The sequence below is a fragment of the Bacterioplanes sanyensis genome, from assembly GCF_014652515.1.
Taxonomy (GTDB): domain Bacteria; phylum Pseudomonadota; class Gammaproteobacteria; order Pseudomonadales; family Oceanobacteraceae; genus Bacterioplanes; species Bacterioplanes sanyensis.
On record NZ_BMYY01000010.1, the window covers coordinates 1 to 115,343 of the forward strand.

The window sequence follows — 115,343 nt, forward strand, 5'->3', positions numbered from 1 at the left end:
TTTTCGACGAGTTCTTACTTGATAATGCTTTGTCTCCAGAGCATCTCAGTAAGCACCCACACGTAATTGTCTAAATACTTTGTTAAAGAACAACGCTTCATTTCGCTGAAGCGGGCTGCGCATTTTAAAGTGTAACTTTTCAATGTCAACCTTTTCTTTCTGACCGATTTGGCTGTGCCTTGTCGCTCAGAGCGGGGCGCATTATAGAGCGTTAAATCTCAGCGTCAACCCCTTGTTTCTCTTAAGTTTTCTCAGCTTTTTTGAAAGCTGCCTCAACTCAAGAGCGGCGCATTATATAGAGCTTAATGCTGCCGTCAACACTTTCTTTTTGAATGTTTTTCGTAACTTTTGAGTCGCTCTAGACTCTTAGTTAACTTATTGAAAAACAAGAAGATTCCTGTGTTGCCTGAGCGCCTCAGCGATCAGGAGCGGCGCATTATAGAGAGTTCCAATGCGCCGTCAACCATTAATTCTAAACTTCGAACAAGTGGTACTTTTTCTTACCCAGCTTCACTAGGAAGAAACGCCCATACATCGCCTTCTCACTGCTGAAGATCTCGGCGCCCTTCATCAAATCGTCCATGCCATAGGCGTTGCCATTTACGATGACGGCATTGCGACCCAAAGCATCTTTAATTTGCTTGCCCTGGCCCAAGCCCGCCTCTGACAACACAGAAGTTAACGGCTTGTCCGCCAACTCACTGGTATCTAGATCGCTGGATGGCAAGCCATCTTGTTTGATTTGCTCCAGCTCTTGCTCGCTCAGCTCGGTCATATCGCCGGAGAACAAGGCTTCGGTAATGCGCTTTGCCGACTGCAGTGCCTCTTCACCGTGCACCAGACGGGTGACTTCTTCGGCCAAGATCGGCTGAACGGTTTTACGGCCTTCGATTTCGGCATCCGTTCGCTCAATTTCTTCAATCTGCTCGATCGGCAAGAAGGTGAAGTAGCGCAGGAACTTATAAGCATCTGCATCGGCGGTGTTCATCCAGAACTGGTAGAAGCTGTAAGGTGAGGTACGCGTTGCATCCAACCACACAGCACCGGATTCCGTTTTACCAAACTTGGTGCCATCGGATTTGGTAACCAGAGGCACGGTTAAACCGAAGGTTTGGGCACCGTTTTGACGGCGCGCCAAGTCGATACCACCAACAATGTTGCCCCACTGATCCGAACCACCCACTTGCAAGGTGCAGTCGTGCAGACGGTTCAGCTCGGCAAAGTCCATGCCCTGCAACAGCGCGTATGAGAACTCAGTAAAGGAGATGCCTGCACCATCACGATTTAAACGCTGCTGCACCGACTCTTTATTGATCATGGCATTGACGGAAAAGTGCTTACCGACATCGCGCAGGAAGTCGATCACGCTCATGTTGCCGGTCCAATCCAGGTTGTTAACCACGATGGCTGGGTTATCGACGCCGTCAAACTCCAGGAACTGGCTCACTTGACCACGAATTTTGTCGGCCCAGCCAGCGACGATGTCAGGCGTATTCAACTGACGTTCTGCCGCTTTGAAGCTGGGGTCACCGATCAAGCCAGTAGCACCGCCCACCAGCGCGATGGGTTTGTGGCCGGCTTGTTGAAAGCGCTTCAATACCAGCAACGGCACCAAGTGGCCTAAATGCAAGCTGTCGGCGGTGGGATCGAAGCCACAATACAAAGCACGCGAGCCTGAGTTCAGGTGATCCAATAATTCTTCATCAGCTGTGACCTGGTTAATCAGGCCCCGGGCTTTGAGGTCTTCAATCAATGCAGCGGTCATATCGGCACTCAATCTTGTGTTTTTCGAAAGGAGGCTGAACATACCTGAACAAAGGGTAAAATCAAGCCAGCGCCGCGCGAACGCGGCAGTCTAGGCGGTCACCTTGACACTTTGAACCATTCCAGCCGTCGCGATTGCGGTAATTCCTCAGCGGATTGTTTACACTGCCGGTGTTGTCAGAATGATTATAAGGTTACTGATATGCCGCTGCCGGGACGTTTGCAGTATTTCCCCGCTCCACACCTGATTGCTGCTTCTTTATTGTGTTTTGTTCTTTTCATTGTTTTTGTTTTGCCCTCGCCACAATCTGAGAAACGTTCGGTTTCCAGTAAAATAAGTCTGACTGAGAGCAACTCCTCAGTTAGCGATGCCAGCACTGCCGCTGCGGACACAACGGCAGCCACAGAAGATACCTCACCTCCAGTCACAACAGGTGCAGTCACCACAGAAACGCCAACTGTTGCTAAGTCTTCCGCCATTGAGCCGGTCATTACCCAACCACAGTTGCAGTGGGAAGATACCAAGATTCGCTCGGGCGATAGCTTGTCGACGATTTTTGAACGCCAGAAGTTGCGTGCCGCCGATATGTTAGAAGTGGCTGCCGTACTGCCCAAGGACGCGCTGAAACTGCAACCTGGTCAAACCCTGCGCTGGGTGCGCACGCAAGATGACCGTGTTCAGCACTTAGAGATTCTCATCTCGCCGCTCGCACGCCACAGCCTTGAGCGCGACGAACAGGGCGAGCTTCAGTATCAATTACTGGAGCGCGATGCCGAATATCGCCCCAGCCACGCTAAAGCGACCATCAACAACTCGCTGTTTGTCGATGGCACCAATGCCGGTATTCCTGAAGAAATTCTGATTGAACTGGCCGGTATCTTCGGCTGGGACATCGACTTTGCCCTGGATATTCGCAAAGGCGATCAGTTCAGTTTGATTTATGAGGAAGTCTTTTTAGATGGCAACAAGATTGGTAACGGCGACATCCTGATCGCACGATTTTTAAACAATGGCCGTGATTTAACCGCTGTGCGCTTTGAAGATGACAACGGCGATGGCAGTTACTACACGCCGGATGGTCACAGCATGCGTAAAGAGTTTTTGCGCAACCCCATCGACTTTTTCCGCATCAGCTCGCGCTTTAATCTGAACCGTAAGCACCCAGTCCTTAACCGCATTCGAGCGCACAAAGGCACCGATTATGCGGCGCCAACGGGCACGCCGATCAAAGCTGCAGGCGATGGCAAGATTACTTTTGCCGGCCGCAAAGGCGGCTTTGGTAATGTGGTGATTATTCAACACGGTACGCGCTATGAAACTCTGTACGCGCATATGAGCAAGTTTCATCGTCGCGCACGCAAAGGCCGTAGCGTCAAACAAGGCCAGGTCATTGGTTATGTTGGCAGCAGCGGCTTGGCGACGGGCCCACACCTGCACTATGAATTCCGTGTGGATGGTGTGCACCGCGACTCTTTGCGCGTCAAGTTACCCAAAGCTCGCTCTATCCCTAAAGCACAAAAGACTGCCTTTTTGCAGCATGCCGAGAACATGCAATCCTGGTTGCAGTCTGGCTTGAGTGAGTTGGCCACAGCGGATGGCCAGCCATGACGCTGGCCATTGGCCTGATGTCAGGCACCAGTGCCGATGGCCTGGATGCCGCGCTGGTTAAACTCGACCCACAACCGCAGCTGATTGCCAGCCATAGCCACCGCTACTCTAGCGAGCTAAGCCAACAGTTGCGCCAGTTAGCACTGGCTCAGCAGGTGGCCGTCGATGAGCTGATGGCCGTTCAGCATCAGCTGGCACAATGCAGTGTTCATAGTGTTCATGCTTTGCTGCAGAGCGCTGGCGTCACAGCAAGTGAGGTGAGTGTGATCGGCAGCCATGGGCATACTCTGCGCCACCGGCCACAACCGCAGGGCTTTAGTTGGCAGCTGGACGACCCCAGCTGGATTGCCGAGCACACTGGCATTTGCGTGGTCGCTGATATGCGCCGCCGTGACATTGCCGCCGGCGGCCAAGGCGCGCCACTGGTGCCAGCCTTTCATCGTGCCATGATGGCTGAACACAACGGCATGGTGCTCAATATTGGTGGCATCGCCAACCTGACCGTGCTGCAAGGCGATGATGTGCATGGCTTCGATTGTGGCCCAGGCAACACCTTATTGGATGAATATTGCCAGCAACAACAGCTGGGGCGCTGCGATATAGGCGGCCAGTTGGCCGCTCAGGGCCAAGCCGACATGGTGTTGGTCGAGCAGTGGCTGCAGCACGAGTTCTTCCAGTGCCCACCGCCACGCAGTACCGGCCGCGAGCTGTTTCATTTGGCCCACTACCCGCAACTGGTTTCACTCGCCGAAGCTGATGCGCTGGCCACACTGACGCAATTCAGCGCTGCCAGCATCGCCGCCGCAATTAATGCCTACGGTTTGCCACAAGGACCATTGTGGGTATGTGGCGGTGGGGTGCACAACGCCACACTGATGCAGGCGCTGCAGACCGCACTGCCACACCATGCGCTGGCCTCAACAGAAGTGCTGGGAATGGATCCGGACTGGGTCGAGGCCATGGCCTTTGCCTGGCTGGCGCAGCAAACGCTGACGCATCAAGCCGGCTCACTGGCGTCGGTCACCGGCGCTCGTGGTGGGCGAATTTTAGGTGGGATTTATCCGGCCTAGAAAAATGCGTAGCCTGCCTCTTGCAGGCGCTGAACTTCAGCGCCGCCGAACGGCACGGGTTCAAGAAAGGCGGGTAACTCTTCTGCCACAACGCCATGATCGCCCATCCAGCGCTGACACACTTTCAAATCGACGACATTGAATGCGTCCAAGCGCGCCGCCAGATCGACCAGCGATTTGTGAGTGCTGTATTGGCTGCGTTTGAACAGTTGAATTTCTTGGCCATGCAGGACGATGGCGATGGGCTCTTCGGTGCGGTATTGACCCTCACCGCCCGCGATTTGTTCTGCCCGACTGAGCAGCTGCTGCAGCTCATCGGCGGTGTGTAGCTCCACCAGCGCCTGCAGTTTCTGTGGTGCACTCACCTGTGGCATCAATGATTGCGAGGCGGGCTCTGCTACCACCAAGGTTGACATCAACATCAAGCAACACAGCAATACTCGCATACACCGCCTCCGGCAGTTGTTTTAAACAGAAAACGACGATCCACAGCCACAGGTAGAAGTCGCGCTTGGGTTATCCACCGTAAAACGTGAGCCTTCCAAGCCTTCTTTATAATCCAGTACCGAGCCCACCAAGTAGCCGTAGCTGAGAGAGTCCACCAAAACGCGCACATTGCCTTCGGTAATTAAGGCGTCATCGTCGGCACGCTCGTCGTCAAAGGTAAACCCGTATTGAAAGCCAGAGCAACCACCGCCGGTGACAAATACCCGCAGGCACAGCTCGTCATCGGCTTCGTCTTCTAGCAGCTCACGCACCTTGTCCTTGGCAGCCTCAGTTAATTCGAAAGGTGCAGCTTGTTCAACAGCGCTCATAAGGACTCCGCTTGCAGGCCCAATGGGCCTGGATAATTAATTCGTTCACGGGGCTCGCCTCCGTAAGAACGGCATTATCGGCTTACCCGACCAAATCAGTCAACTTTACCTGGAGCACCGCCGTCATTACTCATGGCAGCCGGATCTGGAGCTTGGTCTTTCTTTTTAGTTTGGCCTTTGGCCTGATGGTTAAGTTTGCCGTTGACCTCTGCCCCCAGCACCATTTCCATGGCGTGGTAATACACATCGCCGGTAACACGGGCTTTTTTCGCTAACTCTATGTATTCGCCGGCGTGTACGTCGCCATGCACTTCGCCATTAATAATGATATTGGGAGCATGAATTTGGCCTTCTACTCGGCCTTTATCACTAATGCGCACAATGGCACCGGAGCCGGCTTCGGCCAGCAAATTGCCTTTAATCACGCCATCCACATGCAAGCCGCCGGTGAACTTGAGGTCGCCGGCAATTTCCGTTTTCGACGACACCAGGGTATCAAAATGGGCGCTACTGCCCTTGTCTTTACTGCTAAACATTACGCCTCTCCTTGAGGTTGCGGCCAATCTTCTGTGCGCTCAACGCGCTGTGCTTTATTACCTGTGGCCTGCAACACCACTTGTATCTTTTGCGGCTGAAAGCCGCTGGGCAAGGTCAGCTGACCTTTAACTTCCTGAAAGTAGCGGAAGCGAAACTTAATGCCCAACTCGGTAACCTCGTTGTCGAGATCACGCAGCGGCAAAATGACCTGCTCGCCATTTTGGCGGCCAATGATATTAATGGCTGCCAAGCCACTGACGTAGCTGGAGTTATCAGCGACTTGGGTCAGCATGATGGAGTAACCGATGCGGTCGCCATCTGGGTTACCCACTTCTACTTTGCTGACTCGTAAGCCTTCATCGCCAGAGCTAGGCGCCATAATACCTTTGTAGAAGCTGACTTCTTCTTCCAGCGTTGCGACTTGGGCTTTCAGTGCTTTAACGGTTTGGCGAATGTCCTCCGCCGCTTTGCGATCGACTTCGCCGCCTTTTTCCAGCACTTTAACGCGCTGGCTCAGTTCCACCATGGAGCGCTCCGCCTCTAGCAACTGTTGCTGCAAGCTATCTCGTTGCAAGGTGAGCGCGTTAACTTTCTCCAAACTTTGGTAAATACCACCGAAATAGCCACCGCCACCCGTTAGCGCCAGCAGCAAAATGATATAAAAGAACCGTCGTAAACGTTGCCCAGGCTGATAATGCTGGATCACCAAACGGTCTTGTTGGCTGCCTTTAACTACCGACATATCGCTACATCCTTATCAATGCGGGTTTAAGGCATCAGAGCGACGTGCTCTAAACCGGTATTCTCGGGTAAGCCAAACATGAGATTCATGTTTTGCACCGCTTGGCCGGAAGCACCTTTGACCAAGTTATCGATGGCCGACAAGATCACCACTTGATCGCTATCGATTAACTTATGCACCGCAAGGCGGCACACGTTGCTGCCTTTAACACTGCGCGTGCTTGGCTGGCTACCGGCAGGCATCACGTCCACAAACGGCTCATCGGCGTAGCGCTGCTCGAACAGCTGCTGCAGCTCCACTTGACTCAACTCGCTACGGCAATACAGGGTGGCATGAATGCCGCGAATCATAGGCACCAGATGTGGAATAAAGGTGACATCCGTGGGGCTGCCCGCGGCATGGCTGAGCACTTGGCGAATTTCAGGCAAGTGGCGATGACCCGAGACACCATAAGCGTGCAAAGACTCACTGGCCTCACACAGCAGCGAGCCCACTTTGGCGCCGCGACCGGCGCCGCTGACGCCGGTTTTGCAGTCAGCAATGATGCGCTGATCCTGCAACAAGCCCTTCTCTACCAGCGGTAACAAGCCCAATTCAATGGAGGTCGGAAAGCAACCCGGCACCGCCACCAAACGACTTTCAACAATCTGTTGGCGATACAGCTCTGGCAAGCCATAAGCGGCTTCAGGCAACAAGTGAGGAGCGCCATGCTCTTGGTTGTACCAAGCCTCCCAAGTAGGCACATCCGTCAGACGGAAGTCAGCAGACAAATCAACAATGCGTGCTCCAGCTTGCAGCACGTCGTCGGCCAGGGCATGGGCCACACCGTGGGGCGTGGCAAAAAATACCACATCGCACTCACCCAAGGTTTTGCTGTCGGGCACGCTGAAGGCAAGGTCGGTGTGGCCGCGCAGGTTGGGGTACATCTCCGCAACCGCCACCCCCTCTTCGCTGCGCGAGGTAATCACACGCAGTTCAGCTTGAGGGTGATGCGCCAAAATACGCAGTAACTCGACTCCGGTGTATCCCGTTCCGCCTACAATACCGACTTTGATCACAGCGTCCCCCTTCAACCAAATGCTTATAAAAGAAGCGTATAATATAGCTTATGCATGTCGGTGCACACCGGCCCCTGTTACCCGCAACCGATGGAATGTTTATGCGATGGCCTGGCCTGCGCCAACATTGGCAACAGCAGATTGCCCTGTCCGATAGCCAGGTCAGTTTGGTGTTGCTGGCATTGCTGGTCGGGCTAGCCAGTGCCGGGGTTATCACCTTGTTTCGCCTCGCCATCGAATGGCCGTTAGTACAATGGCTGCCGATTTCCCATCCAGAAGATTATGAAAGCCTCACCCCCTGGCTCCGTGCTGCCCTGGTGCTGCTGGGCGGCTCCCTACTGCTATTGCTGTTTTACAACTTACCCAAGCATCGTCAGCAGATCGGCGTCGCCCATGTGCTGGAGCGCATGGAACAGCACCAAGGCTATTTGCCGTTAAGCAATCTGATGGTGCAGTTTTTTGCTGCCATCGTGGCTTTGCTCAGCGGCCACAGTGCCGGTCGCGAAGGGCCGGCCATTCACCTCGGCGCCGGCGTCGCCAGCCAGATCGGCCAACGTGCCGGTTTGGCTCACCATCGACTGCGTATTTTAACTGGTTGCGGCGTTGCCAGTGCCATCGCCGCCTCCTTCAACACCCCGATGGCAGGCGTTATTTTTGCCATGGAGGTGGTGCTGCTGGAGTACAGCATTCGCGGCTTTATTCCCATTATTTTGGCCTCCGTCGCCGGAGCTTTGGTCAGTGAGGCAATCTTTGGCGCTGAGCCTGCATTTGCCGTACCGGCACTGGACATGCACTCGTTGCAGGAAATCCCATTCATTCTGCTGCTCGGCGTGCTGGCTGGTTTGCTCGCCGCCGGCTTTATCGCCTTAGTGCGGCGCGTTCGAGCACTGCAACATTGGCCACTGTGGTTGCGCTGGGGCGGGTTAAGCCTGGCAACCGCAGTCGTCAGCATTTGGTGGCCGCAGCTACTGGGCATCGGCTATGACACCGTCGATGCCGCCATGCTAGGTGAGCTTGCCTTGTCGACCTTGATCATTTTACTGTGCGGCAAACTGTTGTTGGCCGCCTGGGCGGCCGGCGTCGGCTTTCCCGCGGGCTTGATTGGCCCAGTGATGTTTATTGGCGCCATGCTGGGCAGCCTGCTGGCCCACCTATCGTTGCAGTGGTACCCAGATTACGCAGTGAGCATTGGCTTTTATGCCCTACTCGGCATGGCCGCTTTAATGGGCTCCACATTGCGGGCACCGCTAGCGGCGTTGGTGGCGTTGCTGGAGTTAACCGCCAACCCTAATGTCATCATGCCCGGCATGCTCGCCATTGTGATCGCCAGCTTAGTCGTCAGCGAAGTGTTTCATTTGCCATCTGTTTTCAAACTGCAGCCCGCTGCCAACGCAGAACCCAGCCCAGTGCAGCAACTGTTGCGCAACACTTGGGTGGCGCCGCTATTGCAGCGCTCCTTTGTTGCCGTTGACCGGCACATTGGCATGACCACCGCGGAATGGGTGTTAGCCGAGCGCATTGACTGGCTGCTGTTACAGCAAGAGCGCATCTTGTTGCCCGCCGTCGACTTGGCGCGCTGGCTGGAGCAGCAAGAGCAGATGCCAGAGCAAATAGACTTGCTAGCGATACCAGCCGAGCGCCAACCGACCGAGTGGATAGCCCTGCGCGCGAATCTTCAGGATGCCTTAGACCAAATGCAGTCGGCTCAATTACAATGGCTGGCCGTAACACGCCATGAACGCGAACCGCAGTGCATTGGCCTGCTGTCTCGCGAACAAATCGAACACTTCTACCGCTATCAACCGATGCGTACGGAGCCCTGATGCTGTGGGTCAAAGCCTTTCATATCGTTGCCGTAGTGACCTGGTTCGCTGCGATCTTCTATTTGCCACGTTTATTCGTCTACCACGCCAGCGCTGAGGATGAAATCTCACGTGAGCGCTTTAAAATCATGGAGCGCAAGCTCTATCGCGGCATCATGTGGCCGTCGATGGTGGCGGTCATTGCGCTGGGGCTGTGGCTAATCAGCTTTAGCCCAGACTACTACCTTAAGGCCGGCTGGCTGCACGCCAAGCTAACTCTGGTAGCGGCCTTGGTGGGCTATCACCTGTACTGCGGCCATTTGCGTAAGGTGTTCCTCAACGACCAAAACCAGCGCTCGCATGTGTTTTATCGCTGGTTTAACGAAATTCCTGTTTTCATTTTGATCGCCGTCGTCATTCTGGCGGTCGTTAAACCCTTTTGATTGAGAGCTGTTTATGAGCTATTCCATTGCCCAATCCGAGTCTTTATTTAATGCCGCTCAGCAACATATTCCTGGCGGGGTGAATTCGCCCGTGCGTGCATTTAAAGGGGTGGGCGGTACGCCCATCTTTTTCGACCATGCCAAAGGCGCTTATGTTTTTGACGTCGATGGCAACCGTTACATCGATTACGTCGGCTCTTGGGGGCCGATGATTCTGGGTCACAGCGCGCCAGAAATTTTAGACGCCGTACGCGAGCGCATGGACAAAGGCCTGAGCTTTGGTGCGCCCACTGGCATCGAAACCGAAATGGCCAACGAAGTGTGCAAACTGGTGCCTTCTATGGACATGGTGCGCATGACCAACTCTGGCACCGAAGCCACCATGAGCGCCATTCGCCTGGCCCGCGGCTACACCGGCCGCGACAAACTGGTGAAATTTGAAGGCTGCTACCACGGTCACGCCGACTCGCTATTAGTGAAAGCCGGCTCCGGCGCGCTGACCTTAGGCGTACCGACGTCTCCCGGCGTGCCAGCGTCCGTCGCCGAACACACCATTACTCTGGAATTTAACAACCTCGACAGCGTGCGCGAATGCTTTGCTCAAGTCGGCGATCAGGTGGCAGCCATCATCGTTGAGCCAGTGGCCGGCAATATGAACTGCATTCCACCGAGCAAGTCGTTCCTGCAGGGCCTGCGCGAGCTGTGTGATGTGCACGGCGTGGTGCTGATTTTTGACGAAGTCATGACCGGTTTTCGCGTCGCGATGGGCGGCGCTCAGGCCTGGTACGACGTCACCCCCGACATGACCTGCCTGGGCAAAGTCATTGGCGGCGGCCTGCCAGTGGGGGCATTTGGTGGTAAGCGCGCCATCATGGAGCATTTGGCCCCGCTCGGCCCGGTCTATCAAGCCGGTACCTTGTCAGGCAACCCACTGGCCATGTCGGCCGGCCTGGCGATGATGAAAGCGATTCAAAAGCCTGGCCTCTACGAGCAGCTCAACGCCCGCGTCGAGCAAATGACCGACGGCTTCCAGCAAGCCGCCAACAAACACGGCCTGCCTTTTACCACTAACCGTGCCGGCTCTATGTTTGGTTTGTTCTTTACCGAGCTGGAGCAAGTGAGTTGCTTTAAAGACGTCGCTGAGCACTGTGACGGCGAGCGCTTTAACCGCTTCTTCCACGGCATGTTGGAGCAAGGTGTCTACTTGGCGCCGTCATCGTTTGAAGCCGGCTTTATGTCAGCGGCGCACAGCGAGCAAGACATCAACGATACCATCGCCGCTGCCGAGCGAGTGATGGCGACGCTGTAGGCCAGCACTATGTGGATGATCGGAAGCCTGCTGGCCATGGCCACAGCGCTGGCCATGGCTTGGGTGACACGCCCACGTTCTGAGTGGAGTGGCGGCGACGCGGGACGCTTTTGCACCGCCGTAATCCTGCTGCCTGCCGGGCTGCTGAATGCCCTGGCCACCGGTACGCAAACGGGTGACTTGCACCAAGCCGCACAGCTGTTGCTGCAACTGAGCTTGTACGCTGGTTTGCCGCTGTTGGCCGCCATTGTGGTGGCCGAGCAGCTGGGTCACTTCTTTAGCCGCTTGATTTGGGGGCGGGCATTGCTAGCCATTTGCGCCGTGTTCGCTCTGCTGCGCACCAGCCCGTATTTGCATTACTGGCTACTGCTGGTGTTGATCGCTGCGGGGCTAGGCTTGCTGTGGGGAGCACTGCAGCAGCGCCGCGCTTGTTGGCTGGCACTGCCATTGTGGTTGCTTGTATTGGCCAGTTTCTGGGCGCTGAACATGCCACAGCATGCCGCCCTCTGGCTGTGGCTAGCGGCCAGCGGTGCCGTGTTAACCGCCGTGCGCCGCTTGCCTGAGGCTAGCTCTGACTGACCACTCGCCGACGCTGCTGCTCGGCGGCGTCGCTTTTGCCCTGGGCATCCAGGGCTTCGGCTAACAACAAACGCAGCCGCTGACTCAGCTCTGGCTGCTGACTAAACACCAGCGCGCGGCGCAACAGCTGCTCGGCACGGTTGGCCTCATTCAGCTGCAAACTCACCCACGCCTGACGATACAAAATGGCGGCATTGCGCGGCTGAATCTGCCGGGCTTGGTCGAGGTAAGTCAGTGCGCGCTGCCATTGCCTTTGCTGGCGTGCCTGCTCCGCTTGAGCAAACAAAGCGGCCACCGCCGGGTGATGCTGGCCTTGATCCAGCGCCGCCAACATGCCGCTATGCCAGCGCGGCAACTGCTCCACCCCAACCTCTGGCTGCATCGCCACCGGGTATACCGCTTGGTTAGAACAACCCGCCAGCAGGGCCAGCAGCGCTGCTAGAACAACCAATCGAACCATGATTTTTCCTCCGTTGGTGACGCCTCCGACTGGCAAGCCGCCACGTCCGGCTGCCAGGTTTTGAGCGCTTGTGCGGTAAATGGATACTCGCTGGCGCGACGATCACGACACCCTTGCGGCAGCAGCTGACCATCGGCCAATACCGGATACCACTGCAACGCCGCAGCCTCAGGCAAAGCTTCTACACCGATGCGGGCAAAGGCATTGCGCCACAACGGCAGCGCGCCACTGCTGCCCGCCACCGGCATGGGTTGGTTATCATCACGCCCGACCCAGAACACGCCCAAATGACGATTATCGAAACCGGCAAACCAGGCATCGCGTTGCTCATCACTGGTGCCGGTTTTGGCCGCCAGCGGCACGTTAAACTGCTGTTGCAATGCCCGAGCCGTGCCCGAGTCCACCACTTGCTCCAAGCCATAGCGCAACCATTGCATCAAGGCTGGATCAACGCGCTGCTCCGCTTCGATGGCATAAGACGACAAGGTGTGTCCGTCTACTGTGGTCACCGCTTCAATGGTACGCAGCGGCATATGAAAGCCTTGCGAGGCGATGGTTTGATAAAAACCTGCCACTTCCAAGGGGCTGGTATCAATGGAACCGAGCAGTATCGATGGATACGGCGGTATGTCGCCCTCCAAACCCAGCTGGCGCAAGGTGCTGACCACGGTTTCTAAGCCGATGTTCATCCCCAAACGCGCCGTGGCTTGGTTGAGTGAGCGACGCAATGCGGCCTCTAGAGTGACATCGCCGTGGCTTTGCATATCGTAGTTTTTCGGCGCCCAGCGCTGCCCGCCCTGGCCGGTGACCACCACAGGTCGGTCACTGATCGGTGTGGCCCAGTGATAGCGCCCGCTTTGTAGAGCCGCCAAATACACCGCTGGCTTCACCAGCGAGCCCATTTGCCGGCGCGCATTTAACGCGCGGTTAAAGCCAAAAAATTCCGCTTTGCGCGAGCCCAGCAAAGCACGGATTTCACCGCCATCGACGCTGGTGACGACGGCGGCGGTTTCCAGTTGATCTTTATGCTTGGGGTGGCGCCGCTCCAGGCGCTGCAATTCTTCATCCGCAGCCTGCTCAACGGCGTGCTGAATCCAGGGGTCTAGGGTGGTGAAAATATTGAGCCCTTCACTTTGCAGATCCGCCAGGCGGTAATCGCGCTGCAGCTGTTTTTTCGCCAGCTCTAAAAACGCCGGGTACTCACGCTGACCGGCGCGGCGCGGCGAGGCCGTGGTCAAAGCTTGGCCCTGGGCGCGAATGCGCTGCTGCTCAGAAATAATGCCATGCTGTGCCATCAGCCCCAGAATCAGATCACGGCGCTGCTTGGCGCGCCGCGGATGACGACGCGGATTGTAATAGGACGCGCCCTTTACCAAGCCGACCAAGGTCGCTGACTCCGCCAACGTAAGCTCGCGTACGGACTTGCCAAAATAAAACCGCGCCGCCAGGCCAAAGCCATGAATGGCGCGGCGGCCCGCCTGGCCCAAATACACTTCATTCAGGTAAGCCTGCAAAATCGCTTCTTTGTCGTAGTGCAGTTCCAGCAAAATCGACATCAAAGCTTCTTGCGCCTTGCGACTTAAGGTGCGCTCCGAGGTTAAAAAGAAGTTTTTCACCAGCTGCTGGGTCAGCGTCGAGCCGCCCTGCACCATGCCGCCGGCGCGCATATTGGCCAGCATGGCGCGGGCAATGCCGCGCACGGAAATGCCCCAATGATCAAAAAAGCTCTGATCCTCGGTAATGATCAGCGCCGCGATTAACTCGGGCGGCACATTATCTAAGCGCACCAGTTCGCGGTCTTCATTGTGCGAGGGAAAGATGCCGCCAATGTATTGCGGCTCTAGCCGCACCAACGCCTGCTCGCCCTGGGCGTCCCAGATGCGCGCTACTCGCCCTTGCTTCAGTTCAATACGCAACTGGCGGGCGGGCTCAGCGCCATCCCAAAAAGGAAAAGCACGGCGATAAATCAGCCAATCATCGCCCCGGCGAGCAAAGCTGCCTGCCACGGCGGCATCGGCACTGCTGCGATAATCCGCCCACTGCAGTTCGGCTTTCAGTTGTTGCGCCGACAACGCCAGACCTGGGTAGAGCGTCAGCGGCCGAGCATACACCTTGGCCGGCAAATCCCATTTGTTGCCCTCAAAGCGCTCGCGCACTTGGGCATCCAGATACACCAGATACGCCGCCAGCAACACACTAAACACTGCCGATAAGCGCCAAAACCAGCGCCAAAAAGAGAATTTGCGTACCGCCGGCCGCTTGGCTTTACTGCCTCTGGCACTAGAGGATTTGCGCGATTTGCTAGCAGCGGTGGTGGGTTTGCGTTTGCGAGCGGCCATAGGATGCTAATAACTAAGGTGCCGTTAACTAGGGTGCCGGCATCATATCAGCCTCTGGCCAGCTTTCCAGCAGCTGCCCGTGGCAGCCACGTCGTTTTCACAGCGTGCGCCAATCAACAGATATTGGATGACAAATAACCAGTTTGGCTTTATCGTGCGCGCCCTTTTTGGCCGCGTTCATGCCCGCCATGAACGCATTCCATCACTTTTGACCCGGGGAGACTCAGCCGCATGAAAAAACTGCTGACCGCTCTAACTGCCAGCATGGCCCTGACGGCACACGCCGAGCAAAGCCTGCATATCTACAACTGGTCGGACTACATTGCCGAAGACACCATTGCCAACTTCGAGCAAGAAACCGGTATTCGCGTCACTTATGACGTATACGATGCTAATGAAGTGCTGGAAGCCAAGATGCTGGCTGGCAGCAGTGGCTATGATTTGATTTTCCCCACCGCTCGTCCCTTTGCCGACCGCCTGCTGCGCGCTGAGCTGCTGCAACCGTTGCAGCTGGAACAGCTGGATCAACACAGCAACCTGGACCCAGTGATACTCAACTCGCTGAGCAAAATAGACCCAGACAATCAGCACCTGATCCCGTACATGTGGGGCAGCAGTGGCATTGCCTACAACGTCGATAAAGTCACCGCCATTCTCGGTGATGACATGCCACTGGACACCTGGCGCCTGGTGTTTGACCCCGAAATCACAGCGCAGTTAAAAGATTGCGGCATTGCCTTGATGGACGACCCGATCGAAGTCTTTATGGCGGCGCGGACCTATCAAGGCGCAGCTACGGACGATTTCAGCCGCGCTGCCATCAACTCGGTGGCTGACACCATCAGCGCCGTGCGCCCGCACATTCGTTATTTCCACAGCTCGCAAACCATTAACGACATGGCCAACGGCGACATCTGTGTGGCCCATGGTTACTCCGGCGATATGCTGCAAGCGCAAGACCGCGCCGATGAAGCCGACAATGGCGTGCAAATTCAGTACGTTGTGCCTCAAGAAGGCGCCGTGGTTTGGACCGACGTGGTGGCGATTCCCGCCGATGCTCCTAATGTTGAAGCGGCGCATCAGTTCCTCAACTATTTGATGCGCCCCGAGGTCATTGCCGACATCACTAACTACGTTGCTTATGCCAATGCCAACAGCGCGGCCACCGAGCTGCTCGATGAAGACATTCGCAGCAATCCTGGCATTTATCCACCCAAAGCGACCCAGGAAAAACTGATCGTGCTGACGCCCCCCGGTGAGCGCGAGCTGCGCAACCTCAACCGTATGTGGACGCGCGCCAAAACCAATCGCTAGCGCTGGCGGCGCAGGTCGTAACGGCCTGCGCCAGCATCATTACGCGTAATCGTCACGATCAAATCAATTTGCTGTATTTTTGCCCGCCATGTTCGCACTATTGCGCGCCGTAGCAGGGCGCGGCCTCACACCAGACCCTCAAACCCACTGCGGTGGCCGAAAACGACCTCCATGGCCGTTGGCCTGTTTATTGAGTTTTCCGTGAGGAGATCAAGCTGATGCTGAAACGCGTTGCAACCACTGGCCTGCTGATGTTGGGCCTACTTCATTTAGCCCCAACGACCGCGCAAGAAACCCTGCGCATATACAACTGGTCGGATTACATTGCCGAAGACACGCTGGCCAACTTCCAGCAACAAACGGGTATTCGCGTGGTGTACGACCTGTACGACTCCAACGAAATGCTGGAAGCCAAAATGCTGGCCGGCCGCAGCGGTTATGACCTGGTGTTCCCTAGCGCGCGTCCGTTTGCTGAGCGGCTGATGAAAGCCAAGCTGTACCAGCCTATTGATTCTCACAGCCTCAGCGGCTGGCAACAGCTGGACGCTGACATTTTGGCCTCGTTGCAAGACATGGACCCAGGCAACCAGTTTTTGCTGCCCTATATGTGGGGCACCACCGGCTTGGCCTACAACCGCGATAAAGTCGCCGCCATCTTAGGCGATGACATGCCAGGTGACAGCTGGCGTCTGGTATTTGACCCCGCCATAGCCAGCCGTTTGGCTGGCTGTGGTATCGCCTTGATGGACGATGCCTTGGAAGTACTGGTCGCAGCTCAAGCCTACCTGGGCATGGGCCGTGCTGATTACAGCCAGCAAGCGCTGCAGCAAGCCGCCGCCGTGGTGGCAGCGGTGCGCCCGCAGGTGCGCTACTTCCACAATTCGCAAACCATTAACGATTTGGCCAATGGCGACTTATGCGTGGCGCATGGTTACTCCGGCGACATGCTGCAAGCACAAAGTCGCGCCCAAGAAGCCGGCCAGGGCGTGCACATTGAATACGTGGTGCCGCGCGAGGGCGCGGTGGTATGGACGGACGTCGCTGCCATTCCGGTGGATGCACCCAACCCCAAAGCCGCCAAGCAGTTTCTGAGTTATTTGCTGCAGCCGCAGGTGATCGCCGATATCAGCAACTCGGTGCAGTATGCCAATGCAAATTTAGCGGCAACGGCTTTACTGGATGAACAAATCCGGCATCATCCCGGCATTTATCCGCCGGCAGCCACTCGCCAGCGCTTACTGACCCTGCCGCTACCCGAGGACAAACAGGCACGGCTAATGTCGCGCACCTGGACCCGCATCAAAAGCGGTAAATAAACATCTAGCCCCCCAGCGGGGCTTTCAACTTTGCAGGAGTACCTTGTCAGCATGGCCTCGATGTCACCCAGCCCAGCAGACAACGTCTGGACCGCCAGCGATGAAGAACCCATTGTTCGCATCGAAGGCGTTACCAAAACCTTTGGCGCGACCTACGCCGTCGACGATGTCAGCCTGACCATTCAGCGCGGCGAGTTCTTCTCCCTGCTGGGCTCTTCAGGCTGCGGCAAAACCACCTTGCTGCGCATGTTAGGTGGATTCGAAACGCCCGATAGCGGCCGCATTTACATCGATGGCCAAGACGTTACCGACCTGCCGCCCTACCTGCGCCCGGTCAATATGATGTTCCAGAACTACGCGCTGTTTCCGCACATGACGGTGGCGCAGAACATTGCATATGGCCTCAAACAAGACCGCATGCCCAAGCCGGTAATCGCCGAGCGCGTCGCCGAGGTCATGGCCTTGGTGCAAATCAGTCAGCTGGCCGAGCGCAAGCCGCAGCAGCTTTCTGGCGGCCAGCGTCAGCGCGTCGCCCTCGCCCGCGCTCTCGCCAAGCACCCGAAAATTCTGTTGCTGGATGAACCTCTGGGCGCGTTGGATAAAAAACTGCGCGAGCAAACCCAATTTGAGCTGGTGAACATTCAAGAGCGCCTGGGCATTACCTTTGTGGTCGTCACCCACGACCAAGAAGAAGCCATGACCATGTCGTCACGCATTGCCTTAATGCACGACGGTCGTATCGAGCAAATGGATACCCCAAGACGCATGTACGAGTTCCCGGCGACGCGCTACGCCGCCAACTTTATTGGCCTGGTGAATTTATTTAGCGGCTATGTCACCGAGCACGAAGACGATCTGGTCACGCTGCACAGCGACGAAGCGGGCTGCGATTTACAGGTACATCACAGTCAACCCTTGGCCAGCGGCATGGAAGTAACCGTCGCCGTGCGCCCCGAGAAGATTCGCGTGTATGAGCAACACCGCGACCTGCCCAACCGCATCCATGGCGTGATTGAAGAAATTGCCTACTTGGGTGACGTCTCCATTTATCACGTGAAATTGGCGAGCGGTAAAACCATTCAGTTCACCCAGTCCAATGTGCAAGCACTGGCCGAGCAGCCGCTAACCTGGGGCCAGGAAGTGGCCCTTGGCTGGAGCGCCGACAGCTGCGGGGTATTAACCCAATGAAGGAGTTGCAGACCCGGCTCATGCCTCATCAGCGTCGACTGTTAATGGCCGTGCCTTGGCTGTGGCTGGCGGTATTTTTTATGCTGCCATTTTTGTTTGTCGTGAAAATCTCGCTATCAGAGCCGATGCTGGCGCAGCCACCCTACGCCGATTTGATTCGCAGCGTCGAAGATGGCCTGGTCACGATTCAAATCAACCTCGGCAACTACGCCTTATTGTGGGAGGACCCGCTGTACCGTGAGGCGCTGTGGGGGTCGGTCAAAGTAGCGCTGGTATCGACCGTCTTATGCCTACTGATCGGCTACCCCATGGCCTATGGCATCGCTAGGGCGCCCTCCCATTGGCGCCTGCCACTGCTGATGCTGATCATTCTGCCGTTTTGGACGTCGTTTTTGATTCGTGTGTACGCCTGGATTGGCATCCTAAAAAACAACGGCCTGCTGAATCAGTTTTTACTCTGGCTCGGCGTTATCGATCAGCCGTTAGCCATTTTGCACACCAGCACTGCGGTCTATATCGGCGTGGTGTACAGCTATTTGCCATTTTTGGTGCTGCCTCTATACGCCACCTTGATTCGCCTCGACAACACCTTGCTCGAAGCAGCGGCAGATTTAGGCGCACGTCCCTGGCGCCAGTTTGTGAGCATTACCTTGCCGCAGTCGCTGCCTGGCGTATTGGCAGGTTCGATGCTGGTGTTTATTCCGGTGATGGGCGAGTTCGTTATTCCAGATCTGCTCGGCGGTCCAGACACTTTAATGATCGGCAAACTGATGTGGACCGAGTTTTTCGCCAATAAAGACTGGCCGGTGGCGTCATCGCTGGCGTCTGTATTGCTGCTGGTGTTGGTGGTGCCCTTTGTGCTGATGCGCCATTACGAGCAACGTCTGGCAGAGGAGCAAGGCTGATGCTGAAAAAACATCCACTGCTGGTATTGGCCTTAGTGGCTGGCTACGCCTTTTTGTACGCGCCCATCATCAGTCTGGTGGTGTATTCCTTTAACGACAGCCGCCTGGTCACCGTATGGGGCGGTTTTAGCACGCGCTGGTACGGCGAGCTGATGAATAACGAGCCGCTGTTAGAAGCGGCGTGGATGAGCATTAAAATCGCTGGCCTGAACGCCAGCTTGGCGGTGGTGCTAGGCACCTTGGCGGCACTGGCACTGGTGCGGCTGCGCAAACAGCGTGGCCATCAAAGCCTCGGGGTCATGGTCACAGCGCCTTTGGTGATGCCAGAAATCATGATCGGCTTATCACTGTTATTGTTGTTTGTGGCTATGGAAGACGTGTTCGGCTGGCCGCAAGGCCGCGGCATGCTGACCATCTTGCTGGCGCATGTGACCTTTTCCATGGCCTACGTCACCGTCATTGTACAAAGTCGGCTGGCCCATATGGATCGCTCGTTAGAAGAAGCGGCACTGGATTTGGGTGCACGGCCAATGACGGTGTTTTTCACCATTACCTTGCCACTCATCGCACCGGCACTGGGTGCTGGCTGGCTGCTGGCCTTTACCCTATCGATGGACGATTTGGTGATTGCCAGCTTTGTCTCCGGCCCGGGTTCTACCACCTTGCCGATGGTGGTTTATTCCAGCGTGCGCTTGGGGGTCAGTCCGCAAATCAATGCCTTGGCAACCATTATCATTGCCGTGGTGGCGTTAGCGGTGCTCATTACCGGCGTTAGCTTGTATCGCAAAGAGATGCGGCAGGCTTGATCTAAAACCTGCGTAAATCCACGCAACTCGCTACAGTAGCAGCTTCTGGGTAAAACTTTGGAGCTGCTACCTATGCTGCCACCGGCGCTGCAATCTCACTGGCAAAGCGTGTTCGAGCAATTGGCCGATACTTGGCAACTGCGCCAGGCGGACTGGCCTGGCTTTTGGCAACAGCTGAGTGAACAGCGGCAGCAGCAGTGCCAGCGGGTATTGTGCTTGAGTGATTTTGTCGCCGACTCCGTCGCCAAAGAGCCGGATTATTGGCAAAACATCCTCGCCGAGGCTGAATTGGATGTGCCGCTAACACGCCAGCACTTTAGCCAGTGGTTGGATCAGCTCAGTGACGGTGCACAAACCGAAGAAGACTGGCATAAGGCTCTACGTTTACTGCGCCGAAGGGCGCAAAGCCACATTATTTGGCGCGACCTGCTGCGCACAGCCACTACCTTGCAAACCACCCGCGCCCTGTCCGAACTGGCCGACGAGTGTGTGAGCCGCACCCTGGCGTTTTTAACCCCGCAACTGCAGCAGCGCTACGGCGCGCCTATGGGCAAACACAGCGGCAGCGAGCAACACCTGCAGGTGTTGGGCATGGGCAAGCTGGGTGCCTACGAGCTGAACCTCAGCTCCGACATCGATCTGATTTTTACCTATCCCGAGTCTGGTGATACGCAAGGGCCCAAAGTCATCAGCAACCAAGAGTATTTTATTAAGCTCGGGCAAAAGCTCATACAGGCGTTAGATACCGTCACCATCGACGGTTTTGTATTTCGCACCGACATGCGCTTGCGGCCCTATGGCCAGAGCGGCCCGCTGGTGATGAACTTTGCCTCGATGGAGGCTTATTACCAGGAGCAGGGCCGCGACTGGGAGCGCTACGCCATGGTTAAAGCGCGCGTGATGACCGGCGAAGACAACCCTGCCGCGCAAGAGCTATTGAGCATTCTGCGGCCCTTTACCTATCGCCAGTACGTCGACTTCAGCGCCTTTGATTCGCTACGCTCGATGAAGGCCATGATCAATGCCGAGGTGCGCCGCCGCGGGCTAGAGATGAACGTCAAACTTGGCCCCGGCGGTATTCGCGAGGTGGAGTTTATCGTACAGGCGTTTCAATTGATTCGCGGCGGCCAAGACAGCGATTTGCAAACCCGCGAACTGTGCAAAGTGCTGGATATTCTCGCCGCCGATGGCTACTTGCCCGCCAATGCCTGCAGCGAGCTGAAACAGGCGTATTTGTTTTTACGCAATGTCGAGCACGCCATTCAAGCGCGCCACGATGAGCAAACCCAGCAGCTGCCAGACAACGAGTTTGATCAGCTGCGCTTGGCCATCGCTCTCGGCTTTGACGACTGGGCAAGCTTTTTAGCCGAGCTGCAACAACATCGCGACATCGTTAGCCTGCACTTTTCTCATATTGTCGCCAGCGATGACGACGATGAGCACACACCCGATCTGGATCATGCCTGGCACGACTTATGGCTGGGCGAATTGCATGGCCAGCAAGAGCTCGATTTTTTAGATCAGTTTCCCTGTGCGCGCTCAGAGGAAGTACAGCAACGCTTAGAGCGTTTTCGCCAATCGCGGGCCGTGCTCAATATGCAGCAAATTGGTCGCCAGCGCTTGGATGCGTTAATGCCTAAATTGCTCGCGCAACTGTGGCAAGGCGAGCAGCCCGTGACGACGCTGGAGCGCATTATCCCGCTGCTGGAGGCCGTGCTGCGCCGCACGGCGTATTTGGTGCTATTGAACGAAAACCCACAAGCGCTGGAACAACTGGTGCGTTTGTGCGGCGCCTCCAGCTGGGTGGCCGAATACATTGCCGCCACGCCGCTGCTGCTTGATGAGCTACTGGTGCCCGACACACTTTATCGCCTGCCTGATAAAGCCGAACTGGCAGAAGAGCTGCACCTGCGCTTGTTGCGCATTGATGCCGATGACCTGGAGCAGCAAATGGAGCAGCTGCGTCAGTTTTTACGGGCGCACAAGCTTCGCGCCGCGGCTTGTGAAGTGATGGAAGCTTTGCCACTGATGCAGGTCAGCGACTATTTAACCTGGTTAGCCGAGGTTATCTTAGAGAAGGTTGTGCGCTTAGCCTTTGAGCAAATGGTCGCCAAATATGGCTACCCGACCAACGCCGACAAAGAGCCCGTCACTGAACCTGAGTTTGCCGTCATTGGCTACGGCAAGGTCGGCGGACTGGAGTTGAGCTACAGCTCGGATTTAGACCTGGTGTTTTTGCACAACAGCGCCAGTAACCGCTACACCACGGGCGAGCGCAGCCAAGATAACGGCGTGTTCTACACCCGCATGGGCCAGCGCATCATTCATATCATGACCACGCAAACACGTTCCGGCGACTTATACGAAGTGGACATGCGCCTTAGACCTTCGGGTAACTCCGGCATGATCGTCGCCTCAATGAAAGCCTTTGCTGAATATCAGCAACAGCACGCCTGGACCTGGGAACACCAGGCCTTAGTGCGCGCCCGGGTTTTGTGTGGCAGTGCCAGCGCTGCTGCGGAGTTTGACGCCATTCGTCGCGCTATATTGGCGCGCCGGCGCGATGTCAGCGAGCTTGCCAAAGAAGTGCGTCACATGCGTGAGAAAATGCGTGAGCACCTTGGTTCCAAAGACAAACAGGGCCAACAATTCCAGCTGAAACAAGACACAGGGGGTATTGTTGATATCGAGTTTCTGGTTCAATACGGAGTCTTGGCCTGGTCCTGCCAGCACCCGCCGTTACTGGATGTTACCGACAACATGCGGTTGCTGGATGCGTTCGCAGCCACGGGTCTGATGGATTCACAAGATCAGCAGACCTTACAGGAAACCTACCTGTCCTACCGAGCCGAAACTCACCGGCGAGCACTGCAAAAACAAACCTTGCTGCTAGAGCAAGAGCGCGTTCAGACACTAGGCTTTGAAGCGCGGCGCCAGCAAGTAATGCGGTTATGGAACCGCTGGTTAGAGGCTGACCACGAACAGCCTGAAACTTAACAATCGGGGCTGCCGGCAATGGCGGCCAACAGTGTAGAAAGAGGTCGATATGCTACCTTCCATGGCGGACCGCGACGGTCTGATCTGGTTAGACGGAGAGTTGGTTGACTGGCGCGATGCCAAAGTCCACGTGCTAACTCACACCCTGCATTATGGTATGGGCGTTTTTGAAGGTGTGCGGGCGTATGAGACCGATCAGGGTGCGGCGATTTTCCGTTTGCAGGAACACACCGACCGCCTGTTCCGCTCCGCCCACATTCTCGGCATTCAAATGCCGTATACCAAAGAAGAAATTAACGAAGCGCAGCGTGCTGCGGTGCGTGAGAACAATCTCGACAGCGCCTACATTCGCCCCATGGTGTTTTACGGCAGCGAAGGCATGGGGCTGCGCGCCGACAACTTAAAAGTGCACGTCATGGTCGCCGCCTGGGAATGGCCAGCGTACATGGGTGAAGAAGCCAAAACCCAAGGCATTCGCATTCGCACGTCGTCGTACACTCGTCATCACGTCAACATCACCATGTGTAAAGCCAAGGCCAACGGCAACTACATTAACTCTATGTTGGCACTGCGCGAAGCCATCGACAGTGGCTGTGAAGAGGCCTTGCTGCTGGACAACGAAGGCTACGTTGCTGAAGGCTCAGGTGAGAATATTTTTGTCATTCGCGACGGTGTGATTTACACCCCGGAGCTGACCTCGTGCCTCGACGGCATCACTCGTAAAACCATTATGGAGTTTGCCCACAACCTCGGTTATACGGTGCAAGAGAAACGCATTACGCGTGACGAAGTTTACATCGCTGATGAAGCCTTCTTTACCGGTACCGCGGCTGAAGTGCTGCCGATTCAATCCCTTGATGGCCGTATTATTGGTGAAGGCCGCCGCGGCCCGCTCACCGAGCAACTGCAAACCCTCTACTTTGACCAAGTCACCGGCAAGCGTGACTATAAGCCAGAGTGGCAGACGCTGGTGAAGTAAGTAGCCATAAAAAACCCCGCTTCTGCGGGGTTTTTTATTTATAGGATGACGTCACCGCTTAGAGTGTATTCATAAACACAGCGATATTGGTAGGTCCCGTCGTCACTGACTTCTTCGTAGACAGAGCCACCTTTACCAGAGACCTTGCCAGCATTCGTGACAGAGAGATTGTGATTGAAGTCCTCGCTAAAGTTCAAGCCATCGACGTTTTCAGACTTACTTATAGATGTTGTAAATGTATTGCCATCCGTCGACTTAAACGGCAGCTTTTCTTTGCCCCAATAGATGTAACCACGTTTCCAGCTAATAACCTGGTAAGCAACAGAGACTGCCTCGCCACCACTGTCCTCTTCACCGGTCTCGGTGCATTCGGATTTATCCCTGTTTTCCAACTCCAGCAAATATTCGTGGCTGCTCAAGCCAGCACTGCTGCGGTTGGCTTCCACAATGGTCAAGGCAAAATCACCGCTGCCTTCCTCACTAGATACCGTCACGCTGTATTGACGACCGCCCACGGCCTCAAACACCAGCATTTCATTCGAGGTATCAAGCCAGGCGGACGTCATATCAACGCCAGTGCCTTCAACGTCTAGATCGGCATCAGGGGCTGAGCCGGTTAAGCGCACCAAGGTAGTCTTATCCTCTGGTGCCACGAAACTGATCACTAGCTCGCTGTCTTGACCAATGCTGCCCGTCACGTGAGAGTTGTACTCCACCGTGGCATCCGTTGTGATCTCTACATTTTTCAGTTCAGGTGCCGCTTGCGGGCCTTTGATGCCATCCTGAAAGCTGACCTCGACGCGCGGGGCGCGCTGGCTGCTGTCGCCGCCAGAACCACCGCAGGCCGCAACGGCCACCGCCAGCACCACTGGCGTCATCCATTTTAATTCCTTCATTTCCAAGCCCTCGTTGGTTCCATAAAATGGCAAGTCTACCGTCAAAACCAACCAATGGCAGCCGCTCCATGTGTGAACTTCTTGGCATGAGTGCCAATACTCCCACGGATTTATGTTTTAGCTTTACCGGCCTGACCCGTCGCGGTGGTGCCACCGGCCCACACAAAGATGGCTGGGGGGTGAGTTTTTACGAAGGCAAAGGCGTGCGCTCGTTTCATGACCCTGAGCCCAGTGCCTCTTCGCGCATTGCCGAGTTGGTGCAACAGCATCCGATTAAAAGTAAAACTGCGATCTGCCATATTCGCCAAGCCAATGTCGGCGATATTAACCTCGCCAACACGCACCCATTTGTGCGCGAACTGTGGGGGCGCTACTGGGTCTTTGCTCACAACGGTCAGCTCAAACAGTTCAGCCGCCGGATCGGCATGTATGAGCCCGTGGGCGATACCGACAGCGAAGACATTTTTTGCGATTTAATGAATCAGGTGCGCCAGGCTGTGCCGCGTGATGCCATGCCGCAACAGCTCACTGAGGTGTTGGTTAACCTGGCGGACAGCTACCGCCAGCAAGGCGTTTTTAACTGCTTGCTGAGCAATGGCGATTGGCTGTTCAGCTATTGCAGCAGCAAAATGGCCTGCATTACCCGCCGCGCGCCCTTTGGCCCGGCCCGCTTGTGCGACGCCGAAGTCAGCATTGATTTTGCCGCTGAAACAACGCCCAAAGACGTGGTCAGTATCATTGCCACCGAACCACTGACCTCCGACGAGCAATGGACGCTCTACCAGCCCGGCGACTGGAAGCTGTGGCAAAACGGCGAGGTCATTGCCGAGGGCACCAGCCGCTAAATTACCAACTCTCATTGTTCGAAGTGCTGACAATTAACGCAGCAAGGATTCGTGCCGATGGATTTCATCTAAGCTCTACGATGACAAGGTACGAGGACGTAATAATGAAGAACATGAGCATTCGTCGACAGCTAATGCTGGCCGTCGGTGGCACCATTCTGTTGCTACTAGCGCTCAGCAGCTTGTTTAGTTATCAGCAAGCGCGCAACAGCCTGTCGGAGGAGATCAGCGAACGGATTCGTATCACAGGTGAAAAGACCGGCAGCTTTGTTAGCCACTGGATTAAAAGCAAAGGCCAGGTGGTGTCGGCTGCAGTCGCCTCCTTAAACAGCAACCTAAGCCCTACCGATATTGTCGCCCAAGGTCAACGCGCCGGCGACTTTATGTATTTGTATCTCGGGACTCAAGATGGTGGCATGGTGATGCGCCCCGATGACGAACTGCCAGCCGACTATGACCCCAGAGTGCGGCCTTGGTACAAGCTGGCTCGCCAGCAAGGCCGACAGGTCATTACCGCGCCATATGTAGATGCCAGCACTGGCGAAATTGTTATTACCTTTGCTCAACCCACTAATAATGGGGTGTTGGCAGGGGACGTCGCGTTAACGGCAGTAGTCAATCAAGTGTTAGACATTGACCTTGGCGAGCATGGCTATGCCGCTTTGCTTAATGCCGAACAAAAGTTCATGGTCCATCCGGATGAAGACCTGCTGGGCAAACCGGTCAGCAGCATGATGGGGTCAGGTACTCGCTTGCAGGCAGGTAGCATTGTGACCGCTGAGTTTGGTGATCACACCAGTCTCTTGGGTTTGTACCCCATTGATGGCACCGATTGGCAACTGCTGTTGGTCGCGCCCGAAAAAGAAGCCTATGCCAGCTTATCTGCATTGCGCTGGTCCAGTTGGGTGACGGGCATTCTCACCATCATCATTGTCACTGTCATTACCGGCGTCATTATCTCGCGCTTGCTGCGGCCCTTGGCCAATTTAAGTGTGGCCATGTCTGACATTGCCCAAGGTGAAGCGGATTTAACTAAACGCTTAGTCGTTGAGCGTAACGACGAAATTGGTGCTCTAAGCCATTCCTTCAATGTGTTTGTCAGTTCGATACATGATCTGGTATCGCAAAGTATGGAGTCATCGCGAGAGCTAGATAGCCTGTCCAGTTCGGCACGCAACAATGCCGAGGAAAACAATCAGGCGGTACAAGTACAGCAAACAGAGATCAGCCAGGTTGCGGTGGCCGTCAACGAGTTGTCGTCAACGTCGTCTGAGGTCGCTTCCAACGCCTCGGATACCGCCGGAGCGGCGCAAAATGCCACGGAAGAGGGCCAGTCCGGCATGGACAATGCCGAAGAGAACAAGCGCCGCATGACACGCCTAACCAGCCAGATCGACGATGCCACTGGCGTTATCAACCAGCTGGATGAGCAAGCCCAGCAAATCACTGGTATTTTGGCCACCATTCAGGGCATTGCCGAGCAGACCAACTTGTTGGCGTTAAATGCTGCTATCGAAGCCGCCCGCGCGGGTGAGCAAGGTCGCGGTTTCGCCGTGGTTGCCGATGAAGTGCGCACGCTGTCGCAGCGCACCCACGAAGCCACCGGTGAAATCCAGGAAATGATCGACAACCTCAAGCAACACAGTCAAAGCGCGGTCAACATCATGGAGACCAGCAAAGCATTAACCGGAGAAACGGCCGAAAGTGCTGCTCAAGTAACGCAAAGCCTGTCGGTCATTGCCGAGGCTCTGAGCGATATATCCGAACGTTCACAAAACATCGCCAATGCCTCTCGCGAGCAGCATGCCGCGACTGAGGAGATCAGCCGCATCGCCACCGCCATCCAGACTGCCTCCGATGATCTGGCCGGCAACGTGGCAGAGGCCATGAACCAGTCCGGCCAGCTGCATAGCCTCAGCACCAATATTGCTGGCAATCTGTCGCGCTTCAGAGTCTAAATTAACCCTTGATCTATCGCCCGTAAGACCGCTTGAGTGCGGTCACGGGCTTCCAGTTTTTCTAATATTGCCGACACCTGATTACGCACGGTGCCTGGTGCACGATGTAAAGCTCTGGCTATTTCCTGATTGCTGTGACCTGCGGCCACCAAGCGCAAAACCCGCACCTCGGCTGTAGTTAGCTTAACGGCCGGTGACAGCGTGTTTCGTTGCGACTGCTGGTAGCGCTGAATCCGCTGCGTTAATGCCGGCTGCAGCCATTCGCCCCCAGCATGCAGGGTGTCTATCGCCGCTAACAGCTCATCCAAGCCGACGTCTTTGCGCAAATACCCTTTCGCCCCAAGTTCAATGCACTGGCGCACCAGCTCATGGTCATCAAAGGTGGTAAGAACCAACACCGGCAAGTGATGCCGTTGTTGTTGCAGTGCGGCCAGCACTTCGATGCCGCCCATGACGGGCATGCGTATATCCAGTAGCACCAAATCCGGTTGGTGACGTTGAATCATATCCAGACCAATGCGGCCATCTTCCGCAGTCGCGACCACCTGATAGCCAGGTCGCAGCTGCAGCAGGGTACTGATGCCTTCGCGCACCAGCTGTTGATCTTCCACCAAGACAATCTTGATCACACCACCAGTCCATTATCTAACGGTAATTCGATACACAACTGCAGCCCACTGTCTGTGAGGCTCATCGTCAAACTGCCCTGTAACGCCTCGACCCGCTCTTGCATGCCCTTCAGCCCATTGCCCGGGCGCGGCAATTGTTTGCAGCCGCCGTTGTCGATCAGAGTCATTTGCACTCGGTTTTCCACCAGCTTGATGTTGATCACTGCTCGACTGGCATGACTGTGGCGCACCATGTTGGTCATCGCCTCCTGCACGCAGCGCAACAAAGTTTCTGCCAAGCGCACGTCATCAGGGCGTAGCTTGGGGTCGATTTGCAGCCACACTTGTGGCCTTGGCCAACTTCGAACCAAGGTCTGCAAGGCGGTGCGAATATCCAAGCCACGATGTTCACGAAAGGTGGAAACCGTGTCGCGCAACTCACTCAGCAGCAAATGAGCAATCACGCCGGCACGCTGTAACGCACCATCATGTTGAGCACCTTCGGTATGGCGGGCAATTTCCAGTTGCAAACTTAACGCCGCGAGGTGGTGCCCCGACAAATCATGCAACTCGCGAGCAATGCGCAGGCGTTCGTCGCGCTTGCTGGTCGACGCCAGTAGCTCTTGTGTCGCGGTTAACTCGGCCACCAGGCGCGACGCTTGCGCCCTCGCCTGCTTTTCCGACTCCAGCGTCACACTCAGATACAGCACGAACAGGTTGAACAGCGTATACAAACCGACATTGATCATCGCGTAGGGATCGCCAAACCCGAGCCAGTGATACCCACCAATCAGCAGCGGAATCACAATCGCCGCCAAGGCGCTGGTGCGCAATGAGAGGTAGCGCGGCATTTGTCCAACGACCAACAACCATAAGATGGCGCACACGCCGGGAGCAAACATCAACATCAACAAGATGGCTGACACGGCTGCCAGAACTAAACTGGCGGGCATATCGGCACGCCGTTTGATGTGCGGCAAGCGCAAATGCAAGTTGGCTAGCCAGTTGAGAGTAAACAACGCCACGGTCACCCATGGCAACGTTGGTTGTATCAGGGCTGGGCTACTGGCACTGGTAAACCACAAATACAACAACAAGCCGGCAATGCAGCCGATCGTCAGTGCAGCAAGTACAAAATCCATCCACTTAAACAGGGCGTCATGCTCCTGATTCATACGTTTCTGCAGCTCACTATGCCGGCCAAACCAAAGCAGCAGAATAGGGCAAATGTCATGCGCTGTCGTGACATTTGCCACATGAGAGTGCCGTTGCTCGCGCGTCATCATGACCCTTCTTCTCGACTGAATCAGGATTGACCATGAAGCACTGGCGACTATTACTACTGTGGTGGCTAAGCCTGGATCTGCTGGCTGGGCCTGCGCATACTTCTACGCAGCAGTGGCAGTACGAACTGGGAGGCGCCAGCCTGGTGCGCAAAGCACCGTGGCATCAGCAAGAAACACATCAGCGCAATGTGCCCATGTTCAGTGCTCGCTACGGTGGCTGGGAGTTAGGGACCGGGGATGGTCTCATTACTTACCGCTGGCAAGGCAGCAACGGCAGCTTAAGTTCGGGCATCGGTTTGCGCGACGAAAGCGTGAACAGCGATATCTGGGGCGATGCCGATGACGAACGCTATGACGGTTTTGATGGCGGTGATTTAGAGGTCACCGCAAATCTCGGCGCGCAATGGCATTCACTCTCTTTAAACATCGCGCAAGACATATCCGGGCACTCGGATGGCACCACAGCAGAGTTGATGTTGACTCGCACCCTGTATGCTTGGCCCGGGCGCTTTACGCCCAAATCGCAATGGTTTGCCGGTGCTCGTTGGCTGAGCCAAAGTTACAGCCAAAGTGTGTTTGGTATCGAGAAGCAGCATGCCAGCGCCGATTTACCTGTGTACGAAACCCAAGCCGCCAGCAACCCGTTAGTTGGCATGCAGTTGATGTGGCCGTTCACTGAGTACTGGCAAATGCGCTTTAAGTATCGTGCCGAGTGGTTAGATCAAACACTGCAAGACAGCCCCTTGGTCGCCCGTAGCGTGCAGCATACGGCCTACCTTACTTTTGTTTACCTCGGCTTTTAGTTCGCCGCGCACGGCGCTTGGCAGGCGCCGCAGGCAAATCACGAAAGACCTGAGTGTCGAGCTGGCTGGCATCGTTCACCAAGCGCTGAAGTTGCAGCTCTAGTGGCTGCATAAATTGTTGGTAGCTCAGTTGACGCTGGCTGATGTCGTTAAGCTGCCGCTCCCATTGTGCGGTCATATCCGGCACAGTCGTGGCTTGTGGTAGTGCCTGTACCATGGCTTTGCCAAGCGCCGTCGCATGTATGCTTTTGCCCTGGCGTTGTAAAAAGCCACGGTTGAACAACAGCTCGATGATGCCGGCCCGGGTGGCTTCCGTGCCCAAGCCGTCGGTTTCTCGCAGCACCTTGCGCAACTCAGGATCTTGCACAAAGCGGCCGATCCCCGTCATCGCGGCCAGCAAGCTGGCATCAGAAAAGGCCTTCGGTGGCTCGGTGTGCTTTTCGTCTATTTCAGGTTCACCGCTCCACACCGCTTGTCCTGGCTGAACATCTGGCAGCACAGCCTGCTGAGCCACAGTTGCCTCTTTCGCGCTCGGCAGCAGTTCTTTCCAGCCTAGCGCCAAGGTATAACGCTCGTTAGCTCGAAACAGTCCGCCCTGAATATCGACGTCGATGTGGCGCTGACAATAGCGATGTGGTGGATAAAACTGCATCAAGTACTGACGCGCTATCAGCAAATACACTCGCTGCTCAAGCTGATTTAAACGCCCACCCTGCATTCCTTTCGCCGTCGGTATAATGGCGTGATGAGCGCCCACTTTGGCATCGTTCCAGGCTTTTGAACGCCGCTGCCAATCAGCTCCAGCGCAGGCTTGCTTGAGCTCATCAGCAGTGAGGGCGATGGCATTGCCAATGGAGCTGCCCTGAGACCAATGCTCTACCGGTAAATAGCGACAGTCCGACCGAGGGTAAGTAATGAGCTGGTGCTTTTCATATAAAGCCTGACACGTATCTAACACTTGCTTTGCCGATAAACCAAAGGCTTTGCCGGCATCGACTTGCAAGGCCGACAAGTTATAAGGCAAAGGCGGAGGCTGCTGCTTTTGTTGTTGCTGTGAGTCTTTAATCTGCGCCGGCTGCTGGCGTATACGGCTGGCAACATTGGCCACCAGCTTAGGGTTGAGGACGCGCCCGTCTTCATCCTGATGGTCCACACAGGCTTCGCTTGGCTGCCACACGGCGTAAAAGCTCAGTGGCTGCTGTGCGTCTAGGTGAATGGCCGCACGCAATTGATAAAACGGCCTGCTGGTAAACTGCTCAATGTCTTGATCACGGCGCACCACCAGCCCCAGCACCGGTGTTTGCACCCGCCCAACCGACAGCACCTGGCGCATACCGGCTTGCTGACCACGAACCGTGCAGGCACGCGTGAGATTAATGCCATACAGCCAATCGGCGCGACTGCGCGCCAAAGCCGAGACTGACAGCGGTAAGAACTCACGATTGCTGCGTAATTGCTGCAGTGCTTTTTTAACCGCGGCGGGATTCAAGTCACTGACTAACAGGCGCTGCATAGCCTGCTGTTTAGATTTGCTCACCCGCAGATAATTAATCACTTCATCGACCAGTAGCTGGCCCTCACGATCAGGGTCGCCGGCATGAACCAACTGGTCGGCTTGTTTAACCAGCTTGCGCAACACACTAAGCTGCTTGCGAGTATTGGCTTTGGGTTGCAGCTGCCATTGCTGCGGCACGATGGGCAAAACATCCAAACGCCACTGCTTAAAGCTCGGGTTATAGGCTTCAGGCTCCGCCTGCTCGAGCAAATGGCCAATGCACCAGCTCACCACGTCGCCATTGGCGGCTCTGATACAACCGTCTTCTTGCTTGTGCGGTTTGGGCAGCACCGCAGCAATGGCACGCCCCAAGCTGGGCTTTTCGGCGATAAACAAACGCATGGCAAATCACTTTACGTGTACATCCATACAGTATCGCCAATATCACAGCCGTGAGCCAGTATGAAAATAAACAGCGAAATATATAGACGCCAAGCTGCTGCAAGCGTATGGTGATTGCAGCTAGAGAAAAGACTCCAATTTATATCCTACACTTCGCTGTTTTATTCGTAATACACCGTCCTGCAGTTTCTAAGTTCCGTCCTAAATTTCTAAGCGTTACGCCAGTTTTGGCACTTTTTATATTTTTGATACAGGATGACTGTTATGTCTAACACAGTGAAAGGTAAAGTTAAGTGGTTCAATGAGACCAAAGGTTTTGGTTTTATCGAGCAAGAGTCTGGCCCTGATGTGTTCGCACACTTCAAAGCCATTGTCGGTTCAGGCTTCAAAACCCTGACTGAAGGCCAAGATGTTGAGTTCACCGTGACTCAAGGCGCCAAAGGCCCTCAGGCAGAGAACATCGTTCCTCTGTAAGCAGCGATAGGCCTAATTAAAAGGCAGACTTAGGCTCCATGCGATTCGCGTAAACGGTTGGCCTCAGATTAGCCTGACAAAAATCCAGTAGCGTTTGCGTCACTGGATTTTTTTATATCTACGCAATTGCCACCCCACGATCGGCTCAGCTCGGCTTCTCACGCTCTGGCATGTTCAACGACACATACGATCGCCGTAGTAATCGTTATCGTAATTGCACTGGCTACGGCGCTGCGGCTGTAACGCATGGCCAGGTGGGTTCAGCAGCTGGTGAAAGATGACTTCAATAAGGTTCATAACGGCTCTCCGTGTAATGGACTCATTCAGAGTACGCCGCCCACCTTTATTGTAGAAATCAATAAATTCAACCAAACTTATAGTTTATGACTTATCCCCAGGTCGCTGCAGCAACTCCTGCGCCGCCTCTTGTGCCCACTGCTGCAGTTGCGCCAGCGCCATAGGTTGATGGTGATAAAGCTGCTCACACACCCCCTGCGCCAATTGCTGCAAAGCCTTAGAAGGCAGTTGCTGCGCCCAAGCTTCAATGCCTTGCTGCGGCTGACGCGTCACACCGTGATAGAGGCCGATGCGTTGCAAGTGATAAACGTAAAACGGCCAGGCTTGCTCTGCTTGCTGCGGTTGATAGCGCTCAATGCACCAGCGGCTGTAATGAGCTTGCGCTAAAGGCCACCAGCGCGAGCGCTGCCAATAAGCGACGCAGGCCAACAGCGTCAGCAGCAGCCACAGCGGCCATAAACCTAAAATAAGCCACTTAACCGCCGCCAGCAGCATGATCAAGGCGCTGTAAATCAGCATCCACAGACCACTGAGCATGGCGGCCAACGACCAGTCGCCCTCAGCGACTTGGCTGCGCCGGGCAATGTCTTCTGCGTATTGCTGCAGTTGCTCACCGGCAAACGCGCTGGGCTGCGGACGCGGCAGTTGATAATACGCCGTTGGCTCAAAGGTGACCCATTGGCCGTCGATCCAGGCTTCGGTCCAGGCATGGCCGTCAATGGCACGAATCTCAAAGTAGCCGGTTAGCGGGTTTTGGCTGGTGGCGCTAAAGCCGGTCACCAAGCGTGCCGGAATGTTCAGGCTGCGCAGCATGATGGTCATGGCGCTGGCAAAATATTCGCAATGGCCGCGCTTGTCTTCGAACAAAAAGCGATTCAATGGCGTTTCGCCCTGGGACTGTAAAATCGACTCAAAGCTGTAGTCGTATTCGCTGCGCAAATGCTGCTCCAGCAACACCGCGCGCTGATAGGGCGATTGCCCAGCTTGCGTGACCTCACGCGCCAGGCGGCGAATGCGCGGGTCAAAACCGTTCGGCAACTGCAAATCAAAATCATCAGGCCCAGCACTGTTGGATAGCGGCCGGCCATCGCGGCGCTCATCGCTGGAGCGCACGCTGTAGCGCGTGCCCGGCGTCAAGGTGGCGGGCAGCAGCGGATGACCATATTGATCCAAGGCCACCGAGCTGGCCGGCAGCCACAAAGTGACGGGGTCAGGCGCCACGGGCAGCCAAGCAGGCATCGGCTGCTCGATTTCGATCACCTGCAGGAAGCTGCCTTCACCGGCGCGCAGCTGTACCTTGCCGCTGTTGTCGGTGCGCAGCTTGCGAGAAATATCCTCGCTGCTGGACGACCAGCGAATGCCGTCAAAGGTGTCAAAGCTGCGTACTTTCAAATACGCACCGCGGCTGGCTTTCATGCGCGCGACGATGGCATTGAGATCAACGGCGCCACTGCGTTCACCGTCGCGAATATCAAACTGCTCGTTAAAGCCATCGTAGCTATAATCATCGCCAAAGTCCGACAGCTCACTGATCTGGTTTAGCTCCTGATAGCCTTCTTGGCTGCTGCGCTCCTGTGGCGATTTATACTGCTTGCCCTCATCACTGGGCGGCGTGTCTCGAGCCTGAGATTGCCACTGCTCATCGTGGTAAAAGTCAGGACTGGAAGACTGCTGGCCACCCCAATTCAGTGGCGCCAGACGCGGCACCAATAAATAAAAGGCAAACGCCAGCAACATGACCAAGGCACTGACCTTAAGCCGTGGCCGTATGCCGGGGCCCACCACCTGCCGTTGGCTCTCACCACGATCGAGCCAAGCTTCACTGAGCGAAAAGGCAGCCAAAATGCAGAACGCCAGCATCACCAGCAAATAGCCGCCGCTGGTGGCTTCCGCCGCACCGGTCAGCAACAGCACAAAGCTCACCAACTGCAGCAAATAAAACTGCCGGTAACGTTGGGTCATGGCACTCAAAGCCAGCTGAATCATGATCAGCAAAACGCTTAATGCCTCCAGCAGCCCCAGCGTGAATAGCAAGGCCAGAAAAGCCATTAAACCGCCCGCTGCTAGGCCATCACTCAGCACCTTGTTGGCACGGATGTCGTCTCGTTGCTGCCAGGCTTGGCGTAACACCCAGCCGTTGGCCAACAGCGCCAACAGGCCCAAAGGCACGCCGATGGCAACGCCAAATAAGGTCGACAGCGCGCCGCCGGTCACCACCGCTAGCTGTAATGCCAACCAGAAAAATACCGCCTGCCGCGCAATCATAACGACAACACCTGATGCAGTTTGCTGAGTCGATGCAACCTCAGTTGCCAGTGGTCACTGCGCAGCTGCTGCCAGCCTTGAGCGTAATTGGCCATGGGCAAATCGAAGCTGGCCGCAGCGTACACTATGTCCAAATGACCGCCACACGGCGGCAGCTGGATACTGTGTTGGTCGCTGCGAATGGTCACGACAATCGGTGGCTCCTGACGCTCGGCCACTGCCGTGGCAATCAACTCACTGTAGTCTTGCAAGCCATCGGCCTGCACTTCCGCCAGCTGCCACAGGGCATCACCGATGTCTGCCGCCCCGGGGTCAATGCTCAGCTGTGTGCGCTCGCTGCCACCCACCACCACGCTGGCGCTTAACTGCTGCTGGCGTGCGTATTCCAAGATGGATGCCGCTATTTGCACGGCAAACTCAAAGGTATTCTCCACCTCATCGCCCACTTGGTTGGCTGCGTTGGCATCGACCACCACCAGCCAGGACGGCTGATCGAAGCTATGGAACTCGCGCACCACCAGCTGCTGCTGCCGCGCCGAAGCGCTCCAGTGCACATGCTTCATCGAATCGCCGTCGCGGTAAGGGCGAATGCCGGCAAACTCACTGTGCGCTCCGCGACTCATCAATGAATCCGCCCCCGCCATCAAGGGGTTATCCGCACACGGCTGAGGCAGCGTGCGAATGGCATGAACCTTGGGCTGCACTCGCACCTGACACGCCGGGCTGAGCAATTGCACCCGCCGCTGCACAAAGCCAAATGGCCAAGCGCAGCTAACCGTGGGTGCCGGCAAGGTATAAATGCCCCGCGCCGGGCTGGCGTAACTTAACCGCAACGCCCCCGCTTGCAAGCGCGGAATAAAGTGCTGCTGGCGCTGGCCTGGCAGGGTTTCTTCGATACTGACAAAAAACAGCGTTTGGCGCGGCTGACAGTGGTATTGCAGCACCAGCTCGCCACCGCTGTTGGCTTCCCCCCATTGCTGGCGCTGTAGTTGCAAACCGCGCAGTGCCCACCAGGGCAAAATCCAGCTGATGGCGATCAACGCCAACATGAGTGCCAGCCCGCCATACAGCAGTGCAATGCCACGATTCCAAGCCATCAAAAAACACGCCAGTGACATCAGCCACAAAAAGCGATGGGCGTTTAGGTAGCGTCCGAGCCAATCGAGCACGGGCCGCAGCTGGGCTTCGAGGTTGCCTTGGCTCATGCCGAATGATCGGTGTTGTTATAAGCGTCGCTATCAGGCTGGGCAGCAGGCTTGTCATCACTGGCGTAATCCGGCACCGCGACGCTGCTGAGCAGCTGCTGCCAAAATTCCTGACGCCCCTCAATGCGTTGCAACGCGGCATCACGAAATAGAATGCGATGGGCCAAGATGGGCTCTAACAATGGCTTAATGACATCCGGCGTCACCGCCTTGCGCCCGGATATCAAGGCCAGTGCTCGGCTGGCTTGCATCAACGCCAGCGAACCGCGCGGGCTGGCCCCCAGTTTTACCCCAGGCTGCTCGCGCGTCGCCCGCACCAGCTGGCTGATATAACGCGCCATGGGCTCTGCCAAGGTGACCTTGTCGACTTGTGCCTGCAGCGCCAGCAAGGTCGTTTCGTTCAGCAGCGGCTTCAAAGCATCGAGTGGGTGGCCCTGCTGTTGCGCCATCATCATCGCCACCTCTTGCTCCTCATTGGGGTAGCCCAGGCTCAAACGCATAAAAAAGCGGTCCAACTGCGCTTCTGGCAATGGAAAGGTACCGCTGAACTCCACTGGGTTTTGTGTCGCCATCACCATAAAGGGGTTCGGCAGCTGATAGGTTTTGCGATCAGCACTGACCGTGCCCTCGGCCATGGCTTCCAGCAGCGCTGCTTGGGTACGTGGTGTGGCACGGTTGATTTCATCCGCCAGCACCAGGTTGCTGAACACCGGACCCGGCATAAAGTGAAACTGATGCTCCTCGCTGTTGTAGACGCTGATACCCGTGATATCGGAAGGCATTAAGTCCGGCGTGCATTGGATGCGCTTCATACGCAGCGCCAAGGCTTTCGACAGCGCTTTGGCCAAGGTGGTTTTGCCCAACCCAGGTGCATCTTCTAGCAGCAAATGGCCACGGCACAATAAGCACACCACCACCAAACGCAGGGTCTCAGGCTGAGCCTGCACCACACTCGCCAGGGCGGTTTGCAATTGGCTGGTCATCGCCTGGATTTTGCTCGTCGCCGGTTGGCTGGCAGCGGCTGGGGACATGAGTTTTTCCTCGGTTTGCAGCAGGGCAGTTGAGTATGCCGACTTAGTGCCCAGCACCCAAGTCGTTGGCTCAGCGATGCCTGCAGGCTGTGAACCAAACCTCTATATCAAAAAAAATTGATATAGATTAAAAAGCCGCCTACACTGCGGCCTATGAATGTCGAGTCACACACCCACCAACTGAACCACCAACGCCTAGCGCAAGCTCAAAAGGCGGCAGGTGATGCTTTGCGTTTGAGTATTCTCAAACTGCTAGGTCGTGGCTCGTTTGGTGTGCTGGAACTCAGCCAAGTGTTTGACGTCAAGCAATCCGGTATGAGTCATCACCTTAAAGTGTTGGCGCAAGCTGGTTTGGTCAGCACCCAGCGCGAAGGCACCAGTATTTTTTATCGTCGGCCGCTGCTCAGCGGCGATGACGACTGGAGTCACTGGCTACGGGCGACCTTTGCCGCCATCGATGCCAGCGATGCCCTGCTAGAGCCACAGCTGCAGCAAAACTTGGCGCAGGTACTGGCCGAGCGCGCACGTGCCTGTGCCGATTTTTTCGCCCGCAACGCCGATGCCTTTAAGCAACAGCAAGATTTAATCGCGTCTTACGATCAGTACGGCGAAGCGCTGGAGCATTTGCTCGCTGGTTATCAGGGACAGAGCCGCTACGCTCTGGAAGTCGGCCCCGGCGAAGGTGCATTTTTACCGGCTCTGGCACGGCGTTTTAAGCAGGTCACCGCGGTGGATATTTCGCCGCAAATGCTGGCCCAAGCCCAAGCAACGATCGGGCGGCAGCAGTTAAGCAACGTGCACTGTGAGCTGGGCGATACGAGCCTGCTGCTAGAGCAGCAGCATGTCGCCGTTGATTTTGCCGTCGCCAATATGGTGCTGCACCATGTGCCGGCACCGCAGGCGATTTTTGCCGATGTGTTTGAGCTATTGGCACCGGGCGGCGTGTTATTGATTACCGATTTATGTCGCCATGAGCAAAGTTGGGCCAAAGAGTCCTGCGGTGATTTATGGCTCGGCTTTGAGCCGCAAGATTTAACCGACTGGGCGCAAGCGGCGGGCTTTGCCGCCGGCGCCAGTCAATTTTTGGGACTGCGAAACGGCTTCCAAATCCAGTTCCGTCTGTTTTATCGCCCCGCGCCCAGCGCGGACCGACATTAGAGAGGACGCTATGAGCGAATATTCCATCTTCACTTCTGAGTCTGTGTCTGAAGGCCATCCAGACAAAGTTGCCGACCAGATTTCTGACGCCGTACTCGATGCCATCATCGCTCGTGACCCTTACGCGCGTGTGGCGGTAGAGACGCTGGTAAAAACCGGCATGGCCGTGGTCGCGGGTGAAGTTACCACCTCGTGCTACGTCGACCTGGAAGACATTGTGCGCGACGTCATCACTGGCATCGGCTATGACAGCTCCAATGTCGGCTTTGATGGCGCCACCTGCGCGGTGCTGAACGGCATTGGCAAACAGTCGGTGGACATCAACCAAGGTGTTGACCGCGCTAAGCCCGAAGACCAAGGTGCCGGGGACCAAGGCCTGATGTTTGGCTACGCCACCAACGAAACGCCAAACCTGATGCCTGCGCCTGTGTATTACGCGCACCGTTTGGTGCAGCGTCAATCTGAGCTGCGCCGCAACGGCATGCTGCCGTGGCTGCGTCCGGATGCAAAATCTCAGGTCACCATCAACTACGAGGGTGGCACGCCCAAAGTCGATGCCGTAGTGCTGTCGACCCAGCATGATCCGTCCATCGACCAGGCTGACCTGCGCGAAGCCGTGCTGGAAAACATCATCAAACCTGTGTTGCCAGCTGAGTGGCTGACGGAAGATACCCTGTATCACATCAACCCAACGGGTAACTTTGTGATTGGTGGCCCAGTGGGTGATGCCGGCCTCACCGGTCGTAAGATCATCGTCGACACCTACGGCGGCATGGCGCGCCACGGTGGCGGAGCTTTCTCTGGCAAGGACCCTTCCAAAGTTGACCGCAGTGCCGCTTACATGGGCCGCTATGTGGCTAAAAACATCGTTGCCGCAGACCTAGCAGATCGCTGTGAAATCCAGGTGTCCTACGCCATCGGCGTGGCCGAGCCGACGTCAATTTCGATCAACACCTTTGGCACCGGCAAGATCAGCGACATCGAGTTGGCCAAGGTAGTGCGCGAAGTGTTCGACCTGCGCCCATACGCCATTCAAAACCAGCTGGAACTGCTCTACCCCATGTACCAACTGACCGCCGCTTACGGTCACTTTGGTCGCGAGCCGTTCGAGCACACTTATGAGTACGAGGAAAACGGCGAGCAGAAGAGCAAAACCTTCACCGCCTTTACCTGGGAAAAAACTGACAAAGTCGATGCATTAAAAGCAGCGGCCAACGTATAAGCAGAGGCAATAGTTATGACTCAATTTACCGATTATAAAGTCGCCGACATCAGCCTGGCCGACTGGGGCCGTAAAGAAATCGACATCGCCGAAGGTGAAATGCCAGCGCTGATGGCGCTGCGCCGCAAGTACAAAGACGAGCAGCCGCTGGCCGGCGCCAAGATCATGGGCTGCATTCACATGACCATTCAAACCGCCGTGTTGATCGAAACGCTGGTGGACCTGGGCGCCGAAGTGCGCTGGTCATCGTGCAACATCTTCTCTACCCAGGATCACGCTGCCGCTGCCATCGCAGCCGCAAACATTCCGGTATTCGCCTGGAAAGGTGAAACCGAAGAAGAGTTCCTGTGGTGCATTGAGCAAACCATTCGCGCAGAAAAAGACAGCGAGCAGGTTTGGGACGCCAACATCATTCTCGACGATGGCGGCGATTTGACCGAGATGGTTCACACACGCTTCCCGCAAATGCTGGACGCCATTCACGGTATTTCCGAAGAAACCACCACCGGTGTGCATCGCCTGTTAGACATGCTCAACAAGGGTGAGCTGAAAGTACCGGCGATCAACGTCAATGACGCCGTGACCAAGTCGAAAAACGACAACAAGTACGGCTGCCGCCACTCGCTGAACGACGCCATCAAGCGCGCTACCGACCACTTGCTGAGCGGTAAAAAAGCGCTGGTGATTGGCTACGGCGACGTGGGTAAAGGCTCTGCCGCCTCCCTGCGCCAGGAGGGCATGATCGTCAAAGTGACCGAAGTGGATCCCATCTGTGCCATGCAGGCCTGTATGGATGGCTTTGAAGTTGTTTCCCCCTACAAAAACGGCGTGAACACCGGCACTTTAGACGGCATCAACAAAGAGCTGTTGGGCAATACCGACTTGATCGTGACCACCACCGGCAACGTCAATGTGTGTGACAAAAACATGCTGCAAGCGCTGAAGAGCGGTGCCGTGGTGTGCAACATCGGTCACTTCGACAACGAGATCGACACCGCTTACATGCGTGAAAACTGGCAGTGGGATGAAATCAAACCACAAGTACACAAAGTGGTGCGCGACGCAGCCAGCAATGATCACCTGATCCTGTTGTCCGAAGGCCGCTTGGTCAACCTGGGCAACGCGACGGGTCACCCATCACGCATCATGGATGGCTCTTTTGCCAACCAGGTATTGGCACAAATGTATTTGTACGAGCACAAGTTCGCTGACCTGCCGGCCGAGAAAAAAGCCGAGAACGTCTATGTGAAAGTGCTACCGAAGAAGCTGGACGAAGAAGTAGCCAAGGACATGGTCGAGGGCTTTGGCGGTGTGATTACCCGCCTGACCCAAGAGCAAGCGGACTACATCGCCGTTAACGTTGATGGCCCTTACAAGCCAGACGCTTACAAATACTAACCCGCTCAAGCAGTCGGCCCCTTGGGCAGAGGCCGACTGCTGACACCGACGTGGCCAATATTTATGACTACCCTGAGTTTCGAGTTCTTCCCTACCAAGACCGACGAAGGCACACAAAAGCTGTTGCGCGTGCGTGATGAACTGGCGCAGCACAACCCAGAATTTTTTTCTGTCACCTACGGTGCTGGCGGCTCTACCCGAGACCGCACCTATGCCATCGTTAAAGCGATCCAAGACAGCGGCATCAGCGCAGCACCGCATATGTCGTGCGTTGGTGACAGCAAAGACGACCTACGCCAACTGCTACACGACTATCAGGCGTTAGGTATCAATCGCATCGTCGCCTTGCGCGGTGATTTACCCTCCGGCGCGGGCCTGGCGAGCAGCGAACTGCGCTACGCCAATGAGCTGGTGGAGTTTATTCGCGAGGAAACCGGCGACCACTTTACCTTGGAAGTCGCGGCCTACCCGGAAATGCATCCGCAAGCCAATAACTTTGAAAGCGACCTCAACAACTTTGTAAACAAGGTCAAAGCCGGCGCCGACAGTGCCATCACCCAGTACTTCTTTAACGCGGATAGCTACTTTCATTTTGTTGAACGGGCACAGGCCAAGGGCGTAGACATTCCCATCATCCCGGGTATCATGCCGATCACCAATTACAGCAAGCTGGCCCGCTTTAGCGACGCTTGCGGCGCAGAAATTCCGCGCTGGATTCGCAAACAGCTGGAAGCCTATGGCGACGACATCGACAGCATTCGCCAGTTTGGCCAACAGGTCGTGACTGAGCTGTGTCAGCGCTTACTGGATGGCGGCGCTCCCGGTATTCACTTTTATACCTTGAACCAGGCAGAACCTTGCTTGGCGGTATGGCGGGAGTTGCGCTAGAACTCGGTGGCGATGTCCTCAGCTGGCAGGCCATCGCCCATACCGCACAGGCAGGTTGTCGTGACATTACCCATACCGAATTTCAAACACCTGCCTTCCCTCATTACCGCTCTGCTGCTCACAGGGATGGTGGTATTAGGTCTGCATTACCATCTCACCAAGTCTCTGGTTCACATTGCCGGCCTGTTGGCCTTGCTGGTGCTCTCCGGCGAGCTACTGCGGCATAAATCACTGCCAACACTGGCCACAGATCGACGCCACTTTGCCTTGGCATTATTCGCCGCCAGCCTGATGGTGTTTGCTAGCGCCGGAGGCGGTGTTGAAAAGGTAACCGACCGACTGTTCGATAGCTACGCCATTCCAGCATTATGCTTGGCACTGGCCGCAGCGACCATGAGGCCAGCGCCATTGCGCTGGTTAGAGTGGGGGTTACCCATCGCGCTACTGTTAATGGCGCTGCCGGGGGTGATCGACTTCATTCAGCACAGTTCGCTCACCTATCGCACCGATGGCAACCTCAATATGCCACTGATTTACGCCACCTGCCTCGCCATGATGCTGGTGGCGACCTGCGCCAGCCTCGCTCTGAGCCGGCAACGACGACAGTTGCTGTTTTTACTATTGAACATCAGTGCTTTATTGCTCGGCGGAGCGGCACTGGTGATGACCGGCGGGCGCGGCCCAATGCTGGCACTGGCAGTGACCTTGCTGGTTTTTTTCATCATTTTGGGGCTGCGCTTTCTACGTTGGCGTACCGCGCTAGGCATTGGCTTGGCCATTTCGGCTTTGGCTTTGGTAGCGGTCAGCCAAAGCCAACTGCCCCATCGCTTTAGCTTGGCCTATGAAGAAGTTAACCGCGGCAATATGGCGTACTCCTCCAGCGGTCTGCGCTTATTGATGTGGCAGGGCGCCATTGAAATCGTGCAACAGCAACCGCTGACCGGAGTCGGCATTGGCCAGCACAGCACGTTTTTACAGCAGACGGGAGATGATGGCGAGCCCATCATTCACCCACGAGCGACGGTGTTTGATCACCTGCACAACGATACCCTCAACGCCCTAGCTTGGTTTGGTATTCCACGAGCTGTGCTGTACTTGCTGCCGCTGTGGCTGCCACTGTTTTTGTTCGCACGGCGCTTACGTCACCACAGAGACAGTCGCGCTTTGATCGGGTTGTTGGTCGGTATTTGCTTTTTACTCTCCGGCTTGACCAATGCGCCGTCGGTGCGTGCTGCGTCGATTAGCCTGTATTGGCTCACCGTATTATTGTGTTTACCAAGCCAGCGCAAAGCGCCAATATAACCGCCGCTGCAACGGATTATTCCAGCCCGCTCCCGCGGTCACTGAACGGTTTAATGCGCGCATGGTTCACAGTACTATGGCGCCGTTAACTCCACTGCCGGTTTTGTCATGGCTCATCAGCTTTTTCTTGCCTCCACTCCACTGCACCTGCTGAACTCAGTAGCCATAGCCAGTCGCTCTGCGGATATAAACGCCGATCTATGGCTGATTGATCAACCCGTTGTGGCAGACAACCCCTACCACCAGTTGCTTAATCATTGGCAAGGTTCGCCGTTTAACCAGATACATATCAGTGGCGGACAACACGGCAGCCAACGCGCCAAGCTCAACAGTCGCCGCCAGACCTTTGCTCGTTTGCAGCAATGGGTCGAGCAGTATCGCCCCGCCACCATTTTTACCGGCAATGACCGCCGCATTGAGTTTCAGTATGCCATGCATTGTGCCCAGCAAACTGGGCGCTGTGCCAAAGGCGTCTACATGGATGAAGGCACCTTTACTTACGTTGGGCGCAAGGCCTCGGCCAGTTTCTCTGATCGCATCATCGACAGCGGGCTAAAGAAACTGATTTACGGCCGCTGGTGGCAAAGCCCCCCGACCATTGGCGGCTCCGCCTGGATTGACGAGATTTTTGTTGCCTTCCCACAGTTGGTGCATCCGCTGCTGCAGCAAAAACAGGCCGTGCCGTTGCAGCCGCTGTTTGAAGGCAATACCGTGGTGCAGGATTTTTGCCAGCAGCTATTAAACTTTTTTGCCGCCAATACGGCCGATGTTGGCGAACTGGACTGCATTCTGACTTTGCCGCATGAGTCCATCATTGAGCGCTTGCCCGGCTACCGGGACGCCATGCTACGCACCGTGCAAACACTGCAAGCAGCTGGCCTGCGCACCGGCATCAAATACCACCCTCGCAATAGCAACCCAGACATTCTCAACGCCGCTGAACGTGATGGGTTTGTACTACTACCACACAGAGTTCCGTTTGAGGCCTTACTGCCACTGCTGCCAGCCAACCCGCTGATCATCGGCGATGTCTCGTCGACGTTGATTAATAGTCGCTGGTTAAGGCCTGATGCCCGCTTGCTGTCGATCGCTAACCCCAACGTCGACAACTATGAAGCGTTTTGCCAGTTATTTGCCAAGCTGCAGGTGCAAGTCTGCAGCAGTGACGAACTGACTGACAATCTACAAGCTTTGCTGACATGCTCACTCTGACGCCAGAGCTACTGTTAGGAAAAGGCCGCGATCGCGACTGCTATCAGCACCCTGACAACACCCAATTGTGCGTTAAGGTGGCACGGCGGCCCGAAAAGCAAACCCGTCGTGAGCGGGCCTACTTTCAGCTGCTACAAAAACAAGGCAAAGACACCAGCCGCCTGGCGCTTTATCGCGGCATGGTGAACACCAACCTGGGACCGGCCGCGGTGTTTGATCGTGTCTGCAAAAGTGACGGTAGCAGTGCTCCCACGCTGCACCAAGCTTTGCTGCAGGGTGAACTGTCGCCACAGCAGTGCTCAGCACTGGTCGCAGATCTCAAGCATTACTTAATGAGCAACGCCATTTGCGTGCGCGATCTCAGCCCCAACAACCTAATGCTGCAACGGCAAGGTGAGCAGCAGCGGCTGGTGGTGATCGACGGTGTCAGCAACCCAGGCATCAATCCTCTCAACCTACGCTGCCCAGCACTTGCCCGCTATTATCTGGGCAAAGCTTGGCGCTCGTTCGAGCGCAAACTGCAGCAACTGTAAAACCTTTCGCAAAGCGCTCAACGTCTCCTAGCCAAACAGCAGTAACGTCTGTTACCGAAGGAGCTGAGGTTCTGTAACTCGGTCCAGCTACTCGTGACGGGCTGCTTCTGCACGCCTCCATGACCTATCACCGCTAGATTGCCACCCAGCCTCCCTTATCCACCCCAGTACACAGCTGACAATTTGCCAACTTGAACAAATCTTCATGCAGCTGTCATTGAGCTACCCCGCCAAGATGCTAATATTGCGGAACAATCAGATCCACAAACGGAACAATGGTTTAGCGGAGAGCATCTCCGTACCAGAAACAACAACTCTCGCCATCGATATAGGACTCTTACCATGCACTTGACCATGAATTTGCTGGTTAAAAACGAAGCGGACATCATCGCCGACAACATTCGTGTGCATGCAGCCCTTGGCGTTGATAGCTTTGTTGTCATGGATAATGGCTCCACCGATGGCACTCGGGAGCAGGTTCAAGCGCTGGCCAAGCAATACGACATCACCTTGATCGAGCGGCCAGAGCTGGACTATCAGCAAAGCAATTGGAAAACAGAAATGGCCCGCATCGCCCGCAAAGAGCACGGCGCTGACTGGACCATTGCTAACGATGCTGACGAGTTCTGGATCCCCAAAACCGGGAGCCTGAAAGATGAGCTCACCCGTACCGGTTCAATTATTGGCTGCCAGCGTCGCAACGTATTGTTTGAGCAAGACGCATTCGAAAATAACGCACCTTTTTACAGCCAAACCAACTGCGTGCAGTTCCCGGTGCTATATCGCAAAGGCAGCGAGCGTCAAACCGACCATATGTCCATTATGCTGGGCAACATCCATGGCAAAGTTATGGTGCGCTCGCTGGGTATGTTGCGTATTAAAGGCGGCAATCATCGTGCTTGGCATGCTTGGGGCTGGCTCAACCAACGCCAGTGCGACAACATCACGGTCTACCACTATCCCATTCGCAGCAAAGCCAGCTTTATCGCCAATATTGAAAATCGCGCCCAACTGCTAGAAAAGGGCGTGCGCAAAATGGGCGATCATTATCGCCGCTGGGTCGCCATGTTGCAGGACGATAAACTGGAGCAAGAATTCCGACGCTTAGTGCTCACACCAGAGTACAAAGCCTGCTTGCAAGACCTTGGCGTCATTCACGAAGATTGCCACCCCAGCCAGGTCATCAGCAGCATCCTGCAACGCCCCATGGCCCAGCAAGCAACATCAGAGCATTACGCCCACGCCGCTATGACACCGTATCAGCCCGTTAGTTAATGTGGCTGGAACGGCGTTTATCATGGTTTTGTTACACTTTTATGGTGGTGATCGCCGCGACCTCATTTAAAATCCCCACTTATTTTGTGCTCAAGGACGGCGGCAGTGGCCCGCTAGGGGATTGTTTTGTTTCGCTATTTCAATGTGGCAGCCGATGGCAAGCCACAGCGCTTTATTTGCTTATCACGTCAGCAAGAGCATTTAAGCTCGATTCTGATTGACCATAAACCGTCACTGGTGGCAGCGGTAGACCGTCAGCAGCAGGTGGTTAAACTGGTCAAGGCTCGTTCTTGGCATGAGTATGTAAAACTGTTGTGGAATCACAGCCGCCTATCGAAGGAGATCAAGGGCAACCGCGTGTTGCAGCAGATTGGCGTACGAGTGCCGCATATTTATGAAACCGGCATCAACCTGCGCCCATTTGCTAAGCCCTCTTACCTAGGCTACTACGCCATGGAAGATCTAACTCAAGCAGGCTACCGCGAATTTGAAGCTCTAATTGACGATTCATCGACATCGGCCACCCTGCTGCGCCAGGCCATGCTCAGCGTGGCAGCAGACTTACAGCGCATGAAACAACACCGCATCGTGTTTTCTGATATCAACAAACGTAATATCTACATTAATGCCGAGGGCAACAGCGCCTGGATTGATACCGGCATCAAACACTTTGCTGCCCACCAACAAGCGCGTTTTGAGCCTGCCTATAATCAGGCGCTGAGGAAGTTTATTGACAACAACCGCCAGCAATTGCCAGCGGCATGCTCACTTGCTCCCATAGAGCAACTGCTGTTTAGCCCGGCCGCAGCGACCTTAACCCCAGCTTCAGCCAATGCGGGTACTGGCGCACATAGCCCGGATTGCTAGTCAGCACTTGAGTTAAACAGCGACGCGCAGCGCGAAAATCACCCGCGTTGTAGTAATGTTTGGCCAAAGTGGTGTATTGATGCAGCAGCGGTTTGCGCCCTACCAGTGGCTCAAGAGTCGCTATTTTTAGCTGTAATACCGCAATGGCTTTATCGCGATTAAATCCCTTTTGGGTGATGCCATCGGGTAAATATTCCTTTACTGAGCCTGGCTTGGCGACGGCATACAACGGGTAGCATGCAGCCAGCTGCGACCAAAAATACCAGACTTCAGCATTGCGAAATTGGGTGCAAAAACGCACATCGCCGATGGCAGATGCTTTTACAACATGGGTCATGTCGCCACGCATACGCTTACCAAACATATAATCGCGCAGGTAAGACATCTCTCCGTATTCACGAATGCGGGAAATATAAGAACCGTCCTCGTGAATGCAATCGAGTGTGTACCACACATACCCCGGCTGCGCTTCAATGGCAGCAGCAGCTTGCTCCAAGCATTGCGGCGCCAAATAGTCATCGTCGTCGATCCAGACGATAAAATCCTCTGCAGCGATGGCCATGGCTTCTTCAATAATACGATTGCGTACCGCATTAACACCGCTGTTTTGCGCCATGCAAACATAGTGAATGCGATTAGGGTATTGCTGCTGATAACCAGCGATCACCTCGGCGGTGTTATCACTGCTGGCATCATCAACAAACAGTACGCGCCAGTTGTCATAATCCTGGCGAGCGATGGACTCCATCACCCGCGGTAATAAATGAGCGCGGTTGAAAGTAGGAACAGCGACTAAAAAAGAGGGGGAGGTACTCATGCGCTTTCCTGGCACGGCTGCAACACAATATTTTTGGCCAGATCACCGTTTTTAAAGTGCAAATTACGCCACAAACGATAACGCCCTTCATTAAACGACATGGCTTTGCGCGGCAGTGCCAAAGGGTCATGAGCAGCAGTAGCGATGCCTTTTACAATGGTGGTACCACTGGCATAGCCCGCAGCTCTGGCAGCGTCGACCACGGCTTCGTTATGGTCGCCGTAAGGGTAACAAATGTGATCAACTGGGCGCTGCAAGGCGTCTTCTAATAGCTGCTTAGAGCGCACGACTTCATCCTGCATAGCTGCCGTCGAAATCTGTGTCAGGCGAGGATGAGTAATGGCGTGAGAGCCAAACTCAATCAAGCCGTTATGCTGCACTTCGCGCATCCGTTCGACGCTCATCAAGGGCGCAGGTGTCAGTTTATCTTCATACAGCCAATCAGAGCTTTGCCCCAACAGCCCAGCGACAGCATAAACCGTGGCCGGCAACTGATAGCGTTGCAGAATTGGGTAAGCATACTGATAAAAGTTTTCGTAGCCATCATCGAAAGTAATGGCAACGGCATGACCACTCAGCTCAACCTCACCTTTCAGTGCTTTAACTGCGGTGTCTAAGCTGACCACCTGATATCGCGCCATACGTAAAAAAGCCATGTGCGCGGCAAAGTGACGAACATGGCAATAGTTAGCTTTTAAGCGCTTAACATCGCTGAACTCACCGACCTGGTGATACATCAGAATCGAAACGGATGGCATAGTCATAGCACCAGCGCTGCAATAATAGCCAAATACACTAGGTTGGTAATGATCAATAAACGCCGGTACTTTTTACGCTTGCGGGCTTTCCCATCGCGGATTTTTATATTTTCGCTCAGGCGACTGGACTGAAAGTGCTCAATGTAGGGTGCCACATCATCACCAGCCCGATCGTAAATTTTGACGAACGCCACCGGCAGCTGAAAGAAGCTTACCTCCGGCTTATTGGCCAGCACCACTTCAAAGCTGTCTTGGTCATTAAAATTCACATTGGTTTGCTGGGCGGCCGTCCAATCTTGCAAAAAGCTCAGCGTGCGCGGGTTATTGCGCAAATAGATGGTGCCAGTACGAATCTTATGCGAACCACCGTTTTCATTGAAATGAATGCCGATATCGCCCTCAAACTGATCAAACCCCTCCAGTTCGCGGCGAACAAAAGCATCGGCATCGATGTAGAGCACATCTTTATCGGGAAAGCGCTGCAAACATTCCAATAAAAAACCGGGCTTAATGCCGGTGTTCTGCTCCCAAGTGGGTAACCGCTCGCAGGGTTTCAAATAGTATTCATGGCCAAAGGCTTTTAGCGATATCTCCAGACGCCTAACGTCTTCCTCGTAATTGGGCGTATAGAAAGCGCAGACGACAAATTGGCTCATGCAGGGATCTCTTACTGGCAAGCAGGGTTAGCAATCAGGTACAGTTCAGTAGCGTTTGCTCGATATGATCCAAATCAGGAATCACAACTGGGGTTTGCTCGAGCGTTACCACGCGCGCATCGTACTCGCCCATGTTCATGGCGTCTACTTCCTGTAGGGCGTTTTCGGCCACCTGCACCAATTTTGGAATCCCCTGAATCAGTACGGCATAAAACGGCATGCGCGCATGGGCCCCAACGCCATTGATGATGGCGAAACGCGCGTTTGGGTTAGGTGCCGGTGCGCCCTGCTTGTTGAGCATTTCATAGCACACAACCGGGACCGTCACACCGCGCCAATCGACTCGACCCAATACCCAATCAACATTGGAATTGGTGGTCAGCAGGTGAGAAAACGGCACAATTTCTGCCACTGTGACGTTAGGCAACAGCATGTTGCGATCTTTCAATGGCAGCATCAGACAGTTGATTTGTACGGGGCCTTCGGTTTTAGGAAGCTGACTCATGAGTTTCCATCCAATAATTTTTCACAAAGTTGACCAACTGCAGCGCTAGTTGATAAGGGTCACCAGAGTAACTGATATGGCCGGTTTCTCGGGCACTGTCCGGCATGGAAGCACTAGCGCAGCTGGCCGCTGACTGAGCCCAAATCGGGCCATGCCCATCTGCCATACTGACAATCGCTTCGCTACCATCGTTACCCATACCGCTAAACAAGATGTAACCGGCCCGCTCACCATAATACTGATCGATGTTCATCATCACTTGATCAATGGATGGGCCGTATGGGCCTGGCCAATCAGAGCCTTTATCCTGCGTCAGGCCTTGGTCATCAAAACAGAACTCATGCTGAATCGGTGCCACCAACACATCGCCGCTGCGTAAACGATAACCAGGCACAAAAGAACGCATTTGATAATCGCAATGGCGGCCAATGGTTTGCCCCAAACTGCTTTCAAATCTCGGGTCAATATGCTGAGCATAAACAAACGCCAGCGGTAGTCCGGCAGGTAGCGCATCCAAAAAGGCTTTTACCGCCTCTGGGCCACCCAGTGAGGCACCCAACACCCAAACCATCAAAGGTTCACGCGGCTGTTGTTGCGCAAACACAGTTGGTAAAAGAATCTTGGGAACCGTTTTGGCCGATAACTCAGCCAGAACAGAGGCGTCTTCTGTCACCACAGGTGTGTCGCGCAGTACGTTGCGCAGCTTAGCGTAAAGACGCTTCTCCCAGCGTGGGAAGGTCGGGCAATGAGTTTGCGGTGCTTTGCCCATACCCATGAGCACAGGTGCATCGCCATCTAACAGCTGCTCTAGCCAGTCGACATCGCTGTCGTCGTCTTCGTGCCGTACATCCACTAACCAAGCATCGACCACTGGCACCGACGTGCCCCCCAGCAGTAAGCGCTGAGGATCCATATTAACGGCAATGTCAAAGCCAAAGTCCCGCAGCGCACTGTTGAGAATGTGCTGCTGCAGGCGGTCATCGGACAAGATGCCGATGCGCGGTGCCGGCATGGTTACTGATCCCCATTACCCAACAGCTGGTTCATGGCAGCCAGCAGTTTATCTTCTTGGAACGGCTTGCCGAGATAGTCATTCACACCAATCGACATCGCTCGCTCGCGGTGTTTATCACCGGTACGCGAAGTAATCATGATGATGGGTACTTCTTTCAGGCGTGAATCATGGCGGACCTGCGAGGCCACCTCAAAGCCATCCATGCGTGGCATTTCGATATCGAGCAGGATCAAATCTGGTTTGTGATCTTGCATGGTCGCCATGGCGTCGACGCCGTCCTTAGCGGTAAAGACTTCGATGCCGTTACGCTCCAGCAAACGCGTGGTTACCTTACGTACCGTCACCGAATCATCCACCACCAATACGCGCGGTAAGCGGCGTTCTAACTCGTGGCGACGCTCGGCAGCCTGAGCATCCAGAGCTTTGGCCTGCTGGTACTCTAGACTGGCCTGGGTACGAATCATGGCTGGCAAATCGAGAATGATCACCACGCTACCGTCACCGAGAATGGTACCGCCTGACACGCCCATGACCGAGGCGAATTGTGGCCCCAATGTTTTCACCACAATTTCACGTGAACCCAATAGTGCATCCACCTGCAATGCAAACGGATTGGCACCACCAATGAGTAGCACAGGTAAAGGCAGGCTCTGTGAAGTAACTTTAGGCCGTGCATCCGTGTCCATGAGCACACCTAAGTATTCAAGCTGATAGCCAGTGCCAGCATATTCGTAGCGACGCTTATCCGCTGGCTGATCGTACATAGCCTGCAACTGCTTGATCGGCATGCGCACAATGCCCTGAATGTTATTCAAAGGCACGGCGTACAAGTCATCGCCTAAGCTGACCATCAAAGCGCGGTTAACGGATACGGTAAACGGCAAGCGAATAACAAACTCGGTGCCCTGGCCCGGCTCAGAGAGAATCTCGACCGTGCCACCCATCTGTTTAATTTCGCTGCTGACGACGTCCATACCAACGCCACGACCAGAGATCTGGGTAACCGCTTCCGCCGTTGAAAAGCCCGCTTGCAAGATAAACTGCATAATCTCGTGATCAGGCAGTTGCGATTCGGCATCCATTAGGCCACGTTCGATGGCTTTGCGACGGACGGCATCAATATTGATGCCTTGGCCGTCATCACGCAGCTTCAATACCACGTCGCCGCCATCGCGGCTGATTTCCAGCTCGATGTTACCGTTATCCGATTTGCCGGCGGCGCTGCGTTGCTGTTTGTCCTCAATGCCGTGGTCCATGGCATTGCGCACCATATGTTCTAATGGCGAGACGAGACGTTCAAGAATGGTGCGGTCCATTTCACCGTCAGCATTGATGACTCGGAACTCCACTTGCTTATCGAGTTCTAGACCAATCTGGCGCACAATCCGACGCAAACGTGGCACGAGGCGCTGGAACGGCACCATGCGCGTTTTCATCAACCCTTCTTGCAGCTCGGTGTTCACGCGACTCTGCTGCAACAGCAAGGTTTCGGCGTCTCGAGATTTAAGACCCAAGGTTTCTTTCAGGTCGAGCAAGTCGTAGGCCGACTCCATCAAGGAACGCGACAACTGTTGCATGGCTGAGTAGCGGTCCATCTCCAGCGGGTCAAAGTCATCGTAATCAGGGCCTTGGCGTTCCTGGCGGAACAGCACTTGGGCTTCGGTTTCAATATCAAGACGTCGCAACTGGTCCCGCAAACGGTCCAGTGTCATCTCCATTTCATCGAGGGTCACGGTAAAGTCCGAGACCTGCTGTTCAAGACGACCACGACCAATCGAGGTTTCACCGGCCAAGTTAACCAAAGTATCTAGTAGGTCAGCTGAAACCTTAACCAGCTCTTGCGGTGCCTTGCGTACCGGCGTAGTTGCAGCCTCATTGTCTGGCGCTGCCGGTTTTGCCGGCGCTTGTGGACGCAGAGGAACCACATTGGTGGACGCTTCACTGGCTGTTTTTTCGGTTGGTGCATCCGAGCGCCGCTCTTCCTCCGGCTCTACCGGCGCATCGGCGACAGGCGTCAAAGGCGGTTCTGCTTCAGGCTGTACCAGCTCGCTCTTACCCAGCACCACATAACCATCATTGGCTAGCATATCGGCGACCGACTCGACCTGATTGATTAGCCGGTCTTGGCGCAAGTAAGCATCTTGGAAAAATGTTTGGTCGGTAGCGAGCAAGCCCTGCTGGCCGCGCAAAATATCGGCTTCGAAGGCATGGGCCATATCACCGATTTCGGTTAGACCAGCCAAGCGTGCTCCCCCTTTTAGGGTATGCAGCACACGCTGTGCTTCTGCTGGCGCTTCATTATCTTCGGGCGTTTGCTCCCAGTCATGCAGGGCACGATCCAGAGCCTCCTGTAGCTCCTGCGCTTCCTCAACAAAGATCTCAAGGATTTCACGATCCGACTCATCCAGCGTAGTAACTTGAACCGAGTCAGCCGCTTCAAGGCTCGGCGCTATTGCTTCTTCTTCGAGCACCAATGCCTTGTTTTCACCACGAATAAAGTCTTGCAGTGCCTTTACGACCGCAGTCGCTGGCGGTGGATTCATGCCAGTGCGTACGTTATCCAGCTGTTCGCCCAAGGTATCGTGAGAGCGCAGCAATAACTGGAAGAGCTTATCGGAAACGCTGAGACGGCCATCATTCACATTCTCGTACAGGGTTTCCAGTTCATGGCACAGGTCAGCAACCGTGTGCAGTTCTGCCATGCGCGCGCCGCCTTTCAAGGTATGCAACTCACGCTGTAGCTGTGCCACTTCTAGTAAGTTATCAGGATGATCCTGCCAGCGCTGCAATGCTCCTTCGACGGTCTCTGTGATCTCTTGGGCTTCTTCCAAGAAGATGTTCAAGAGCTCATCGTCTTCTTCGGAGCGGGGCGTTAAAGGCTCGCTACTGACACCCTCAAACTCCGGCATGCTTAAATCGCTGTCATCGGCACTAGGTGAAGCGGAGGTTGCCTCCGTAGCCTCTTCTAATTCCTGCTCAAGGCTGAGAAGGTCGGACTTGTCTTCACCTTCCCCATCGTCACTGTCGCCTTCGTCAACCGACTCCAGCTCCAGCACGGGCAAATCATCTGCCTGAGACGCCTCTTCATCCACGACAGGCTCGCCAGTTGTTGTAGCTTGGGTTGCAGCTTGGGTCGACTCATCTACAACTGATTTGGCTTGTTCTTCAGTTTCAGCTTCTTCATCTGTCGGGGAGGCTTCGGGTAGCGCGGAGAGCTCTATGCTCTCGCCACCTTGATCGTCTTGGTCTGTCGTGTCAGTAGCTACGGCATCATCATCCGCTGTTTCTACGGTGGGTAAGCGCAGTAGGCTTTCAATAACGCTTTCCGATAACGGTAGTTCTTGGCCAGCAGCGAGGCAGTCCATCATTGATAACAGCGCTTCGTGCGCATTGCCCGCTACTGTAACCAGTTCATCATTAGCACTAACACCTTGCTGGCGCACTCGCTCATAAAAACCATCGAGTGCTTCTGCGAGGGTTTGGATGGCTGGAATTTCCGCATCGCTAGCCCCGATAGCAACGTCATTCAGATCATCCACCAACCCATCAAGTACGGACTGCTCGCCTCGTCGCCACTGCTGCAGTAAGTCATCAGCTTCTAATAACGAATCCATACCACTGGCTAAGAACTGAGCAATAGCATGAGGGTTTGGTGTAGTGCGAGCCATGTCCGCTTGCAGTAACGGCTCAAGCAACAAGGTTTCTAGCTCGGTTAAGTTCTGCAGAAACTCTTTGCTGCCGTCAATTTCATTGGTGCGCACCAAAACATCTGGGTCAAGCACTGAGTTCAATAACCCAACTGCTTGCTCAAGCAAATCGACCAGCCCAGGAGTGTTGCGCACTTGGTAGGCCCGCAACTCTTTGATAAGGCGCTCTAATGGCGCTGCAATCTCAGCGACATGAGTTAGGCCCGCCATATGGGCACTGCCTTTCAAGGTATGCAAAGCGCGTTGCAGGTGGTCACTAATGGTGTTGCTGCACTGCTCTTGGCGAGATTCGGCGATAAAGTCCTTTACACACTCTAAGTGCGTCGCTGCCTCAGTAACAAAGATATCAATGAGCTCTTCATCACTCTCTCCCTTAGTATCGGCTTCGGCTTCGGCTTCGGCTTCGGCTTCGGCTTCGGCTTCGGCTTCGGCTTCGGCTTCGCCTTCGGCTTCGGCTTCGGCTTCGGCTTCGGCTTCGGCTTCGGCTTCAGGCTGAGCTGCACCCAGTACAGCTGTCAATGGCGCTACCGACTCACCCGCCGCAAGCGCAAAGGCGTATTCCATCAGCGGCTGCGTATTGATGGAGGCGGCACGTTGGCATCGGAAATCATCAATAAGAGCAGGTAACTGAGCCATCACGTGATCCACCAAAGCGATCAGCTCATGACTGATCTGAATGGTGTTATCGAGCACCCGATTGAACATGTTCTCGATCGACCAGGCCAACTCGCCAATATCCTGCGCCTCGACCATGCGACCACTGCCTTTCAGGGTGTGATAAGCACGGCGCACTGTGGTGAGGGCTTCTTGGTCATTCTGGTCAGCAACAAACTGTGGCCAAAACTCGTTCAGCGTTTCCGTCACTTCCTCGGCTTCTTCGAGGAAAATTTCCAGAATTTCCTCGTCGATCAGGCTTTCTTCTTCTGGCTCTGGCTCTGGCTCTGGCTCTGGCTCTGGCTCTGGCTCTGGCTCTGGCTCTGGCTCTGGCTCTTCAGCTTGAAGAGGTGCCGCAACATCTGCCAGCGTTATTTCTTCTTTCTGTGCGATCGAGGGCGAGTCATAACTGACCTCAACAGCAGAACTACTGTCGTCGGCCTCTTCCGCATCTGCACCATCTGCAGTCATGGTCAGAGCCTCACTGAATGAGGTCACTGGGTCATTCCCTAACTGTTCAGGCGCATCCTCGCTGACTTCTTTTTCGGCTTTGTCTGTGACAGGCAGCTGTGCTAGCGATTCTTCTGCCCGATCAAGTAGCTCGTCACTGGTATTACTGGTGCTTTGGCGGTAACGCTCAAGATAGTATTCCGTACCAGAGAGTACATCGGCCAATACATCTAACACCGCCCATTGAGGCTGCATCCCCGCTGCAATCAGCTGATCGCTGACGAAGGCTGCAGCACGCGACAAAATGTTGGCCACGCGCGGCAAAGGGATCATGTTTAATGAGCCCTCGATGCTATGCAACAAGCGCGGTACATCGTCGATTTCTGCGGTGTCCCATTGCTTGGCTATGTACTCAACAATGGCTTCTTTCACTTGTTCGAGTACATTACGCGCTTCACGTAACACGGCTAACTGTGCATCTGAAAGCGGTGTTTCGTATTGCTGACGTAAGTCGCCGTCTTTTTGCATACCACTGAGCGTGGCTTCGACATACAACAGGGCGCCGGCCATATCGAGCAAGTCACTATCGGGAGCGTTTTGCTGATCCAGCATTTTACTAACTTGGCCCAACTGCTCTTGCATGACCTTGCGAGGCATGCCCATGCCCAACATGCCCATGGTATCGCTCAACTGCTTCAATGCCGGCAGTTGTTCAGACAGCACTTGCAGGCGATCTTCGTCGCTGCGCACCAGCAAGTCCAAACGGTCTTTTACTGAGGCTATTTCTTCGATCAAGGCGCCCAGAACATTGGTGACCGTGTCCTTATCTGGACCAGCTAGGGCACTGCGCTCTTCTGCCAGCTCGTCCTCAGTTGGCAGCGCCTGCTTAAGGCCAAAGGTTTGCTGAGCGGCGCGTATGCCTTCGCCCTGGACATCCGTGCGCGCAACATAAAACAGCAGGTTTTTAATCAACTCATGGGAAGGTTCCTGCGCCACTAGGGCTGCGCCCTGCTCCAAGGTTTCCTTGAGAACATGATCTAACTCGCGCAGCAAATGCTTGGCACTGGCTGGTAGGGATTGCTGTTTTAACAGCCATTCGCTAAAGGCAAGCGCTGCCAGCCATAAACGTCCTTGCGGTGTATTTTGTAAGGCTTTGTGTAAACGAGCGAAACTCTTATTGAGGTAACCTTTAGCTACTTCCGGCTGCTTGTTTTGTAGCAGCTGCAACATTGCAGCTTGCAGCATTTGCCGGACTTTACGCGCCCAGTCCTTAAACTCAGCACCGTTGTAAACTTGGGTCTGCTTTGCTGTCAGCTCAGATGCGGTAGGAATAGCAGGTTTGAACAGCGCCGTCTCTGATAGAAAGGCCTCGCCTCGGGCACTGCGCAACTCATTCAGAATTGGCAACAAGACTACAGGTAAGTCACGACGTCCGACCTTAACATGCTCTAAGTAGTGCGGTAGCTGGATGATGGCCTGCATCAGAATTTCCAGCCCATCACGTTCGTTACTAAGTTCACCGTGTGCCAGCGCTGAGGCTACCGCCTCCATTTCTTCCGCCAACAGAGCAGCACCATAGAACTCCACCATTTGCAAGGTGCCATGAATCTGGTGCAGATAACTGAGACAGAACTTCAGCCTGCTCTTGTCTTCTGGGTTTTCGACATACACTTCCAGAGCCTGCTGGGCTTGCTGCAGTGTCTCGCCTATCTCACCCTTTACCCATTCAAGGGCGATGTAGTCCTGACTCATCGCCTTGCGGTCTCCCCTGTCGAATTCTCTGTCTTGCGTACGAAGGCCGATACCCGGCTGCTGCGTACCGGCTCAAGTAACGGGTGCTGCCAATCTACCATTTCTCCCAGCCCAATAATCAGAACGCCGCCCGGTGCCAGGCGCTGGGCCAGTGCGTTTAAGATTTCTCGACGCCGCCAGCGACGAAAGTAAATCAACACGTTCTGACAATAGATGATGTGCTGCTCTTCCAAGGGGCAGGTATCCAAATTGAGGATATTCACTTGGCTAAAGCAACAATGCTTACGCAGCATATCGCTGATCTGAATATGGCCATTTTCTAGGCTGAGCATGCTGGAATCACGGCAAAAATCAGGTAACCACTGCAGGGAGCGCGCCAAGTAACGCCCAGCGCGGGCTTTGCGCAATACAATGGTAGAAATGTCCGTACCGGTAATCGCATAGCGACGCCCCGCTTCTCCTAGCACTTGCTCCGCCATCATCGCCAGACTGTATGCTTCTTCACCGGAGGAGCAACCAACACTCCAAGCCTCCAGCGTGCTGGTTGCTGGCAAAGTGCGGGCCAACTGACGCATATGTTGTTCAACGAAGGCAAAAGCATCAGGGTCACGAAAAAAGCGGGTTTCTTGTACGGTCAGACGATCAACCAGCGTGCTCCATTCGATGGCGCCGGCCGGACCGTTTAAAACCCGATCATAGTATTCCTGATAGCTGTCACAGCCGACTTCCTGCATACGCAGGCCAAGACTGGTCTGCAGAAAAGAGCGCCGTTGTGTTGGCAAACACATGCCTGTGCGCTCTTCCAGCAAAGACTGCCAGCGACTGAACTGGACATCGTCCATTTCTGGTACGCTGCCCAAGCCTGTATACAAAGAGTGACTCATTCAGCCTCATCCGCTCAGCGCATTGACTACAGCGCTTGCTGCTCGTCGTGGTGCTCTGCTTCACTCTCAGGCAGCTTAAAGCCGGCAACCGATTCGCGCAGCTGGTTCGCCATTTCAGCCAGATTACCAATCGATTTCGCCGTAGCAGTCGTACCCGCCGAAGTTTGCGAAGTAATTTCCTGAATAACGTTCATCGTGTTGGAAATATGACCCGCAGAAGAAGCCTGCTGACGGGCTGCGTTCGAAATGTTCTGAATCAAGTCGGCCAAGTTTTTCGATACATTCTCAATCTCTTCCAGTGCCACACCGGCGTCTTGGGCCAGACGAGCACCACGCACCACCTCAGATGTGGTGGTTTCCATCGAGATTACAGCCTCGTTAGTATCGTTCTGAATCGTTTTAACCAGCGCCTCAATCTGCTTTGTTGCCGCAGCAGAGCGTTCCGCAAGACGCTGAACCTCATCCGCAACCACCGCGAAGCCTCGACCGGCATCACCCGCCATCGATGCCTGAATCGCAGCGTTCAATGACAGAATGTTGGTTTGGTCAGCAATGTCGGTAATCAGAGAGATGATGTCACCAATCTCCTGTGACGATTCACCCAGGCGCTTAATCCGCTTCGAGGTTTCTTGGATCTGCTCACGGATGTTATCCATGCCGTTGATGGTGGCTTGTACCACCTCGGCACCTTTGTTAGCGATCGCAACCGACCGCTCCGCAACTGCTGATGACTCAGAGGCGTTGGCAGATACTTGGTCAATCGACACCGCCATTTCATTAATCGCTGCAGAAGCGCCAGCAATCTCTTGCGCTTGGTGCTCAGATGCTTCCGCTAAGTGCATCGCCGTCGCCTGAGTCTCTTGGGCAGCGGACGACACTTGTACCGCTGTTTCGTTAATCGCCGATACCAGCGAGCGCATCTGGTCGATGGCGTAGTTAATGGAGTCGGCAATCGCGCCAGTGAAGTCTTCGGTTACCGTCGCAGAGGCGGTCAAGTCACCGTCTGCAAGGTCAGCAATTTCGTCCAGCAGACGCAGAATCGCCATCTGGTTTTGCTCATTCTTATTAGCTGTTTCCTCTAAGTCGCGGCGGGTTTCACGGTATGAGACCACACCCAAAGCGACCATCATGACAATCGCCAACAGTGCGAAAATATAACCTGCAATCTGCAGTTGGTTACGATCACCCGCATCTTCTTGTATTTGCACTGCCAAGTCTGAGGTTAACTGCAGCAGTTTCTGGGAGTCGTCAAAGATTTGGTCAGATGCTTCACGCACTTGGAACAGTTCTGGGGACGTTTCCAGAATTTCATCGACCGAGCCATTTACGAAGGCGAACAGCTCATCAACCTCACCCAGAGCAAAGACCGCTTCTTCGTCCGTCACCTGAGAAATGTTCATGGCCACGTTGCCGTCGATCATGCCGTTCAATACGCGTCCAAACAAGGAGGCGTCACGGCCAAAGGCATCCGCGGCCATCACTGCGTCTTCACCACCCGCCAATACTTTGTTAACCGAGCGGACGATACGCTCTGCCAGCCAAGATTGACGTTGAGCAACAGCCACCTGTTCAGCAGGGGCATTATTATCGAGCAAGATTTCTACAATCTCGTCATATTCCACCTGCAATTGAGGAATGGTTTCCGACAATGTGGCGGCAACCTCGTGGAGAGAAAGAATAATGTCGCGCGAGCGTACAATTTGACCAGCGTTTTCGTTAACGTCGTCCCATACAGTCTGGACAGCATCCATGCCCTCAAAATCCGCGCGAGGCAGGCCGGCCGCATCATTACCAGAGGTCAGGTAACGCCACCGCTGCTCGAAGTTTTCACGAGCGGTGCGCAACTCGCGGAAAGCCTCTTCTTTACCGCCCGCAGCCTCAGTAGCGTTCTTTGCCAGCTCCTGAGACAAAACCCGCAGCTCGTTAGCGTGCTCAATGTATTGCTCATCTTTGCTGGTTTCGTTGTTTACGTACACCGTGATACCAATAAAGGCCACTAGGAACGCAACCAGCAAACCCGCAAAGACACCGTTTAGACGGTTTCGGAATACCGCCGCTACGACGTTTCCTTGTTTTCCGCTCATGCCGTTCTCTCCACAATCACTGCATGCTTTGTTTTCTGATAGCTACAGCATTCACTGTAGAATCATGTTCACCGCGGTGTTTAGACCGCAATCTGCAAAAACTCCGGCGACTGGATCAGCTGCCGGAGTTGAAATACTGGCCAAGTTTTACCTTGGCGTAGATAACACTGCTCGACGTAACCAGCATAGGCCGAATCGAGATTATCAGGTGACTGTACATCGTCTTCAGGGAATTGCTGTAAGCCCAACACGGCATCAACCATCAAACCGGTAAGGTGATCGCCTTCTTCCACGACCAGCACACGACGATTACGCCAGTTAGCTTTTGACGGCAATTGCAGCAAACCGGCCAAGTCCATCACTGGTACCAAACGTCCACGGACATTGGCTACACCAAGTACCCAACTGCGCACACCTGGGACACGCGTCATACGCGGCGGCTGAAGAATCTCAGCCACATCCTCCATGTCGGCAGCGAAGCTTTGCCCCGCTACCATAAATCCAACGCCCCGCCAATAGCGGACGGCCTCGACCTGCTGTGGCAGGTCAGAGGCATTGCGCCGACTTCTTTCGGCAATATCCAGAAGTTGCGCAAAGGGAGTCATATCAGCCTGCCATTACCGAGTCGATTTCAGACAGCAACGTCGCTTCCGTTACCGGTTTCACCAAGTAACCCACCGCCCCTTGGCGCTTGCCCCAAACTCGATCAGTTTCTTGATCTTTGGTGGTCACAATAATGACCGGGATATTTTTGGTTTCGTCATCCTTGGTCAATTGGCGAGTCGCTTGAAAGCCATTCAAACCTGGCATCACGATATCCATTAACACCACGTCAGGCTTTTCCTGACGTGCTTTGGCAACACCATCGGCGCCATTTTCAGCCGTGATCACCTCATGGCCGTTATTTTCGAGCATTGCACTGAATGCTTTAATTTCGGTGGGAGAATCATCAACTACCAAGATGCGGGCCATGCCTACTTCCTCATTAAACTATTGTCGACTCAGGAATTAACGTATTGGCGAATTGAGCTCAGCAGCTCTTCTTTGCTGAACGGTTTGGTCAGGTACTCGTCTGAGCCAACGATTCGACCTTTCGCTTTATCAAACAAACCATCCTTACTGGATAGCATAATGACAGGCGTCGACTTGAACTTGGAATTGTTCTTAATCAGGGCACAGGTCTGGTAGCCATCGAGACGCGGCATCATGATATCGACAAAAATGATATCGGGATGGGTATCGGCAATCTTGGCGAGGGCATCGAAACCATCTGTCGCTGTGATGACTTCACAGCCTACTTTTTTCAACAGAGTCTCGGCCGTACGACGAATCGTCTTACTATCGTCGATGACCATGACCTTAACATTCTGAAAGTTGTCGTCCATAGAGGGCCCTTAACCATCCGTTCTGAAACTGATTGAAGCACTGTGACCACGCAGGTGACGCCTTCGCGCACTTTTGTATCACACATTGGTATACCAAACCAGAAGCGATCAACGCCAACACTGTTGCACCATTAACTTGCGTCAATGGGTTACACTGTAGCCGCTTTTTTCACTACTGGCGGAGCACCACTGCATGACTATTCATCTGGGTGTGGTCATGGATCCGATTGAGGACATCCATTATCACAAGGATACCTCTTTGGCGCTGTTAAACGCGGCACAAAGTCACGGTTTTGAACTTTGGTACATGGAACAAGCGGATTTATACATATCTGATGGTCGCGCCATGGCACGCATGGCACCTTTAAAGGTTTTTATGGACGAAAGGCAGTGGTTTGAGCGTGGAGAGTATCGCGAGGCACCACTGGCGGATCTCAACATCATTCTAATGCGCAAGGACCCCCCCTTCGATAGCGAGTTCATTTACAGCACCTATATATTGGAGCGTGCCGAGCAAGAGGGCGTACTGGTTGCCAACAAACCGCAGAGCTTACGTGATTGCAATGAAAAGCTGTACGCCACGGCTTTTCCGCACTTGATGACCCCAACTCTAGTAACCCGACGCCCTGATTTATTAAAGGCATTTCACCGCGATCACCAAGATGTGATCTTTAAGCCCCTCGATGGCATGGGTGGCTCGTCGATTTTTCGCTTAAAAGCGGATGACCCCAACGTCAGCGTGATTATTGAAACCCTCACCAACGAGGGGCAGCAGCAGATCATGGCGCAACGTTTTATTCCGCAAATCAGCGCTGGCGACAAACGCATCCTGATGATTAACGGGAAGCCCGTTCCCTATTGCTTGGCTCGCATCCCAGCCTCCGGCGAAACGCGCGGCAACTTGGCAGCAGGTGGGCGCGGCGTCACGCAGCCACTGTCGGATGAAAACCGAGCCTTGGCAGAAGAGATCGGACCGTTCCTGCGCGAGCGCGGCCTGTATTTTGTTGGCCTTGACGTGATTGGCAATCAACTCACCGAAATCAACGTCACCAGCCCAACCTGTGTGCGCGAGATCAGCCGCGATTCAGGCATTGATGTCGCCGCCCAGTTGATTGAGTGTTTGGCATCACAAATCCGCTAACAATCCGTGCTTGGCCGCACCATAGCGGTGGACAAACTCGAACCTAAAGCGCAGACTTTGCCGTTATTTTTGCAGGTCTGTTCTTAGGTTATGTCCACTGCTTTCACCCTGGCTGACGACGTACAGCCATTGCCCGCCACTGTCACAACGAATGTGCCGGATCGCCTTAGCTTCGCTCTATTTTTGGCACTTGCCGTCCATGCGCTACTGATTCTTGGCGTTACCTTTGCGCCGCAAGAAGACAGTCAGATGGCGACCACCTTGGAAGTAACGCTGGCCAATTACAAAAGCGACAAAGCGCCTGATGAAGCCGATTTTATCGCCCAAGAAAACCAGCAGGGCAGCGGTACTTTAGAAGAAGCTAAGCTGCTGACAACCGACAAAGAGGCAGACTTCCACGACAACGACATTCGCCAAACGTCGCCGGAAGAGCAGCTCGCCAGCGCCCCTAAAAAGCAGCTGACCGAGCAACAACAAGTCAATACCGACAGTGATAATCGTCGCAAGGTGCGTGAGCTCAATAGCGAAGCACCAACACCGAGCACGGATTTACCCGATGGCCCCAAGCAGTCTTTACTGCAGCGCAGCTTAGAAATGGCCAGCTTAGAGGCCAAACTAGACAGCCAACGCCAAGCTTATGCTCGCCGCCCACGCGTGCAGCGCTTAACCGCCGCTTCCACCATGAAGGCCAGCGACGCTTATTATGTCAATAATTGGCGCCGTGACATTGAACGCGCGGGCGCACGCAACTACCCGCGTGAAGCAAAAGACTGTGTGAACGACTGCCAGCTGCGACTGCTGGTCGCCATTCGCCCCGATGGCAGCATTGCTGAGCTGACCGTTTTGGAATCATCTGGGCGCAAGGTTTTGGACGATGCCGCCAAGCGCATCGTACGTCAGTCGGCCCCCTTTGCACCTTTTACTGACGAAATGCGTCGCGATTTTGATATCCTAGAGATTATTCGAACTTGGCAGTTCAAAGGCAATCGCTACATTTCGGAAGCCGGTTAATGCAGCAACTGAAAACTCTCAGACACCAACTACTCATCGCCATGCCTGGCCTGCATCAGGATTGGTTTGCCGGTAGCGTGGTGTATTTGTGTGAGCACGGCGACGACGGCGCCATGGGCTTAGTGCTTAATCGCGTCATGCCCGTCACCTTTCACGACATTTGCGAGCAGCTCGAGATTGAACGCCAACCCGGTGTGCAGCCTGCGGTCTTGTGTGGCGGCCCAGTCAGCCCAGAAACGGGTTTTATTCTGCACCGTGAGCCGGGCAACTGGACTTCCACCTTGAGCATCGGCCAGCACTGCCATCTAACCTCATCGAAAGATATTCTGCGCGCCATTGCTGCTGGCACCGGGCCGGAATCGTTCCACCTAGCACTGGGTTACGCCGGCTGGGATGGCGAGCAACTGGAGCGCGAGTTGCGCGACAATGCTTGGCTGACGGTTGAAGCCGATGATGAGCTGTTGTTTCGCACCCCTACCCAAGTACTGTACGACCGAGCCCTGCAACGTCTGGGCATCAGCGCCGAATTTTTAAGCCAGGAGGCCGGGCACGCTTAATGAGCCACCCCAAGTTACAACGATTGATGGCCTTTGATTTTGGTACCAAGCGTATCGGCATCGCCGTCGGTCAGCGTCTAACAGGCACAGCACAAGCGCTAACGCCCATCAAAGCCCGCGACGGTATTCCCGACTGGCAACAACTGCAGCAAATCATAAACGAGTGGCAGCCCGATGGCTTTGTCACCGGCTTGCCACTCAACATGGACGGCAGCCGCAGTGAGATGAGCCAGCGCGCCGATAAATTTGCCCGACGTTTAGAAGGGCGTTACCACCGGCCTTCAGTGACTCACGATGAGCGCTTAACCAGTTTCGAAGCCAAAGGCATGGTCATGGCCGACAGCGGTGAACGTGACTTTGGCAAACATTCCGTCGACGGCCTGGCCGCCCAGCTGATTTTAGAAAGCTGGATGAACGAGCACCCCTGGCCGCCTTTAGCCGAAGAGAGTTCCGATGAGCCTGCCTGATATCGACCAGCTGTTAGATAGCCTTGAACAGCAACTGCGAGAACACCTCAATCATCATCAAATTGAACAACCACTGCTGGTGGGTATTCGTACCGGTGGTGTTTGGATAGCCGAACAACTGCAACAACGCCTGCAATTGGAAGGCGAGCTGGGCATCTTAGACATCAGTTTTTATCGCGACGACTTTACTCGCCACGGTTTGCATCCGCAGGTCAAAGGTTCAGAACTGCCCGATAGCATCGAAGACCGCAGCATCATTCTGATCGATGATGTCATCAAAAGCGGCCGCACCATACGTGCCGCCATGAATGAGCTGTTTGACTACGGTCGCCCAGCCCGCATCAGCTTGCTAACGCTGCTGGATGTGGGCCAGCGCGAGTTACCAATACAACCCGACATCTGTGGCCATCGTTTGTCCCTCAACGACGGGCAAATCGTTAAGCTGAGCGGCCCACAGCCTTTGACCCTTAGCCTGTCCTGACGCTGATAGAGAGACACCACATGACCCATCCGAGCCAGGTCCAACTGACCGCCGACGGCCGGCTAAAGCACTTCCTGACAACGGAAGGCCTAAGCCGTGAGCTGTTAACCGAAATTCTCGACACCGCCGACTCATTTATCAGCACGCAAGAGCGGGCGGTCAAAAAAGTACCTTTGCTGCGCGGCAAAACCGTGGTGAACCTGTTTTTTGAAAACAGCACTCGCACCCGGTCTACCTTTGAGCTGGCAGCCAAACGGCTTTCGGCCGACATTCTTAACCTCGACATCGCCCGCTCGGCAACGTCCAAAGGTGAAACCCTGATGGATACGCTGTGGAATCTCGAGGCCATGTACAGCGACATGTTTGTCGTGCGCCATGCCGATTCTGGTGCCGCCCACTTTATTGCTGAGCAGGTCACGCCCGGTGTCGCCATTATTAACGCAGGTGATGGTCGCCATGCACATCCCACCCAAGCGATGCTGGATATGCTGACCATTCGCCGTCACAAACAACAGATTGAGGGCCAAGTGGTCGCCATCGTCGGCGACATACTGCACTCACGCGTTGCTCGCTCCCAAATCCACGCATTAAACACCCTAGGTGCCGCAGAAGTACGGGTGATTGGTCCTGCGACCCTGCTGCCACGCGACATCGAAGCCTTGGGTGCCAAAGCTTATTACCGCATGGAAGACGGTCTGAAAGACTGCGACGTGGTCATCATGCTGCGACTGCAAAAAGAACGCATGCAAAACGCCCTGCTGCCCAGCGAAAGTGAGTTTTTCAAACTCTACGGGCTAACGGAACAGAAGCTGGCACTGGCCAAACCCGATGCCATCGTGATGCACCCAGGGCCCATTAACCGCGGCGTTGAAATCGAGTCCGCCGTTGCCGATGGCGAGCAATCCGTTATTTTAAATCAGGTCAGTTACGGCATCGCCGTGCGTATGGCAGTCATGGCCATGGCCATGAGCGGCCAGCAAACCGAGGAGAATGCCCAATGAGCAGTTTTGTCATTCGTCAGGCTCGCTTGATTGACCCTAGCCAACAACGCGATGAAATCACCGACATTCGCATTGCCGGCGGAAAAATTGACGCCATCGGCGCCGACCTCAGCGGCAGCAACAGCATTGATGCCTCCGGCCTTTGGCTGACGCCTGGCTTTATCGACCTGGGTGGCCACCTGGCGGAGCCTGGCTATACCCAAAAAGGCAGCATCGCCAGCGAAACCAAGGCCGCCAGCCGCAGTGGCTTTACCCATGTGTGCGCTTTGCCCGACAGCAAGCCAGTGGCCGACAGCGCTGCTGTGATCCAGCTGATTCGAGAAAAAGCCGAGCAAGCCGGAAGCGCCGAAGTATTGCCTTTAGGCGCCCTAACCCAAGGTCTGGAAGGTGAGCAACTGGCCAACATGTTTAGCTTGTCTGAAGCCGGCTGCGTGGCGATGAGCAACGCGCGCCAGCCAATCAAAGACAGCTATGTGCTGCGTCGCTTGCTTGAGTACGCAGCCACCTACGATTTGCCCGTTTTCTTAACCGCCAATGATGCTGCGCTCGCCGCCGGCGGCTGCATGCACGAAGGCCCAGTCAGCACTCGTTTGGGCCTGGCAGGCATTCCAGAAACCGCAGAAACAGCTGCACTGGCACAGATTATATTGCTCGCCGAGCAAGTGCCGGTGCGCCTGCACATCAGCCAAATCAGCTGCGCCCGCAGCATTGCCATGCTGCGCAATGCCCGCAGCCGCGGTCACGACATTACCGCCGATGTGCCACTGGCCAACCTGCTGTACACACAAGACACAGTGCACGGCTATAACAGCCAGTTTCACGTGCAGCCGCCACTGCGCAGTGAAGACGATCGCCAAGCTTTATTGGCAGCCGTGGCAGCGGGCGAGTTAGCCATCAGCAGCAACCATCGCCCACACGAAATTGCTGCCAAAAAAGCGCCCTTTGCTGATGCCGAAGCCGGCCTGAGCATGTACGACTACTTTTTACCGTTAGCAATGTCATTGCTGGGCGAGCAGCTCGACATAAGTGCGTTGGTTCGCAGTTTGACGCAGTTGCCAGCGCAGGTACTGGGCCGCCAGGCAAATCTGGCGCTAGGCAGTGCAGCCAACCTAGTGTTAATCGACCCGCAGCAGTCACTCACAGCAAGGCGCTCTGAGCTGCTGTCACGCGGCGGTAACATCAGCTGTCGGGGCGAGGTTTTGACCGGTCAGGCAACGGCCGTTATGCGCAACGGTCACTGGATTTATCAGGCAGACTAACCCTCAGACACTATACTGAAGGCATGGATTTTTCCCCTGCCGTCAGTGCCAACGACCTACACCGCTGGCATCAGTCTTTTCTGCTACTTAACCGGGCTCGACTGCAGCGAGCCCGGGATCGTATGACACCCCGTCAGCAGCTGGTACTCAACGCCCTCCCCTTATTGCTCCACATCAACCACCCGCGCTTGCCTGGTTTTATTCACCATAAAGTCATTGCTGGCATTAGCCAATTTAGCGCCACCAGCGAGCAACAACAGGCTCTGCAGCAACTGGCTCGCGGCATCAGCCTGCCGCGCAGCAGTTACGACGCCAAGCTCCACGGCGTGTATTTAATGGGCAGTGTCGGCTCGGTAGCACAAAGTTCTAGTAGTGATCTCGATGTTTGGCTGTGCCATGACGAAGCATTGGCCCAGGATGAACTAGCAGAGCTGCAGGACAAATGCGCGCTGATCGAAAGCTGGGCCAAGCAACAAGGCTGTGAGCTGCATATTTTTTTAATGAATTTAAGCGAGTTTCGCCAAGGGCAGCATCGCTCTGCCGAGGGCGAAGACTGTGGCAGTACCCAGCATATTTTGCTGCTCGATGAGTTCTATCGCAGCGCCGTGTGGCTAGCCGGTAGACAACCGCGCTGGTGGTTAATACCCAACGAATACGAGCGCAAGGCAGAGCTTTATTGGCAGTTTCTGGTCAATGAAATGCAGGTTCATCCAGAACAGTGGCTGGATTTTGGTGCCATTCCAACCATCCCAGTGGCTGAGTTCATCGGCGCCGCTTTATGGCAGCTGAGCAAAGGCCTAAGTGCACCTTACAAAGCACTGTTAAAACTGCTGCTCAATCGCCACTACGCCAGCCAATACCCGAATATTCGGCCACTGTGCTGGGATCTCAAAGACCAAGTGCACGCGGGCAATGCCGATGCCAATGAGTGCGACGCCTATATCCTGGTTTTGCGCCGTATCAGCGAACAACTGGCACAAGAGGGCAATCAACAACGCATCGAACTGGCGCGACGTGCCTTCTACTTTAAAGCTCACCTGCGCCTGACCCAGTTATCGCGCCAGCAAAGCAACAGCTGGCGGGCACAGACGCTAAACCAGCTCACCCAAGAGTGGGGCTGGAACAAATATCAGCTGGAGGATCTCGATCAGCGCGAACAATGGTGGCCCACCCAGGTAGCGCAGGAGCGTCACGCCCTGATCAGCGAAATGCTCAGCAGTTATCGCCTGATCGCCAACTTCAGCCAAAAACATAGCCATCAAGTGCGCGTGAGTCGCCGCGATATGCGCCTGCTCGGCAATCGCTTGTATGCCGCGTTCGATGCCAGACCCGGTAAAATCCTCGACATTAACCCTGGTATTGTTAGCAACTTAGGGCAAGAAACCTTACACCTGAACCTGTGCAATAACGATGATCAACATCCCAACTGGCAGTTAGTGGTCGGCCACTGGCAAGAGCAACAAATTCGCCCGCAGCAAGTTCTCAAGCAATCACCCAGTCTGATGGAGCTTTTATGTTTTGCCCAGTTTAATGGTTTGGTAACGCCGCATACGCGACTGCGCATTCATCCAACCAACAACCCGCTGTCTAGCTACCATGTACAGGATTTGCTACAGCGAGTGCTGGCATTACACCATCAGCCCGCCACCAGCAGCGACCTACAACAGCCAGCTCAACCCTGCAGTTGGCATCTGTTTATCAATGTCGGCATTGATCCGCAGCATCAACTAAGCCGCAGAGGTATGCAAAAAGTCTCTAATCGTGATGACGCTTTGGGCTACAGCGCCGCCCACGACAACCTCATCATGACGGTGGATTTATTAACCATTAACAGTTGGGGCGAGTGGCATCTGCATCGCTTTAGTGGTGAAGCGGCCATGCTCAATTGTTTACAGCACTTGCTGCAGTGGCTGCCACTGGCGCGCCGCCAAGGCTGGCCGAGTATTGTCAGCCATAGCCTCTCCCGCACCCATGCTGGCGCCATTGCCAAGCGTGTCGAGCAACTGCTGGCCGACGTACTGCCTCACTTTGCTGAGCATCCTCGTAGCCCTTATTTAATCGAAGTGGCAGAGCAATACTATTTACTCGAATGCCAGCATGATGGCCCCAAGTTGCTCAAAGCCGATAGCAGTCGTCATTTACTGCAACTGCTGCGCCGCCCGCGTGAGCAATATACGGCCTACGTTTTTGATCGCGCTGCGTTGCCTGGCAGCCCGCTACGCTGGGTATTTGAACGCAGTCGCCGAGGGCTGTGGCAACTGTTTTATTGGCACCAGAAGCAAATGATGCATTTTTATTTTTTGGATGAACGTGGCGCACTCTTACACCATTCCGTCGAAGTTAATGACACCTTGCACCCGGTATTGCCGGTGCTGCGCTTCCTGCGTCAGCTGGATCAGCGCTGGCAGCTGCAGCAGCAGCGCAGTGCTCGCAAACTGATGCTGTTTGAGCTAAAGCGCCGCCCTAACAGTCACGCCTTTGAGCTCAAGCGCAAGCGTTTACCTGAAGTGGCAGAGCAGACTGCCAGTATCGATCTGCGCGCCATTCTCGACCAACACCAGCAACCCACCCTGTATTGCAACAGCGAAGAATTTAGCATCTGGCAGTACGGTCACGATCTTTATACCGCCGTCGCTGCTAAAGTCATGCAACTACGCAGCCCAGGCAGTGATTATCCTTGCTACCTAACAGACGTAGAACTGTCTGGTAATGATCAGGTGATTGACCACCTCAACGCTAAGTTTCGCTTGGAGCAGCAGCTGAATCTGGTCCTCAATGCCGAGTAAGTAACGCCGAGACACACTGCGCCTTTGTCCTTATACTAAGCCCTTTTCGCTGCCGCCCTGTGTACCAGTGGCGGCGCTGTTCCGGAGGGTCTGATGCCAATACGCCTGTTGTTGCTACTGAGTTGTATCGTCACAGTGACGGCTTGTGGCCAAAAAGGTGACCTGTATCTGCCCGATCAAACTCCGCCACCAGCCACGGAATCGCAGCCCTGATGTCAGTTTTTACTTACCGCGATGGTACTTTGCACGCTGAAAACATCGCCCTCACCGAGATCGCCGAGCAGTTTGGCACGCCGTTATACGTTTACTCTCGCCAAGCGCTAGAACAGCACATGCGCGACTACCAGCAAGCATTGGGAGACTGGCCGGGGATGATTTGTTATGCGGTAAAGGCCAACTCTAACCTGGCCGTGCTCAATGTCTTGGCCCGCTTAGGAGCTGGCTTTGACATTGTGAGCCAGGGTGAGCTGGAGCGCGTTCTGGCCGCCGGTGGCGAGCCTAACCGCATTGTTTTTTCCGGTGTCGGCAAGCAAGCCAGTGAAATGCAAAGAGCGCTGGAAGTGGGCGTACATTGCTTTAACGTTGAGTCCGAAGCAGAGCTGGAGCGGCTGAGCCAGGTGGCTGTTGCAATGGGGAAAGTTGCCCCGGTATCACTGCGCATCAATCCGGATGTCGACGCCCAGACCCACCCTTATATTTCTACCGGCCTGAAAGACAACAAGTTCGGCATTGCCATTGATGACGCGGTGCGCATTTACCAACACGCCGCCACGTTGCCGGGCTTGATCATCAAGGGCGTGGATTGCCACATCGGCAGCCAACTCACCGACATTGCGCCCTTCTTGGATGCCCTCGATCGCCTACTGCTGCTGATTGACCAATTAGCCGAACATGGCATCAACATTGAGCACCTCGATTTAGGCGGTGGCTTGGGAGTCACCTACCGTGACGAACAGCCAACATCGATTGGCGACTTTATTCACGCCGTAAAACAGCGCATGGCAGGCCGCTCACTGCAACTGCTGTTCGAACCCGGCCGTTCTATTGCCGCCAATGCCGGTGTGTTCCTGACTCGGGTCGAGTATTTAAAGCTCAGCGAACACAAAAACTTCGCCATCATCGACGGTGCCATGAACGATCTGATTCGCCCGTCGCTGTACAGCGCCTGGCAGAACATTGTGCCCGTTGTCGAGCACAGTGACGCAGCGCCACGCTGCTACGACGTCGTTGGTCCAGTGTGTGAAACTGGCGATTTTCTCGGCAAAGACCGCGATCTAAGCATTGCGGCAGGCGACTTATTGGCCGTCATGTCTGCCGGCGCCTATGGCTTTGTAATGGCCTCCAATTACAACACTCGTGGTCGACCAGCGGAGGTCATGGTCGATGGCGATCAACTCCACTTGGTGCGCCAGCGTGAAACCATTGCCGAGCAGTTTGCTCACGAGCAACCGTTGCCTTAAGGAGTCGGCATGTGGCTTAAATTCAGTAAAATGCATGGCCTGGGCAATGACTTTATGGTGGTCGATCTGATCACCCAAAACGGTCATATTCATGCCGATAAGATTCCCGCTTTGGCCCACCGCCATACGGGCGTTGGCTTCGATCAGTTATTGCTGGTCGAAAAGCCAACTCAGCCGGAAGTCGATTTTCGCTATCGCATTTTCAATGCCGACGGCAGTGAGGTCGAAAACTGTGGCAATGGTGCCCGCTGTTTTGCCCGCTTTGTGTTCGATCAGCACCTGACCGGTAAACGCCAAATCCGCGTTGAAACGGCGACCGGGATCATGGAGCTCAAACTCACCGATGACAAAGACGTCGTCGTTGATATGGGCAAACCCATTCTGACACCTGCCCAAATTCCGTTTAACGCCGAGCAGTTTGCAGCGCAGTACAGCATCGAGGTGGACGGCATCGGTGCCGTTAACTTGGGCGCGGTCTCCATGGGCAACCCCCATGCTGTGATTCGTGTCGATGACATTGACCAGGCGCCAGTGGCACACTGGGGTAGCTTGATCGAGCCGCATACGGCCTTCCCAAATAAGGTGAATGTTGGCTTTATGCAGGTCATCAATGAGCACGAAGTGCGCTTGCGCGTGTTTGAGCGCGGAGTCGGTGAAACCTTGGCCTGCGGAACCGGTGCCTGTGCCGCCGTGGTGTCTGGTCAGCTGCGCGGTTGGCTCAAACCTGGCGTTAAAGTCTCACTGCCAGGTGGCGATTTATGGATTGAATGGGATGGCGACCAGGGTCATGTGCACATGACCGGCCCAGCGACGCCTGTATTTGAAGGTCGAATGAACGTATAGAGGACAGCATGAGCCAGCTCCACCTGACGGATGACGATGTAAAGCAATACCTGCAGGATCACCCCGACTTTTTTGTCGGCAAAGACGACCTGCTGATGCAACTGCGCATCCCGCATAACGCCGGCCCAGCGACATCGTTGGTTGAGCGCCAGCTTTCGATTCATCGCGAGCGCAATGTGGAGCTGCGCCAGCGCTTATCCGACCTGCTGGAAAATGCCCGTCGCAACGATCAACTGTTCGCCAAAAGCCGGCGCTTGGTATTGGCGTTGGTCGAAGCGGAAAGCTGGCTCGGTGTACAAGCCGCGCTGGACGATTCTCTGCGCAATGACTTTGGCGTCGATAGTTGGGCCATGTTGCACTTTACTGAGCGCCAGCTCGAAGCCCCTTTAATTACCCTGCGCTCAGCCGAGCGACAACGGCAAATTTTACGGCTGTTTAAAGGCCACCGCGCCGTCTGCGGTCAGTTTCCCGGTCAAGACATCGCCGCATTGCTGGGCAATCAGAGCACCGACTGCCAATCCGTGGCGGCGGTGCAGATTCGCGGCCAAGACAACAATGGTGTGCTGACCATCGCCAGCCAAGACCCAAACTACTACCGCAGCTCAATGGATACGCTGTTTTTGGATTACATCGCCGATTTGTTGGCGCTGCGCCTGCCACAGATTCCGGTGGTGTGATGCAGCCAGACGTTATTTGCCTCGACCTCGACCATACCCTGTGGGATACCGACCCTGTGATTGTGGCGGCTGAGCACGCCACCTACGACTGGATCGCTACGCACTGCCCAACGGCAGCCGAGTGCTACACCTTGGATGCACTGCGCGAATACAAAAACGCCATTGCTGAAAGCTATCCGCAGTGGCGCCATCAAGTGTCGAAACTGCGCCGCGAAGTGTTACGGCGAGTATTTTTACAAGCGGGCCTGCAAAATGAACAGGCCGAGTTGATGGCGCACAAAGCCTTTGCGGTGTTTTATCACGCCCGCAGCCAGGTCAATTTGTTTGATGGCGCCTCCGATGCGCTGCAACAATTGGCGCAATACGCACCCTTGGTAGCGGTGACCAACGGCAATGCCGACCTCAGTATTGCTGGCATCGATCACTTATTCAGCGGCCATTTTTCTGCCGAAAAAATCGGTGCAGCCAAACCCGAGCCGGATCTGTTTCTCGCGGCATTGGAGCACTGCGGCGCCAGTGCGGCTAACAGCGTGCACGTGGGCGATCATCAAGAGCAAGATATTGTCGCGGCGGCGCGGCTAGGCATGAAGACCGTATGGGTGAATCTCAGCGACGCGCCATGGGCTGAAAGTGAATGCCGGCCGGATCAGGAAATCAATCACTTAAGCCAGCTGCCTGCGGCCATTGCTGCCATCTAGTAGACCGCTAGGCCAAACCGCTCTGGTGTAGCATCCAAAAAGCAGAAAACACCAGCAGCGCAATCGCCGCGGGAATGGCATTAAGACGTTGGCGTTGTTTGCGGGCTTGTTGCGAAGGCATAAGCAAGCGCTCAATCGTTGATTGGCTTTGCAGCTTAGCAAGGTAACCGGTAAATAACAGTGGCCCGGCCCGACATCGGGCCGGTTGGCCGCTCGGGCCTCATCAAATCGGCCGACTGCCATAACTGCTTTGTGGCTTACGTGGTGGATCGGCCATCACGTTGTTGTCGATCTTTTGAATTTGACCGCCACGCGCCAGAAATGCCTCGACATCACTCTGCACAGCTTTGCGTAACTGCTCGCGGCTGGTGACGCTGTCACCCTTGTTATCGTCGTCTTGGTAGTTCAGTTCTTCGGCCATATGCCCCTCCCAGCAGACGTTGTTGGAAAGTTGCCGTGTGCGGCTTTGTAGTTATAGACCAGCCATCACACTTCGCCAGCGATTTGCCCAAGCTGGCGATCAATTTCCGACCAACGTGCAACCGCAGGCTACTCACCCAAATAGGTGTAGGCCGTCAACGCCTCGCTGAGCTCAGCAAATAACTGCTGATGGTCACCTTCTGGCAGCGCCGATGAGGCAACCTGCTGCTGCAAACGCTCGCGAATATCGTCGGCGGCGTAGTTGACGTAGGCCAGCACCGTTTGCAAATCATCGCCGTGTTGCGCGTGTTGCAGCCGGATCTCACCCTGCTGGCTATCAACCACGACCGAATCTGTGTCGCCAAACAGGTTGTGTAAATCGCCAAGAATTTCTTGATAAGCGCCGACCATAAAGAACCCGAGGCAGTCACCACGTTCGATGCCTGGCAAAGGCAATGAGGCCGCGATGCCGTCGGCGTCGACATACTGATCGATACGGCCGTCCGAGTCACAGGTAATGTCCTGCAGTACGCCGCGCGCTGTGGCAGGCTGATTGAGCCGTGCCAAGGGCACCACAGGGAAGATCTGATCGATGCCCCAGATATCCGGCAGCGACTGGAACAGTGAGAAGTTCACGAAGACTTTATCGGCCAGCTTTTCGTGTAACTCATCGAGCAGTGGTCGATGACTGCGATTACTCGGATTTAAGCGTTGCTTCAGCAACAACCCAACGCTGCGATACAGTGCCTCTGCTTGCGCGCGCTCGTGCAGTCGATACAAACCATGGCTGAATGCCGTTTGAGCATCGCTCATCCAATGCTGCACATCGTGATACAGCTCCACCAACGAGCGTGGACTCAGCTCCTGCTGTAACTGCTGCCAAGCGGTGTATAAGTGCTGCAGCTCCGTCGGGGCCTCTGCGGCGGGTGCTTCTGGCGTCTCGGCTGCTGGGCTTTCATGGTCGATGACTTGAGCCACCAATACAGCGTGATGAGCGGTCATGGCACGGCCGGATTCGGTAATCAGGCCAGGCATGGGCACGTCTAACTCACGGCAAACATCAGCAAAGGCAGACACCACGTTGCGCGCATATTCGGTCACGCTATAGTTCATCGAGCAGTAGCTGCGCGAGCGCGTACCTTCGTAATCCACACCTAAGCCGCCGCCCACATCCAGCCACTGGATTGGCACCTGCAAGCGCACTAACTCCGCAAATAAGCGGCTGCACTCGCGCAACCCAGTGTGAATATCGCGAATATTGGCCAACTGCGAGCCCAAATGAAAATGCAGCAATTGCAAACACGCCAGCTGCCCCTGTTGCTGCAGCTGTTGTACCACCGCCAGCATTTGATCGGCAGCCAGACCAAATTTGGATTTCTCACCGCCGGTATTCTGCCAATTGCCTTTGCCAATGGTTGCCAAGCGGGCACGAATGCCCAAGCGCGGGCTCACCCCCAGCTCTTTTGCCTGGGCTAAAATCAACGGCAGCTCGGACAGTTTCTCGATCACCAAAAACACCTGATGGCCGAGCTTTTCGGCTAGCAAAGCCAAGCGAATAAAATGGCGATCTTTATAGCCGTTACACACAATCAAACCCGGCTGCTCACCCAACTGTGACAACACGGCAATCAACTCAGGTTTACTGCCCGCCTCCAAGCCAACGCGCTCACAACCGGCCAAGCGCTGACCCTGTACTACCTCGGCCACTACCGGTTGTTGCTGATTCACCTTGATCGGATACACAGGCACAAATGGGCCGTCATACCCCAGCTCATTGCGCGCCTCAGCAAAGGCGTCCACCAAGGTTTGCACACGATGATGAATAATACCGGGAAAGCGCACCAGCAACGGCAAGCGTAAACCTTGTTGCTGTGCTTGATGTATGACCTGCTGCAACACCACCGGTGGCTGCTGTGGTTGCGGCCGAACGCAGAGCTGGCCATCGGCATTAACACTGACGTAACCATCGCTCCAGTAAGGTAGGTTGTAATCTTGCACAGCTTCAGACATAGCGAACAACTCAGCAGGGGCCCAGCGACGCTTGGCGTCTTTTGGGGCTTAGGTTATTGTGGCGGCCAATTGTACTCCCCACCGGAGCGGCAGCAATATCTGCCGCTCTGTTTCTGAACTGCTGTGAGATTAGCTGCTATGACACACCCTTTGGCCGCAGGCTGGTTTACCGAAGTATTCGACCAACAAGGCTCGGCCTTTTCGCTCAAGGTAAAACAGCATCTGGAACAGGTCACCAGTGAGTTCCAGACCATTGATATGTACGACACCGAGACCTTCGGCAAGCTGATGGTCATTGATGGCTGTACCATGGTCAGCAGCCGCGAAAACTTTGTTTATCACGAGATGATGGCGCATGTGCCGCTGTTCGCGCACCCTGCGCCGAAGCGCGTGGCCATTATCGGTGGCGGTGACTGCGGCACCTTGCGCGAGGTACTTAAGCATCCGACGGTGGAAGTGGCTTATCAAATCGATATTGATGAGCAAGTCACGCGCATGGCCGAGAAGTACTTTCCGGAGCTGTGTGAGTCCAACCAAGACCCTCGCGCGCAAATTCTGTTTGCTGACGGCATCGACTGGGTCAAACAGCGCGAAGCCGGCTCATTGGACGTCATCATCATCGACAGCACCGACCCCGTCGGCCCTGCAGAAGGCTTGTTTGCGGTCGATTTTTACCGCGATTGCATGCGCGCCTTAGCGGCCAACGGCGTTGTGGTACAGCAAAGTGAATCACCGCTGTACCACAGCGACAGCATCATCAAAAAAATCCACCTCGATATGGGCGAGGCCGGGGCCAGCAGCAGTCATACCTTCCCCTTCCCTCAGGTCATCTACCCATCCGGCTGGTGGAGTTGCACCTTAGCCAGCAAAGGCGGCGATGCCACTGAGTTTCGCATTGAAGACGCCGCCAGCAAGCCGTTTAAGACCCAGTACTACAATGCCGAAATCCACGCCGCCGCCCTGGCTTTACCCGAGTTTATGAAGCGCTCGCTGCAGCTCGATTAGATACAAAAAAGCCGCTCAGTGAGCGGCTTTTTTCATGCGGCGAGGCGCTTATTCACGGCCTGACATATACTTGATGGCTGCTAGGATTTCATCATCAGAACAATCCATGCAGTTGCCTTTAGGCGGCATGGCGTTGATGCCGTTAATGGCATTTTGCCAAGTGGTGTCCATGCCTTTAGCCAAACGCTCATCCCAAGCAGCGGTATCGCCTGTTTTTGGCGCACCCAGAACGCCCATGCCGTGACAAGCGGTACAGGCAGATTGATAAACTTCCTCGCCAGAGCGCGGCTCACCGCCAGCAACCACAGCAGCACCGCCACAATCGGCACCGACACAAACCTCACCTACTGGCTTAATGCGCTCACGGATTTTTTCGGCTTCACTTTCGGTCAATGCAGTCGCCTGAGCAGCGACAACCGTCGCGGCTGCCAGAATCAGTGCTTTCAGTTGTTTCACGTAACTGTCCTCTCTTAAGCTATCTCGGCATGGCGTCTGAACGCCGGAACGGAAACCGCACCGTCAGGACAGACTCCTGATTAATAGTCGGGCAATTATAACGGCATTTGGTGGGGGTTTAAATTGACCCAACTCGTACACAGGGAAATATCACCATGCAGCGACGACAATTCATCACCCGCCTGACCGCCCTGGGACTGTTAGCGGCTTGGGGTACCAAAGCAACAGCACAAAGCTTTGCCGACTACCAGCAAACGCTGCAGCAGCAGTTTCAGCAACGCCACGACGACTGGACGCAATACCGCCAGCGCTACCAGCAAGCCGTTGCTCGCCACCAACAACAGCTGCAGCAGCAGTGGCAACACGTCTGGCTCAGCAGTCGTCGCCAGTGGGTGAGTCACAGCGATGATGGTCAAAGCCGCGTCCGGGTGGATTATCAACAACGTCGAATCGACATGACCCTGCGCCAGCCCGGTATGAACCAGCAGCAGCTGGAACAACAGTGGCGCCAACAGCTGAAAGCATTACAACAACAAAGCTACCGCCAGGCGGTCGCCAGCGATCCAACCTTGCTAACCCCGCCAACACAGGGCCTACCCGAGACCCCAGTATTGGCACTGCCCGACTGGCAGCCTGACTTTAGCCAAGCGCGGCAAAATACAGACAGCGATGGCATTCATATCAGCATTGATTTGCCCGCATCTCAGGGCTTGTTACCTCCCGAGGCGCAAACCTTACTGCCACTGATACGGCGTTCAGCCAACAAATGGCAAATCCCCATTCCTCTGGTGCTGGCCATTATGCAAACGGAATCGTCGTTTAACCCAATGGCACGCAGCCCTGTGCCCGCCTTTGGCCTGATGCAAATCGTGCCAGCAACGGCTGGGCGAGATGCCAGCAAACATGCTCTAGGGCAAGAGCGGTTACTGAGAGCCGGAGAGCTAATGCAGCCAGCGCTGAACATTGAACTTGGATGTGCGTATTTAAACTTGTTAGAGCGCCGCTATTTGGCAGCGGTACAGCATCCACAAAGCCGCCGCTGGTGCGTGATTGCGGCCTACAACACAGGCGCTGGCAATGTCGCTCGCGCCTTTCGCGGCAATCATTCCGTAGCGGCGGCGGCAGCGCGCATCAATGCCCTCACACCGGCACAAGTGTTCCAACATTTGCACCAGCACCTGCCTTATGCCGAGACTCGGCGCTATATCGTTAAGGTAGAGAAAGCATTGTCGGCCTATGCTGGCGTTAACTGATCGCGCTCTAAGTCACAAAGGCGCGGTTAGGCGAGCACCAATGCTTGCATTCATAACCGGCCTCGCTAGAGTGACTTTTTTACTTGGAATCAACGCCATGAAAGCCTTGTTGCTGATCGCGCTACCGCTGCTGACCTGTGCTTGCACGGTGCAGATGGCGGCGCCTGAAAAACCCATTACCATCAATCTCAATGTCAAAATTGAGCACGAGGTCCGAGTCAAAGTAGAAAAACAACTGGACGACCTGTTCCAGCAAGAAGATGAGCTGTTCTGAGGCGGGAGATAGATATGCTACGACCTTTTTTATTGCTACTAAGCCTATGCTTGAGCGTTTCAGCTTTGGCCCTCGACCTTGATCAGGCCAAAGCCGACGGCTTAGTTGGCGAGCAACGTGATGGTTACTTAGGCGTCGTCACCAGCGGCCATAGCGAAGCGGCGCAGCTGGTGCAACGCATCAATCACAAGCGTAAACAAAAATATTTGGAAATCGCCGATCAGCAAAACACGGCGCTAGCCAATATTGAACGCATCGCCGGCGAAAAACTCACCGCCCGTGCAGCACAAGAAAACACCCCTTATCAAACCCCTGATGGCCAGTGGGCCCAATAACGGAGAAACAACACATGGATATTTCCACCATTGTCATTCTGGTCGTCATCGCTTTGCTGGTGGTGTATGTCATCGGCATCTACAACAAGCTGGTGACCTATAAAAACCGCTACGAAAACAGCTTTGCGCAAATTGAGGTGCAACTGAAACGACGCTACGACCTCATCCCCAACCTGGTCGAAACCGCGAAAGCCTATATGCAGCACGAGCGCGAAACGCTGGAGGCCGTGATCAGCGCCCGCAACGAAGCCGCCGCAGGCCTAAAAGCCGCCTCACAGGCACCAGGTGGCAAAGCCGCCATGCAACAGCTAGCCGGCGCAGAAGGCGCACTCAGCGGCGCTTTGGGGCGCTTAAACGTGGTGATGGAAGCCTACCCAGACCTGAAAGCTAATCAGAACATGATGCAAGTCAGCGAGGAGTTAACCACCACCGAGAACAAGGTCTCGTTTGCGCGCCAAGCATTCAATGATGCGGTAACCACTTACAACACCTTTCGCCAGTCGTTCCCGCCGGTTGTGTTCGCCGGTATGTTTGGTCATGGCAGCGATGCAGAGCTGCTGGAGTTCGCCGATTCTGCCGAAATTCAGGCAGCACCCAAGGTATCCTTTTAACGATGGATTTTTTCTCGCAGCAGGACCAGGCCCGCAAGCGCACCAGCCACCTGGTGCTGCTGTTTGTGTTAGCAGTCGCGGTGTTGACCGTACTGGTTAACCTAGTGGTGGCCGCGGCACTGTGGGGTTTTGATGAACATTTAGTCGGTCAGTATCAGGACGTCACAGCCGCCGCGGGGCGCGGCTATATGCCCGGCCGTCTGGGCTTGTTCGCCTATGTTACCTGGCAGCAATGGTTGGCGATCAGTGCGGGCGTATTGGCCGTGGTAGGCGGCGCCAGCCTGTTCAAATGGTTATCGCTTAAAGGCGGTGGTCAGCGTGTGGCTGAAATGCTCGGTGGACGTTTGGCGGCCACCAATACCGACAATTTCTATCAGCGCCGTTTGCTTAATGTGGTGGAAGAAATGGCCATTGCCGCAGGCATGCCGGTGCCGCCGGTATACATTCTGCCCGACGACAGTATCAATGCCTTTGCCGCTGGCTACCAGCCGTCCGATGCGGTGATTGGCGTTACCCGTGGAGCCATTGAAAAACTATCGCGCGAGCAGCTGCAAGGTGTGATCGCCCATGAATTCAGCCATATCCTAAATGGCGATATGCGCCTTAACATTCGCTTGATGGCGATGCTGTTCGGCATTTTATTTATCGGCCTGATCGGCCGAATGATATTGGATGCCGCGCTACATAGCCGCAGTCGCTCCAGCAAAGAAAACAATACTTTGCCGCTGTGGGCCATCGGCATTGCACTGATCGCCATCGGCTACAGTGGCGTGTTTTTTGGCAATCTCATCAAGGCCGCCGTCTCGCGCCAACGAGAGTTCTTAGCCGATGCCTCAGCGGTGCAGTTTACTCGCAACCCAGAAGGCATTGCCGAAGCACTCAAAGTCATAGGCCATGGCTCCGGCAGCGAAATCAGTAGCACCGAGCGCGAAGAAACCGCCCATTTGTTTTTTGGCCAAGCCGTGCCCTGGCGCTTTGGCTGGTTTCATACCCACCCGCCTTTAGAAGAGCGAATTCGGCGCTTAGATAAGCAATGGGATGGTCGCTTCTTGCCACCGCAATCTCCCGAAGCCGCCACCGCTGCCGACCCAGAGCTAGCAAAGTCTTCAAACCTGGCCGAGACCGTTGGCATGGTGGCGGCGGCCGCGGTTGCAGCCAATAGCAGTGCAGGTAGCCAAGACACCAGCACTGACGTGACTGAGCCAGAGTCACCAACAAACGCCCAAGCTCAGCCGCCATCCACGGCCCTGCAAGATGCTGCGCGCGACCCCTATACCGCCCGAGCGCTAATTTATAGCTTGTTGCTGGCCGCCCCTACCGCCAATGAACACGAGCAACAGTTAGACATAGTGCGTCAGCATCAAGGCCAAGATGTGTACCGCTGGTTGCTGCGCCTGCATCAAGCGGTACAAGCACTGCCACGGCAACATCATTTGCCGTTAGTTGAAACGGCCATTCCAGCACTGAAGCAGCTCTCCGCCAGTCAGTACCAAGCCTTTCGTACCACCTTGGTCAAGTTGGCCAAAGCCGATGGCAGCATCGATATTTTTGAGTGGTGCCTGTATCGCTTAATCCTGCAATACCTTGAACCCGTGCACGGCGATGTGCGCCCAGCCAAAGCACGCTATGGCCGCATCGATACCGTTATGGAACCAGCCGCGATCGTACTCAGCTATTTGGCTTACTATGGTCATAGTAACGAGCCAGCAGCTCAAAATGCCTTCAAGCAAGGCTGCCAAGCTGCAGGAGTGGAGCTCAGTCTGCTGCCGAGGCCAACCCAGTTAAAGCCGCTAAACCAAGCCTTAGTGCAACTGCAGCAGGCCTACCCGCACGTCAAAGCGCGCATCATCAAAGCCTTGGTGGCTTGTGCCCAAGCCGACCAGCAACTACTCGATGTCGAGCTCGACATGGTGCGTACGTTCGCAGCCCTGCTAGAAACACCCGCCCCAGAGCTTATTCATACCCACACTTCATAGTTCCGCACCTGATTAACCGCCTCAAAGCTCTGGGGCGGTGCTGTGGTGAACCATCGGAATCATTGTCTGGACACGACACAGATCAGTATTCAATACCCACCAATATCGATAATATAAACTGTTAATAAAAATATTTTTAAATAGCAAGATCAATGGCCATCACAGCACCTACTGCATGAGGACAATGCTATGAATCTAAACTCCTTATCCGGGCGCTTGCTGATAGCAGTAATTCTGCCCGTCACGCTGGTGTTTGCATTACTGCTGTTGCTAGTACGCCAACAGTTAAATACATCATTGCCTATCATGCATGAACAAGCTGCCACGGCGGAAACCCAGGCCCGAGGTGCCGAGGTCAGCCGTTGGCTGAGCGGTTACCACCTCTGGTTAGAAAGCCTATCCGCCGCACCGCAGTTACGCCAAGATGATGCCAGCGTGGTGCAGTTCCTGCGTCGCCACTTACCTGCCGACCCAGCCATCAACCGCTTGTTTCTGATTCGTCCCAACGGTATGACGGTGACTCACAGCGGCCAGACCGGCCTTGACCTTAGCCAGCGTGACTATGTCCGACAGCTACGCAACGGCGAGCAACGTCTTATCGCAGACCCTGTGCGCTCCTCAGTTGATCAGCGACCAGTTTCCGTATTAGCCGTACCCGTGCGCCAAGAGGGCCAACTATATGGCTATCTGGCCATCGCTTTAGGCATGGAAAAACTCACTGAGGTCGTGCAGCAACTGGCCGAAAGTGAAGGCAGCATCGCTTGGGTAGTAACGGCAGATTCCACCGTGATTGCGCATCCAGATAGTCGCCGTATTTTAGCTACCAAGCTCAGCAACGCCGACCAGCAACTGGGCTATCGAGGCATGAACGATATCGCTCGGCAAATGCTTAACCAGGACTCAGGCGTGGCAACCTTCGAGCTCGCCGACGGCACCAACATGACCACCGTCTATGCCACCATTGCAGGCACACCCGGCTGGCGCATTGGAGCTTCCCTACCAACTGATAGCTTTACTGCTTCAGCGCGCAGCCTGTTAAGCAATATTGTGTTGCTGATGCTACTGGGCCTGGCGCTACTGGTGGCGGTCTTGGTGGTGATTGCCCATAAAATCACCCACCCTATCCGACAAATGGTGGCCCTGTTGCACGAAATTGCCGATGGTGATGGCGACCTGACGCAGCGTCTACCCTCTGAGCGTAAAGATGAAATAGGTGAACTGGCTAATGGTTTCAACCGCTTTACTGACCAGATCCACAGCCTAATGCAAGGCATTGCCAGTATCGTCAGTGACTTGGCACACCAAGCGCGTCAGCTAGAGAGTGGCTCGGTGGATATGAACAACACCGCGGCCGAGCAACAAGACGAAGTCGATCAAATTGCTACCGCGATGAATGAAATGGAGAGCACGGTTAGAGACGTCGCCAGTCATGCACAAACAGCCTCAGGGGCCGCCCAAGACGGCAGCCAGCAAGCCACCTTGGGCCAGCAACGAGTGGCCGCCGTATTGCAGACCATCTCTGATCAGGCACAAATGATCGAAGCCAGCGCTAATGAAGTCGAAGCTTTACGTCAGTCCGGCGAGCAAATTGGTCAGGTCATGGATGTGATTCGCGGCATCGCCGAGCAAACCAACTTGCTCGCTCTCAATGCCGCCATTGAGGCTGCACGCGCAGGCGAAGCCGGTCGCGGTTTTGCCGTGGTTTCCGATGAGGTGCGGCAGCTGGCCGGCCGCACCCACGAATCCACCGAGCAAATTCAGCGCACCGTCGATGAACTGCAAGAGCGTATTCAGCATGCGGTGCAATCCATGCACAAAAGCAACGAGCACTCAGCCTCGACCGTGGCAGAAGCCGAGCGAGCTGAACAGGCGTTACATGCTATTAGCCAAGCCATTGCCGATATAGAAGGCATGAACATCCAGATTGCTGCTGCCACAGAAGAGCAAAGCGCCACCGCTGCCGAGCTTAATCGTAACCTCGGCCGCATTGTCGACTTCAGTACCCGCACGCGCCAGCACACGGATTCCACCAGTCAGTCGGTCTCTGAGCTATTCAACCTTGCCGATCAGCTACAACAGAACGTTAATCGCTTCCGTCTCTGATCCAAGCAGCGCAGGCCTAATAGCCAGCGGTTGCACACCGCCCCCAGCGCTGCCCCTGCGGTGGCGCTAACAATAACAACCGATGAAGCCTAAACCCTTTGACTGTGCTAATAAGTGGCCGAGCCTAGGCTGGCGGCAACGCCAACTAGAACAGATCGGTCAAAACGCCTTTCACCCAAGCGCTGGGCTTTCTACAATGGCTCGGTAGCCAAACTCTGAGAACGGCATGACCAGCTACCAGCCCATTCCACTACAAACCTTGCACGACAATCACGGGCGCCGTTTTACTTACCTGCGCCTGTCGATTACGGATGTCTGCAACTTTCGCTGCCACTACTGCCTGCCGAACGGCTACCAAGGTGATGGTGAACCAGAGCCTTTGAGCCTGGAGGAAATCCAGCAAACAGTCACGGCCTTTGCCGCCTTAGGAACGCGCAAGGTGCGCATTACTGGAGGCGAGCCGTCGCTGCGTCGTGACCTGATCGAGATACTGCAAGTAGTAACCGCCACAGCAGGTATCGAGCAGCTGGCCATCACCACCAACGGCTACAAGCTGCCACAGCATATTGATAGCTGGGCAGCCGCCGGCCTAAGCCAGCTCAATGTCAGCATTGATAGCTTGGATGCACGGGTGTTCAAAGCCATTACCGGCCACGATCGCTTGCGCGAAATCCTCAGCGGCATTGAACGAGCGTTAGAGCTGGAACTGCCGGTCAAGGTCAACGCCGTATTACTGCGCGACCAGCTGGATCAACTGCCGCAGTTTCTCGCTTGGCTGCGTCACACTCCCGTGACCCTGCGCTTTATCGAACTGATGCAAACCGGCAGTCAGCCGGACTACTTTAAACGTCACCACATCAGTGGTGACGTCATTCGCCAACAGTTACTACAGCAAGGCTGGCAAGCACTGCCACGAGGCCCCCACGCCGGCCCTGCGCAAGAATATCAACACCAAGAGTATGCCGGCCGCATTGGCTTAATCATGCCCTATAGCCCCAACTTCTGCAGTTCCTGCAACCGTCTGCGCATCTCTGCTGCCGGCAAACTGCATTTGTGCTTGTTTGGCGAGCAGGGCTATGATTTGCGCCACTTGCTACACCCGCAGCATCAAGCTGAACTGCAACAGCGGCTACAACAACTGCTGCAACTCAAAGCGTCCGGCCATGACTTACACCAGGGAAACAGCGGCGCTATTCGACACTTTGCCATGATTGGAGGCTAATCAATGGCACACACCTACACAGACCAGGCTATTGCTCTGAATATTGCCGTGCTGACGGTTTCTGACAGCCGTACCGAAGCCACGGATACCAGTGGACAACTGTTAGTTGAGCGCCTAACGGGAGCTGGTCATAACCTTAGTGATAAGCGCATTCTGGCAGATGATAAATACCGCATTCGTGCCCAGGTCGCCCAATGGGCTGCTGATGATCGCACCCAAGTGGTGCTGATCACGGGTGGCACCGGCTTTACTGAGCGCGACGCCACCCCTGAAGCTGTGCAGCCACTGTTCGACAAAGAAGTACAAGGCTTTGGCGAGCTGTTTCGACAGCTCTCTTATGAAGAAATTGGCAGCTCTACGGTGCAAAGCCGCGCTGTGGCAGGCTTTTCCAACGACATGCTTATTTTTTGCCTGCCAGGCTCCAGCAATGCCTGCCGCACCGCTTGGGATCGAATCATTCGCGAGCAACTCGATAGCCAGCACCGCCCCTGCAATTTTGTGCTGCGGTTGAAACCTGTGACGGAGAACTAACATGGGCGAACTGTCCCACATCAATACCGATGGCGAAGCCAATATGGTTGACGTCAGTGACAAAGATCACAGCCAGCGCGAAGCCATCGCCGAAGGCTTCGTATGCATGCAGGCCGACACCCTCCAGCGCATTGTCGATGGCGGCCACGATAAAGGCGATGTCTTCGCTGTCGCTCGGGTTGCTGGCATCCAGGCCGCTAAGCAAACCGCACAGCTGATCCCATTGTGCCACCCTCTCATGCTAAGCAAGGTCGCGGTTGAGTTTGAATGCCAGCCCCAGCATCACCGCGTGCACATCATCGGTCGTTGCAAGTTAACAGGGCAAACCGGTGTTGAAATGGAGGCCTTAACGGCGGTTTCTGTCGCCGCCTTAACGCTGTTCGATATGTGCAAAGCCCTCGACCCAAGCATGCGCATCGAAGGCATCCGTGTTTTATCAAAACGCGGTGGCAAAAGTGGCGACTGGAGTGCCGAATGAAAGTGCTGTTTTTTGCCGCCTTACGCGAGCAGCTGCAGTGTGATGCACTGGAGCTGCAAGCCACCACGGTCGCGGCACTGCGCCAACAACTGCGGCAGCGCTGGCCCCAGCATGCCGACTTGCTGTCAGCCGAACAGGCGTTAGTGGCTATTAATCAAGTACTGAATCACGACGAACAGCAATCTCTGAATGATGCCGACGAAGTCGCTTTTTTCCCACCCATGACCGGAGGCTAAGCGTGGATAGCATCCAGGTGCAACGGCAGGACTTTAACCTGGCGGAAGAATATCACGCCTTAAGCCGCGACCCGCAAGCCGGCGCCATCGCATTATTTGTTGGCCAGGTACGCGACATGAACCTAGGCTCGGATGTGCAAGCACTGGAGCTGGAGCACTACCCAGGGATGACCGAGCGCAGCTTGCAGCACATCGTCAACACAGCACATCAGCGCTGGCAGCTAACGAGCGTTAGAGTTATTCATCGCTATGGCTATTTAAACTTGGGCGAGCAAATCGTGCTGGTCGGCGTCAGCAGCGTCCATCGGCAAAGCGCTTTTGACGCTTGCCAGTTCATTATGGATTGGCTGAAAACCGACGCACCCTTTTGGAAAAAAGAGCACACACGCGACGGTCAACGCTGGCTGGAAGCCAAAGCCTGCGACCAGCAAGCTAGAGATAAATGGCTGGACTCTCACGAATAAACACCGCCAGCTCCGCAGCCGGCATGGGCCTGGCAAAGTGGTAGCCCTGATAACGGTCGCAACCATCTGCCATCAACAGCTCTTTTTGATCGGCGGTTTCAACACCTTCCGCCAACACTGACATGCCATAGTTTTTACCGATGGCAATCACGCTTTGCGCCATTTTGTGCGCGGTTTGATCAGTGCGAATATCGTCGATAAAGCTTTTATCAATTTTCAACTCATCAATCGGTAACAAACGCAACACACTGAGCGATGAAAAGCCGGTACCAAAGTCATCGAGAGAGATGCGCACGCCCATATCGTGCAGTTCATTGAGAATCGGCAGCACCATTTGCAGGTCCTCAATAAAGACGCTTTCAGTGATCTCCAATGTCACTAGCTCCGGCCGCAAGCGGTAATGGCTGATTTGCTCACGCACGCCCTCGGCAAAACCCGCCTGGAGAAACTGTTTCACTGAGATATTGATGGCGATATCGAAGCGCTCACCCAGATGCTGTTGTAACAGTGTCATCTCCCGCATTGCCGTGCTGACAACAAACTCACCAATAGCAGGCATTAGGCCGGTGGATTCAGCCACACCAATAAACTCATCTGGCGGCACAAAGCCCAGCTCGTCGTCTTTCCAGCGGATTAAGGCCTCAACGCCCAACATGCGACCATCGTGGCTGACCTGGGGCTGATACACCATAAACAAATGCCCACCGCTCAGCGCCGAGCGCAACCGCTGCTCAATACGGATCTTGCGCAAATACCCGCTTTCCATTTCATCGTGATAAAAGTGCACTGAGTTACGAGCTTTTTTAGCCTCATGCATGGCGATGTCGGCGGCACGTAACAGATCATTCATGCTACGACCATGCAGTGGATAGCGCGCCACACCAATGCTGGCACCGAGCTGAAAGTTGAAGCCATAGACGGTGTAATCACGCGAGACCGAATCAATAATGGCGTTGGCACGCTGACGCACGCGATCTTGGTCTGTGGTTGTTAACAGTAGAATGAACTCATCACCGCCCAGACGGGCCAGCACCTCCCCATCCTCGACATGGCGCTGCAGACGATGACTGAGTTCGATCAGCACCTGATCGCCGCAATCATGACCAAAACTGTCATTAACGCCTTTAAAGTTGTCCATGTCGATAAACATGACAAAAAAACCACGATCTTCGTCCATCCAACCGTGTACGTGCTCCAACAAGTAATTGCGGTTTGGCAGGTTGGTAAGGCCGTCGTGATTGGCGGTAAAAAACAACTGCTGACGCTGCAGGTCTTCGGCACGAGCGATGGCGCGAAAGAGCGCAAACAATACCAACACTACAACACCGTAAAGAGCAGCATAAATCGCGACACGCCCCAAAAAGACAGTGCGCAGCGGCTGCTCAGGCGTTTCAGTAAATACCCATAAGTCATAAATAGGCAAAAACATGGCGGCACCCAGCACGGGCTCACCATCGCGATGCAATCGATATCCCCAAGCACCTTTACCCATGCGAACCGTCGCTAGGTCAACGCCATTATCTTGCTGCAATGCTCGCTCAATGGCGCGTACGACAGCTGTTTCCAGCGGCTGAGCATAGTTGTTGCTGCCTCCCGCGCTGGTCGTAAACTGCAGATAATTATCGTGTGTACGCAAAATCCAGGTGCGGTCTTGATCGCTCAAGCGCTGCTGAAACAAATCAGAAGCAGTGCTCAGATCGATACCAGAGGTCATCACCGCCACCACGTTTCCGCGGTCATCGCGCAAGGCTTTGCGTAGCGGAATAATCCAGCGTTGCAGGGACGGCATCAAATAGGTTCGACCCAGTACCATGTGACGACTGTGCAAAGCGCGTAAAAAGGAATCGCGGGTATCTGGATGCTGCAATAAGTTGGGCTGGTTACTCCCTAAAGCATTGCTGCTAGCTTGCAGAAACTCACCATCCGGGCTGGCCAAGCCGAAACCAACTAATACCGGATTCACTTCTAACAACCGATCGAGTAGTGGGACTGGGCGACTGCCTTGCAAAGCATCAGGCGCATCCAGCAACTCATCACCCAGTATATCCAATAGCATTTCTTCGGCGGCCAATACACTGCGTACCGTTTCGCCCATCAGCTCGGCCCGATTGCTGTAGGTGCGCAGGTTTTCATCCAGCTGCGCATGCCAGCCATAGCCGACAATCGCAGCCAGCAAGACCAACCCGCCAAGCACGATAAAAACAAACAGGCTCCAGATATTGCGTCGCATCAGCGCCAAACAAAACCACCTTTTATGAGGACAACTAGCCGTGAGGGTAGCTCGCGGATTGTCGCATAAGGATAGTCAAATGACAGAGCCGCGCCGATTTCCGATGACTGCGCCTGACACATATCAAGCGCAGTCAAGAGATCAGTCCTGAAGACGCAGATTGCGGGTGGCGCCATCCAGCTGATCAAGGTCGGTTTCTGAACCCAGTTTGATCATCAAGCGCAAGTCGTTAGGCGAGTCCGCATGAGCAATGGCGTCCTCATAGGTGATTTCACCTTGCTCATACAGGTAATAAAGTGCCTGGTCGAAGGTCTGCATACCCAACTCGGTGGATTTGCGCATTAATGGCTTGAGCTCATGCACCTCCCCCTTGCGAATCAAGTCAGCGGCCAGTGGCGAGTTGATTAATACTTCCACCACAGCTCGGCGCCCCCGACCATCGGGCGTCGGAATCAATTGCTGCGCCACAATGGCTTTCAAGTTAAGGGATAAATCCATCCAAATCTGGTTATGTCGTGCCGGCGGAAAGAAGTGAATAATCCGCTCCAACGCCTGGTTGGCATTGTTGGCGTGCAAGGTGGCCAAACACAAGTGGCCGGTTTCGGCGAAGGTCACCGCGTGTTCCATGGTCTCAGGTGAACGTACCTCACCAATCATGATGACATCCGGCGCCTGACGCAGACAGTTGCGCAGACCGATCTCAAACGATTCGGTATCTAAGCCCACTTCGCGCTGAGTAATGATGCAGTTATCGTGGCGATGCACGTACTCAATCGGGTCCTCAATGCTGAGAATATGGCCCTTACTGTTGTGATTGCGATGACCAATCATGGACGCCAGCGAGGTTGATTTACCGGTACCCGTAGCACCGACAAAAATAATCAAACCACGCTTTTCCATCGCCAAGTCTTTAATAACATCAGGAAGGCCTAAGTCGTCGACCTTGGGAATGTCAGTTTCAATGCGCCGCAATACCATGCCAGCAACATTGCGTTGATAAAACGCACTGGCACGAAAACGGCCAATACCACTGGCGTTGATGGCAAAGTTCAGTTCTTTCTTTTCTTCGAACTCAGCTTGCTGCTTGTCATTCATTAAGCCGAGCACAATATCACGGGCTTGCTCGGCCCCAAGTGGGTTGCGACTGAGCGGCATAATGGTGCCGTGCACCTTCATGGAGGGGGCAACGCCCGCGGTGATAAACAGGTCGGAGGCCTTCTTCTCCACCATTAGGCGCAAAAATTTGTCCATAGACATAGTGGCTTACCTCAGAAGTTATCCGGCACTTTGGCTTTTTCTCGCGCTGCTTCACGCGAGATCAGGCCTTTCGCCATCAGGTTCTGCAGGCATTGATCCATGGTCTGCATGCCGTAGGCGCCACCGGTCTGAATCGCCGAATACATTTGCGCAATTTTGTCCTCACGAATGAGGTTACGAATCGCCGGGGTACCCACCATAATTTCATGGGCCGCGACTCGACCGCCACCGTTTTTCTTCAACAGGGTCTGGGCAATCACGCCCTGCAGCGATTCTGACAGCATTGACCGCACCATGGATTTCTCTTCCGCTGGGAATACGTCCACGATACGGTCAATGGTTTTGGCCGCCGAGCTGGTGTGCAAGGTGCCAAAGACCACGTGACCGGTTTCCGCCGCGGTCAGCGCTAGGCGAATGGTTTCTAGGTCCCGCAGCTCGCCCACCAGAATCACGTCCGGGTCTTCCCGCAGTGCGCTGCGCAAGGCTTCGTTGAAACCCAAGGTGTCGCGGTGCACTTCCCGTTGGTTGATCAAGGCCTTTTTGGATTCATGCACAAATTCGATCGGATCTTCAATGGTGAGGATGTGGTCGTATTTATTCTCATTAATATGGTCAATCATGGCCGCCAGCGTGGTCGACTTACCCGAGCCTGTCGGCCCAGTGACCAGCACAATGCCGCGTGGAATGTTGGATAAATCTTTAAACACCTGCCCCATGCCCAACTGATCCATGGTCAGTACTTTGGACGGAATGGTCCGGAACACAGCACCGGCACCACGGTTGTGGTTAAAGGCGTTAACCCGGAAGCGCGCCACACCGGGCACTTCAAAAGAGAAGTCGGTCTCCAAAAACTCTTCGAAATCCTTACGCTGCTTATCGTTCATGATTTCATACACCAGCGCGTGCACCTCTTTGTGTCCCAGCGCCGGCAGGTTGATACGGCGAACGTCGCCGTCAACCCGGATCATGGGAGGCAAATCCGCCGACAGGTGTAAGTCGGAAGCCCCCTGTTTGGCACTAAAGGCCAACAGTTCGGTAATATCCATAGTTTCTCCTTCACGCCGTGCGCGAACGGCGCCTTGGCTTTATCATTGGTTGCTGACAATCCTAAACCAAGCCTAAGCAATGTCCACACTCGAACAACGCTACCATGCGGTGCAACAACGTATAGACAAAGCCTGCGAACAAGCCGGTCGCAGCCGCCAGCAAGTGGCACTGTTGGCGGTCAGTAAAACCAAACCCGCCAGCATGGTGCGCCAGTGTTATCAGCTCGGGCAACGCGCCTTCGGTGAAAACTATTTGCAGGACGCATTGGACAAAATAGACGCCTTGGCGGATCTCGACGACATTGAGTGGCATTTTATTGGCCATTTGCAGAGCAATAAGAGCCGGACCGTCGCCGAGCGCTTCCAGTGGCTGGAAACGCTTGACCGTCTCAAGCTGGCACGGCGGTTAAGCGATCAGCGTCCTGAGGGCATGGCACCTTTGCAGGTGCTGTTGCAGGTCAACATCAGTGAAGAAGCGCAAAAGTCTGGGGTGTTGCCGTCGCAGGTGCCCGAACTAGCCGCCCAAGTCGCTGAGTTGCCGCGCCTGACCGTGCGCGGGTTGATGTGCATCCCCGAAGCCACGGACGATGAGCAGCTACTCAGCCAACAATTCGATCGCATGCAGCAACTGCTGGAGAGCCTGAGGGTGGATCACCCGCAGGCCGATACACTGTCAATGGGCATGTCCGGAGACCTAGAGCTCGCCATTGCCCATGGCAGTCATCAGGTGCGGGTGGGCACGGATATTTTTGGTGCTCGTGATCAGCCAGCAAGTGTGTCTGTTGTTGCCGACGCTGGCCCAGATACCTAAACTCGCAGCAAATTCAATGAAGGAAGCAACATGACGCAATTGGCTTTTATCGGCGGTGGCAACATGGCCGCCAGCATCGTCGGCGGCTTGATTCAAACGGGCGAATTGCCCGCCAACCAGATTCATATCAGTGATCCCAATGCCGACCAACGCGAGCGCTTGGCGGCAGACTATGGCGTGCAAGTGTATGCCGACAACGCTGCTGCCATTGCGCAAGCAGACGTCGTGATGATGGCAGTGAAGCCACAGGTCATGAGCCAAGTGCTAGAGCCACTGCGAGAGCAATTAACAGAGCGTCAGCCGCTATTGATCTCCATTGCCGCCGGCATCGATCTGGCCTCGTTGGCGCTGTGGAGCGGCTGCCAAGCCATTGTGCGCTGCATGCCTAACACACCTTCTTTGGTTGGTGTTGGCGCCAGTGGCTTGTTTGCCAGCGATGCAGTCAGCATGGAGCAACGCAACTTGGCCGATGCTTTAATGCGCGCCGTTGGCATTACCGTTTGGGTTCAAACCGAAGCCGAGATTGACACCGTGATTGCCGTTTCAGGCAGTGGTCCGGCCTATTACTTCCTGATGATGGAAGCCATGATTGAAGCTGCCGAAAAGATGGGTATGAGTCGTGAAACCGCGACGAAGCTAACGCTGCAAACCGCTGCTGGAGCCGCTGAAATGGCGCGTCAATCCGATGTCGACCCAGCTGAGCTGCGTCGCCGTGTCACCTCGCCAGGCGGCACCACCCAACAAGCCATTGCCACCTTCGAAGCCGCTCACCTGCGCGATGTTGTCGATGCCGCCATGCAGGCCGCCTGCCAGCGGGCAGCAGAATTAAGCCAAGAGCTGGGTGCCAACCCTAAAACCTAAGGAGCCCTTATGTCAGCGTTTACTCAGGTGGGTCTGCTACTGATCAATACCATCGGTAGCTTGTTTGCATTGGTGGTACTGATGCGTTTTTTGCTGCAGTTAGTGCGTGCCGATTTTTACAACCCCATCTCGCAATTTATTGTGAAGGTGACGAATCCGCTGCTGATTCCCTTGCGGCGCGTGATTCCCGGCTTTGGCGGGCTTGATCTGGCCTCGCTATTGCTCGCTTGGTTAGCACAGTGCGTTTATATCGCTGCCATCGCTATGATGTTGGGCTTAGGGCTGCCATGGGCCAACATTTTGGTGTGGGGCACCATCGGCTTGGTTAGCCTGCTATTCAATATTTACTTTTGGGGCTTGTTAATTGTGGTGATCGCCTCCTGGATCGCCCCCAACTCCTACAACCCGGCGTTGATTCTGATCAATCAATTACTAGAGCCAGTTATGGGGCCTATTCGGGCCAAAATGCCGGATATGGGCGGCTTGGATTTATCCCCCCTGATCTTTATCTTGGCCTTAAAAGTGGCTGAAATTCTCTTGCTCACCCCGCTGTATCAGCTCGGCCAGGTGCCGGTCGCACTCGCCAATGTCGTCATTGGTTTGTAACACCCTGTTGCGGCGGCCATCGCCTGCCGCCGCTTTCCCCGTTATGATCATCTGCTGAGTTGTTAGCAAACAAGGAAAGACGGGATGGCATCACACTCAATAGAGATTCAACGCACAGACCTTCAAAACCTGATTGAAGGGGCTTGTTTTTTGGCCTCCGGCGGCGGTGGCCCTAAAGACATGGCCAATGTGTTTTTGGAAGAGTTTCGCGGTCCGGTGACCATGGTCGCCACCGCAAGTATGCAGGCAGGCGACTCCAGCTTAATGGTGGTGGACCTCGGCTCACCGGCCAAAGCCAAGCAAGGCTTCGGCCTTACCGCCCCCGTCAATGCCTTTGACTGCCTCAGTGCATATTTAAAAACCGAATGTGGGCAAACCCCAAGCTACTTGCTACCGGGCGAAATCGGTGCGGTCAATACCCTGCTGCCGTTTTATATTGCCGATCATATTGCCCGCCACAGTACACAAAAATTGCTGGTTTTAGATGCCGATCCCTGCGGCCGCGCCGATCCAAGGTTGAATGAAACATTGCTGGACGTGGCAAACGGTATTAGCTGCTGTCCGGCGGTCATCGCCTCCGATACCTTAGCAGGCGCTACTAAGACAGATGCTGCCTTGCAAGACAAAGACTACCACTATACCGAGTTTACCGATCCCCAGCTAAGCCCCACCGAGCTGGAAGATAAAGCCCGCGAGGTCGTATCACAGCCAGGTTATAACCAAGTGGGTGGCATGGCCTTATACCCGTTAGAGGGCAAGTTCGTGCATCGCTATGGTCGGCAATATTTGGTTCAAGAATCCGTCAGTCTGGCCATGTCTGTGGGCAAACAGTTGCGCCAAAATCCGAGTGATGCTCAGTTGAGCCATGCTCTCGATAACTTGGCCATTACTAATTATTGCTTTGTGACTGGCACCATCAGTGAAGACAGCGTGCGCAACACCGACGATGGCTTCGATAACGGCATTACCATCATCAACGGCGATGACGGTGATACGTATTGGGTGGTGATGCGCAACGAAAGCTTGCTTGCTTGGAATGATACCCAAGGGCGTTTTTTAGCCATCGCACCGGATTGCATCAATATGCTGCTGCACACAGATGCTGGTCGAGAGTCTATTTCTAACGCATCGATTGCTGCAGGCCAGAGAATCACCCTTTGGGGCACTGCAGGACCGGCACAAGTTATCCAGCAGGCAACACTGGTCAGCCGTTTTACGGATGATATCAAGCACGTGTTGGACATCCCGGAGTTCAAGGCATACAAGGAGCGCATGAACTTTAAAGAATATATTCCCATCGAGACTCTCAATAACCATGACTGATGAGCGCAGTAAGAGCCTAGAGCAGCATTTATTTTCTGAAATCTGGGCCAATTCACCCGATAACATGTTCATTCTTGAAGTGGGTGAAGATGATTTTTATTTGGTGAACACCAATACCGCGCAAAAGGCCACCATGGAGCTCACGGGCGGTTTACCTAGAGGACAAGCACTGCGCTCAATTTTCCCACCTGAGCTGTACCAGAATTTGGTGCAGCGCTATCAGCAATGTGTGGATCAGCGCCGGCCACTGCAGTACGAAGAAAGCGAATCCTTCAGCAGCCATGATGGTCGTGAGCAGCATTGGAGTACGATTTTATCGCCGCTGTTTGATGAACAAGGCAGGGTGGCGCATATTTTTGGCGTCTCGCGCAATATTACTCGATTGAAGCTAGCGCAAACCCAAGCGGAAGCCGCCAACGCCGCAAAAATGGCTTTCTTAGCCAATATGAGTCATGAAATGCGAACGCCACTGAATGGCATCAGCGGCGCTGTCGAGTTGCTGCAACATACCGATGATGCCGCAGAAAGAGCGCAGTTATGCGCCATCATTCAGTCATCCGTAGAAGCAATGACGCAGCAAACCAACGATATTCTCGACTTTGCGCGGCTAGAAGGTGGTCATGTCAACTTACATGACCAGCCGTTTAACTTGGCTGAAGTCGCTCAGCAGGCGTGCTCTCTACTGGAGCCGATGCGCCGCAAAAACCAAGTCACACTGAGCTGCGAGGTTGACCCGCAACTACCCCAGCACCTAATCGGTGATGGCGGTAAACTGCAGCAAATTTTGCTCAACTTGCTCAGCAATGGCATTAAGTTTGCCCCAAATGGCCATGTACAGCTGCAGCTAGACTTATTCAAGCGGCAGCCACGGCAAGTGCAGGTGCGTATTAGGGTAAGCGACGATGGTATTGGCATTGCGCCAGAGCATCAGCAGCGTCTGTTCCAACCTTTTTATCAAGTTGATAGCAGCACCACCCGTGAATATTCCGGTAATGGCCTAGGGCTGGCGATCTGCAAGGGTCTGGTTGAAGCCAAAGGCGGGCATATCAGTATGCGTAGCACACCTGGAGAGGGCTCAGTGTTTGAAGTGATCATTGGCTATCGCTCAGACCAAAGTGAAGAAAAATTCTCAGGGGGGCACCACCAGCAGTCACAATCACATCGTCTTTCTGGCCATGTGCTCTTAGTCGAAGACAACGATACCAATCAACTGGTGACGCGCAAGATTCTGGAGCGCGCCGGCATGCAAGTAACACCCGCCTACGATGGCCAACAAGCCGTGAACTGCTGCGCCCAGCAGCGCTACGATTTGATATTGATGGACTGGCACATGCCGGTGATGGATGGCTTGCGCGCTACCCAGGTTATTCGCCGACTGGATGACTATTATGCCCAGGTACCTATTTTAGGGCTGACGGCCCGAGGAATGAGCGAAGATCGCAGTGCTTGCCTGGCAGCCGGCATGGACGACGTGGTGGTTAAGCCGTTGAACCCGACCAAGCTGATCAATCAAATTCAGCGCACGCTGAACAGCACTGAGGCATCCTAACTCATTGATGTTTATGCATAAAATCTTTGACCTCTGGTGCAATGTGCTGACGAAAGCGACGGCCATTAAAAATGCCGTAATGCCCCACGCCTTCGACCTCAAAATGCCGCTTCTGCGCATTATCGACATTGCGACATAAAACCAACGCCGCCGCGGTTTGGCCGCGGCCAGTAATGTCATCCAGCTCGCCCTCCACCGTCATCAGCGCCATGTTCTCGATGGCCGCTAGGGTGACAGGATGGCCGCGATGCTGCATACAATCACGCGGTAGCTGATGCTCCAAAAAGACGCGCCGAATGGTCTCCAAATAATAATGAGCGGGCATGTCCATTACAGCTAAATACTCGTTATAAAAGCTGCGGTGGGCTTCCGCACTGTCGCCGTCGCCGCGAATCAAGTCATTAAAAAACTTAAAGTGCTTGCTGATGTGATTATCGAGATTCATCGACATAAACCCCGTGAGCTGAATAAACCCGGGATACACCAGCTGCCCTTGGCCGGCAAAGCCAGCAGGGACCTGACAAATAACATTGCGCTGAAACCAAGCTAGATCTTTGCCTGAGGCATAGTCATTGACGTCCGTTGGGCTGATACGCGTGTCCACTGGCCCGCCCATCAAGGTCATTGAGCGCGGCAAGGGTACTCCACGCTCCGCCATCACGGCGGCGGCAACCAAAGCGGGCACACATGGCTGACACACCGCCATCACGTGCGTTTCAGGGCCGAGGAAGCGCAAAAATTCGATCAAATAGTCGACATAATCATCGAAATGGAACCCCCCGTCTTCGACCGGTACCTCACGCGCATTGCGCCAATCGGTGATGTAGACCTCATGGTCTGGCAGGAACTCGCGCACTGTGCCGCGCAATAAGGTCGCGTAATGGCCCGATAGCGGCGCCAGCATCAATACTTTGGGTTGGCCTTCAGGCTGTGGCTGGCGGCGAAAATGCAGCAAATCACAGTAGGGCTTGCTCAGCACACAGTCGTAATGTACCTCGCACGGCTGGTCTTGAACCCAAGTGGCATCCAACTGCCAATCCGGTTTGTCATAGGAATCGGTGAGCCGCTCCAACAACTCTACCGACGCCCGCAATGAGCGCAGGCTCCAGCTGGCATTGGCCGGGTTCCAAGGTTGATATAACCATTGGCGACTTTGTCGCGCCAGTACGTGCAAAGGCTGCATAAAACGGGTCATTCCGGCATTCAATTGATAAAGCATCGCGCACCTCGTCAGGCAGGATAAGCATCGGCAAACGCTGGTTTGACCAATGAACTGCAGCAGCTTAGCAGCGCTTTTCGGTATTGCTGGCCACCAAGACGGCCAGCATGCCATCGCTAAAGCGATATCTTTGATCAAGGCATGCCGTTTGCAATGGCATTATTGTCAGGTGCTCGCGTGGCACCCAAGGCCCTGTTCTGGGCGACATGGGCCGCTACTATGATGCCTACAGATAACAATATCGAAGGTGCGCTATGAGCGATTCCAAAGAGTTTTCCAGCTTCGCCGAGTTTTATCCCTATTACTTAGCCGAGCATGACCACCCAGTGTGCCGGGCTCTGCACTACAGTGGCAGCCTCAGTGCTTTAGCGGTCGTGGTGTTTTGTGTGATGAGTGCTGCGTGGCTATGGTTGCCACTGGCTCTGCTACTGGGCTACGGCCAGGCTTGGATAGGCCATTTCTTTTTTGAGCACAATAAGCCCGCCACCTTTCGCTACCCGTTGTGGAGTTTTATGGGTGACTGGGTGATGCTCAAAGACTGGCTCAGTGGCCGCCTCCCACGGCTCCTTGCTGACCGACACAAGCCCTAACTGTGGTTTTTACTTGCGACTACTACCTAGGTCGGATTTGCAGGCGACGAATCGGGCATTTTAATGATTTTCTCAATAACAGCGATCTGGGGGCGCTGCGCAGCTCTGTTAAGCTGCTAATACGACTCCCAGCCTAAAGGGGATAATGCCGGAGTCGCTATGCAGCATCACAATATTTATGAGCTAGGGCTGGAAGCCAATCCAGCCAACTACACCGCCCTGAGCCCAATCAGCTATCTACAACGAACTGCATTTGTTTACCCAGACCGGATCGCGCAAATCCACCAGCATACCCGCTATACATGGGCTGAGACCTACGACCGTTGCGTGCGTCTGGCGTCCGCTCTGCACCAACGAGGCATATCAAGCGGCGATACCGTCTCCTTCCTGTGTGCCAACATACCGGCATTATTCGAAGCACACTTTGGCGTCCCCATGAGCGGCGCAGTACTCAATGCCATTAATACCCGCCTCGATGCCGAAGCCATCGCCTTTATTCTGCAACATGCCGAAGCAAAGATTCTATTTGTTGATCGAGAGTTCGCCGCTGTGGCAGCCAAAGCGCTGAAGATGCTGGCGGTCAAACCCCAAGTCATCGCCATTGACGACCCCTATTATGCCGATGGCGAACTGCTAGGCGAACTGGAGTATGAACAGCTGTTAACCCAAGGTTCACCTGACTTCGACTGGCAGCTACCAACGGATGAATGGCAAGCCATTACCCTCAACTACACCTCGGGCACCACAGGTAACCCCAAGGGCGTGGTGTATCACCACCGCGGTGCCTACCTCAACGCCGCCAGCAACATCATTTCTTGGAACATGGGCCAACATCCGGTGTACCTGTGGACGTTGCCACTGTTTCACTGCAATGGCTGGTGCTTTCCTTGGAGTGTTGCCGCCGCTGCCGGCGTGAGTGTTTCATTGCGCCATGTGCGTGCCGATGCCATTTATCAAGCCATCAAAGACCATTGTGTCAGCCATTTCTGCGCCGCTCCTATTGTTCTAAATCTTCTTAACAATGCACCTGAGGACATGAAAGCTGGCATCAATCATCAGGTGCATGCCATGACAGCTGGCGCCGCTCCCCCTGCTGCCGTGATTGAAGGCATGGAGCGCATGGGGTTCCAAGTGACGCATGTTTACGGCTTAACCGAAACCTACGGCCCTTGTGTCGTCTGCGCATGGCACGACGCTTGGGACAACAAAGATCTGGCTGAACGAGCTGCATTAAAAGCGCGCCAAGGCGTTAAAAGCCCTATGCAACAAGACTTAAAGGTAGCCGACCCTGATACATTGCAGCCCGTACCACGAGACGGCGAAACCATTGGCGAAATCATGATTCGCGGCAACTTGGTGATGAAGGGCTACTTGAAGAATCCAACCGCTACCGAGCAGGCATTTCAAGGTGATTGGTTTCATAGCGGCGATTTAGCCGTCTGGCATGAGGACGGCTACATAGAAATCAAAGACCGCTCCAAAGACATCATCATCTCAGGTGGTGAAAATATCTCATCCATTGAAGTGGAAGATGTGCTTTACCGTCATCCGGATGTAGAAGAAGCCGCCGTCGTGGCCAAGCCCGACGACAAATGGGGCGAGACCCCCTGCGCTTTCATTAAGCTACGTGTGGGTGCTGACGTTACCGAAGAAGCCGTTATCCAGTTTTGCCGCGAGAACATGGCGCACTTCAAAACTCCGCGCTATGTGGTATTTGGCGAGCTGCCGAAAACCTCCACCGGTAAGATCCAGAAGTTTATTTTGCGCGAGCAATCGAAGCAGATATGACACTGCGGCTTCACTCCAGCCTCAACCGCCGGCCGGCCAAGCCAACTTGGCCACCGGCTTGTATGCGCTGCACCAGCCACCATACCCAGCAGCCGGCGATGGCATTGCCCACAGCAGCTCCCAGTAACAGCCCCTGATAAGACCAACCCCAGTGCTGGCCCAGCTGCATGCCCAGCCAGGCCGCAGGCACATACAATGCAAATAAGCGCACGGCATTCACTAACATCGACACTTGGGTTTTCTGCAGTGAATTCAGCGCGGCATTGACACACAGCACAACGCCCATGCCGGCATAGCCCAGCGGCAGCCAACGCACAAAGTCAACGATGTAAGCTTGCACCTCGGCATCATCAGAAAACAACTGCGCCAGCCAACCGCCGCCCAGCCATAACAACAGGCAAATAAGCCCCTGCCACAGCAGCAGAAACCGAAACGACAGCGCTAATGCTTGCCAGATACGCGACCAATGACCAGCCGCACGGTTCTGCGCTACAAAAGTCGGCAACGTCGACGTTAAAGCCAGTATGACGACGATGGCAAAGGGCTCCAACCGCATGCCGACGCCAAACCCAGCCACCGCTTGCTCCCCCATAGGGGCCACCCATGTCAGCAGCATTACCCCTGCCAATGGCACTAGCATGTTGGTCACCATGGCAGGTATGCCCAGCCTTAATAAGCGCCCCCAGAGCGCCACCACGGATCGCCAGCTCAAACCAGCCAAACCCAGCAAGCCCTGACGCCATTGACGCATTAAGATCACACCAATGACCAATAACCAGCACAGGCCACTGGCCACAGCCGCACCGCCAATACCCATGCCGTCAAGCGGCCCCAAGCCAAATATCAGTAACGGATCGAGCACGGCATTTAATACCGCGGCGACCATCATCATGCGTGCTGGTAAGCGGGTGTTGCCGCTGGCGCGCAGAGTGCTGTTCTGAACCATCATCAGCATCATCAATATGCTGGCCAGCCACCACCAGCGCATGTAATCCCAGATATCTGCCAACAAGGCAGGGGCAGCCCCCAGCCAGCGAAACAGCCAAGGATGAAGCCACATCCCGAGCAGCGCGAGTAGCAGCCCTAACAACAAGGCCAGCAGCAATGCCGTGCTACTGGCCTGGCGGGCCGCACTGGCATCGTCAGCACCAACGGCATGAGCAACCAGAGCCGCCGCGGCAATGCCTAGTCCAATCGCCAGGTTCATCACTAACATGGTCACCGGCAAGGCAAAGCCCACCGCCGCCAAGCTATCGGTGCCCAATAAACTGATAAACCAGGTATCGACCAAGTTGAAAAAGAATACCGCCAGAATCCCCACCACCATGGGCCGAGTCAGCTGGATCAGCACCGTCTGGACCGGCGCCGTTAAAATTGCCTCACGCACACGCTACCCCTGTTTAGCTGCGGGGCTCACTGTAGACGAAGCGCTTGCGCGCTGCCCGACACAGACTGTTGCAGGCAGCAGCATGGCTGGTTACTCTGCCGCCTGTTTTTTTATTGCATGACCGTCCTGAGGATTTATTCATGAACGCTTTTTCCTCCCTCGGCTTGGCTCTGTGCTTAGCCAGCGTTACCGCTGCTGCCGATGACGCTCCACAAAGCGCTTGGAGCGGCGCCTCTGAGCTGGGTTATTTATTCACCTCAGGCAATACGGATACCAGCAACCTGAATGGCAAGTTCAACGTCAAACATGAAGGCCAGCGCTGGGATAAAGCACTCAAGCTCACGGCCCGTAGCAGCAAGGAAGATGGCGAAACGTCAAAAGAAAAGTACAGTGGCGAGCTGCAGCTAGACCGCAACTTCAGCAAACGCTCCTATCTGGCATCGGTGCTGAAGCAAGAGCGGGATCGCTTTTCTGGCTTTGAATACCAAACCACGGCAGCCATCGGTTATGGCTATCGAATTTTTACCCAAGACGAGCTCAAATGGCACATTGAGGCCGGCCCAGGTTATCGTCGCGACAAAATCAAAGACAGCGATTTAGTCGATGAAGAGTGGATCGGTAGATTGGCCAGCAAGCTTACCTGGGGCATTGCTCCAACGGTACAACTGATCCAAGAAATCAGCGCCGAGCCCGGTCAAGACAACAGTGTTTATGAATCTGAGACCAGTCTAAAAAGCACCGTTATCGGCACCTTGGCAACCAAGATCAGCTACAGCGTCAGCTATACCGACAAAGTGCCTGAAGACAAGGTCAACACCGATCGTGAGTTCGGTGTGACCTTGGTATACAGCTTCTAAAAGAAGGGCTTTGGCCAGCTCACCGTCAAAGTGACTGGCGGTGATGGTGAAAGCGTTTTTGCTGGCGCTGCTGCAGAGCCTGCCATTGCTGCTGTTGCTCAGCCGTTAAAATCAGGTTGAGCTGTTGTTGTAACTGCTGACGTTGCTGCTGTTTTTGCTGCAATGTTGGCGGCCAGTTTCCGCTTTGCTGCAGCGATTGCTGTAGCTGTTCACGCTGCTCTGCAGTCAGAGACAGCTTCTGACTGAGCTGTGACACACGTCGTTGCTGCATTTTTTGCTGACGCTGCTGCAGCAGCTCATCGGCTTGTTGGCGTTGCTCCGGTGTCAGCAAGGCGCGCATTTCTGCATGCAGCGCCTGACGCTGCTGTTGTGCATCTTTACGATGGCGCTGCTCCAGTTGCTGCAGCTGTTGTTGCTGCTGCTCACTGAGTTGCAGCTGCTGTGCCCAGTCCAACTCACGATGCTGTCCTTTAAACGCCCACGCCGGTTGGCTGAGTGCCATCACTGCCATGGCGACGATGGCACTTCTGTGATTAAAGCGAATCATATTGAAAGTCCTCTGAGTTAATGCGATCACGGCTCGCATTTCCACAATAAAACAGGGGCTTTAAAAGTAGTGTCTGGGCACGCAAAGAAGTGTGTTAGCTGCGGTATCATAGGTCAGCGATGCAGCGAGCTTCATCGCGAAGACAGTATTAAGAGGTGAAACCATGGCTGAGTCTGACGACGATCTGTTTTTACAGGAAATGCAGGGGGTAAAGCGTTTGCCCCAGCGCCCCAAGGTGCAGCTGCGACGCGGCCCGGACCTGGCCAAAGCCAACGCCGCCGCGCGCCAGCAAGCGGCTGTGAGCGAAAACCAAGGACATGACCCTAACCATTTACGCCTATCCGAAGTTGAACGCGTGGGGCCACACGACATCATCGGCTACAAGCGTCCCGGTATTCAGGACGGCGTGTTTCGCAAGCTACGCCTAGGTAAATATGAAATTGAGGCCCGCTTGGATCTGCACCGTCGCACCATTGACCAGGCTCGTCGAGAGGTATATCGCTTTATCAACGACTGCCTAGAGCACGACTTACGCAGTGTGCTGATGATGCCGGGCAAGGGTGATCGCAATATGGAAGACCCAGCACTACTAAAAAGCTATTTGGTGCACTGGCTACAGGATTTGGACGACGTGCAAGCCTTTCACACCGCCCAACTGCATCATGGCGGCTCCGGTGCCTTTTATGTGTTGCTGCGCAAAAGCGACCGCAAGAAACAGGCTAACCGTGAGCGCTTCACGAAAGGCAGAGTGTAAAAGCAGCGCAGATTATTCCAAACTGGTCGATCCGCGTTTTTCCCAATCGCGCATGGCTTGTCGCAAGAAGCCCTCCATCACCTTTTCTTGCTGGGCTTTTTGCAATACCGCTTGCAGCTGCTGGCGAAACTCAGGGGTATTGCACACCGACTTCTTCGACATGGTTAAATACAGCGGCTCCTGTGACACCGGCACCGCCAACGGCCGCACCTCTGAAATACCGAGCTGCGAGGCATACGCTTTGCCTGGGTTTAACTCGTAAATAAAGTAATCCACCCGGTCACCCTGCAACATGCGCAGCCCCTGCTCCAGCTTAACGGCTTCGTGAATGGTGAGGTTTTGCGCCGCAAACTCGTCGAACTCCTGACCGAAACTGTTGTTAATAACAGTAACGCCCTGCCGACCGATCAGATCCCGCCATTCACGATACTCAAAGGGGCGAAATTCACTCACCCAAACGGCGGTTTGCGTCATTTGAAAGGCCGGTCTCAGATAATCCATACGCTGGGTGCGGGGTTCGGTATAAAAAGCGCCGGCAATAAAGTCGATATGGCCTTTGGCCAACTCTTCTTGAGTGCGCCCCCAAGGGCCAACATAGCCGATGTCAATGGTCACACCCAGCTGCTCGGCGATGTAGTCCATCAGCATGGCGTTGGCACCCACCAACTTCATAGAGTCGTCCGCCGAACGCCAAAGATAAGGCGGGTATTCAGCATTACCGCTGGCAGTGAAATGCTGGCACGTGCTGGCGTACGCCTGTGGCAGCAGTAATAACAACAGCATGCAGGTTATGAGCTTCACGACGAGTCTCCATTACCACCCTCTGGCCGGCACAAACAGGCGAGAGTTAATGAGCGTTTTGACACTCTAATAGTAGTTCGCCCAACCACGGCTGCCGGCCAAGGCCCGCCAACTTCGCCTGACATGAATGACAGTGTCAGCAATCGGGTCAATGTAACAAGATGAAAGCGGACAGCTTCGTCACATTGACCTTAACTGCCTAAAAACTAACGCAAAAACAAGTGATAAGCGGTGTTATCTGTTTCGTCCCAATAGCGGTAACCGAGCGCTTTCAAATACTTACGTAACTCCGCTTCTTTGCCTTCGGGCACCTGTAGTCCCACCAGTACCCGGCCATAAGCCGCACCATGATTGCGGTAATGGAACAGCGAAATGTTAAAACGCTTGCCCAACGTACGCAGAAAGTTCAGCAACGCGCCTGGACGCTCAGGAAACTCAAAACGATACAAATGTTCGTCTGCCACCGACACCGGGGCATGGCCACCGACCATATGGCGAATGTGGTATTTGGCGATCTCGTTGTGGGTCAAATCCGTTACTGGGTAATCGTGGGCAATCAGCTCATCCAGCAATGCTTGCTGCGCGCCTGGCTCTGCACTGACCTTTACGCCAACGTAAATCTGCGCCCGGTTGTCATCACCGTAGCGATAATTGAACTCAGTGATGGGACGCTTGCCCAGCAAGCTGCAAAATTTCTGGAAGCTGCCGGGCTGCTCAGGAATGGTCACCGCCAAAATCACTTCTCGGCCTTCACCGATTTCTGCCACTTCCGAGATGTAACGCAAGCGATCGAAATTGACGTTGGCACCGCTGAGAATGGCGATCAAATGCTGGTTTTCGCAGCCTTCGCGCTCAACGTATTTTTTTAGCCCGGCAACGCTCAATGCTCCGGCGGGTTCGCACACCGCACGGGTATCATCAAAGGTGTCTTTGACGGCGGCACAGATTTCGTCCGGCGTCACCGTGATGACTTCATCGACATGGTCTTTGCACACTTCCCACGTGTTTTCGCCGACCTGGGCCACCGCCACGCCGTCGGCAAAGATGCCAACTTGCGGCAGGATTACCCGCTCACCGGCTTCCAGCGCCGCCGCCAGCGATGCTGATTCAGAGCTTTCCACACCTACGATGCGCACTTCTGGACGCAATGATTTAACGTAAGCGGCCACCCCCGCAATCAAGCCACCGCCACCGACGGGAACAAAAATGGCATCGACCGGGTCACGCATCTGGCGCAGGATTTCCATACCGATGGTGCCCTGGCCGGCAATGGTTTCCGGGTCGTCATAGGGGTGGATGTAGGTCATGCCTTTTTCTTCCACCAGCTTTTGCGAATAGGCAAAGGCTTCGTCGAAAGCATCGCCATGCAACACCACTTTGGCACCACGCGCTTTCACCGACTTCACCTTGATTTCCGGCGTGGTCCGCGGCATGACGATGGTGGCTTTGATGCCCAGCTCTTTTGCCGCCAGCGCCAGTCCTTGGGCATGGTTGCCGGCGGAAGCCGCCACCACGCCGCGTGCTTTTTCTTCTTCGCTCAGCTGCACAACCTTGTTGTAGGCGCCGCGAATTTTGAAGGAATACACCGGCTGCTCGTCTTCTCGCTTGACCCAAATGTGATTGCCCAGACGCTCGCTGAGAAACGGTGCTTGATGCAGAGGCGACTCAATGGCGACGTCATAAACCCGCGCCGACAGAATTTTCTTCAGGTACTGATTCAACATGGACAGGTCTCATGGGTGATCCGGCAGCCAGCCGGGGCAAATTCAAAGCGCGCATTGTAACTCAGTCATGCATATAATTCCCGGCACAGGAACCCGCAACCCGCTGACAACGCAAGTGAATGACATGACTCAAGACCAACTGAAGCAAGCCGTCGGCCAGGCCGCCGCCGACTATATCCGCCCTAAGCTGGAGAAAGACAGCATCATCGGTGTAGGCACTGGCTCTACCGCAAACTGCTTTATCGATGCCTTGGCGGATCTGCGCCACGACTTTGCCGGCGCTGTTGCCAGCTCTGAAGCCTCGGCCGAGCGCTTGCGTGGGCACGGAATTGAGGTCTATGACCTCAACCAAATCGGCCAGATGGAGTTCTACATTGATGGCGCCGATGAAATCAACGCTCAGTTGGAAATGATCAAAGGTGGCGGCGCCGCTCTCACCCGCGAAAAAATCGTCGCCGCGGTGGCGAAAACCTTTATCTGTGTCGCCGATGCCAGCAAACAGGTGACGCTGTTGGGCGAGTTCCCTCTGCCGGTGGAAGTGATTCCCATGGCGCGCTCATACGTAGCACGCGAGCTGGTAAAACTGGGTGGCGACCCTGTGTATCGAGACGGCGTAGTGACAGACAATGGCAATCAGATTCTGGATGTGTTCAACCTGCGCATAGACGACCCGCGTGGTCTCGAAAGCCGCATCAATCAAATCGTCGGTGTCGTCACCAACGGCCTGTTCGCTCAGCGCCCAGCGGATTTGCTACTGCTCGGAACGGAGCAAGGCGTACAGCAGATCCAACGCTAGTCGATGCGGCGCTGGCTACGACGGTTAGGCTGGAGCTTAGTCACCAGCCTAGTGCTGTTAACAGCCCTGGTCGTGGCTGCCCCCTGGCTGCTGAAACCCACACTCAATCAGTGGGCCAACCAAGCTCTGCAACTCAGCGGCTTAGGCCAAGGCAAAGTGCATATTCGCCGTTGGAGTTGGTATCAGCTTCACATCGACCGCTTACACCTCACACTCGTTGATGGCAGTCAGCTGCAGCTAAACGATTTGCGCTTAAACTATCGCCCGTTAGCTTTACTGCAGGGCGAGTTTCAACAGCTGCGCATTGCTCGCCTCAGCGTGCAGCAAGCCAGCGCACAACTGACTCAGGCTGCCCAGCGCCAGGCCCAGCGCTCCGGCGCGGCACTGCTGCAACGCCAGCTCGATATTCCACCGCTGCAGCAATGGCTGCAGGTCCCTCTGGGTCGCATTCAGATTGATCGTTTGAACTTCAACAATGCGCATGTCAGCAGCGACCTTAAAGCCAGTTTTGATGATGGCCTATGGCGTTTGCACGGTGCCATACAGCTCGATAACGCGCCTCTGCCCTGGCAGCTGGAAGCACAGCTGCAAATAGGCGGCGCCTGGTTGCTGCTGCTCTCGGAGCAGCAACAGCGGCTGTTGCAATGGCATGGCCATATTGCTCAACAAGAAGGTCGCACCGAACTCGAAATCCAGCAATTTGCTGATCTGGCGCTGCTGCGCCAACGCCTGCCGGCATTGGAATCGCTGCCCATCGACGACTTGCAGGGCAACATACTGCTCAGCCTACCCAACCAAGCACGGTTGCCCGACGACATCCAGGCGCAAGCATCCTGGCAACTCAATAGCAACCGCATTGAGCTGACCGATGGTGCCTTACCGCCCAATCAATGGCAGCTCAGCCTCGATAAACGCAACCGCGAAGGCTGGCAGGCACAGCTCAGTAGCGCCCGCCAACAAGGACACTATCAGCAGGCGCAGTTCAGCTGGCTCCCCAAGCTGCAACTGCACTGTCATAGCGACCTCAACCAGTGCACCCTCAATGGTCAGCAGCAGCTGCACTGGCAGCAAACGGGTGTAGAGGTAAGTGCCACGCTGGCCAGCAGCGGCGACTGGAACAGCAGCGATGGCCTGACGCTGCAACTACCGCTGCAACTGCAAGCGCAGTGGCAAACGCAGGAAAACAACTTGCAGTTTGATGCCCACGGCCAATGGCAACTGCACTGGCACCCTGATCAAGGCATGGCTCTGCAGAGCACGAAGGGGTTGGCGTTAACCACTGTTGGACAGCTGCAAGGCTGGCAATTACCCCCTTGGCGCAGCCAATGGCTGGCCGACTTGCAACTGCAGTGTCAGCCCGATTGTCAGCTCACATCGCCGCTGCAGCTCAGTTGGCAGCCCGTCACTCTGGTGCAGCCTGATGCCGCCTTAACCACTGAGTTTCCTTTACTCGCCGGTCACGCTCATTGCCAGTGGGCGGCTCGGCAATCGCCTTGGCTGGCCCATTGCCAGCTGACCGCCGCACTGGCGCAATCACAATGGCAGGGCTGGCAGCTGGCGGATAACCAATTGCAAGCTGAACTCATGCTATCGCCACAACAACTGCAGGGGCAGCTAAACTGGCGAGCAGGGCAAGGTGCGCTGCAACTGCATGCCGACGTGCGCCAGCAGTACGCTGGCGAAGGCCATATTCAATGGTATTTAAAGCCCACCGAACTCGCTCACCCTCAGCTCAATCTGAACCAATGGCGCAGCCTAACGGGTGTTCAGTGGCTAGCTGGCCAGGTGTCTGGTCAGGGCTGGCTGGACTGGCAAGCGAATGGTCAGCTGCACCCAGATACGACGCTAAGGCTAACAGGTGTTAGTGCGAGCTATGACAACCGCGTGGCGATCGAAGGCTGGCATGGTTTTGCAGCCCTGCGACGCCAACAGCAGCAACTGCAATTGCAAGCACAGCTGTCTGGAGATCAACTCAATCCGGGCATTGCCCTGACGGATTCGCTGCTGCGCCTCGGTGCACAGCTAACCCCCATCGATATCAACCAACCGTGGCACGGGTTGGAGTACATCACTGCCGAGCTGCACGAAGGTCGCACCCGGTTGTTGGGTGGCAGCGTGCGCATCCCCGAAGCGCGCTTTGACAGCCGCAAAGACATCAACGCGTTTGGCATTGTGGTCGATCACATTGAGCTGCAACAACTGGCCGCCCTCGAAGCCAAAGCACAAGTGAACGCCAGCGGCGTGATGGACGGCGTGCTCCCCATCGTCATCGGGCCACAAGGGCCGTCGATTCCCGCCGGCAAGCTGTTCGCCCGCGCCCCCGGTGGCAAGCTGCAAGTGCAAAGCCAGGCCAGCGCAGCATTGGGGAGCAGCCACGATGGCGTCGCCATGGCCATGAACCTGCTCAGTGATTTTCACTATCACCAGTTAGAATCTGACATTCGCTACCAACCCGATGGCGCTCTCAACCTGGGGCTGTTGTTTGCTGGCAACAACCCGGCATTCTTTAACGGCCAAGCCACCGAGCTAAACATCAACCTGGATTACAACCTGCTGGATCTGCTTCACAGCTTGCGTGTCACGCAAAATCTGGTCGAGGAGCTAGAGCAAAAGTATCAGCCACAGAGGTAAGTGCCGGTGCCGACAGCAATCAACTCGCCGTCTTCGTTATGAAACTCCATGCGCGTTACCGCCACCTTGTTGCCGATGCGCAGCAGCGTGGCACTGGCGACAAACTCCTTGCCTTTGCCCGGATGCAAAAAATCCACCCGCATATCAATGGTGCCGAGCTTAGATAGCTTTTTAGGGCGCTCTTCTTTGGGCACATCGTCGCGGTGCAAGCGCTGCCAGGTAGCGATCAATGCCATCGCGCCCCCGGTCACATCCAGTGCCGTCGAGATGGCGCCGCCGTGCAAAATGCCCTGCAGCCAATTGCCCACTAAATCATCCTTCATCGCCATGCTGAACTCACAGCGCTCGGCAGTCAGCAATTTAGGTTTAAGCCCCAACACCTTGTTAAAGGGGATTTGCTCAAGAAAGTTAAGTGCCAGGTTCAGCTCGGTTTGGCTAAAGCCTTCGGTTTGCACGGCGTCCGTCGTCATGTTGCATCCTCTGTTAATTGGCGGTTTAGGGAGTTAATACCGCTGTCACATCTGTGCTTCATGTTATGACCCGCCAGCCAGCAAGCAATTGCCGAAACGCCCAATCACACTGGCCGAATGGCTCATTCGCTGGCGGTGACGTGTCTTGGGGAAGTAAAAGACCGTCAAACTTGCCGCACGTCATCGCCACATCAGGCTACAATCGGCAGCATTGCGGAGCAGGTACTCGCAGCCCACCTAAGCGCTGCCCGCAACCACCGAACCATAAGTTCATCCTTGCACGTTTGTTTGCTGATCCAATCAACAGGAGTATCACCATGGCTTTTAACGATGCCCAACGTTTTTTCCCGGAAACCCGCCTGCGCCGGATGCGCCGTGATGACTTCTCCCGTCGCTTGATGCGCGAGAATCAGGTCAGCGTCGATGATTTGATCTACCCAATGTTCGTACTCGAAGGGCATCAAGAGCGCGAGCCAGTGATCTCCATGCCGGGTATCGAACGCCTGTCCATTGATTTGCTGGTGGCTGAAGTCCGCCATCTGGATCGGCTAGGCATTCCCGCCGTGGCTTTGTTTCCAGTGACACCAGCCGATGCTAAGTCCGAGCTGGCAGAAGAAGCGTTTAATCCCAACGGTTTGGCTCAACGTGCTGTGCGCGCCATTAAAGATGCCGTACCGACCATGGGCGTGATCACTGACGTCGCCCTCGACCCATTTACCGTGCACGGTCAGGACGGCATTCTCGATGAAACCGGCTACGTGCTGAACGACATCACCGTAGAAACCTTGGTGAAGCAAGCCGTATCCCACGCCGAGGCCGGTGCAGATGTGGTCGCGCCGTCCGACATGATGGACGGTCGCATTGGTGATATTCGCTCAGCATTAGAGGGCGAGCGCTTTGTGAATACACGCATCATGGCTTACTCCGCCAAGTACGCCTCAGCCTATTACGGCCCCTTCCGCGATGCCGTCGGCTCTGCTGCCAACCTAGGCAAAGCCGATAAAAAAACCTATCAAATGGACCCAGGCAACAGCAACGAAGCACTGCACGAAGCCGCCTTAGATCTGGCCGAAGGTGCCGATATGGTGATGGTGAAACCCGGCATGCCTTACCTCGACGTGGTGCGCCGCATCAAAGATGAGCTGCTGGCGCCCACCTTTGTTTATCAAGTCAGTGGCGAATACGCCATGCACAAAGCTGCTGCACAAAACGGCTGGCTGGATGACGAGGCCGTGATGCAAGAGTCGCTGCTGTGCATGAAGCGCGCCGGCGCTGACGGTATTCTCACCTATTACGCCAAGCAGTATGCTGAATGGCTGGATCGCTAATCACTCGCGGCGCGATGCGCCGCTTTCTGGTTTAAGGAATAAGCATGTCTGACGCGCCACAACAAGAAACCCCCATTACGGATTTGCATAGCCCAGAGCTGTATTTCAATCGTGAGTTGAGTCACTTACAGTTCAATATTCGGGTGTTGGAACAAGCCCTGGATGAACGCCATCCGCTGCTCGACCGGCTGTTCTTTTTGTGCATTTTCAGCAAAAACCTCGACGAGTTTTACGAGGTGCGCGTCGCCAACCTGGTGCAGCAGTTGACCTACGGCCGTGAGCAAGCCGGCGTCGATGGCAAGCATCCGCGCCAGGTGTTAAGTGAAATCCATCAGATGTGCAGCGAAACCGTTGAGCGCCAATATCATATTCTCAACGACGTATTGCTGCCGGCGCTGGAGCAGGAGCGCATTCGCTTTTTACGTCGTGCCGACTGGAGCAAAGAGCAACGCGCCTGGGTGCAGCAGTATTTCTTTGATTATTTGCAGCCTTTGATCAGCCCCATTGGCCTTGACCCCTCGCACCCTTTCCCACGGCTGGTTAACAAAAGCCTGAACTTTATTGTCGCCTTAGAAGGCAAAGACGCCTTTGGCCGTGAGACAGGGCTGGCGATCATCCCAGCACCGCGCTCGCTGGCCCGCATTATTCGCTTGCCAGACGAACTGTGTGACGGCGGCGATAACTTTATCTTTTTATCGTCGGTGATTCACGAATACGCCGATGAGCTCTTCCCCGGTATGAAAGTAAAGGGCTGCTATCAGTTTCGCGTAACGCGCAACGCCGACTTAGAAATCGACCACGACGACGCTGCTGATTTAGCCTCGGCCCTAGAGGATGAACTGCACTCACGCAACTTTGGCGAAGAAATGCGGCTGGAAGTCGCCGACAACTGCCCAGAAGAGCTCACCGAGTTTTTGCTCAAGCAGTTCAACCTCGACCGCTCAGATTTGTTCCAGGTCAACGGTCCGGTGAACCTGTCACGCTTGATGGAAGTCATTGCTCAAATCGATCGCCCAGACTTGCAATACACGCCCTTTACCGCCGGCTTGCCAAAGAACCTGAGCTTTAAGAAGAGCATCTTTGAAGGCATTCGCGACCGCGACACCTTGCTCTTACACCCGTTCGAATCGTTCACGCCAGTGGTCGATTTGCTGCGCGAAGCCGCCAAAGACCCAAATGTGCGCGCCATCAAGCAAACCCTGTATCGCACCGGCGCCAAATCCGAAATCGTCAATGCCCTGGTCGATGCCGCCCGCAATGGCAAAGAAGTCACCGTGGTGATCGAGCTGCGTGCCCGCTTTGATGAAGAAGAAAACCTCTACTTAGCCAACCGCCTGCAAGAAGCCGGCGCGGTAGTAGTGTATGGCGTGGTGGGCTACAAAACCCACTCCAAAATGATGCTGATCGTGCGCAAAGAAGGCGACAAATATAAGCGCTACGTGCATTTGGGCACCGGCAACTATCACGCCGGCAATGCCCGCGCCTACACCGACTACAGCTTTATGACCTGCGACGATTCGATTGGCGAGGATGTGCACAAGTTATTCCAGCAGTTGACCGGCATGGGGGAAGCACTGCGCATCAAAAAGCTCATTCACGCGCCTTTTACCCTGCACAAAAAACTGATCGAACTGGTAGATCGTGAACGCGCCCACGCCGAAAGTGGCAAACCGGCGCTAATTCGCATGAAGGCCAATGGCCTGACCGAACCCAAGCTGATTCGAGCCCTGTATAAGGCGTCGCAGGCTGGGGTCAAAGTGGAGCTGATCATTCGCGGCATGTGCTGTTTGCGTCCGGGCGTGCCCGGCGTATCGGAGAACATTGAAGTGCGCTCCATTATTGGCCGCTTTCTGGAACATACTCGGGTCTACTACTTCCACAATAATGGCAAAGACGAAATCTACGCCGGCAGTGCCGACCTGATGGAGCGCAACCTGCTGCGCCGGGTGGAAACCGCCTTTCCCGTCGACAACAACAAACTCAAAGAGCGCATGAAAGCCGAGTTAGAAGTGTACATGCGCGACACTACCCAGGCTTGGGTATTGGGCAGCGATGGCCAATACGCGTTAGTGGCGCCTGCCGACGGCGAGGATGCCATCAGTGCTCAGGCTTGGTTGCTGGAAAAACTGGCGGCGACTGCAGGGTAGAGCAGCGCCTGTGTTAGCATGCTGCGCTTCGTAATTGGAGCTCAGTATGAAGACAATGACAAAAGCCCTGACCTTGGTGATGGGATTATGGCTGCTAAGCGGCTGCACACCCGAAGTCGGCAGCAAAGCCTGGTGTAAAATGATGGATGAAAAACCCAAAGGCGACTGGACCGCCAACCAAGCGACCGACTACGCCAAGCACTGCATCTTCCGCAGTGACGACTGAGGCTCACCCAGAGCCTCTATTTATTCTTCAGTTCCATCACTGATCAGCAGCTCCAATCCTGCAGCCGCCCAGTAGTCGCGTTCACTGGCCAGATCCCGCGCCGTTAGTGGATGCTCGCTTAACCAGCCGGATGGAAACGTCAGCCGCAGTCCCTGCTCAGTCACCTGCAAACTAGGCTCTGGCACTTCATGTGCGCCGCGACTGTGATTCAGCAATACCGCCAAGCGCAATAACATGGCCAAGCGCACGAACTGCCGCCGCCACTGCTGCGAAATACCGTCGAACTCTTCGATGCGAAACTTGCGTCGATGGCTGCGCACCAGCATCGCCAGCGCCGCCTGGCCCTGGCGGGTAAAACCGAGCAAATCGCTGTGCTGCAGCAAGTAGGCGCCATGTTTGTGAAAGCCACTGTGGGTCAAACTCAAACCGATTTCATGCAAATGTGCGCCCCAGTTCAGCCAGGATTGCCAAGCCTGTTCGGACATCAGCCAGTCGGGTGCCGCTTGGCGCAGCAGTGCGGT

General features: G+C 55.0%; 106 protein-coding genes and 2 pseudogenes (1 of these 108 running past the window's edge). 65 read left to right on the forward strand and 43 right to left on the reverse strand.

Features of this window, described 5'->3' with window-relative positions:
* Positions 1-472 precede the first annotated feature (472 nt).
* Together tyrS and IE090_RS17870 are read right to left on the reverse strand one after the other, a co-directional pair.
* Positions 473-1,765: a tyrosine--tRNA ligase gene (tyrS, locus tag IE090_RS13445; RefSeq protein ID WP_189388906.1), complete on the reverse strand. Its 1,293-nt coding sequence runs from the start codon at positions 1,763-1,765 to the stop codon at positions 473-475.
* Between the two features lie 185 nt (positions 1,766-1,950).
* Positions 1,951-2,244 carry a hypothetical protein gene (locus tag IE090_RS17870; RefSeq protein WP_229815773.1) on the reverse strand — a complete coding sequence of 98 codons (294 nt, stop codon included), beginning with the start codon at positions 2,242-2,244 and terminating at the stop codon, positions 1,951-1,953.
* Between the two features lie 25 nt (positions 2,245-2,269).
* Between IE090_RS17870 and IE090_RS13450 the strand changes: the two genes are divergently transcribed.
* Together IE090_RS13450 and IE090_RS13455 are read left to right on the forward strand one after the other, a co-directional pair.
* A complete protein-coding gene (locus IE090_RS13450) occupies positions 2,270-3,373 on the forward strand; it encodes a M23 family metallopeptidase (protein WP_229815774.1) in 1,104 nt (367 codons plus the stop codon).
* On the forward strand, positions 3,370-4,443 hold the full coding sequence (locus tag IE090_RS13455; RefSeq protein ID WP_189388908.1) for an anhydro-N-acetylmuramic acid kinase: 1,074 nt from the start codon (positions 3,370-3,372) through the stop codon (positions 4,441-4,443). The genes IE090_RS13450 and IE090_RS13455 overlap by 4 nt, the downstream gene beginning before the upstream one ends.
* Here IE090_RS13455 and IE090_RS13460 read toward each other — a convergent pair.
* The 5 genes from IE090_RS13460 to argC form a co-directional block, all read right to left on the reverse strand.
* Complete coding sequence (locus IE090_RS13460; protein ID WP_189388910.1) at positions 4,440-4,889, reverse strand: DsrE family protein; 450 nt, start codon at positions 4,887-4,889, stop codon at positions 4,440-4,442. The two genes, IE090_RS13455 and IE090_RS13460, sit on opposite strands and share 4 nt — an antisense overlap.
* Before the next feature lie 21 nt (positions 4,890-4,910).
* The gene (gene erpA, locus IE090_RS13465; RefSeq protein WP_189388912.1) at positions 4,911-5,258 is read right to left on the reverse strand and encodes an iron-sulfur cluster insertion protein ErpA; all 348 of its coding nucleotides are present in this window, start codon (positions 5,256-5,258) and stop codon (positions 4,911-4,913) included.
* Between the two features lie 95 nt (positions 5,259-5,353).
* Positions 5,354-5,794 carry a bactofilin family protein gene (locus IE090_RS13470; RefSeq protein ID WP_189388914.1) on the reverse strand — a complete coding sequence of 147 codons (441 nt, stop codon included), beginning with the start codon at positions 5,792-5,794 and terminating at the stop codon, positions 5,354-5,356.
* On the reverse strand, positions 5,794-6,537 hold the full coding sequence (locus tag IE090_RS13475) for a DUF6776 family protein (protein ID WP_189388916.1): 744 nt from the start codon (positions 6,535-6,537) through the stop codon (positions 5,794-5,796). Before IE090_RS13475 ends, IE090_RS13470 begins: the two co-directional genes overlap by 1 nt.
* 26 nt (positions 6,538-6,563) lie before the next feature.
* Entirely contained in the window at positions 6,564-7,595 is a 1,032-nt protein-coding gene (argC, locus tag IE090_RS13480) for an N-acetyl-gamma-glutamyl-phosphate reductase (RefSeq protein ID WP_189388917.1), read from the reverse strand.
* Positions 7,596-7,696: 101 nt separating this feature from the next.
* Between argC and IE090_RS13485 the strand changes: the two genes are divergently transcribed.
* The 4 genes from IE090_RS13485 to IE090_RS13500 are packed head-to-tail and all read left to right on the forward strand — an operon-like array spanning position 7,697 to position 11,728.
* The gene (locus IE090_RS13485) at positions 7,697-9,418 is read left to right on the forward strand and encodes a chloride channel protein (RefSeq protein WP_189388918.1); all 1,722 of its coding nucleotides are present in this window, start codon (positions 7,697-7,699) and stop codon (positions 9,416-9,418) included.
* Entirely contained in the window at positions 9,418-9,840 is a 423-nt protein-coding gene (gene hemJ, locus IE090_RS13490; RefSeq protein ID WP_189388919.1) for a protoporphyrinogen oxidase HemJ, read from the forward strand. The genes IE090_RS13485 and hemJ overlap by 1 nt, the downstream gene beginning before the upstream one ends.
* Positions 9,841-9,853: 13 nt before the next feature.
* The gene (gene hemL, locus IE090_RS13495; RefSeq protein ID WP_229815775.1) at positions 9,854-11,149 is read left to right on the forward strand and encodes a glutamate-1-semialdehyde 2,1-aminomutase; all 1,296 of its coding nucleotides are present in this window, start codon (positions 9,854-9,856) and stop codon (positions 11,147-11,149) included.
* 9 nt (positions 11,150-11,158) lie between these two features.
* Positions 11,159-11,728 (forward strand): hypothetical protein, encoded by a 570-nt coding sequence (locus IE090_RS13500; protein ID WP_189388920.1) that lies wholly within the window; start codon positions 11,159-11,161, stop codon positions 11,726-11,728.
* Here IE090_RS13500 and IE090_RS13505 read toward each other — a convergent pair.
* Together IE090_RS13505 and mrcB are read right to left on the reverse strand one after the other, a co-directional pair.
* The gene (locus IE090_RS13505; RefSeq protein ID WP_189388921.1) at positions 11,715-12,188 is read right to left on the reverse strand and encodes a tetratricopeptide repeat protein; all 474 of its coding nucleotides are present in this window, start codon (positions 12,186-12,188) and stop codon (positions 11,715-11,717) included. The genes IE090_RS13500 and IE090_RS13505 overlap by 14 nt on opposite strands.
* Positions 12,167-14,527, reverse strand: coding sequence for a penicillin-binding protein 1B (mrcB, locus tag IE090_RS13510; protein ID WP_189388922.1), 2,361 nt, complete (start codon positions 14,525-14,527; stop codon positions 12,167-12,169). The genes IE090_RS13505 and mrcB overlap by 22 nt, the downstream gene beginning before the upstream one ends.
* A gap of 231 nt (positions 14,528-14,758) precedes the next feature.
* Here mrcB and IE090_RS13515 point away from each other — a divergent pair, with 231 nt between their 5' ends.
* From IE090_RS13515 to IE090_RS13545, 7 genes are all read left to right on the forward strand, one after another.
* Positions 14,759-15,841: a polyamine ABC transporter substrate-binding protein gene (locus IE090_RS13515; protein ID WP_189388924.1), complete on the forward strand. Its 1,083-nt coding sequence runs from the start codon at positions 14,759-14,761 to the stop codon at positions 15,839-15,841.
* A gap of 218 nt (positions 15,842-16,059) precedes the next feature.
* Positions 16,060-17,157 carry an extracellular solute-binding protein gene (locus tag IE090_RS13520; protein ID WP_189388926.1) on the forward strand — a complete coding sequence of 366 codons (1,098 nt, stop codon included), beginning with the start codon at positions 16,060-16,062 and terminating at the stop codon, positions 17,155-17,157.
* 51 nt (positions 17,158-17,208) lie between these two features.
* Entirely contained in the window at positions 17,209-18,345 is a 1,137-nt protein-coding gene (locus IE090_RS13525; RefSeq protein WP_229815776.1) for an ABC transporter ATP-binding protein, read from the forward strand.
* 20 nt (positions 18,346-18,365) lie between these two features.
* A complete protein-coding gene (locus IE090_RS13530; RefSeq protein ID WP_229815777.1) occupies positions 18,366-19,250 on the forward strand; it encodes an ABC transporter permease subunit in 885 nt (294 codons plus the stop codon).
* Positions 19,250-20,056 carry an ABC transporter permease subunit gene (locus IE090_RS13535; protein WP_189388930.1) on the forward strand — a complete coding sequence of 269 codons (807 nt, stop codon included), beginning with the start codon at positions 19,250-19,252 and terminating at the stop codon, positions 20,054-20,056. Before IE090_RS13530 ends, IE090_RS13535 begins: the two co-directional genes overlap by 1 nt.
* A 72-nt stretch (positions 20,057-20,128) precedes the next feature.
* The gene (glnE, locus tag IE090_RS13540; RefSeq protein ID WP_189388931.1) at positions 20,129-23,053 is read left to right on the forward strand and encodes a bifunctional [glutamate--ammonia ligase]-adenylyl-L-tyrosine phosphorylase/[glutamate--ammonia-ligase] adenylyltransferase; all 2,925 of its coding nucleotides are present in this window, start codon (positions 20,129-20,131) and stop codon (positions 23,051-23,053) included.
* Positions 23,054-23,102: 49 nt separating this feature from the next.
* Entirely contained in the window at positions 23,103-24,032 is a 930-nt protein-coding gene (locus IE090_RS13545) for a branched-chain amino acid transaminase (protein ID WP_189388933.1), read from the forward strand.
* A 38-nt stretch (positions 24,033-24,070) separates the two neighbouring features.
* On the opposite strand, the gene IE090_RS13550 is transcribed toward IE090_RS13545, so the two are convergent.
* Positions 24,071-24,928, reverse strand: a complete 858-nt coding sequence (locus IE090_RS13550; protein WP_189388935.1) for a hypothetical protein — start codon at positions 24,926-24,928, stop codon at positions 24,071-24,073.
* 68 nt (positions 24,929-24,996) lie between these two features.
* Here IE090_RS13550 and IE090_RS13555 point away from each other — a divergent pair, with 68 nt between their 5' ends.
* Together IE090_RS13555 and IE090_RS13560 are read left to right on the forward strand one after the other, a co-directional pair.
* Positions 24,997-25,773, forward strand: a complete 777-nt coding sequence (locus IE090_RS13555) for a class II glutamine amidotransferase (protein WP_189388937.1) — start codon at positions 24,997-24,999, stop codon at positions 25,771-25,773.
* Between the two features lie 104 nt (positions 25,774-25,877).
* Positions 25,878-27,731: a methyl-accepting chemotaxis protein gene (locus IE090_RS13560; protein ID WP_189388938.1), complete on the forward strand. Its 1,854-nt coding sequence runs from the start codon at positions 25,878-25,880 to the stop codon at positions 27,729-27,731.
* On the opposite strand, the gene IE090_RS13565 is transcribed toward IE090_RS13560, so the two are convergent.
* The gene (locus tag IE090_RS13565; RefSeq protein ID WP_189388939.1) at positions 27,728-28,360 is read right to left on the reverse strand and encodes a response regulator transcription factor; all 633 of its coding nucleotides are present in this window, start codon (positions 28,358-28,360) and stop codon (positions 27,728-27,730) included. The two genes, IE090_RS13560 and IE090_RS13565, sit on opposite strands and share 4 nt — an antisense overlap.
* Positions 28,357-29,514, reverse strand: coding sequence for a sensor histidine kinase (locus IE090_RS13570; RefSeq protein WP_189388940.1), 1,158 nt, complete (start codon positions 29,512-29,514; stop codon positions 28,357-28,359). The genes IE090_RS13565 and IE090_RS13570 overlap by 4 nt, the downstream gene beginning before the upstream one ends.
* Positions 29,515-29,657: 143 nt before the next feature.
* On the opposite strand from IE090_RS13570, the gene IE090_RS13575 reads away from it, so the two are divergent.
* Entirely contained in the window at positions 29,658-30,428 is a 771-nt protein-coding gene (locus IE090_RS13575; protein WP_189388941.1) for a MipA/OmpV family protein, read from the forward strand.
* Here IE090_RS13575 and IE090_RS13580 read toward each other — a convergent pair.
* On the reverse strand, positions 30,403-32,325 hold the full coding sequence (locus IE090_RS13580) for a DNA topoisomerase III (protein ID WP_189388942.1): 1,923 nt from the start codon (positions 32,323-32,325) through the stop codon (positions 30,403-30,405). The two genes, IE090_RS13575 and IE090_RS13580, sit on opposite strands and share 26 nt — an antisense overlap.
* 264 nt (positions 32,326-32,589) lie before the next feature.
* Between IE090_RS13580 and IE090_RS13585 the strand changes: the two genes are divergently transcribed.
* The gene (locus IE090_RS13585) at positions 32,590-32,799 is read left to right on the forward strand and encodes a cold-shock protein (protein ID WP_189388943.1); all 210 of its coding nucleotides are present in this window, start codon (positions 32,590-32,592) and stop codon (positions 32,797-32,799) included.
* A gap of 174 nt (positions 32,800-32,973) precedes the next feature.
* Here the strand turns inward: IE090_RS13585 and IE090_RS17950 are convergent, their stop codons facing one another.
* From IE090_RS17950 to IE090_RS13600, 4 genes are all read right to left on the reverse strand, one after another.
* A complete protein-coding gene (locus tag IE090_RS17950; protein ID WP_268247124.1) occupies positions 32,974-33,096 on the reverse strand; it encodes a hypothetical protein in 123 nt (40 codons plus the stop codon).
* An 84-nt stretch (positions 33,097-33,180) separates the two neighbouring features.
* Complete coding sequence (locus IE090_RS13590) at positions 33,181-35,361, reverse strand: transglutaminase TgpA family protein (protein ID WP_189388944.1); 2,181 nt, start codon at positions 35,359-35,361, stop codon at positions 33,181-33,183.
* Complete coding sequence (locus IE090_RS13595) at positions 35,358-36,566, reverse strand: DUF58 domain-containing protein (protein ID WP_189388945.1); 1,209 nt, start codon at positions 36,564-36,566, stop codon at positions 35,358-35,360. Before IE090_RS13595 ends, IE090_RS13590 begins: the two co-directional genes overlap by 4 nt.
* Entirely contained in the window at positions 36,563-37,597 is a 1,035-nt protein-coding gene (locus IE090_RS13600; RefSeq protein WP_189388946.1) for an AAA family ATPase, read from the reverse strand. Before IE090_RS13600 ends, IE090_RS13595 begins: the two co-directional genes overlap by 4 nt.
* 153 nt (positions 37,598-37,750) lie before the next feature.
* Here IE090_RS13600 and IE090_RS13605 point away from each other — a divergent pair, with 153 nt between their 5' ends.
* The 9 genes from IE090_RS13605 to IE090_RS13645 all read left to right on the forward strand — a co-directional run bounded on the left by IE090_RS13605 (position 37,751) and on the right by IE090_RS13645 (position 47,452).
* The gene (locus tag IE090_RS13605) at positions 37,751-38,755 is read left to right on the forward strand and encodes an ArsR/SmtB family transcription factor (RefSeq protein WP_189388947.1); all 1,005 of its coding nucleotides are present in this window, start codon (positions 37,751-37,753) and stop codon (positions 38,753-38,755) included.
* 10 nt (positions 38,756-38,765) lie between these two features.
* Entirely contained in the window at positions 38,766-39,977 is a 1,212-nt protein-coding gene (gene metK, locus IE090_RS13610; RefSeq protein WP_189388949.1) for a methionine adenosyltransferase, read from the forward strand.
* A 15-nt stretch (positions 39,978-39,992) separates the two neighbouring features.
* Positions 39,993-41,375, forward strand: coding sequence for an adenosylhomocysteinase (ahcY, locus tag IE090_RS13615; protein WP_189388951.1), 1,383 nt, complete (start codon positions 39,993-39,995; stop codon positions 41,373-41,375).
* A 63-nt stretch (positions 41,376-41,438) separates the two neighbouring features.
* Positions 41,439-42,263 carry a methylenetetrahydrofolate reductase [NAD(P)H] gene (gene metF / locus IE090_RS13620; RefSeq protein ID WP_189388953.1) on the forward strand — a complete coding sequence of 275 codons (825 nt, stop codon included), beginning with the start codon at positions 41,439-41,441 and terminating at the stop codon, positions 42,261-42,263.
* A gap of 60 nt (positions 42,264-42,323) precedes the next feature.
* Positions 42,324-43,565 (forward strand): O-antigen ligase family protein, encoded by a 1,242-nt coding sequence (locus IE090_RS13625; RefSeq protein ID WP_189388955.1) that lies wholly within the window; start codon positions 42,324-42,326, stop codon positions 43,563-43,565.
* A gap of 108 nt (positions 43,566-43,673) precedes the next feature.
* Positions 43,674-44,777, forward strand: coding sequence for a polysialyltransferase family glycosyltransferase (locus tag IE090_RS13630; RefSeq protein WP_189388957.1), 1,104 nt, complete (start codon positions 43,674-43,676; stop codon positions 44,775-44,777).
* A complete protein-coding gene (locus tag IE090_RS13635; RefSeq protein ID WP_189388959.1) occupies positions 44,765-45,310 on the forward strand; it encodes a YrbL family protein in 546 nt (181 codons plus the stop codon). Before IE090_RS13630 ends, IE090_RS13635 begins: the two co-directional genes overlap by 13 nt.
* A gap of 342 nt (positions 45,311-45,652) precedes the next feature.
* Positions 45,653-46,585 carry a glycosyltransferase family 2 protein gene (locus IE090_RS13640; protein ID WP_189388962.1) on the forward strand — a complete coding sequence of 311 codons (933 nt, stop codon included), beginning with the start codon at positions 45,653-45,655 and terminating at the stop codon, positions 46,583-46,585.
* Positions 46,586-46,711: 126 nt separating this feature from the next.
* On the forward strand, positions 46,712-47,452 hold the full coding sequence (locus IE090_RS13645) for a hypothetical protein (RefSeq protein WP_189388965.1): 741 nt from the start codon (positions 46,712-46,714) through the stop codon (positions 47,450-47,452).
* Here IE090_RS13645 and IE090_RS13650 read toward each other — a convergent pair.
* The 12 genes and pseudogenes from IE090_RS13650 to pilG all read right to left on the reverse strand — a co-directional run bounded on the left by IE090_RS13650 (position 47,379) and on the right by pilG (position 62,119).
* On the reverse strand, positions 47,379-48,269 hold the full coding sequence (locus IE090_RS13650; protein ID WP_189388967.1) for a glycosyltransferase family 2 protein: 891 nt from the start codon (positions 48,267-48,269) through the stop codon (positions 47,379-47,381). The genes IE090_RS13645 and IE090_RS13650 overlap by 74 nt on opposite strands.
* The gene (locus IE090_RS13655; RefSeq protein ID WP_189388969.1) at positions 48,266-49,027 is read right to left on the reverse strand and encodes a polysaccharide deacetylase family protein; all 762 of its coding nucleotides are present in this window, start codon (positions 49,025-49,027) and stop codon (positions 48,266-48,268) included. The genes IE090_RS13650 and IE090_RS13655 overlap by 4 nt, the downstream gene beginning before the upstream one ends.
* Positions 49,028-49,029: 2 nt before the next feature.
* Positions 49,030-49,683 carry a putative nucleotide-diphospho-sugar transferase gene (locus tag IE090_RS13660; RefSeq protein WP_189388970.1) on the reverse strand — a complete coding sequence of 218 codons (654 nt, stop codon included), beginning with the start codon at positions 49,681-49,683 and terminating at the stop codon, positions 49,030-49,032.
* A 34-nt stretch (positions 49,684-49,717) separates the two neighbouring features.
* Positions 49,718-50,188: a chemotaxis protein CheW gene (locus tag IE090_RS13665; protein ID WP_189388972.1), complete on the reverse strand. Its 471-nt coding sequence runs from the start codon at positions 50,186-50,188 to the stop codon at positions 49,718-49,720.
* Entirely contained in the window at positions 50,172-51,200 is a 1,029-nt protein-coding gene (locus IE090_RS13670) for a chemotaxis protein CheB (protein WP_189388974.1), read from the reverse strand. Before IE090_RS13670 ends, IE090_RS13665 begins: the two co-directional genes overlap by 17 nt.
* A gap of 2 nt (positions 51,201-51,202) precedes the next feature.
* Complete coding sequence (locus IE090_RS13675) at positions 51,203-57,766, reverse strand: Hpt domain-containing protein (protein WP_189388976.1); 6,564 nt, start codon at positions 57,764-57,766, stop codon at positions 51,203-51,205.
* Complete coding sequence (locus IE090_RS13680) at positions 57,763-58,650, reverse strand: CheR family methyltransferase (protein ID WP_189388977.1); 888 nt, start codon at positions 58,648-58,650, stop codon at positions 57,763-57,765. Before IE090_RS13680 ends, IE090_RS13675 begins: the two co-directional genes overlap by 4 nt.
* Positions 58,651-58,676: 26 nt before the next feature.
* A pseudogene (locus IE090_RS18070) lies at positions 58,677-59,711 on the reverse strand (methyl-accepting chemotaxis protein); the annotation flags it as partial.
* A gap of 167 nt (positions 59,712-59,878) precedes the next feature.
* Positions 59,879-60,578, reverse strand: a pseudogene (locus IE090_RS18075) (type IV pili methyl-accepting chemotaxis transducer N-terminal domain-containing protein); the annotation flags it as partial.
* Positions 60,579-60,814: 236 nt separating this feature from the next.
* On the reverse strand, positions 60,815-61,339 hold the full coding sequence (locus tag IE090_RS13690; protein WP_189388982.1) for a chemotaxis protein CheW: 525 nt from the start codon (positions 61,337-61,339) through the stop codon (positions 60,815-60,817).
* 1 nt (position 61,340) lies between these two features.
* Positions 61,341-61,706, reverse strand: a complete 366-nt coding sequence (gene pilH / locus IE090_RS13695) for a twitching motility response regulator PilH (protein WP_189388985.1) — start codon at positions 61,704-61,706, stop codon at positions 61,341-61,343.
* 29 nt (positions 61,707-61,735) lie between these two features.
* Positions 61,736-62,119 (reverse strand): twitching motility response regulator PilG, encoded by a 384-nt coding sequence (gene pilG, locus IE090_RS13700; RefSeq protein ID WP_094059372.1) that lies wholly within the window; start codon positions 62,117-62,119, stop codon positions 61,736-61,738.
* Positions 62,120-62,312: 193 nt separating this feature from the next.
* Here pilG and gshB point away from each other — a divergent pair, with 193 nt between their 5' ends.
* The 13 genes from gshB (at position 62,313) to IE090_RS13765 (ending at position 74,500) form a co-directional block, all read left to right on the forward strand.
* Entirely contained in the window at positions 62,313-63,260 is a 948-nt protein-coding gene (gshB, locus tag IE090_RS13705) for a glutathione synthase (RefSeq protein WP_189388988.1), read from the forward strand.
* Between the two features lie 90 nt (positions 63,261-63,350).
* Positions 63,351-64,271: an energy transducer TonB gene (locus IE090_RS13710; protein ID WP_189388990.1), complete on the forward strand. Its 921-nt coding sequence runs from the start codon at positions 63,351-63,353 to the stop codon at positions 64,269-64,271.
* Positions 64,271-64,828 (forward strand): YqgE/AlgH family protein, encoded by a 558-nt coding sequence (locus IE090_RS13715; RefSeq protein ID WP_189388993.1) that lies wholly within the window; start codon positions 64,271-64,273, stop codon positions 64,826-64,828. Before IE090_RS13710 ends, IE090_RS13715 begins: the two co-directional genes overlap by 1 nt.
* Positions 64,828-65,295 (forward strand): Holliday junction resolvase RuvX, encoded by a 468-nt coding sequence (ruvX, locus tag IE090_RS13720; protein WP_189388996.1) that lies wholly within the window; start codon positions 64,828-64,830, stop codon positions 65,293-65,295. Before IE090_RS13715 ends, ruvX begins: the two co-directional genes overlap by 1 nt.
* Entirely contained in the window at positions 65,282-65,776 is a 495-nt protein-coding gene (gene pyrR, locus IE090_RS13725; RefSeq protein ID WP_189388998.1) for a bifunctional pyr operon transcriptional regulator/uracil phosphoribosyltransferase PyrR, read from the forward strand. The genes ruvX and pyrR overlap by 14 nt, the downstream gene beginning before the upstream one ends.
* A 20-nt stretch (positions 65,777-65,796) precedes the next feature.
* On the forward strand, positions 65,797-66,777 hold the full coding sequence (locus IE090_RS13730) for an aspartate carbamoyltransferase catalytic subunit (protein ID WP_189389001.1): 981 nt from the start codon (positions 65,797-65,799) through the stop codon (positions 66,775-66,777).
* Positions 66,774-68,036: a dihydroorotase gene (locus IE090_RS13735; protein ID WP_189389004.1), complete on the forward strand. Its 1,263-nt coding sequence runs from the start codon at positions 66,774-66,776 to the stop codon at positions 68,034-68,036. The genes IE090_RS13730 and IE090_RS13735 overlap by 4 nt, the downstream gene beginning before the upstream one ends.
* Positions 68,037-68,059: 23 nt before the next feature.
* Positions 68,060-70,822, forward strand: coding sequence for a class I adenylate cyclase (locus IE090_RS13740; protein WP_189389005.1), 2,763 nt, complete (start codon positions 68,060-68,062; stop codon positions 70,820-70,822).
* Between the two features lie 93 nt (positions 70,823-70,915).
* On the forward strand, positions 70,916-71,035 hold the full coding sequence (gene lptM, locus IE090_RS18010) for an LPS translocon maturation chaperone LptM (RefSeq protein WP_189389008.1): 120 nt from the start codon (positions 70,916-70,918) through the stop codon (positions 71,033-71,035).
* Positions 71,035-72,282, forward strand: coding sequence for a diaminopimelate decarboxylase (gene lysA, locus IE090_RS13750; RefSeq protein WP_189389011.1), 1,248 nt, complete (start codon positions 71,035-71,037; stop codon positions 72,280-72,282). Before lptM ends, lysA begins: the two co-directional genes overlap by 1 nt.
* Before the next feature lie 9 nt (positions 72,283-72,291).
* Complete coding sequence (gene dapF, locus IE090_RS13755; RefSeq protein WP_189389014.1) at positions 72,292-73,125, forward strand: diaminopimelate epimerase; 834 nt, start codon at positions 72,292-72,294, stop codon at positions 73,123-73,125.
* A gap of 8 nt (positions 73,126-73,133) precedes the next feature.
* The gene (locus IE090_RS13760; protein WP_189389017.1) at positions 73,134-73,802 is read left to right on the forward strand and encodes a DUF484 family protein; all 669 of its coding nucleotides are present in this window, start codon (positions 73,134-73,136) and stop codon (positions 73,800-73,802) included.
* Complete coding sequence (locus IE090_RS13765; protein WP_189389020.1) at positions 73,802-74,500, forward strand: HAD family hydrolase; 699 nt, start codon at positions 73,802-73,804, stop codon at positions 74,498-74,500. Before IE090_RS13760 ends, IE090_RS13765 begins: the two co-directional genes overlap by 1 nt.
* A gap of 223 nt (positions 74,501-74,723) precedes the next feature.
* Here IE090_RS13765 and IE090_RS13770 read toward each other — a convergent pair whose 3' ends face one another.
* Both IE090_RS13770 and speA read right to left on the reverse strand, forming a co-directional pair.
* The gene (locus IE090_RS13770) at positions 74,724-74,921 is read right to left on the reverse strand and encodes a hypothetical protein (protein ID WP_189389023.1); all 198 of its coding nucleotides are present in this window, start codon (positions 74,919-74,921) and stop codon (positions 74,724-74,726) included.
* Positions 74,922-75,049: 128 nt separating this feature from the next.
* Positions 75,050-76,930: a biosynthetic arginine decarboxylase gene (gene speA / locus IE090_RS13775; protein WP_189389025.1), complete on the reverse strand. Its 1,881-nt coding sequence runs from the start codon at positions 76,928-76,930 to the stop codon at positions 75,050-75,052.
* A gap of 138 nt (positions 76,931-77,068) precedes the next feature.
* Between speA and speE the strand changes: the two genes are divergently transcribed.
* The gene (gene speE / locus IE090_RS13780) at positions 77,069-77,935 is read left to right on the forward strand and encodes a polyamine aminopropyltransferase (protein ID WP_189389028.1); all 867 of its coding nucleotides are present in this window, start codon (positions 77,069-77,071) and stop codon (positions 77,933-77,935) included.
* A gap of 48 nt (positions 77,936-77,983) precedes the next feature.
* Here speE and IE090_RS13785 read toward each other — a convergent pair whose 3' ends face one another.
* On the reverse strand, positions 77,984-78,391 hold the full coding sequence (locus tag IE090_RS13785) for a c-type cytochrome (protein ID WP_189389030.1): 408 nt from the start codon (positions 78,389-78,391) through the stop codon (positions 77,984-77,986).
* Positions 78,392-78,546: 155 nt separating this feature from the next.
* Here IE090_RS13785 and IE090_RS13790 point away from each other — a divergent pair, with 155 nt between their 5' ends.
* From IE090_RS13790 to moaE, 11 genes are all read left to right on the forward strand, one after another.
* Positions 78,547-79,644, forward strand: a complete 1,098-nt coding sequence (locus tag IE090_RS13790; RefSeq protein WP_189389033.1) for a transglycosylase SLT domain-containing protein — start codon at positions 78,547-78,549, stop codon at positions 79,642-79,644.
* A gap of 97 nt (positions 79,645-79,741) precedes the next feature.
* Entirely contained in the window at positions 79,742-79,918 is a 177-nt protein-coding gene (locus tag IE090_RS13795) for a YnbE family lipoprotein (RefSeq protein WP_189389036.1), read from the forward strand.
* Positions 79,919-79,932: 14 nt separating this feature from the next.
* Positions 79,933-80,253 (forward strand): YdbL family probable chaperone protein, encoded by a 321-nt coding sequence (locus IE090_RS13800; protein WP_189389039.1) that lies wholly within the window; start codon positions 79,933-79,935, stop codon positions 80,251-80,253.
* A gap of 14 nt (positions 80,254-80,267) precedes the next feature.
* Positions 80,268-80,864 carry a LemA family protein gene (locus IE090_RS13805; protein WP_189389041.1) on the forward strand — a complete coding sequence of 199 codons (597 nt, stop codon included), beginning with the start codon at positions 80,268-80,270 and terminating at the stop codon, positions 80,862-80,864.
* 2 nt (positions 80,865-80,866) lie between these two features.
* Positions 80,867-82,840: a M48 family metallopeptidase gene (locus tag IE090_RS13810; RefSeq protein WP_189389043.1), complete on the forward strand. Its 1,974-nt coding sequence runs from the start codon at positions 80,867-80,869 to the stop codon at positions 82,838-82,840.
* A 189-nt stretch (positions 82,841-83,029) separates the two neighbouring features.
* Positions 83,030-84,943 (forward strand): methyl-accepting chemotaxis protein, encoded by a 1,914-nt coding sequence (locus tag IE090_RS13815; RefSeq protein WP_189389046.1) that lies wholly within the window; start codon positions 83,030-83,032, stop codon positions 84,941-84,943.
* 226 nt (positions 84,944-85,169) lie between these two features.
* Positions 85,170-86,165, forward strand: coding sequence for a GTP 3',8-cyclase MoaA (gene moaA / locus IE090_RS13820; protein WP_189389048.1), 996 nt, complete (start codon positions 85,170-85,172; stop codon positions 86,163-86,165).
* Positions 86,166-86,168: 3 nt separating this feature from the next.
* A complete protein-coding gene (moaB, locus tag IE090_RS13825; protein ID WP_189389051.1) occupies positions 86,169-86,696 on the forward strand; it encodes a molybdenum cofactor biosynthesis protein B in 528 nt (175 codons plus the stop codon).
* A gap of 1 nt (position 86,697) precedes the next feature.
* A complete protein-coding gene (gene moaC, locus IE090_RS13830) occupies positions 86,698-87,174 on the forward strand; it encodes a cyclic pyranopterin monophosphate synthase MoaC (RefSeq protein ID WP_189389054.1) in 477 nt (158 codons plus the stop codon).
* Entirely contained in the window at positions 87,171-87,410 is a 240-nt protein-coding gene (moaD, locus tag IE090_RS13835) for a molybdopterin converting factor subunit 1 (protein WP_189389057.1), read from the forward strand. The genes moaC and moaD overlap by 4 nt, the downstream gene beginning before the upstream one ends.
* 2 nt (positions 87,411-87,412) lie before the next feature.
* Complete coding sequence (gene moaE / locus IE090_RS13840) at positions 87,413-87,874, forward strand: molybdopterin synthase catalytic subunit MoaE (RefSeq protein WP_189389059.1); 462 nt, start codon at positions 87,413-87,415, stop codon at positions 87,872-87,874.
* Here moaE and IE090_RS13845 read toward each other — a convergent pair.
* The 3 genes from IE090_RS13845 to IE090_RS13855 all read right to left on the reverse strand — a co-directional run bounded on the left by IE090_RS13845 (position 87,843) and on the right by IE090_RS13855 (position 92,407).
* Complete coding sequence (locus IE090_RS13845) at positions 87,843-90,104, reverse strand: putative bifunctional diguanylate cyclase/phosphodiesterase (protein WP_229815779.1); 2,262 nt, start codon at positions 90,102-90,104, stop codon at positions 87,843-87,845. The two genes, moaE and IE090_RS13845, sit on opposite strands and share 32 nt — an antisense overlap.
* A 141-nt stretch (positions 90,105-90,245) precedes the next feature.
* The gene (locus tag IE090_RS13850) at positions 90,246-91,361 is read right to left on the reverse strand and encodes a PilT/PilU family type 4a pilus ATPase (protein ID WP_189389065.1); all 1,116 of its coding nucleotides are present in this window, start codon (positions 91,359-91,361) and stop codon (positions 90,246-90,248) included.
* 11 nt (positions 91,362-91,372) lie between these two features.
* Positions 91,373-92,407, reverse strand: a complete 1,035-nt coding sequence (locus tag IE090_RS13855; protein WP_189389067.1) for a type IV pilus twitching motility protein PilT — start codon at positions 92,405-92,407, stop codon at positions 91,373-91,375.
* Between the two features lie 79 nt (positions 92,408-92,486).
* Between IE090_RS13855 and IE090_RS13860 the strand changes: the two genes are divergently transcribed.
* The 5 genes from IE090_RS13860 to IE090_RS13880 all read left to right on the forward strand — a co-directional run bounded on the left by IE090_RS13860 (position 92,487) and on the right by IE090_RS13880 (position 97,557).
* Positions 92,487-93,218 (forward strand): YggS family pyridoxal phosphate-dependent enzyme, encoded by a 732-nt coding sequence (locus IE090_RS13860; RefSeq protein WP_189389070.1) that lies wholly within the window; start codon positions 92,487-92,489, stop codon positions 93,216-93,218.
* A 30-nt stretch (positions 93,219-93,248) separates the two neighbouring features.
* Entirely contained in the window at positions 93,249-94,079 is an 831-nt protein-coding gene (proC, locus tag IE090_RS13865; protein WP_189389073.1) for a pyrroline-5-carboxylate reductase, read from the forward strand.
* A gap of 9 nt (positions 94,080-94,088) precedes the next feature.
* Positions 94,089-94,685: a YggT family protein gene (locus IE090_RS13870; protein WP_189389076.1), complete on the forward strand. Its 597-nt coding sequence runs from the start codon at positions 94,089-94,091 to the stop codon at positions 94,683-94,685.
* An 84-nt stretch (positions 94,686-94,769) separates the two neighbouring features.
* Positions 94,770-96,008: an S-methyl thiohydantoin desulfurase family protein gene (locus IE090_RS13875; RefSeq protein WP_189389079.1), complete on the forward strand. Its 1,239-nt coding sequence runs from the start codon at positions 94,770-94,772 to the stop codon at positions 96,006-96,008.
* Positions 96,001-97,557 (forward strand): PAS domain-containing sensor histidine kinase, encoded by a 1,557-nt coding sequence (locus IE090_RS13880; protein WP_189389082.1) that lies wholly within the window; start codon positions 96,001-96,003, stop codon positions 97,555-97,557. Before IE090_RS13875 ends, IE090_RS13880 begins: the two co-directional genes overlap by 8 nt.
* 1 nt (position 97,558) lies before the next feature.
* On the opposite strand, the gene IE090_RS13885 is transcribed toward IE090_RS13880, so the two are convergent.
* Positions 97,559-98,776: a polyhydroxyalkanoate depolymerase gene (locus IE090_RS13885; RefSeq protein WP_189389086.1), complete on the reverse strand. Its 1,218-nt coding sequence runs from the start codon at positions 98,774-98,776 to the stop codon at positions 97,559-97,561.
* Between the two features lie 64 nt (positions 98,777-98,840).
* The gene (locus tag IE090_RS13890) at positions 98,841-98,984 is read right to left on the reverse strand and encodes a hypothetical protein (protein ID WP_189389088.1); all 144 of its coding nucleotides are present in this window, start codon (positions 98,982-98,984) and stop codon (positions 98,841-98,843) included.
* 46 nt (positions 98,985-99,030) lie between these two features.
* Between IE090_RS13890 and IE090_RS13895 the strand changes: the two genes are divergently transcribed.
* Together IE090_RS13895 and IE090_RS13900 are read left to right on the forward strand one after the other, a co-directional pair.
* Positions 99,031-99,366, forward strand: coding sequence for an Mpo1-like protein (locus IE090_RS13895; RefSeq protein ID WP_189389091.1), 336 nt, complete (start codon positions 99,031-99,033; stop codon positions 99,364-99,366).
* A gap of 159 nt (positions 99,367-99,525) precedes the next feature.
* Positions 99,526-101,154 (forward strand): acyl-CoA synthetase, encoded by a 1,629-nt coding sequence (locus IE090_RS13900; RefSeq protein ID WP_189389094.1) that lies wholly within the window; start codon positions 99,526-99,528, stop codon positions 101,152-101,154.
* 10 nt (positions 101,155-101,164) lie between these two features.
* On the opposite strand, the gene IE090_RS13905 is transcribed toward IE090_RS13900, so the two are convergent.
* The gene (locus tag IE090_RS13905) at positions 101,165-102,541 is read right to left on the reverse strand and encodes an MATE family efflux transporter (protein ID WP_189389097.1); all 1,377 of its coding nucleotides are present in this window, start codon (positions 102,539-102,541) and stop codon (positions 101,165-101,167) included.
* Positions 102,542-102,681: 140 nt separating this feature from the next.
* Between IE090_RS13905 and IE090_RS13910 the strand changes: the two genes are divergently transcribed.
* Positions 102,682-103,398: a DUF481 domain-containing protein gene (locus IE090_RS13910; RefSeq protein ID WP_189389098.1), complete on the forward strand. Its 717-nt coding sequence runs from the start codon at positions 102,682-102,684 to the stop codon at positions 103,396-103,398.
* Between the two features lie 25 nt (positions 103,399-103,423).
* Here the strand turns inward: IE090_RS13910 and IE090_RS13915 are convergent, their stop codons facing one another.
* On the reverse strand, positions 103,424-103,945 hold the full coding sequence (locus tag IE090_RS13915) for a hypothetical protein (RefSeq protein WP_189389101.1): 522 nt from the start codon (positions 103,943-103,945) through the stop codon (positions 103,424-103,426).
* A gap of 163 nt (positions 103,946-104,108) precedes the next feature.
* On the opposite strand from IE090_RS13915, the gene smrA reads away from it, so the two are divergent.
* On the forward strand, positions 104,109-104,699 hold the full coding sequence (gene smrA, locus IE090_RS13920) for a DNA endonuclease SmrA (protein ID WP_189389104.1): 591 nt from the start codon (positions 104,109-104,111) through the stop codon (positions 104,697-104,699).
* Positions 104,700-104,711: 12 nt separating this feature from the next.
* Here smrA and IE090_RS13925 read toward each other — a convergent pair whose 3' ends face one another.
* Complete coding sequence (locus tag IE090_RS13925; RefSeq protein ID WP_189389106.1) at positions 104,712-105,500, reverse strand: substrate-binding periplasmic protein; 789 nt, start codon at positions 105,498-105,500, stop codon at positions 104,712-104,714.
* Positions 105,501-105,706: 206 nt separating this feature from the next.
* Positions 105,707-107,224, reverse strand: a complete 1,518-nt coding sequence (gene ilvA, locus IE090_RS13930) for a threonine ammonia-lyase, biosynthetic (protein ID WP_189389109.1) — start codon at positions 107,222-107,224, stop codon at positions 105,707-105,709.
* 124 nt (positions 107,225-107,348) lie between these two features.
* Between ilvA and rpiA the strand changes: the two genes are divergently transcribed.
* Together rpiA and IE090_RS13940 are read left to right on the forward strand one after the other, a co-directional pair.
* The gene (gene rpiA / locus IE090_RS13935; protein ID WP_189389112.1) at positions 107,349-108,020 is read left to right on the forward strand and encodes a ribose-5-phosphate isomerase RpiA; all 672 of its coding nucleotides are present in this window, start codon (positions 107,349-107,351) and stop codon (positions 108,018-108,020) included.
* A 3-nt stretch (positions 108,021-108,023) separates the two neighbouring features.
* Complete coding sequence (locus tag IE090_RS13940; RefSeq protein WP_189389115.1) at positions 108,024-110,651, forward strand: intermembrane phospholipid transport protein YdbH family protein; 2,628 nt, start codon at positions 108,024-108,026, stop codon at positions 110,649-110,651.
* Here the strand turns inward: IE090_RS13940 and IE090_RS13945 are convergent.
* Positions 110,636-111,121, reverse strand: coding sequence for a thioesterase family protein (locus IE090_RS13945; RefSeq protein WP_189389118.1), 486 nt, complete (start codon positions 111,119-111,121; stop codon positions 110,636-110,638). The two genes, IE090_RS13940 and IE090_RS13945, sit on opposite strands and share 16 nt — an antisense overlap.
* Positions 111,122-111,438: 317 nt before the next feature.
* On the opposite strand from IE090_RS13945, the gene hemB reads away from it, so the two are divergent.
* From hemB to IE090_RS13960, 3 genes are read left to right on the forward strand one after another with little or no spacing between them, the layout of a single operon-like run.
* Positions 111,439-112,449: a porphobilinogen synthase gene (gene hemB, locus IE090_RS13950; RefSeq protein ID WP_189389120.1), complete on the forward strand. Its 1,011-nt coding sequence runs from the start codon at positions 111,439-111,441 to the stop codon at positions 112,447-112,449.
* A gap of 44 nt (positions 112,450-112,493) precedes the next feature.
* Complete coding sequence (ppk1, locus tag IE090_RS13955; RefSeq protein WP_189389123.1) at positions 112,494-114,596, forward strand: polyphosphate kinase 1; 2,103 nt, start codon at positions 112,494-112,496, stop codon at positions 114,594-114,596.
* 46 nt (positions 114,597-114,642) lie between these two features.
* Positions 114,643-114,822: a DUF3012 domain-containing protein gene (locus IE090_RS13960; protein ID WP_229815778.1), complete on the forward strand. Its 180-nt coding sequence runs from the start codon at positions 114,643-114,645 to the stop codon at positions 114,820-114,822.
* A gap of 20 nt (positions 114,823-114,842) precedes the next feature.
* Here IE090_RS13960 and ppx read toward each other — a convergent pair whose 3' ends face one another.
* Positions 114,843-115,343: the 3' end of an exopolyphosphatase gene (gene ppx, locus IE090_RS13965; RefSeq protein WP_189389126.1), read on the reverse strand. 1,020 nt of this gene lie beyond the right edge of the window; only the last 501 of its 1,521 coding nucleotides appear in the window; its start codon lies off the right edge, out of view; the stop codon is at positions 114,843-114,845.

Coding starts and splice junctions, on each gene's coding strand:
- IE090_RS13790 (WP_189389033.1), top strand. CDS start 78,547: ATGCAGCGACGACAATTCATCACCCGCCTGACCGCCCTGGGACTGTTA.
- IE090_RS13530 (WP_229815777.1), top strand. CDS start 18,366: ATGCCTCATCAGCGTCGACTGTTAATGGCCGTGCCTTGGCTGTGGCTG.
- IE090_RS13760 (WP_189389017.1), top strand. CDS start 73,134: ATGAGCCAGCTCCACCTGACGGATGACGATGTAAAGCAATACCTGCAG.
- IE090_RS13525 (WP_229815776.1), top strand. CDS start 17,209: ATGGCCTCGATGTCACCCAGCCCAGCAGACAACGTCTGGACCGCCAGC.
- IE090_RS13595 (WP_189388945.1), bottom strand. CDS start 36,566: ATGAGCCAAGGCAACCTCGAAGCCCAGCTGCGGCCCGTGCTCGATTGG.
- IE090_RS17950 (WP_268247124.1), bottom strand. CDS start 33,096: ATGAACCTTATTGAAGTCATCTTTCACCAGCTGCTGAACCCACCTGGC.
- mrcB (WP_189388922.1), bottom strand. CDS start 14,527: ATGGCCGCTCGCAAACGCAAACCCACCACCGCTGCTAGCAAATCGCGC.
- IE090_RS13580 (WP_189388942.1), bottom strand. CDS start 32,325: ATGCGTTTGTTTATCGCCGAAAAGCCCAGCTTGGGGCGTGCCATTGCT.
- IE090_RS13850 (WP_189389065.1), bottom strand. CDS start 91,361: ATGTCTATGGACAAATTTTTGCGCCTAATGGTGGAGAAGAAGGCCTCC.
- IE090_RS13575 (WP_189388941.1), top strand. CDS start 29,658: ATGAAGCACTGGCGACTATTACTACTGTGGTGGCTAAGCCTGGATCTG.
- pilH (WP_189388985.1), bottom strand. CDS start 61,706: ATGGCCCGCATCTTGGTAGTTGATGATTCTCCCACCGAAATTAAAGCA.
- pyrR (WP_189388998.1), top strand. CDS start 65,282: ATGAGCCTGCCTGATATCGACCAGCTGTTAGATAGCCTTGAACAGCAA.
- dapF (WP_189389014.1), top strand. CDS start 72,292: ATGTGGCTTAAATTCAGTAAAATGCATGGCCTGGGCAATGACTTTATG.
- IE090_RS13630 (WP_189388957.1), top strand. CDS start 43,674: ATGGCTCATCAGCTTTTTCTTGCCTCCACTCCACTGCACCTGCTGAAC.
- moaB (WP_189389051.1), top strand. CDS start 86,169: ATGGCACACACCTACACAGACCAGGCTATTGCTCTGAATATTGCCGTG.
- gshB (WP_189388988.1), top strand. CDS start 62,313: ATGACTATTCATCTGGGTGTGGTCATGGATCCGATTGAGGACATCCAT.
- IE090_RS13730 (WP_189389001.1), top strand. CDS start 65,797: ATGACCCATCCGAGCCAGGTCCAACTGACCGCCGACGGCCGGCTAAAG.
- IE090_RS13460 (WP_189388910.1), bottom strand. CDS start 4,889: ATGCGAGTATTGCTGTGTTGCTTGATGTTGATGTCAACCTTGGTGGTA.
- IE090_RS13890 (WP_189389088.1), bottom strand. CDS start 98,984: ATGTCGCCCAGAACAGGGCCTTGGGTGCCACGCGAGCACCTGACAATA.
- IE090_RS13710 (WP_189388990.1), top strand. CDS start 63,351: ATGTCCACTGCTTTCACCCTGGCTGACGACGTACAGCCATTGCCCGCC.
- speE (WP_189389028.1), top strand. CDS start 77,069: ATGACACACCCTTTGGCCGCAGGCTGGTTTACCGAAGTATTCGACCAA.
- moaD (WP_189389057.1), top strand. CDS start 87,171: ATGAAAGTGCTGTTTTTTGCCGCCTTACGCGAGCAGCTGCAGTGTGAT.
- moaA (WP_189389048.1), top strand. CDS start 85,170: ATGACCAGCTACCAGCCCATTCCACTACAAACCTTGCACGACAATCAC.
- IE090_RS13475 (WP_189388916.1), bottom strand. CDS start 6,537: ATGTCGGTAGTTAAAGGCAGCCAACAAGACCGTTTGGTGATCCAGCAT.
- erpA (WP_189388912.1), bottom strand. CDS start 5,258: ATGAGCGCTGTTGAACAAGCTGCACCTTTCGAATTAACTGAGGCTGCC.
- moaC (WP_189389054.1), top strand. CDS start 86,698: ATGGGCGAACTGTCCCACATCAATACCGATGGCGAAGCCAATATGGTT.
- IE090_RS13875 (WP_189389079.1), top strand. CDS start 94,770: ATGGCATCACACTCAATAGAGATTCAACGCACAGACCTTCAAAACCTG.
- IE090_RS13500 (WP_189388920.1), top strand. CDS start 11,159: ATGTGGATGATCGGAAGCCTGCTGGCCATGGCCACAGCGCTGGCCATG.
- IE090_RS13795 (WP_189389036.1), top strand. CDS start 79,742: ATGAAAGCCTTGTTGCTGATCGCGCTACCGCTGCTGACCTGTGCTTGC.
- IE090_RS13515 (WP_189388924.1), top strand. CDS start 14,759: ATGAAAAAACTGCTGACCGCTCTAACTGCCAGCATGGCCCTGACGGCA.
- IE090_RS13535 (WP_189388930.1), top strand. CDS start 19,250: ATGCTGAAAAAACATCCACTGCTGGTATTGGCCTTAGTGGCTGGCTAC.
- glnE (WP_189388931.1), top strand. CDS start 20,129: ATGCTGCCACCGGCGCTGCAATCTCACTGGCAAAGCGTGTTCGAGCAA.
- IE090_RS13870 (WP_189389076.1), top strand. CDS start 94,089: ATGTCAGCGTTTACTCAGGTGGGTCTGCTACTGATCAATACCATCGGT.
- IE090_RS13655 (WP_189388969.1), bottom strand. CDS start 49,027: ATGCCATCCGTTTCGATTCTGATGTATCACCAGGTCGGTGAGTTCAGC.
- IE090_RS13555 (WP_189388937.1), top strand. CDS start 24,997: ATGTGTGAACTTCTTGGCATGAGTGCCAATACTCCCACGGATTTATGT.
- IE090_RS13660 (WP_189388970.1), bottom strand. CDS start 49,683: ATGAGCCAATTTGTCGTCTGCGCTTTCTATACGCCCAATTACGAGGAA.
- IE090_RS13915 (WP_189389101.1), bottom strand. CDS start 103,945: ATGATTCGCTTTAATCACAGAAGTGCCATCGTCGCCATGGCAGTGATG.
- IE090_RS13895 (WP_189389091.1), top strand. CDS start 99,031: ATGAGCGATTCCAAAGAGTTTTCCAGCTTCGCCGAGTTTTATCCCTAT.
- IE090_RS13885 (WP_189389086.1), bottom strand. CDS start 98,776: ATGCTTTATCAATTGAATGCCGGAATGACCCGTTTTATGCAGCCTTTG.
- IE090_RS13690 (WP_189388982.1), bottom strand. CDS start 61,339: ATGACTCCCTTTGCGCAACTTCTGGATATTGCCGAAAGAAGTCGGCGC.
- IE090_RS13550 (WP_189388935.1), bottom strand. CDS start 24,928: ATGAAGGAATTAAAATGGATGACGCCAGTGGTGCTGGCGGTGGCCGTT.
- IE090_RS13945 (WP_189389118.1), bottom strand. CDS start 111,121: ATGACGACGGACGCCGTGCAAACCGAAGGCTTTAGCCAAACCGAGCTG.
- proC (WP_189389073.1), top strand. CDS start 93,249: ATGACGCAATTGGCTTTTATCGGCGGTGGCAACATGGCCGCCAGCATC.
- metK (WP_189388949.1), top strand. CDS start 38,766: ATGAGCGAATATTCCATCTTCACTTCTGAGTCTGTGTCTGAAGGCCAT.
- metF (WP_189388953.1), top strand. CDS start 41,439: ATGACTACCCTGAGTTTCGAGTTCTTCCCTACCAAGACCGACGAAGGC.
- speA (WP_189389025.1), bottom strand. CDS start 76,930: ATGTCTGAAGCTGTGCAAGATTACAACCTACCTTACTGGAGCGATGGT.
- IE090_RS13600 (WP_189388946.1), bottom strand. CDS start 37,597: ATGTCCCCAGCCGCTGCCAGCCAACCGGCGACGAGCAAAATCCAGGCG.
- IE090_RS13880 (WP_189389082.1), top strand. CDS start 96,001: ATGACTGATGAGCGCAGTAAGAGCCTAGAGCAGCATTTATTTTCTGAA.
- IE090_RS13910 (WP_189389098.1), top strand. CDS start 102,682: ATGAACGCTTTTTCCTCCCTCGGCTTGGCTCTGTGCTTAGCCAGCGTT.
- rpiA (WP_189389112.1), top strand. CDS start 107,349: ATGACTCAAGACCAACTGAAGCAAGCCGTCGGCCAGGCCGCCGCCGAC.
- pilG (WP_094059372.1), bottom strand. CDS start 62,119: ATGGACGACAACTTTCAGAATGTTAAGGTCATGGTCATCGACGATAGT.
- IE090_RS13815 (WP_189389046.1), top strand. CDS start 83,030: ATGAATCTAAACTCCTTATCCGGGCGCTTGCTGATAGCAGTAATTCTG.
- IE090_RS17870 (WP_229815773.1), bottom strand. CDS start 2,244: ATGGCGGAAGACTTAGCAACAGTTGGCGTTTCTGTGGTGACTGCACCT.
- IE090_RS13740 (WP_189389005.1), top strand. CDS start 68,060: ATGGATTTTTCCCCTGCCGTCAGTGCCAACGACCTACACCGCTGGCAT.
- hemL (WP_229815775.1), top strand. CDS start 9,854: ATGAGCTATTCCATTGCCCAATCCGAGTCTTTATTTAATGCCGCTCAG.
- lptM (WP_189389008.1), top strand. CDS start 70,916: ATGCCAATACGCCTGTTGTTGCTACTGAGTTGTATCGTCACAGTGACG.
- IE090_RS13800 (WP_189389039.1), top strand. CDS start 79,933: ATGCTACGACCTTTTTTATTGCTACTAAGCCTATGCTTGAGCGTTTCA.
- lysA (WP_189389011.1), top strand. CDS start 71,035: ATGTCAGTTTTTACTTACCGCGATGGTACTTTGCACGCTGAAAACATC.
- IE090_RS13855 (WP_189389067.1), bottom strand. CDS start 92,407: ATGGATATTACCGAACTGTTGGCCTTTAGTGCCAAACAGGGGGCTTCC.
- ppk1 (WP_189389123.1), top strand. CDS start 112,494: ATGTCTGACGCGCCACAACAAGAAACCCCCATTACGGATTTGCATAGC.
- IE090_RS13940 (WP_189389115.1), top strand. CDS start 108,024: ATGCGGCGCTGGCTACGACGGTTAGGCTGGAGCTTAGTCACCAGCCTA.
- IE090_RS13735 (WP_189389004.1), top strand. CDS start 66,774: ATGAGCAGTTTTGTCATTCGTCAGGCTCGCTTGATTGACCCTAGCCAA.
- hemB (WP_189389120.1), top strand. CDS start 111,439: ATGGCTTTTAACGATGCCCAACGTTTTTTCCCGGAAACCCGCCTGCGC.
- IE090_RS13845 (WP_229815779.1), bottom strand. CDS start 90,104: ATGCGACGCAATATCTGGAGCCTGTTTGTTTTTATCGTGCTTGGCGGG.
- IE090_RS13860 (WP_189389070.1), top strand. CDS start 92,487: ATGTCCACACTCGAACAACGCTACCATGCGGTGCAACAACGTATAGAC.
- hemJ (WP_189388919.1), top strand. CDS start 9,418: ATGCTGTGGGTCAAAGCCTTTCATATCGTTGCCGTAGTGACCTGGTTC.
- tyrS (WP_189388906.1), bottom strand. CDS start 1,765: ATGACCGCTGCATTGATTGAAGACCTCAAAGCCCGGGGCCTGATTAAC.
- IE090_RS13810 (WP_189389043.1), top strand. CDS start 80,867: ATGGATTTTTTCTCGCAGCAGGACCAGGCCCGCAAGCGCACCAGCCAC.
- ilvA (WP_189389109.1), bottom strand. CDS start 107,224: ATGTTGAATCAGTACCTGAAGAAAATTCTGTCGGCGCGGGTTTATGAC.
- IE090_RS13670 (WP_189388974.1), bottom strand. CDS start 51,200: ATGCCGGCACCGCGCATCGGCATCTTGTCCGATGACCGCCTGCAGCAG.
- IE090_RS13590 (WP_189388944.1), bottom strand. CDS start 35,361: ATGATTGCGCGGCAGGCGGTATTTTTCTGGTTGGCATTACAGCTAGCG.
- IE090_RS13770 (WP_189389023.1), bottom strand. CDS start 74,921: ATGGCCGAAGAACTGAACTACCAAGACGACGATAACAAGGGTGACAGC.
- IE090_RS13665 (WP_189388972.1), bottom strand. CDS start 50,188: ATGAGTCAGCTTCCTAAAACCGAAGGCCCCGTACAAATCAACTGTCTG.
- IE090_RS13505 (WP_189388921.1), bottom strand. CDS start 12,188: ATGGTTCGATTGGTTGTTCTAGCAGCGCTGCTGGCCCTGCTGGCGGGT.
- IE090_RS13650 (WP_189388967.1), bottom strand. CDS start 48,269: ATGAGTACCTCCCCCTCTTTTTTAGTCGCTGTTCCTACTTTCAACCGC.
- IE090_RS13680 (WP_189388977.1), bottom strand. CDS start 58,650: ATGAGTCACTCTTTGTATACAGGCTTGGGCAGCGTACCAGAAATGGAC.
- IE090_RS13455 (WP_189388908.1), top strand. CDS start 3,370: ATGACGCTGGCCATTGGCCTGATGTCAGGCACCAGTGCCGATGGCCTG.
- IE090_RS13805 (WP_189389041.1), top strand. CDS start 80,268: ATGGATATTTCCACCATTGTCATTCTGGTCGTCATCGCTTTGCTGGTG.
- IE090_RS13900 (WP_189389094.1), top strand. CDS start 99,526: ATGCAGCATCACAATATTTATGAGCTAGGGCTGGAAGCCAATCCAGCC.
- IE090_RS13640 (WP_189388962.1), top strand. CDS start 45,653: ATGCACTTGACCATGAATTTGCTGGTTAAAAACGAAGCGGACATCATC.
- IE090_RS13485 (WP_189388918.1), top strand. CDS start 7,697: ATGCGATGGCCTGGCCTGCGCCAACATTGGCAACAGCAGATTGCCCTG.
- IE090_RS13545 (WP_189388933.1), top strand. CDS start 23,103: ATGCTACCTTCCATGGCGGACCGCGACGGTCTGATCTGGTTAGACGGA.
- IE090_RS13585 (WP_189388943.1), top strand. CDS start 32,590: ATGTCTAACACAGTGAAAGGTAAAGTTAAGTGGTTCAATGAGACCAAA.
- smrA (WP_189389104.1), top strand. CDS start 104,109: ATGGCTGAGTCTGACGACGATCTGTTTTTACAGGAAATGCAGGGGGTA.
- ruvX (WP_189388996.1), top strand. CDS start 64,828: ATGAGCCACCCCAAGTTACAACGATTGATGGCCTTTGATTTTGGTACC.
- ahcY (WP_189388951.1), top strand. CDS start 39,993: ATGACTCAATTTACCGATTATAAAGTCGCCGACATCAGCCTGGCCGAC.
- IE090_RS13635 (WP_189388959.1), top strand. CDS start 44,765: ATGCTCACTCTGACGCCAGAGCTACTGTTAGGAAAAGGCCGCGATCGC.
- IE090_RS13520 (WP_189388926.1), top strand. CDS start 16,060: ATGCTGAAACGCGTTGCAACCACTGGCCTGCTGATGTTGGGCCTACTT.
- IE090_RS13605 (WP_189388947.1), top strand. CDS start 37,751: ATGAATGTCGAGTCACACACCCACCAACTGAACCACCAACGCCTAGCG.
- IE090_RS13715 (WP_189388993.1), top strand. CDS start 64,271: ATGCAGCAACTGAAAACTCTCAGACACCAACTACTCATCGCCATGCCT.
- IE090_RS13570 (WP_189388940.1), bottom strand. CDS start 29,514: ATGAATCAGGAGCATGACGCCCTGTTTAAGTGGATGGATTTTGTACTT.
- IE090_RS13675 (WP_189388976.1), bottom strand. CDS start 57,766: ATGAGTCAGGACTACATCGCCCTTGAATGGGTAAAGGGTGAGATAGGC.
- IE090_RS13470 (WP_189388914.1), bottom strand. CDS start 5,794: ATGTTTAGCAGTAAAGACAAGGGCAGTAGCGCCCATTTTGATACCCTG.
- IE090_RS13765 (WP_189389020.1), top strand. CDS start 73,802: ATGCAGCCAGACGTTATTTGCCTCGACCTCGACCATACCCTGTGGGAT.
- IE090_RS13960 (WP_229815778.1), top strand. CDS start 114,643: ATGAAGACAATGACAAAAGCCCTGACCTTGGTGATGGGATTATGGCTG.
- IE090_RS13560 (WP_189388938.1), top strand. CDS start 25,878: ATGAAGAACATGAGCATTCGTCGACAGCTAATGCTGGCCGTCGGTGGC.